The organism is Dysgonomonas sp. 37-18, assembly GCF_001899125.1.
Taxonomy (GTDB): Bacteria; Bacteroidota; Bacteroidia; order Bacteroidales; family Dysgonomonadaceae; genus Dysgonomonas.
This window is the reverse complement of sequence record NZ_MKVC01000017.1, coordinates 1-115,343: the sequence shown is the minus strand read 5'-3', so window position 1 is coordinate 115,343 and position 115,343 is coordinate 1. Positions and strand designations below refer to the sequence as shown.

The window sequence follows — 115,343 nt, the reverse complement described above, 5'->3', positions numbered from 1 at the left end:
ACTCCTGAATTATTAAATGATAAGACTTACAGCCTTGAAAATTATAACGAATTTGAGACTGTAATGAACGATTATCGCAATCTGGTAATCGATGCTATGCGTTTATATTACCTCATGCCGAGTGAATATAAAGATGCATTCGATCAACTGGTATTGTTCCCAATCAATGCATGTTCCAATCTTTATGAAATGTATTATGCTCAAGCAAAGAATAAATTGTATGCAGCTAAAAAAGATATACAGGCTAATTATTGGGCAGATAAAGTAAAAGATTGTTTTAAGAGGGATTCATTACTGACTGTCCATTACAATCAGACTATAGCCGGAGGTAAATGGCCGCATATGATGGATCAGGTACGTATAGGATATAGAAGTTGGAACAATCCACCTAAAAGCATTATGCCTAAGGTAGAATACATAATGCAGACAACAGACTATAAGGACAAAGTTTTTGTCGAGAAAAACGGTTATGTTTCTATTGAAGCGGGCAATTACAGTAGCTTGAATAATTCAGACAAGATACATTGGGATATGATACCGGATATGGGGAAGACAAAATCAGTCATGACTACTTTCCCTCAAAATATCTATCCAAAAGAAAATGATAATATCTATCTCGAGTATGACATTGATTTCGAATCGACAGGAGAATTTAATGTACATCTATTACTTTCTCCGACATTGAACTTCAATGCGAATAAAGGGCTTCGTTATGCAATCTCAGTTGATGGTAGGAATGAACAAATCGTAAATTTCAACGGACATTACAAAGGCGAGCTTGGTCTATGGCAGGCAGAAGCTATAATTAAATCGACCACAAAGCATACGATAACGGAAAAAGGAAAACACACTCTTCGATTCCGTGTATTAGAACCGGGCATTGTTCTACAAAAAATATTAATAGATACTGGAGGTCTGAAACCTTCCTACTTAGGTGCACCTGAAAGCGAATTGAAATAAAGTTTAATAATATGCAAAGTAAAAATATTGTAAAATTCTGTTTGATTGTACTATTCATTTTGGGTTTTGGTATACAATCAAGTGCGAAAGTAAAATTACCTCGCCTGATTAGCGACGGAATGATACTTCAAAGAGATACCCCTGTCAAAGTATGGGGCTGGGCATCACCTAAAGAATCTGTAATTGTAAAATTTCGAGGAGAAACATATAAGACAAAAGCCGATAAGAATGGAGATTGGACAGTTATTTTGCCGGCACAAAAAGCAGGGGAACCCTCCGAAATACAGATCAATGACATCATAATTAAAAACATTTTATTTGGAGATGTTTGGTTATGTTCTGGGCAATCTAACATGGAATTACCGATCAGACGAACACTCGATTTGTACCGTGAAGAAGTAAAGGAGATTAATAATCCATATATAAGACTTTTCCGTATGCCAAACAATTATGCATTCGGCGAGCCACTTATTGATTACAAAGGAGGAGAATGGAAAGATGCTTCGCAGGCAAACATTATGGAATTTTCAGCCACGGCATACTTTTTTGCAAAAGAGCTGTATAACAAGTACAAAGTTCCAATAGGACTTATAAGCACTGCCATTGGTGGCACTCCTGTTGAAGCATGGATCAGTGACGAAACTATAAAGAAATATCCTGACCTCAATGCTGAAGCAGAAAAGTTTGCAACAATAGGATTTATCGAAGAAACTAAAAAAAGAGAACAACAAGAAAGACTTGAAAGATGGTCTGGCATCAGACCAATTGACAAAGGCACAGGTAGTTGGCATAAAGAAGATATTGATATATCGGAATGGAAAGATTATTATCTCCCAGGCTCATGGAGAGAAAAAGACATGGAAATAAATAGAAGTGTCATCTGGTTTCGCAAAGAAATTGAACTAACAAAAGATGAAGCAGCCCAAGCAGCAATCTTACGCTTAGGATATATAATAGATTCAGACTCAACCTTTGTTAACGGGCAACTTGTTGGTACAACAAGTTATCAATATCCGCCGCGTATCTATAATGTTCCCGAAGGAATACTTAAAGCCGGAAAAAATACTGTTGCGATAAGAGTTGTTACCAATAGAGGAGGTGCATTTATGGAAGAAAAGCCATATAAGATAATTCTGAGTGACAGGACAATCGATTTGACTGGAGAATGGAAATATCGTGTCGGAATAGAAAATCTACCTATAGAAGGTGGTTATACTTCTTATCAGGATAAACCTACCGCACTGTATAATGGCATGATTGCTCCATCAAACAACTATAAGATCAAAGGGGTAATCTGGTATCAAGGAGAATCCAACGTTGGCCGGGCAAAAGAATACGAAGCCTTATTTAAGGATTTGATCAAAGATTGGAAAACCCAACGAAATGAACCGGAGTTACCATTTATATACGCTCAACTGCCGGAACTTAACAGAGCAAACAAATATCCTTCGGAGAGTGGCATGGCCGAACTTAGAGAAGCACAAAGAAAAGCTTTATGTTTACCATATACAGGTATGGCTGTCACATTAGGACTCGGTGACTGGAACGATATTCACCCACAAAACAAAAAAGGAGTAGGTCATCGTTTGGCATTGGAAGCTCAACGTGTAGCTTATGGTGACACCACAATTGTAAGCAGAGGCCCCCAATTGGAAAACTTCGAAGTTAAAGGTAATAATATCATTCTCACTTTCTCTTCTGTAGGATCAGGCTTATATTCCAACCAGGTGCTTAACGGATTCACTATTGCAGGAAGAGATAATAGGTATGTTTGGGCAGAAGCGGCTGTATTAAACAGAAACACAATAAAAGTATGGAGTAATCAGGTGCAACAACCTGTATCTGTACGATATGGCTGGGCTGACAATCCCGAAGGAGCCAACCTGAAGAATAAGGAAGGTCTTCCCGCATCTTCATTCCAAGTTGAATTAATAAAAAATAAATAAAACATACAATGGAATCAACATCACAAGGTAAAGCCGAATCAAAAGGTTTTTACAAATTATCGGGAATACAACGCATTGGATTCGGCTCGGGCGATTTAGCCCAAAACCTTATCTATCAGACGGTATCGATGTACCTTCTCATTTTCTACACAAATGTATTCGGCATTTCTGCTGCCGCAGCAGGGATCATGTTTCTTATAGTACGTATTGTTGACGTAATCTGGGATCCTATAGTGGGAGCATTCGTAGACAAACACAATCCTAAATTAGGTAAATACCGTTCTTATCTGGTGCTTGGAGGTATACCTCTTACGGGCTTTGCCATCCTTTGTTTCTGGAATGGGTTTTCGGGGTCATTGCTCTATGCCTACATAACGTATGTTGGTTTATCGATGCTTTATACCCTTATAAATGTTCCTTATGGAGCGTTGAATGCCTCACTTACACGCGATACAGACGAAATTACCAAACTGACTTCGGTACGTATGTTTATGGCAAATCTGGGAGGACTGGCGGTAGGCTATGGAATACCTATTCTTGTAAAGCTGTTCTCATCTGACGGGAAAATTAATTCGCCGGAATCTGCCAACGCATGGTTTATCACAATGACTATTTATGCCATAGCCGGATTAACCTTATTAATTTTCTGCTTTACACAGACCAAAGAACGGGTAGTAATGGCTGAAAAAGAAACAGAAAATGTAAAAGTTTCCGACTTGTGGATAGAATTTAAACATAATCGTCCTCTGAGAATATTGGCTTTTTTCTTCATCACAGCTTTTGCTATGATGGCAATCGGCAATTCAGCCGGGTCGTATTATATGATTTACAACGTGCAGGCTCCCGATATGCTTCCATACTTTATGGCTTTGGGATCTATCCCTGCCTTTATCTTTATGCCGATGGTACCTGCCATCAAAAGAGCAATCGGCAAAAAACAAATGTTCTATGTATTTCTAACGGTTGCCATTATCGGTATGGGGTTGTTGTATGCCATTTCTGTAATACCTGCGCTTAAGACTCAAGTCTGGCTGGTCTTTATTGCCCAATTCATCAAATCGACAGGAATAATTGTTGCTACTGGTTATATGTGGGCTCTGGTTCCAGAAGTAATCTCGTATGGAGAACATACAACAGGTAAAAGAATTTCAGGAATAGTCAATGCTCTGACAGGTATCTTCTATAAAGCAGGAATGGCCTTAGGTGGTGTTGTTCCAGGGCTTGTATTGGCATTTGTCGGATTCGACAAAGACAACGAAGTTACCCAATCTGCCTTTGCCGAACAAGGTATTTTATGGCTTGTTGCTGTCATACCTGCAATACTTCTTCTTTTAGCCATGTTCATTATATCCCGATATGAGCTGGAAGATAATGTAATCGACAAAATAAACATGGAGATTGAAGAGAGACATTTGAAATAAAAATAACGCTATAAAACATTTTAGTATGAAAAAAAACATCTATTATTTTCTCATTTCTTTATTGCTGATGACAGCATTTGCCTGTAGCGCAAAAAGTAATAAAGAAATAAAAAATGAACCGTCACTAAAAGGAGCCCTAAAAGGGATATTTTATATAGGGACAGCTCTTAATGTAACCCAGATACATGGGAAAGATACCGCATCGATAAATATTGTGAAAAACGAATTCGATGCCATAGTAGCAGAAAACTGTATGAAAAGCATGTTCCTGCAACCCAAAGAAGGTGAATTTTTCTTTGATGATGCTGATAAGTTTGTAGAATTTGGAGAACAAAACAATCTTTATATCACAGGACATTGTCTAATTTGGCATTCACAAGCCCCATCGTGGTTCTTCGTAGATAATGATGGAAAAGACGTATCAGCTGAAGTTCTTAAACAACGCATGAAAAATCATATCACGACAGTAGTGTCTCGCTACAAGGGACGTATAAAAGGTTGGGATGTGGTGAATGAAGCGATTATGGAAGATGGATCATATCGTAAAAGTAAGTTTTACACAATTTTGGGAGAAGAGTTTATTCCTTTAGCTTTCCAATATGCTCATGAGGCTGACCCTGATGCTGAACTGTATTATAACGACTATAACGAATGGCATAAAGGCAAACGTGAAGCTATTATCAATTTGATAAAATCGTTTAAGGGAAAAAATATACGAATCGACGCTGTAGGTATGCAAGGACATTTTGGCATGGATGGACCAAGTCTGGAAGAATATCAGGCAACTATTGATGATTATACTTCAACAGGTGTAAAGGTTATGGTTACAGAGTTGGATCTTAGTGCCCTACCCTCCCCTCGTCGCAACACAGGAGCAAATATCTCTGATATAGAAGCATATAATCAGAAAATGAATCCATATACAACCGGACTACCTGATTCTGTTTCAGTAGCGTGGACAGAGCGCATGGGTAGTTTCTTTAAGCTCTTTATAGATAATAAGGAAAAAATAACCCGTGTCACCTTATGGGGTGTAAGCGATGTAGATTCATGGAAAAACGATTTTCCAATGAAAGGCCGTACCGACTATCCTTTATTGTTTGACAGACAATACAAGGCTAAACCTGTTGTTCAGGAAATAATCAAGATGGCCGGTCTTCCTGAAGAGAAAAGATAAGCAAAAATAATAAGCATCATTATCTAATAAAAAAATGAAACAAGCACGATATTTATTTCCGAAGGATTATATGGCTGACCCATCTGCACATGTATTCGAAGGTAAGATCTATATTTATCCTTCCCACGATTGGGAAAGCGGCATTGCAGAAAATGACAACGGAGATCATTTTAATATGAAAGATTATCATGTCTTCTCTTTAGACGATGTGGAAAACGGAGAGGTAACCGATCATGGAGTTGTCCTTTCAGTGGAAAATATTCCCTGGTCTGGTCGTCAGCTATGGGATAGCGATACGGCTTTTAAGGACGGCAAATATTATTTATATTTCTCAATGAAAGACAAAAATGATATTTTCCGTTTGGGAGTAGCTGTTAGCGATAAACCTTACGGGCCATTTATACCACAGGATAACCCAATAAAAGGAAGTTATAGTATAGACCCTTGTGTATTTGAAGAAAACGGACAATATTATATTTATTTTGGAGGCATCTGGGGCGGGCAGCTACAACGCTATCGCAAAAATAAAGCATTGGAGTGCGCTTCTTTTCCGGCCGACAACGAACCCGCTTTGTGTGGAAAAGTTGCACGTCTGAGAGATGACATGCTCGAATTTGACGAAGAGCCTCGAGATGTAATTATTCTTGATGAACATGGCAATCCATTGACGCAAGGTGACACCAATCGACGATTCTTTGAAGCATCATGGATGCATAAATATAACGGCAAATATTACTTCTCGTATTCCACTGGAGATACGCACCTTCTATGCTATGCTATAGGTGACAATCCGTACGGGCCTTTCACTTATAGTGGTGTTATACTCACTCCTGTAGTCGGCTGGACAACGCATCACAGCATTGTCGAATACAGAGGCAAATGGTATCTTTTCCATCACGACTCCGTACCCTCGGGCGGAAAAACATGGCTTAGAAGTATGAAAGTTATCGAATTGGAATATAACAATGACGGAACAATTAAAACAATAGAAGGGTTAGAAAGCTATTAGTTTATTTTAGGTTTAAAGGTTTTAGGTTAATTTTTTGGACTCTTAGTTTTCTGGCAAGGGCGAATGAATATTCGCCCTTGTATTTAATATTAAAAGGATTAATATGACAATCAGATACATTTCGCTCTTTATTATTTTTATTTTATCATCTCTCTTATCATGGGCTGAAGACGGAAGCCGCTTATGGCTACGCTACCCTGAAATAAAGCAAAAAGAGAAATCGATACTATCATCACATAGTAGCCCTACTATCAATATTGCTTTGGATGAATTATCAAATCATTGGCAAGGACAGACCGTAGAGCTACAGTTAAATAAAAAACTCAAGCATCTTAAAGATGGATATAGTATTAAATCCAATAATCAGAAAATTATTATTTCAGCAGGTTCTGATGTCGGGCTACTATATGGATCATATTGTTTATTACGATTGCAACAAACAGGAGCAGACTTAACTACTTTAGATATAGAAGAACTGCCCTCTTACGATATACGTATCCTCAATCACTGGGATAATCTGGACGGAACTATCGAACGTGGATATGCGGGTTATTCGTTATGGAAATGGGACGAACTGCCCAATACACTTTCTCCACGATATAAAGAATATGCTCGGGCAAATGCTTCGATAGGTATCAATGGTACTGTTTTGAATAATGTTAATGCTTCACCTAATATTCTAAAGAAAGATTATTTGGAAAAAGTAAAAGCTTTAGCTGACATCTTCCGTCCCTATGGTCTGAAAGTTTATCTCTCTGTAAATTTCTCTTCCCCTAAGGTATTGGAAGGTCTATCCAATTCGGATCCATTAAACCCGGAGGTGCAGAAGTGGTGGAAAGCCAAAGCCAAAGAAATCTATTCACTAATCCCCGATTTCGGAGGGTTTCTGGTAAAAGCTAATTCTGAAGGGCAACCCGGACCTCAAGATTACGGACGAACCCATGCCGATGGCGCAAATATGTTAGCCGATGTACTGAAGCCATACAAGGGTATAGTTATGTGGCGAGCATTTGTATATAATCCGAGTATGGAAGACCGGGCAAAACAGGCATATCAGGAGTTTGTACCATTGGATGGACGATTTCGGGATAACGTCATTATTCAGATAAAGAACGGTCCTATCGATTTTCAACCACGTGAACCATTCAATCCTTTGTTTGGTGCATTGCGTAAGACTCCGGCAATGGTAGAATTTCAGATAACACAAGAGTATCTCGGTTTTTCTAACCATCTTGCATATCTAGCTACTATGTTCAAGGAAACTCTTGATAGCGACACATATTCGTATGGAAAGGGTTCTACGGTAGCCAAAATAACAGACGGGACATTACGTCCAGCTAAAACGACGGCCATATCGGCTGTAGCTAATATAGGTGAAGATACAAACTGGTGTGGACATCATTTTGCACAGGCTAACTGGTATGCATTCGGACGCTTAGCTTGGAACCATCAACTTTCTTCAAACCAAATAGCTGATGAATGGATAAAAATGACATTTTCGGATAATAACGCATTTGTAGAACCGGTGAAAAATATGATGTTGAGCTCTAGAGAAACCATTGTTGACTATATGATGCCGCTAGGACTTCACCATATTTTTGCCGAAGACCACCATTACGGACCTGAACCTTGGTTGTCTCAAGCCGCTAGAGAAGACTGGACCTCTGTATACTATCACAAAGCGGATACTATAGGGCTCGGTTTTAATCGTACAACAACGGGGAGTGATGCCGTGTCCCATTATTTTCCTCCTTTGAATAATATTTATAATGACATATCAACCTGTCCTGAGAATTTACTCTTGTGGTTTCATCATGTTCCATGGAACTATAAGATGAATGACGGTAAAACGATGTGGGATGCTCTTTGTTATAAGTATGATTCGGGTGTACAGCAGGTAAGAGAGTATCAGAAAGTTTGGGATAGAATGGAGCAATATGTAGACTCCAGACATTTCGAGGAGGTTCAATCCAAATTAAAAATTCAGGCACGAGATGCCGTATGGTGGAGAGATGCTTGTTTGTTGTACTTCCAGACATTCTCAAAAAAGCCTGTCCCGTATGATCTTGAACGTCCTATATATGAGCTCGATGACCTGATGAAAATAAAACTAGATATGAAACACCATAATTAACTGGAAAATGAAAAAGACATGGAGGTGGTTCGGGAAAAAAGATAAGATTACGCTGCCTATGTTGAGGCAAATCGGAGTAGAAGGGATTGTTACCGCATTGCATGATATACCGAACGGTGAAGTGTGGTCGTCAGAAGCAATCAACGATCTGGATAACTATATAAAAGAAGCCGGGCTGTACTGGTCTGTTGTAGAAAGCCTGCCTGTTAGCGAAGCCATTAAATATGGAGGAGATAATAGAGACTTACTGATAGATAATTATATTACAAGCCTCAAAAACCTTGGAGAAGTGGGTATTAAGACTGTTTGTTACAATTTTATGCCCGTTATAGACTGGATTCGTACAGATCTCATGTACCCATGGTCTGACGGTACTTTCTCTCTTTATTTTGATAAGACACGCTTCGCTTACTTTGATTGCATGATCCTTAAACGGGAAGGTGCAAAAGAGGATTACTCAAAAGAAGAAATGGATAAGGTCTACCAACTGGATAAGATTATAACAGAACATGAAAAAGAACAGTTGATAGACACTATCATTGTAAAGACACAGGGTTTTATCAATGGTAATATAAAGGACGGGGATAAAAATCCTGTTGCTATTTTTAAAACACTTCTAGCATTGTACAATGGGATAGATCAAAAAGCATTAAGAGAAAACTTAAAATACTTTTTAGAACGAATAATGCCTGTCTGTGACGAATACGGTATTAATATGTGTATTCATCCAGACGATCCGCCATATCCGGTATTGGGTTTACCTCGTATTGTTTCTAACAGAGAAGATATTGAATGGATATTAAATGCTGTTAACAACCCACATAATGGAATCACATTTTGTGCAGGATCGCTAAGTTCCGGAATACACAATAATGTTCCGGAATTGGCTCGCCAGTTTGTATCTCGTACACGCTTCGTACATTTAAGAAGTACAAATATCCTTTCGGATGGCAATTTTATCGAAGCACCACATCTGGAAGGGCGGGGACATCTAATCGAATTGGTGCGTATTTTTGAAAAAGAAAATCCGTTACTGCCCATGAGAGTAGATCATGGCAGACTAATGCTCGATGATGCTGATAAAGGTTATAATCCGGGTTACTCATTGTACGGACGCATGTATGCTCTAGCACAGATGGATGGAGTAATAGAAACCATAAAAAACGAATTGAACAGATGACAGATATTAATACAAAAACAAAACAGAATCTCTTTTGTATAGAAGGTAAAGTTGCGATTGTAACAGGAGGATACGGAGTATTAGGTGGCAGTATCTCCAGACACCTTGCAGAACAAGGAGCAGATGTTGTAATACTAGGACGTAACGACGATAAAGGAAATGCTCTTGTTAAGGAAATTAATGAAAATGGAGGTAAATCTTTATTCATCAAATGCGATGTGATGGATGAAAATCAGCTGATAGAAAGCCGAGAAAAGATACTCAGCATATATGGCAAATTAGATATTCTCGTTAATACAGCAGGTGGTAATGTTCCGGGAGCAACATTAGTTCCTGATCAGGATTTTTATACAATGAAAACAACGGATTGGGAAAAAGTTATAAAACTCAATATGGACGGTACAGTTTTTCCAACTCTGATATTTTCAAAAGTTATGGCTGAACAAGGAAGTGGAAATATTATAAATGTCTCTTCCATGGCTGCATATTCTGCAATAAGTCGTGTTCCCGGCTATTCGGCAGCAAAAGCAGCAATAAGTAACTTCACACAGTGGATGGCTACTGAAATGGCTCTGAAATATGGAGATAAGATTAGGGTAAATGCGATTGCTCCGGGATTTTTTATCGGAGACCAAAACCGGGCTGTACTTATCAATCCTGACGGTTCTTTAACAGAGAGAAGTAAAAAGGTATTGGCTAAAACCCCAATGGGACGTTTCGGAGATATTACAGAACTAAACGGAGTTGTACAGTTTCTATGCAGTGATGAAGCTAGTTTTATAACCGGAGTAGTGCTTCCTGTCGATGGTGGGTTTAGTGCTTACAGTGGAGTTTAAATATTTATATGACAGAATAATATGAATAAAAAAAGAATTATACGTCTCTGCTTATTATTGATCTTGATCAACTTGCCTTTATTTAATTTAAAGGCTCAAAATCCGATTATACAAACAATGTATACCGCAGACCCGGCACCGATGGTCTATAATGATACATTGTTTTTATATGTGGGCCATGACGAAAAGGATGCTCCGCCAAATGGTTATTTAATGAGGGATTACCAATTATTTTCAACCATAGATATGGTAAACTGGACAGCACATAAAACACCCTTGAGAACAAGTGATTTTATTTGGTCGGTAGGTGATGCAAGTGCGGCACAATGTATTTATAGGAATGGTAAGTTTTATTGGTATATCTCATCAATGAACAAGTTCTTTCCGGGAGTTGCTGTAGGAGTAGCCTCTTCGGATAGCCCTTATGGGCCATTTAAAGACACTTTGGGGAAGGCGTTAGTGACTAATGATATGACTCGCCATGCTAAACATGCATGGGATGATCTGGATCCTTCTGTCTTTATAGATGATGATGGACAAGCTTATTTGTATTGGGGTAATGGCGTATGTTATTGGGCTAAACTTAATAATGACATGATTTCGCTTGATGGTGACATTACCGCTCTCGATGCTAAAGACAAGTCTATCTTTGGACCAGGCTTTACCGAAGCGCCATGGGTCTATAAACGTCAAGGTTTGTATTATATGATCTATGCATCGGGGTTCCCTGAGTCGCTCCATTATACAGTAAGTAAAAATCCGACAGGTCCGTGGGAATATAAAGGTTGTGTAATGCCTTTGGAAGGGGGCAGTAATACCAATCATCCCGGAATCATTGATTATAAGGGAAATTCATACTTCTTTTATCACAATGATGCCCTGCCCGGAGGCCATAGCTATTGCCGTTCTGTATGTGTAGAGCAATTCTCCTATAATGAGGATGGATCTCTCCCTGAGATGAAAATGACCAAAGAGGGTATCATGAAGGGTGTTAACAAATTGAATCCTTATAAAAGAACTGAAGCAGAAACGATGGCTTGGAGTGAAGGTATATCGATAGAAGAGAATGAGAAAATCGGTGTTTATGTAACCTCCATACATAATGGAGATTATATTAAAGTACGGGACGTTGATTTCGGAAATAAAGGAGCTTCACGATTTTCCGCATCAGTATCAAGTAGATATCATGGTGGAACTATTGAAATACGACTTGATAATATTGACGGACAACTGGTCGGTACTTTGCACGCGCCATATACCGGAGAATGGGATAATTGGAGCTTAGTGGAAACAGCTGTTAAAAACACAAAAGATATTCATGATGTATACTTTGTGTTTAAAGGCAAAGAACCTCACTCTTTATTCAATTTCGACTATTGGATGTTTGGAGAATAGATGATTTTGCTATGACATAAATTCTTGTTGTTCTAGTCAGATTCTCTATATATATAAATGAACTTGAGATTTAATCCTGCCAGTGTTATTCTTGGCAGGATTATTTATCTATATATGAATTGGTCGAATGAGAAAGTAACAAGGAAATATATACAATAACCTGTTACTTTTGTCACCTTTGTCACTTTTTTCGCATATCTACTTACAGTTAAATAAATTAGCAAACTAAATTTCAAAAGGCCTGTAAAACTCTTATTTGATAGCAAAAATAAACCTCAAGATAATTCTTGAGGTTCATATTAATTCTATTTTTTTGCATCATCTTCATCCTGAGCTTTCATTATATACTCAGTAGGAGAAATGCCATATAGTTTTTTAAACATTGTGGAGAAATACGATTGATTCGTAAATCCTACGGAATATGCAACTAAGGACACATCCATTTTCTTTTCTCTAAGAAGATTCGCAGCTTGCTTGAGCCGAATATTCTTAATAAAGTCTACAGGCGATATACCGGTCATATCTTTCATCCGTCGATGTAGCTGCGACCGACTAAGGCCAACTTGAGATGCCAGCATATTTACATTGAGTTCGGTATTACTTATGTTCTCATTTATGACCGTAACAACACGTTCCATTAAGATATCATCGCCTGATTTGAAGTCGATCGGTTTTATTTTATCTTCTTGATCCTGAGCTCCCGAAAATTTTCCTTTAAGTAGCCTGCGATTTAAAATCAGATTATTTATAGTGACGATTAGTTCTTCTATATTAAATGGTTTGGACAAATAGGCATCTGCTCCTCTATCTAAGCCCTGTATACGGTCTTGGTATTCAGCTTTTGATGTTAGAAGAATAATAGGTATATGGCTTACATTATTATTGTTTTTAAGTCTTTTCACCAAATTTAAACCATCCATATTGGGCATCATTACATCAGAAATAATTAAATCGGGCAGTCGATCTATAGCAACTTGTAACCCATCAACACCATCAACAGCAGTAATTACTTTAAACAACTCACCCAATTCTTGAGAAAGAAAATCTCTTATTTCTTCTTCATCATCGATTATTAGAATTTTATAATTTGTTCTTCGTCTATACGTTTCGGATTTTTCATTTACAACATTTTCCATAAAGTTCCTTTGGTTCAACAACGGACGACTGTCTGATGTCTGATCTGCAATCTCATCCTTTCTCAAATGCAGATTTCCTAAAGGGATGCGAATTGTAAAACAACTTCCTGTAGTACCCTCTCTGTTCTTAGCTGTAATAGCACCATAATGTAATAGCACCAATGTCCGAGCAAGGTTTAATCCTATTCCCGACCCTACAGTAGTGAACGTCTCCTGATTTTGTCCTTGATAGAACCTATCAAATATTTTTTCTATCTTCCCTTCTTCTAGGCCTATGCCTGAATCAACGATTGATATCTCGATGTATTTCTGAAGTGGCCCCCAAACACTGTTATCGACTCCTGTGGCTAATGATACATTTATTTCTCCACCATCAGGAGTATACTTGAACGCATTTGATAATATATTCATCAATATTTTGTCGAAGTTATTCCGGTCAATCCACACTTCTAAGTTGTCATCTTGATGTTGAAAGGTAAACTGAATATTTCTCCTCACTGATTGGTATTCAAAAACGTCAAACAACTCCTTTATGAAACCAACCATATCAGTCTTACTAAACCTCAACTTCATTTGTCCTTTATCCAGCTTTCTTATATCGAGCAATTGATTCACAAGCCCCAATATTCGGTTTGCATTACGATGCATATTTTGCAAAGTTTACATGGTTTCTGTATCGAAATTACTTTTCAGAAGTTTTTCCATAGGACTTATTATCAGAGTAAGAGGAGATCTTATCTCATGGGAGATGTTAATAAAAAACTGAAGCTTCGATTCATTTATCTGTTCATTTCTCTTCTTCCGAATAAGATTCACGATCAATACTCCAAAAATAAGAATGAGAAATAAGTAAAATGCATATGCCCATGTACTCTTATACCAGGGAGGTGATATAATAATAGAAAACTGCTTGGGCTGAGAGAAAGCACCAAATTTACCGGCCTTAACCTCTAATGTGTATTTTCCGGGATTCAGATGATTATATGTTACCTGATTGATTCCCGGTAGTGTTGAACTCCACTCGCTACTTAATTCTTTTAATCTATATTCGTAGTATATATTCTCCGGGTCAATAAAATCCATAGTCGAGAATTCGAATGTGAAAGTGTTGTCTTCATATGAAAATTTAAACTCTTTTGCTGATAGTATCTCCGAATCGATTATATGCTTCCCTCCTGATAATGTATTAATATTCACAGACTGATTATGGACATACAGATTAGTAGTCAATATCTCATGTTCATAACTGGGTGTAATAATATTTTCAGGATAAAAAGAAGTTATTCCATTATTCCCTCCCCAATAAATAATCCCATCAGCACCCTGAAAATAAACACCTCTATTATAAATCTTATCAAATAATCCATTTCCTATATAATAGTTTATTATTTTATTATCTTTTATTTTTATTTGATTAATACCCTGAAAGGTACTACACCAAATATTCCCCTCTTTGTCTTGAGCCAAGCCACAAATAACGTCACTCGACAGCCCATCTTTTACTGTGTAATTCTTTATATCCTGAGTAGCTCTATCTATAGAGAAAAGTCCATTATATGTTCCTAGCCATATATTGCCATCGTTACTCTCCATAATAGACAAACATATCTGATTTGATAAAATACTATCATGCTTGATAGGAATAAAACGGTTTTGAGATGGGTCAAAACAACTCACCCCTTTATAATGGGCAAACCATATTAACCCTTTGGAATCACATAGGATAGAAGTAATCCAATCATTGCCAAGCCTACCCTTTTGCGGGTCCTCCTGCCTCATATTATATTGTTTGTGAATACCTGTTTGAGGATTATATTGAATAAATCCGGCACCAAAAGTTGATATATAGAGTAAATTATCCCTACCTTCCCTTATTGTCTTCATATAGCCATAATAAGGGATATTCAAGAAATTACATTTACCTGTTTTACGATCTAACTTAGCAAGCCCCTTACTATAAGAACCAATCCAAAGATTATTTTTTGAATCTTCCACTATCGATATTGCATCATCGATCTCTGTATATTGCTTTATTATTTCCCCTTTATCATTCAATTTAAGGATACCAACTCTATCTACAGTGCACCAAATATAACCTTCATGATCCTTATATATCGATGTAATTAAATTCCCTAGCTGATTTTGATTATTTACAATATTCCAAAAATTAAATTGGGTCGACTTATTAGGTATTACTAATAAACCTTTCATAAAACAACCCAACCAAAGATTTTTATCACGATCCTCTAATAAGGCATGAATCTTTCCTGTATTAATAGCCAAGCTGTTTCTCGAATTTGTATACGTTAGCAATTTTCCACTTTTCTTATCGATATATTTAACTCCCTGACCTTTAGTCGTAGTACTAACAAACACATTCCCATTATGGCTTAAAGTCATATCCGTAATGCCATACCCAGGTTGCCCTTCCCATTCTATGGGAATAAACTTTTGACTATTTCTATCAAAATAACTCACAGATATTGAGGTACTCATTAATAATCTATCATTATCGTCTTCGAGCATACAAATAATAGAGTTAGAAGGAATATCAGGGATTGTAAATTGTTTTGTTTTCTTTGTAATAGGGTTCATTTGGATAAGTCCCTTGTCATTAATTCCAAACCAAATATAGTTTTGTTTATCTTGATACATATATGCAATAAAATCATCTGTCAACCGTGTAATTTCGTCAAGTGGTTTTGCTCTCAGGTTATCCTTATCAATAGAAAAAACTCCAGTTCCTGCTGTCGTCACCCACATCTGACCATCACGTAACTCAATTATATTTGAAACGTGGAGATATAGATTCTCGGGAAAAATAATTGTTTTAAATGAATTTTCTAAAGAATTATAACATTGAATTCCCTTGTTAGTGCCGATCCATAGTATACCATTCTTATCAATCATTAATGTTTTAACATTATTGCTTAACAAAGATGTACTATCTCCTTCAATATGCAAATATTGAGTAAATTTAATCCCATCATACTTATTTAGTCCATAATCGGTAGCGACCCATATATAACCGCTAGAATCTTGAATTATTTTATTGATAAGATTTGAAGATAATTCTGTCATCCGATAATCTTTCATATTATAAGGATGTGTATTCTGTGCTGAGACTTTACTTAGGTAGAACAATGACAATATAAATAAAAGATATAAGTATTTCATGGTTTAAATTTAGATTATAACAAAGATACTATTTTTAGAAGAAATTTCCTTATCTATTATGGATAATACGATACCTTATTAACATATTAATAAGTATAAAGTCAAATAACGCCATCAAACAATAAAACACTAATTTAGAACACATTAACACATAACCTATTGCATTTTTTATCTAAAAAAACATTAAATATCTCTAGGTGCGACAAAAACTAAATAATATGCGACAAAATTCATTTCGGTGCGACAATTTTGAATAAATAGAAGATAGTTTCATTAAACAATAATCCATGCTAGTTTCTAGATTTGTTTAACGTATTTTTGCATAAGCGCCGGTATATATTGCATAAATATTATAGTGGAATCTGAATTATGTTCAGAAGGATATAACGATTGGTGTATAGTTTTTATAACTATCGCTGAGTGATTCTTTTTGTCATAAAATATTTTATATTATGAAAAAGCTGTTAAAAATCAAATCTATTACAACTGAACTTTGGGAAAATTTAACCTAAAAAGATAATGGCTGAAAGCTGTTATTTTGAGAATCTAAATCGATAGTGTTTTATAAAAATTTCTTTTTTACTGATTAGCCTAAGTCTATGTAGAATTCCTATCAAATTCTAAAATCTTCTGTAGAATAAAACAACAAGTGATGAAAAATACAAAACATTAAATTATATATTTATGAAATAACATGTAACAAAAAAGAAATAACATCAAGCTTCTTATAAAGAAGATATTGCTAATAAAACAATTAAATTTTTAATACTTAAAATTGTTATAATGAAAAATACATTTTTATATAAACCTACTTCTCTAACCAAGAGTAAGTCGTTTTTAGTCATATTACTATTAGGTATTTTATATAGTTTACCGACTTTAGCACAGCAAAAAGGTAGAACAATAAATGGTAAAGTTTTAGATGAAACTCAAGAGGCACTCATTGGAGTTTCTATTGTACAAAAGAATACAACGAATGCAACTGTAACAAATACAGATGGGGAATTTAACATTGAACTTATCACGGGAGAGCAAGTCCTCATAGTCTCATACATCGGAATGGAAACACAACAAATTGATGTTTCGAACAAAAACAATATCCAAATTATCTTAAAAGAAAATAACAAGAGATTAGACGAAGTTGTGGTTATTGGTTATGGTGTGCAAAAGAAACGAGACCTTACAGGCTCTATATCTCAAGTGAAAGCCGAAGACTTGATTGCTACAGCACCAACAACGATCCAAGAAGCACTGCGTGGAAAAGTGGCAGGGATGATGGTTGCGGGAGCAGATCTTAATACCGACCCCATGATTCGTATACGAGGGAATCGCTCTATTGAAGCAACCAATGATCCCTTATTTGTCATTGATGGAATACCATCAGCCAGTGGTGTAAGTGTAATCAACCCATCGGATGTTGCCTCAATTGAAGTTTTAAAAGATGCATCTGCAACAGCAATATATGGATCTCGTGGAGCAAATGGAGTTATACTTGTGACAACCAAAAAAGGAGAAGAAGGAAAAGTGAATGTAGAATATAATGGTTATATCACTATTGGTAAAATAGATAATATGAGGAAAGTGCGAAATGCGGCGGAATATATAGAATATTTACGAGAAGCCGATCGCAAATATATCTATGACGGACAAGGAGGATATACCTTAGATCCGACTTCGGCATACCCATCCATGACTCCGAATTGGGAATATGATCAAAAAATGGAATATATCACCCGCGATCAATCTGGATATGTACTTGAGTCTGTACGCAAAGCATGGGAAAGTGGGACATATAACCCATCTATGCTTCGCGGATTCAACTGGCAAATGGCAGGATACAGGGATGAGGCAATATCTCAAAATCATAACATAAGTATACGTGGAGGAAGTAAGGATACCAAAATCTTCCTATCCGGATCGTTTATGGATAATCAAGGAATTACCCCACGCTCCTTTCGAACAAGATATACCTTACGTATGAACGTAGACCAAAAACTTGGTAAACACATAAATATGGGAGCTACTACAAACTTTGCTTATTGGGAATATTTTAATGGTACCGGAGTTGGAGGAAACTGGAACCCATTAGGAACTCCTTATTATACTCCGGGCGGTAGTGGTGATTACGGTAATGGAGGTGATGTTACAAAAAATGGAGATCCTGCTTTAGGTTTAGTTCCACATCCAACAGGAGAAGGTATGCTATGGAACCCTTTCTATGACTTTACCGGAAATCAAGGGAAAACCAAAAGAAACCAGATTGATGCAACCCTATATGCTCAAATAACATTAGACAATGGATTATCATATCGAGCTAATTTCGGAACAAATTATTATAGTGGGCAAGAGCAGGCTTTTTACGCTTCTGCCTCTACACAACAAGGTTTTGGTCATGCCAGAGCCAATCAAAATCTGGAGTTTAAAAGAAGTTGGACCTTTGAGAACATACTTAGCTATAACAAAACGTTTGGGCAACATAGCCTTAATTTAACAGGAGTACAATCTGTTGAGAAATCAATCGATGAACCTGTTACTGCAAGCGGTGTGGGCCTACCAATTGAGTCTCAATGGTACTACAATCTAGGAACAGCAAGTACACAATCTGCTACAAGTGGTTACACGCAATGGTCAATGATGTCATGGATGGGTCGTGCTATCTATGGTTTCAAAGACAATCGTTATATGTTAACAGCATCTATCCGTAGTGATGGTTCTTCTCGTCTGGCTGAAGGTCATAAATGGGTTGCATTCCCATCTGCATCTTTTGCTTGGCGTATTTCCGATGAAGCGTTTATAAAAAATAATATACCAGTAGTTTCTAATTTGAAGCTTCGTTTAGGTTATGGAAAGACAGGAAACTCTGCTGTTAATCCATATCAAACTATAGGACAAATCTCTAGTAGTCGCTACACATGGGGAGAGATCGGTGCAATAGGTTATGCTCCTAATTCACTATCTAATCCACTCTTAACATGGGAAACTACAGGACAATACAACCTCGGAGTCGATTTTGGAATATTAAGAGGGCGCATCTCAGGTTCCATTGATGTTTACAAGCAAAATACAAAGGACTTGTTAATGTTCCGTGCATTACCTGAAGTATCTGGATTTGGTCAAATTCTTTCAAATATCGGAGAAACAGAAAATCAAGGGATTGAAGTAGCCATCTCCACTGTGAACTTTGAAACAAAAGACTTCAAATGGAATACCTCATTACAGTTTTCGATGAATAAGGAAAAAATTGTAAAATTAGCATCCGGTCTAGAAAAAGATGTCGCAAATATGTGGTTTGTTGGACATCCGGTTGATACATATTACGATTATGTAAATACTAAAAACGTTTGGGGATACTCAAAAGAGGACATGGAAGAAATGGCAAAATTTAATGCAAACGGCCATTCTTACAAACCTGGTGATTTACGTTTTGTTGATCTGGATGGAAACTACAAAATTGATGAAAAAGACCGTGATTTCCGCGGACAAAAAATGCCAAAATGGAATCTTGGTATGGGAAATAATTTCTATTATAAGAATTTCGACCTTTATATATTTATATATGGAATGTTTGGACATACAATTTATAGCGATCCAGGAGTAGGACACGATGGACGTATGAACACACGGGTAGTAAACTACTGGACACCTGAAAATACTCAGAGCAGTTTCAGAAAACCGACAAAAGGAGATGCTGACCAACCGCATAGAGAAGCTTATTGGTATAACAAGGGAGACTTCGTTCGAATATCTGATATTACATTAGGATATACTTTACCGGCGAGTCTTACAAGGATTGTTGGTGTCGAAAAAGCTAGATTTTACGCACAATTACAGAATCCGTTCACATTTACGAGTTATCCAAACAACGACCCTGAAGGTTCGGTTAAGGCGACAAGAGACTATGCTCGCAAACACGAATCCTATAGTGAACCTACAACCCTGAGAAATTATATGTTTGGCGTAAATTTAACATTTTAACAATTAAATAATAAGAAACATGAAATCCTTAAAATATATAATTACAATTGGAATATTTGGATGTATTATGGCATCCTGCTCAGATTTTTTGGAAGAAAAAGGATATAACACGAATTATACCTACTATAATTCCAACGAAGGACTTAATGCGTTGGTTGTATCAGCTTACCAAAACGGAAGGGGAATGTTTTCAACATCGAATACTCCATCAGGAATAATCTTTCAGGAGATCGGTACAGATATGTACACAATAGGGGGAGACGGAGGTACTGATTTTGCTTTATATACATCAGCAATGAATCCTTCGAATGAGACATTCTCTGCCTTTTGGACAGATTGTTACAATGGCGTAGCTAGAGCTAATCTAGGGTTAAAATACATAGAGTCGAATACAACGATGGCTGCTGACATCAAGAATATAAGAAAAGGTGAGCTATTGTTCCTGAGAGCCTATTATTACTACGTGCTGGCTATACACTACGGTGATTGCCCGCTGGTACTAGAGCCTGTTGATGCACCAAAGCTCAACTTTGTACGTTCGCCACAAAAAGAAATTTGGGCACAAATCATAAGCGATGCTACAGAAGCATGGAATTTACTTCCGTGGGCTGATGCGCAAGGTAAAGTAACAGGTGATTATGGTCGTGTGGGTAAAGGTGCTGCAGGGCATTTACTAACTAAATCGCATATGTTCCGCTATTGTCAGAAATATACACAAAGTCAGTCTGACCCTAAAATGAATGAAGATCGTGGAGCAACTACAGACGATTTAGATTTGGCTATAAAATATGCAAGTGCAGTTTGTAATTTTGGTACTGGTGCAGGAAGTGGCAGTAATCATACCCTTAGTCCCGACTATGCTGACTTATGGAGGTTTAATCCTAAGACAGGAGGCCCTACTCCGGGTGATTATGCAGGCCCTGAAATTCTTTTTAGCATACAGTTTTCAACCAACCATTTTTATAATAACCAGACTCCTGACAAAGTTAATGATGGCGGTAACTGGCTGCATATGATGTTCACTACACAAGCTGACGGTATGCCTATGGTTACAGAAAATGGAAAAGGTACAGAAAGTGTAAGTAGAGGTACCAGTATGGGAATAGGTCGTGATTTAATTACTGGTCGCGGATGGAGACGGACTTCTCCAACACCTTTCTTGTATGCTGATAACGGACTATACGGACCACAATATTATGCAAGTTCTAAACAAGGTAAACTGATAGACTCTCGTCTTTATAAGTCTCATGTATGGGTATATTATGCCAACCAGACACCTTCGGCTGATGTGAGTTGGAAATCTTTCGCGAATGCCGCAGGAACCTTTGATCCTACATCGATAGGTAAGACTGAAGGATCTCCTCGTTATGTGGCAGGCGATACAGCCATTGTATTCTCTGTAGAGAATCTGGATAAACGTTTCCAGAGTGGAACTCGTTCTGAGAAGCTTGCTTTAGCACGTTCTATGGAACCTTACTGGTATATACCAATGCAATCTATTACAAAAACCGAGATTGGAAATAGAGGTATCAGAGACGGAATAACAAATACTTTCCCTACTCTAATAAAATATTTGGATAGTCGTCGAGCATCAACCAACGATCAGGCCGGATTTAGGGATTATTTCTGCTACCGCTTGGGAGAAACATATATCTTGTTAGCTGAAGCTTTGGCGATGAAAGGGGATTATGCAAATTCGGCTGCAGCTCTAAATATTGTCCGCGAGCGCGCTGCATGGAAAGAAGGTGAAAGCAAATATTCACATTATTGGAAATATGATGGAGGTAACTACGCTGACAGAAAAAAATCGACAGTAGATGAAATGAAAGTTACTGCAGGCTTTATCAGTGCTATGACCGATGATGCAAGATTAGTATTCTTCCTTGACGAAAACGGTAAAGAGACAGAAGGAGAGTTGCATCGTTTTGAATATTTAGTAAGAAATGGAGCTGATTTCTTTGTCAAAATGCTCAAAGAACGCAATTCTTTTGCTGCACCGAATGTTAAACCGTTCCACCGATTCAGACCTATACCTCAAAAACATTTAGACCGAGTAAGTCCAATGGATCCAAATGGACAGAATTACGGATATTAAAGAAATGTAATTATTCTTCAAGCATAACTTATTTTGGAAAAGCCCCGAATCTTATATAAAAATTCGGGGCTTTCTTTTTTGTAGAAAAGCATTTGAAAAGCTCTCATAAAGGGATTGTCCGTCCTTATACAAACAAAAACTCCTTAAATATCATTTTAATAAAAGACAGAAAATCATTAGAATGGAATATCTAATTTTAATAACTTTCTAATTGAAAAGAAAAAGAATAAACAAGCTGGAGACTCTATTTTTGTATCGTGAAAAAACCAACAAATAAATCCCTAATAAATTATATGCGATACAAAGCAATACTTTTTCTACTTGTAGGAGTAGTAACAACAGTGAGCGCACAAACAAATAACGAGAAAGACACAATTATAGTTGAAAATAAAGGCTTTATAAAACCGGCGATTAGTTATATCGAAAATACAGTTTTTCAATATTTACAAAAATCCGATCAAACGCCATCAGACAAATCTTTTAACTATTCTGTAATCGGAGGCCCTTATTATACGAATGAAACTAAGGTCGGCATGGGGCTTATAGGCTCCGGACTATTTCGCCTACACGATTGTGAAAAAGACAATGATCCGTCTAATATATCTTTATATATCAACACAACCTCATCGGGAGCTTACGCTCTTGGAATACGCAGTAGTATTTATTTCCCTAAAAAGAGATATTGGATAGATTCAGATATTTCTTTTTCGGATACGCCTTCCCAATATTGGGGTGTTGGTTATAATGCAGGAAGAAATTCAGATTACACTGATTATAATATACAGGATATGCAGGTAAAAGTCAATTTATTCAAGAAAATAGATAACCATACTGCGATAGGTTTGATGACAAATGCTCGAGATATAAGGGGCAAATATTTTGATGACATGAGTGTGCTGAATGGAGAGAAAAGAAAAATCACAGTTATAGGTGCCGGAATGACTTTAATCTATGATTCCAGAGATAATATTACTGAACCTCATAAGGGAATCTATACAAAAATAGGAGATGTATTCTATCCTAATTTTTCTAGTAACACTTCAGGCTTTAACAAAACAGAGGTGACATTCAGATATTACAAACAACTCAATAAGAGAACTACCGTTGCTTTTGATCTTGGAGGGCAATTCAACAGGGGGGATGTCCCTTGGAACCTTATGGCTCAAGCGGGAGATGCAAGCCAAATGCGTGGATATTATACAGGACAATACAGAGATAAAAATTTCATAGAATCACAAATCGAATTAAGACAGCATATTTACAAACGAAGTGGTATGGTTGCATGGGCAGGTGCAGGAAATGTTTTTCCTAAATTAAGCGATTTCAAGAAAAAAGAAACCTTGTCTACTGTTGGTCTTGGATATCGTTTTAGGGTTAAAGACCAAACTAATCTTCGAATTGATTACGGGATAGGTAAAAGTCAGTCTGCATTTTATATTAACATAAATGAAGCTTTTTAACATTCTTAGTTCAGAGTAAATTCAATCGTAAAAGTGGTTCCTTTATTTACAACAGAATGAATATTTATTATGCCTTTATGCAGAACTATTACTTTTTTTACCAGAGCTAAGCCGATACCATTCCCCTGTACATATTTTTTGTTAGTTCCTCGGAAAAACGGAGTAAACAGATGTTCTATCTCATCCTCAGGAATACCTATACCAGTATCTGAGAATCGCAAAATAACTCTTTTGTGAATAAGGGAGATTTCAACAGTAGATGTTTTATTATGCGAATATTTGCAATTATTCTCCATTAGATTAACAAAGGCTGTCTTTAAAAGATACTCATTTCCAATAATAGATAGTTCTGTATTCTCCATAATGCCTTGATTGAAAATAAGCTTAATATCATATTCAGGATTTCCTTTTAAAACTAATTCTACTGCCTCTAAGAGTGCTTCATCAATCTTTACGGGACTCATTGACATATTGTTTTCATCGTAACTGGCTTTTGCCAAATCGAGTAAACCATTAAGCAGTTTTATCAGTTTACTTGTATCCTGACGCGAGTTTATTAAAGTATTTCTATATTCTTCTGCCGTACGTTCTTTTAATAATGATAGATCTATTTCTCCTATAAGTGTTGCCAAAGGTGTACGAAGTTCATGTGATACATTGCTTACAAACATTTTCTGAGATTCAAAGGATGTCTCTATTATATCCAATGCTTTATTAAATGATGCTGCAAGTTCTCCAAATTCATCTTTCTCATTATATCCTACCAGTCGTAAATGGAGTTTATTAGCCGTTATATCTTTCATTCTATCCGAAATAGTTCCTACCGGTTTTAAAACAGATTTTGCGAGATAGTATCCGAGGGCACATGCCGCAAGTAAAGAAACCAAGCTTAATATAAGAAGGTAAAGAACCAATTTTTGCATTTTGATCTGTCCATAGTTATCATGTCCAGATGTAATTACTGCATAATTTACATTCTGATGAGTAAAGAGAAATCCGATGGTCTGGAATTTCCCTTCATTTTTCGTATAATCTTCTTTTGTATCAAATATCTCTTTTAGTATAGTTGTTATTTCTTGTGTTCTGTTAGAAATACGATCTGCATCGGTATAAAGAAGTTTGTAATTACTATCATATATAGAAACATCTATTTTATCTAATTCTTTCTGGATAACTTTTGCTTTCAAAAAAAGTTCTGTTCTTGCAGCACCTTCCTTTTTCAGATCTACATAAAATTCCTGCATCCTTACCCTAGTGGATACAATATAGTTGAGTGCAACAAATACAAACATTACAGCAGTTATCACAGCTGTAATACGAAGAGCTATCCTAGTGCGTATTTTCATTCTTCACTTTTTAGTATAAAACCTAATCCCGGACGAGTGTGTATGAGTTTCGAATCGAACCCTTTATCAATCTTCACCCTTAAGTAATTTATATAAACATCAATGAAATTAGTTCCCGTATTGAAATGAGTATCCCATACCTTTTCAGAGATTTCAGTTCGTGAGAGTACACGTTCGGGATTCAGCATCATATATTGCAACAAGTTAAACTCCTTGGGGGTAAGTTTCATCTCTCGATCACCTCTCGTTACGGTTTTATTATCTAAATTTAATTTTATATCGGCATATTCTAAATGATCTGTTTTAACCGTTGCCGATACGCCATTTTTTCTTTTTAGCAGAATATTTATACGAGCATTTAACTCTCTCAAATCAAATGGTTTTACCATATAATCGTCCGCACCCGAATCAAAACCATCTAGTTTGTCATCTGTTGTGCCTAAAGCCGTAAGCATAATAATTGGAATTTCGGGCTGAACTGCCCTTATCTCCTTACAGAGTTCGAAGCCATTGATATGCGGTAGAATTACATCTGTAATTATTAGATCATATATATGATTATTTACGAGGCGTTTTCCCATTTCTCCATCAAAGGCCAAGGTAACAATATAGCCAAATTCTTCCAACCCTTTTTTAAGAAGTTCGGCAATCCTCAGTTCATCTTCTACTACCAATATCTTTTTCATTCGTAATGTTATTAATTTATTAACAATAATCTGTATTTAAAGTTTTGTATAACCTTTTGCTTCCAGATTTGCAAAAGAACCTATATATAGAGGGTTTATCAAATACGAATATAAAAACATATTTACCTGAGTTTTTTATAATTGATTTTGTGCTTTAAGATAGCCACCACTTCGTATCATAGGCGATAGAATTTATTGAGAAAATCACATAGTAAAATAAAACAAAATATACTAATCTTTATCAACTAACTATATATATTTTACATGAAAAATAACCAATTTACCTTTATACAATATTTACTTTATAATACAGATAATAATAGACAAGCTCAGATTATTAAATACACATATTCTCGGGTAATAACACAGACGATCGAACGACTCTTTTAAATTCATATTTCAGCCTATTATACAAGTATTAGAAAAACATTAGAAACCAGAATTCAATTCTAATATTTTTGTAATGAAACTTCTGATAAATAAACAGTTGACTCCCTATACCTTTGTAACACGAAGATTAATGTGAAGAGTTAATATTAAAAATTATAATAGTCAATTAATATGAAGTTAGTTTATAATACCAAAAGAACTTTTACACGCCAAGTCATCATCACTTGTATTTTTCTGTTTCTTTCAGTAGCTTCTTTATCAGCGCAAGAGAGACAAAGGCAGATAAGCTTTGAAGAGGCATATCAACTGATGAACAGAGACAATAAAACATTGAAGATTGCAAATAAAGAAATGGAATGGGCTAAAAATGAACAACAGCGGCTGAATTCTTTTTGGTACCCACAAGTAATGGCAACCGGAGCATATACGCATATGGTGAATGATATAGAAGTGAAAGAACCATTATCTCAATTCACAAATCCGACTACAGATTTCATTCACTCTATTGATCCAAGTGAACAGTTTATATCCTCTATCCTTAATAATTTAGGCAAAAGTTCTTTCAGTGTTCCTATTTTACCACAGAATATGACAAGTATTGATGCTATTGTTACTATGCCGGTTTTCACGGGAGGAAAACGAATATATGCCGGGAAAATAGGCAAATTAATGGTAGATATTGCTGAAATAAATAAAGAGAAAATAAGTGCAGATCAACAAATCCTTTTAGTTGAAGCTTATTATGGTTTGCGTTTAGGACAAAGAATAGTAGAAGTAAAAGTAGAAACATATAATGCACTGGAACATCATTACCAGAATGCATTGAAACTCGAAGCCAACGGAATGATAAATAAAGCTGAAAGACTATTCTTTCAGGTAAACAGGGATGAGACCAAGAGAGAACTTGAGATTGCAATGAAAGATTTGGAAATAGTAAAAAATACCTTTAAAACACTAACAAAAATAGAGTCAGAAGATAATATCCTCACTACCACACCCATGTTCATTAACGAATCTCTACCGGAGAGTATATATTTTAAGAATCTTATTCTAGAAAAAAACCATTTGGTTAACGGATTGACGACCCAACAATACATTCAGAAAAACGAAGTAAAAATAGCTAAATCAGCTTATTTGCCGAATATAGAATTGTTCGGAAAACAAACGCTCTATTCGAACGGAATTCCTAAAAATATAGCCCCACGAACAATGGTCGGCGTTGGTTTCTCATGGAATATATTCGACGGATTGGATCGTGAGAAGAGAATAAAGCAAGCAAAAATAAAGAGCGTCATTTTAGAAACTGAGAAGGAAAAGATTGTAGACGATATAACTCTGACTGTAGATAAGTTTTATAATCAAACCCAATCAGCTTTGGTGAATGTGTCAGCTCTTAAAACCACAATGGAGATGAGTATGGAGCTTGTACGTTCACGTCAAAGAGCATTTATCGAAGGTATGACATCTTCATCCGAAGTAATTGACGCAGAGCTAATACTTTCAAAAGTACGTATAGCAACTCTAATGGCTTACTACCAGTTCGATTCGGGTCTGATAAATCTATTAGCAGCATGCGGAATACCTGAAACATTCCATAAATACAGCTTATCGGGTAAGGACGAAAGTTACATTCTTGGTTTTAAAATAAAACACTAACTAAAAAATATTAATCATACAGTTATGGATAAAAATAAAAAATATATAGCAATAGCATTTGTAGTGGTACTTATTTTAGTAGTTGTTATCACTACTGTTGGAATTATTTCTTTGAGAAATAAACCCGAAACACTACAAGGACAAATAGAGGCGACAGAGATCCGTATATCAGGAAAAATACCGGGACGTATCGATAAATTTTATGCAGAAGAAGGGCAAAATGTAATGAAAGGAGATACACTCGTAATTATAAACAGTCCCGAATTCTCAGCAAAATATGATCAGGTAAGTGCATTGGGTAATGTAGCGATCTTTGAAAATCAAAAAATAGAGGAAGGTCCCCGTAAGCAAATTGTAGAAACAGTACGTCAGGTATGGGAAAAGTCAAAGTCAGACCTCGAGTTGGCAAAAACTACTTACAACCGAATCGAACTGCTTTATAAAGATAGCGTAGTAACAGTGCAGCGTTTTGATGAAACAGTAGCATTATATAAAGCTGCACAAGCTGCTGAAAGAGCAGCCTACCAAGAATACCAAATGGCAAAGGACGGAGCGAGAAAACAAGACAGAGAAAGCTCAAAGTCGATAGTCAATGCCGCCAAAAGCACAGTAAAGGAGATTGCCTCCCTTTTAGAAGACACAAAATTAATTGCGCCTGAATCGGGACAAATTGCGGTTGTTTACCCTAAGCGTGGAGAATTAGTAGGCCCGGGAACACCTATAATGTCACTCGTGGTACTTGACGATGCCTATGTAGTATTGAACATAAGGGAAGACTTCATGCCGTACTTCAGAATGGGAGGAAAATTCAAAGGAGATGTTCCATCTATCAATCAGCAAGGAATCGAATTCGAAATATATTATGTAAGCCCATTAGGGAGTTATGCTACATGGAAATCTACGAAACAGAGCGGCTCGTATGATATGAGGACTTTTGAAATAAAAGCACGCCCAAGAGAGAAGGTTGCTGACCTTCGTCCGGGAATGTCGGTACTTGTAACAATGAGTAAATAAGCCTTTGGATGAGAACAGCAAAAACAAACAAAGCATTCTTTCTTGTTCTCAAACGAGAGCTGGCAAGAATAACATCACGAAGGCTATACTTTGGAGTATGTATTATTCTCCCTTTATTTTGTATATTCTTTATGAATACAATCTTTGGCTCGGGAGGTATGGAAAACATACCAATAGGTATTGTAGACATGGATCTGACTTCAACTTCGCGACAAATAAGCCGTACTCTGAGTACTATTCCTACTGCTAAAATCACAAAGCACTATTCGGATCCGAAAGCGGCAAGAGAAGCCACTGTAAAGAAGGAGATATATGCATATGTTGTTATTCCCAAGAATCTTGAATCTGATCTACTTGGTAAACGGGATGCTACTATCCCATATTATATTCATTATGCTCTTTTGAGTGTAGGTGTAGAAATGGAAGCCGCACTCGAAACTGTTCTGGCTGAAGTCTCTTTAGCTCCTATGGTAGGTGCAGGAACAGCTGCGGGAACAGATCAAGACAGAATCGAAAGCATTATCTTACCTGTCAGTTTTGAGGCTCATCCTTTATTCAATCCATCCTTAGACTATTCTATATATCTTACGAATCCATTCTTTTTTGTCCTGTTACAAATAATTATCATATTAGTTACAATGTATGTTTTAGGATCTGAAATTAAGTTTAAAACGGCTGATGAATGGCTCAAAACAGCTGATATGAATATTTTTATTGCAGTTACAGGCAAACTGCTACCTTATACGATTATGTATATTATTATGGCTATTTTGGGTAATTTTGTGATGTTCAATATATCGAATATACCCTTGAGTGCAAGTTTTCTTTTCGTCAATCTGATCACTGCGTTATTTATTATTGCCACGCAGGCTTTCGGTGTATTTATATTTTCTCTTTTTCCAGCCTTAAGCATCATCATTAGTGTAGCATCAATGGTTGGTTCTTTAGGAGCTACTCTTTCTGGTGTGACATTCCCGGTTTTTGCTATGCCTCCGCCAGTTTATTACTCTTCGTTTCTTTTTCCAATAAGACATTTTATCGAGATCAATCAGAATATTTTATACGGCAACTATGGATTCGCTTATTCATGGCAACATATAGGTATCTTGCTTATATATGTTTTATTGGCTCTACTAATATTACCTCGTTTGAAAAGGGCAACATTAAGTCATAAATATCAAGACATTGAATAATATGAAAAAACAATTGAACATAATATCAACATATATTATAAGAGAGTTTAAAACGATAGCTACCAGCTATTCTATCTTGCTGGTACTCATTGGAGGTATATTTATTTACGGGTTATTATACAACTATATGTATCAGCCAAATCTTATTCGTAATGCACCTATAGTCATTGTAGATATGTCTCACTCACATTTGAGCCGTGAATATACAAGGTTGCTCGAAGCCTCTCCACAGGTAACGATACATAGCTTTTCTACAGATATTAACAGTGCGGAGGAATTGATGAAAAAGCAAGAAACGGTAGGTATTATTTATATCCCACAGGATTTTGAGACAAGAATGGGACGTGGGCAACAATCAGTGTTTTTAGCAATGGGAAATACGAGTGCTTTTCTCAATTTTGCATCCATCCAGGAGGCTACGGTTGGTGCAATGCTAGAGCTTGATGCACGTCACCGCTCCGACATGGTAGTTTTCCTTCCCTTAACAACACTTTATGCAATATCACAATCACAAACCGTAAACATCGTTGGTTCTCATTTGTTTAATTATACAGAAGGATATGGAAGTTACCTTATTCCTGCTGTGCTTATTGTTATCATATTTCAGACATTAATGATGGTGATAGGTATGATAACAGGAAATGAGCGCCATGAAAAGTCTATTCTTTATTATGAAAAAAACGGTTTGAGATTTGGAAATATGGCTTTAGTAATATTAAGCAAAACATTTGTTTACAGTATGCTTTATACCGTATTTGCATACTTCCTGATAGGATTATTACCGAAAATATTCAGCATACCCGATATTGGCAATACTGGGGAAATCATAACGCTTTTGATCCCATTTTTCTTAGCATCTTGTTTCTTTGGATTTACATGTTCTATTTTCTATACCGATTCTGAAAGCCCTATTCTTATGGTAGCTTTCTTTTCAGTAGGGCTTGTTTTCCTTTCAGGAATATCTTACCCACTCGAATTAATGCCCTGGTATTGGCAAGCTGTACACTATATTATCCCCGCTCCTTCCGGCGTTTTGGCATATATAAAGGTAAACTCGATGGGAGCCTCATTAGCTGATATCAAAACTGAATACATAACGCTTTGGATACAATGCTTCGTTTATTTTATTACTGCTTGCTTAGCATACAGGTATAATATCAAGAAGGCCAAAGCAGAATCGATTATTGCATAATCAAATAAAAACAACACCCTAAAAATTAAAATATGGAAGCAAAAAAAATTATCATCTTTTTATTGGTCATAATTGCTATTCTTAGCCTTGTTTTTATCATAAGAACTATTACGTATAAATTTGGAAATACGGCAAATGGTTCAAGTAATAAAGAAGCCGTAAACACGAAGCCTTCTGAAAAAGCGATTCGTCGTTTTGCAGGTGGAATACGAATTCCTACAATCAGTAATGAATCTTATAATCAGACAAACTTTAAACCTTTCGATGAGTTTAAAGAATATCTAGCTCAGGTATATCCTGAAGTGTATAGAATAATGGAAACCGACACCATAAATACATATGGATTGGTGTTTCATTGGAAAGGAAAAAATAGTAGCCTGAAGCCTATACTATTTCTATCTCATTATGATGTGGTTCCTGTAATTGGCTATAATCCGGCAATAATGGATACAAGCGATACCATTTTCCAGATAAACGACAAGCCCATACCTCCTATTCAGTCTATTTCTGACAAATGGGATTATCTTCCATTTTCGGGCGCAGTAGCAAATGGACGCATATATGGCCGTGGTACACTCGACATGAAGGTTATGCTGTTTTCTCTCATGGAAGGTGCTGATAATCTTATAGCAGAAGGGTTTCAACCGGAAAGAGATATTTGGTTCGCTTTCGGTCACGATGAAGAAGTAAGTGGACGTCAAGGAGCCCTTAAAATTGCAGACTATTTTAAGCAAAAAGGATTAAGGTTCGACGCTGTTTACGATGAAGGTGGTATTATCGCAAGTTCGGGTTCGGCTATGGAGATGATTCAAAAGCCTATGGCTCTCGTAGGTATTGGCGAGAAAGGTTTCCTTACTTTACAACTAACGGTTAAAGGCATTGGCGGGCATTCTTCCATGCCTCCAGCTAAAAGTTCGTTGATATATGCAGCAGAGATAATAGAAAAACTAAATGAAAATCAATTTCCGGCACGTATAATTTCTCCGATAGCATCTTTTTTTGATAATATAGGCAATGAAATGAATTTCTTCGCTCGCATGGCAATAGCTAACCAATGGATCCTGAAACCATTATTGCTAAAAACCATGGAGAAAACTGCGGCTTCGAATGCCCTGGTGCGAACAACAACTGCTGTTACAATGGCGAAGGGAAGTGATGCACCGAATGTATTGTCATCAGAATCAGTAGTAACTGTAAATTTCCGAATCCTACCCGGAGACTCAGTTGCCGACGTTATTGAGCATGTTAAAAAAATATGTAACGGTTACGATGTTAATATAGAAGTAATATCTCAACGCGAACCTTCGGGTATCTCACCTATAAACGTCAGAGGATTTGAAGTGATAAAAGAGAAAATCGCACAAATATATCCTGAAGCAATAGTAACGTCATACATTACCATAGGAGGAACTGATGCCTACAAATATCAGATTGTAAGTGATCATATCTACCGTCTTTTACCACTAGAACTAAATCAGTACGAACAGCGTACAATTCACAATGAGAATGAATACATCTCACTCGAGAACTTCGGAAAAGTGCAATGGTATTTTAAAGAAATAATGAGGACTTATTAAAAACCTTCAATCAAAATCGGGAGGTATCATTATCATATATCATTGATGATGATACCTTTGTTTTTAGAAAGAGTTCAATGTCTGCAGCATTAGCGTCTTTAAGTAATACTCTTTTTTCCTTATCTAAAAGATAAAGAGATGGTATTGCCTTCAAATCATATAATAACTTATTCTTCACCTCTTGTTTCTGGTCATAACTATTTATCCAAGTTTCGGGAATATCCGAAAGATGCTTCTTCCAAATACTCAAGTCATCATCCGGATAAAATGCGAAAATACTCAACCGCCTTTCTGCCAGAAGAGTATTGATTATTTTTGATTGTTTGAGGTAAGTAACTGTCTCCGAGCAGGCATGACAATCAGGGTTGTAAAACATCAATAAAGTATATTCAGACTTTATCTGATGTAGTGTTCTCTGTTTCCCTGCTTGAAGAGTATAGGTGAAATTTGTCGCAACATTTCCTTTACGGTTCTTTTGCATCATCATTAAGGAAAACTTTGCGCGTTCTTTCGTTGTCAGATCATTGGTCGTATCTTTAAGTATGCACTCAACAACGGGGATATAATATTCATCATCCCGCATCGGTGAATTAGCATCGTATAGATACTTTTTATACAAATCCAGAAAATATGAGTATACTTTGTTCGTCTTATCTTGCCTTATAGACTGTCCTAACATTTTCGTTATCGAAGAGTAGACCTTTTCATTCTCTAATTGAGGAAATATATTAATATAATCTACAAATGCCTGTTCTGTAATCTCGGGCAAATGGATATAGGTGGTGTCGGCAAAATCGAAATTATCCCAATAATGAGACAATAGATAATCAGCTCTTTCATTGGCTTGGGTTAATGCATCAGGGATAGCCACTATACGGAATGTTTTTGGTGTTAATCCGAGTTCATTCTGATCCATTCTCTTATTTTGTTCAGACCCTTTTTTTATACATGTCACAAATAGAAGCCCTAGTACTAACAGAATGACTATTGGATAGATAACCCATAATAAAAATTTAATTATACTATATTTTCTTATCATACCTCTATTTTTATATATTTTCCTTAACTATCATATATCTGAAAACAATTACAGTAAAAATAATATTTTTTGTTTTTCCATCAATAAAATATATCGAGTTAATCATCTATTCTTAAAGAATCAAATTCAGCTTTATTGATATCTGTTATTGAATAATATTCGTTTTTAATGTAAAAAAGCCATGCGAATTATCTCAACCCACATGGCCGCAAACTTTACAAAACTACACACAGGCTTGAGACTCGCCTGTATTTCGATATGATATTTGTGCCAGAATGTTAATTGTCATTATCATTCTAATTCTACATTAGCTGAAGCTTTATACCATTTCAAATTCTTATATTCTGTATTTAAATAAGAGTATTGCTTTTGACCTATATATACCGTCAACCCCGAATGGTTTCTTATATCAAAGCCGTTATAATCCTTCATAAAGGATAAGGTGGACTCCTTCCATAAAACACAATTGGAAATCAAACTCTTTAACATATTTCTCTGTGCATCTGTTTCAAGCAATGCACTGTAATAATCTTCAAGGTCAAAGAATAGACTATAAGAATATCTGTCAAAGTGTTGAATTGTATTTATATCAACTTGCTTAGATAAGTCGCAATTACCTTTAAGCCATCCGGCCAGCCTATCAAGTTCTGACGTTCTAATAATAGAAAATGTAGCCGAATGCAAATACCCCGTTTTATTATCAAACCAAGAGAAAGCATCCTTTGCAAACAGTTTTAGTCCATCTAAAGAACCCGATAAATGATTTATACTATTGGGATAAATTGGGGTAAAGCCAGGAGATATGATCTCTGCTGAGGATGCCAAAATATAATTTGTTTTTTCTTTTAATTCGTAGGCGACTTCTATACCAGCCATAAAACAAGCTTCAAAAATGATGTATTCAAACGTATTATCAGGAATGGCCTGAGCAAAATCAACCAGTTCCATTTCATCCTTCTTATCCATAATAATAGACCTTGGGCTTGTTAATGTAGCCTGAGGTAACCAGCCAGAAGCATGCGAGAAAATGATGAGACCGTATGAGGAAGAGGGATAAAGACTTCTCACTTCTTTTATAACACGAGACAAAGTTTCTTTGCTTGCAGAATTCTCCTCGTTGTAATTATAGATTGTTTTCTTTATGTTTTGCCCATTCTCTGTGGCTATTTCTATTAATGATGGGGTCGTATCGGCTGAATCCGTATATATCAACAACTTTTTATCAGCACCGTCTTTCCAGCCTTGCCTAATAGCCTCTATTTTCTGGTAAGTTTCGGAAGATAAATTGTTATCACCTCCCAAATAAAGGAGGATTACATGTTTGTTAGAAGTTACGACAGACGTGTTCTCATCTTTCTCGCAGGATACAAAGAATATCCCCGAAAAGATAATTAGAGCTATTTTTATTATTGTCTTCATTTTTTATTTATATATTATCAGATGGAATGTAATCAAACAGAAATAATCTAATCCAATAATTTTGTTTCTTGCAAATTTCTATACTGATCTACTACCATTTCATCTTTATCTATCACAAGCATCTCAGGAGTAGCTGCTATACCAAAACGTTTAAAGTTTATACCGCTAAACGATTGATAATCGCATAATTTATCTGGCCATGGGTATTTTCGAATATTCTGTTCAAAAGCCTCATTACTCCCATCTGCAGATATTGTCACAACTCTGATTCCTCTTTCTATCAATTTACTGTAGTTATCTGCCAGCTCATCCAATAAGTGTTGACAAATACCACAACTACCATCGTAAAATAAAATTAAAGTCGAATTTACCCCCGTCATAGATTGTAGTCCTTCAATCTGAGGAGCTTTATTTCCGGGAAGTCTTGTGGACACAAGAAGACGTGTTGCAATTTCACTATATCCATCTGCCGGCACATCTATTCCATAGGCATAAGCAACAATAGCCGCTGTAGCATCTGGATATTCTCTGAGAGCATTGTTATGAGCAATAACTTTAATGAAAATTTCTATATTTTCCGGAGATTGTTTTTCCAAGCGATCTATTAGTCTCTTAGAATCTCTAACTAACTTTTCTGTTCCACTCTTATCCACGTACAGTTTTATCCAGGCATTTATATACTGTTTTGTGAGACCGAGGGAATCGAGAGTGGCAAAGTTAAGAGAATCAATTGTATAAAGTTCTACGTCTATAGTTTCTTCGGATGTACCTCCTTTCTCCATTTTTTCTATTATTTTTTCTATATAATGCTGATTCTTTTTTCCGCACGAGACAATAGCAAGAGTAAGTATAAAAGATACGATTAAAGCTGTTAAACTATTCCTAATCATCAAGTTTCTTTTTTTATTCAGAACGAGCAATGGAAATTTACTTTCCATTGCCGGTTCTTGTTGATTTTTATTTTAATCTTTTACACAACGTACCGATAAGAAAGCTTGAGTATTTCGTCCTGTCTCAGATGCTAATTTGGTTGAATTTCCGTATAAATCTGTGCCACCATTTATCCACCAATAACCTCCTTGTGACCAGTTTTTCCAAGTGTAAGCAGGACTACTAGTATATAAAGCGCCTCCTGTTAATGTAGCATTTACACTCGAAGAGTTTAGTCCCGTTACAGCCGGCCCTGCCCACCACTGAGCCCCTTTCGTTCCTCCGGTATTTGTTATATCCTGATTTACCAAGCTTATCAGACTTGAAGCTTCTGAAGCTGCAGGTAAATGCCATCCTGTTGGACATGCTGAATTTCTATGTACATCTGCATAATAATACTGTCCGTTACTAGCTGATGGCGAATAAGTAGATCCATTAGTCCAAGTCGTTCCTGTAATAGCTCCCCCAAAATACACAGCATCTGCTGTACCTTCTTTAGAGTTTTCCACCATCCAGCATTTCGTTCCATACATATGAGTCAAATAAGATCGATTACCGATTTTCAAAGGAACTGCTACTCCGTTTATACCGCAAGCCACAGGATTGATCTGTACCTGCACATCCTCATATTTACCTGCAGAATCAAAAAGTGTAAATATAATATACGACGAAAGATCAGCTTCTGTAACCGGTTTTCTTAAGGTAAAAAGTAAAAGATCACCGTCTGCTACGTTGTAGCCTCCATTTTGGTTCATATCGAATGAAATCAATAATGATTGTGGATCACTCACGCTTCTGATTTTCCACAAGCTATTCGACTTTATCCTCATACTTTGTTGTGAATTATCTAAGATATAATATTGATTTAGTACAGACTGTACCCCATAGCGTATTTGGCGCAAATAGATCGTTTTGGTAGTAAAACCGGCTCCATTAGATAGAGTAAAGTCAATTTTAGATGCCTTCTCTATAAGAGGATTTGCATCTATTTCGGCCTGAGTCAGAGCTGCCGGAGCAATCGTAAAGGTTTGTTTTCCTGTACCTCCAGCAGAAGTATTAAGTATACCATTCAATCCGGGAGTATCAGAACCTGAACCAAAGCTAAAAGGCTTTCCGCCCAATCCTAAATAAGTCAAACTACATTCCCTATCAATAGGCATCCACGAAGCTACAAATTGTTGATTATCAGGAATTATACCTGCCGATTGACTCTCAAATATAAGCTCATTGATTTCTACACCGTTCAATTTTTTCAATCTCAGTTCGAGTGGAGGAACCATACTTTGTCTCACTTCAATCTTATAAGTGAGCCTTCCGGCACTGATAGTAATATATCCTAGTCGATTTGCCCCCGAATTATTTTCAGTCAGAATTAGTTGCATATCGGTAGCAACATTAGCATCACCTTTATTAACTGAAGTTTTTAACCAATCGTTTATAGGATTACCGCTGTCATCGATGATAGAGGTTACTTTCCACCCTTGTATACTACCATCATTACTTTTGTAGTCAGTCTTAATGCTTACTGTATTATCATCACTAAATGTAGTATAAGCACTTTTTGTAAAGTCAAACTTCCCTTGAGAAACTGCAAGCATAAACTGCCCATCGAATTCAATATTGCCAATCGCAGCTTCATCCCAGACAACAACCTCCGCCTCAATATTGATAGGTCTTGAGTTGAATGCATCTTCTTTAGTACCATACCCTGCCGATTTCACTTTGGTTATATTAATTGTGTATAGGTGGTTTCGTAGTATATCCAAATAGGTCTTCCCGTTAGCGATATCAACACGATAATAACTAACCTCGGTAGAACCATTATATTTGCCTCCCAGCACCAAAGTTGTTACTTTACTCAGATTCACTTCAGAAGCTGTCTTCGGTACTAAAGATTCGAAAGTATATATGTTATTAATAATACTATTGTTTATAACTATACCAGAGCCTTCATAGTCGATAGGCCCTTTAGTTGTTGTACCTGTTACTGTGGGCTTTTCTACGGATGAGCTACTACCTGGCACAAGATTTCCAGCATCAGGAACAACCCTTCCCGAGCTATAATAGTTGTATAAAGACACGCTTGATAGAGCAAAACTATTCTCGCTTATTGATGGATCTATTTTGACATTAATCTTGGCAACCATACGTAGTAGCTTCAAGTCTGTAATTGTAGTATTATCTTGAATTATTATACTATTAGGCGTTTCTCCCCACATCGGAATCGGTAAATATCCGGCAGTTTCATTATTTACATTCCATTTATTTATACCTGTAAGTTGCAATTGTTGCATTATGGCATCTTTAGACGCCCCCACAGTAATACCTCCGGCAAAAGTGTTATCCAACTGATCTTTCGCATTAGCCAAAGCAACAAATCGGTATGTCTGGGTACCATCTTTAAAGAGAGTAACAACAAACTTTTTCTTATTATTAACTCCATCATCAACTATGGATCCTTGCTCGGCTTGTGCGCGATAAGCGAAGGTTTCGTCATTTCCATTTACTTTAAAAGCCAATATATCAATAGATCTAACTTCATTTTCATCGTTTTCATCCAATGCGTATGTTCTTGGCAATTGAGCCGGCATACTTATGCTAAATGGCACTCGTACTTTACCTTCTTTCGATACGGGAAAGTGATCTCCTTCTTCATAATCGTCACGACAGCCGATTAGTACCAAAAGTAATGGTAGTATATAAAAAAATATTTGCTTCATCGATTATCTGTTTTCTATATTATTAAGAGTTATTGTAATTCTGTATTATCCATATTTACGACCCATCCATTAATGGTAACCGTTATATCCATATTGGATTGCCCGGGAACATAAGGGCGAGCAAATGTCAATAGAATGTCATATGTATGTGTATTTTCGATATCTATCACCTCTCCGCCTTCATTCACTTTTTCGATAAGAGTCATCAGATTGGCCTGATAGACAATCTGGCTGTTTATAGGACTTAGAATTTTCAGGATAGGATCTTTACGGTCTTTACTCAATCTGAGTATATTCTGAGAACCTGACAATTGTTGATCTCCGCCAATTAGTAGAGAACTTGTATAATGAACCTCTTCCGTATCGGAAGCGAATGAGTTGTCAAATTTATAAATACCGTTACGTGCTGTTATAATCAGCTTGTAATCGTTGCTGCTTGGTACGAAATTTTTCGTCTTAATATTTATTGTATTCGTATTTCTTGTAAGAGATAATCTCACACTTTGATCTTGCTCTTCTTTTACATCTACCGATGTTCTGTAGGCATAAAATAATGCCAGAGGATTTGTTCGGACAGTATCATCTTTATCTTTTTCAATATATACTCGTCTTTCATCTAAATTCGAGTAGCTGTTTTGTTTATATGGATCTTCTAAATTTATCCATGAAACAAAAGTGTATGTGCCTGGCTGAAGAGAAATAGTCATGTAATAATTTGTTCCGAATGATGGTTGAGCATCATGCTTTTCTTGCATAAAGTTGCCATCTTTATCAAATATAAAAAGCTTTATATCCTTTACTTCTTTTGTATCCAGAATAGTACCTGAGTAGATTCGAGGTGTGTATTCAAAATATACACGTATATCTTTATTTTCGGGAAGACAATCTTCCAGCTTCTGGTCAATACAAGAATATTGCATTGAAACTAACAGAATCAGAAATAATAGCGGTATATATTTCAAGTGTTTCATTATAAATATTTGTCAATAAGAGAATCTTTTTATTGAGTTAATCCGTATCGCAAAGTATCATTGCTTTGCGATACCGGTATTAACTATTTTCTTTTAATGTTAGAATTATAAAATTTCACTATTCTGAGTATTTTCTGCCCAAGGCTCAACCACTATATCAACTGTAATGTTAGTTGGTTTAGATATTTCATGACCCGGATTATCGATATTATCTCCACTTTGTCCTAAACCATTTATTGCAGTAATATTTACTTTGTAAAGGTTGTTACGGAAAATATTATAATTGTGTGCCGGATTCAAATAGGCCTTGTAAAAACAATATCCGTCTTGATAGGTAATCATAGTTGGAGTAGTCCCATTTATTGTAGCATCATAAGCAGCAGCATCTATTTGATCTATAAAATAATATTTAACACCGGCATTTGATACAACATAGAATGTTTGGGGATTAACCGGAGCCGTTTCACTAACTAATCCGCTAGAACCATTTCCGGCAACACTTAGTTTTACAACTTTAGTTGGTAAAAATTTTGCACGGATAGAAGTGTAGGTAGAATAACCTTCGAGACTCTGAGCAGATATATTTTCCAAAGCATACGATACATTTGCTGTAGTAATAGTTGTACCATTTGCATTTACAGCTTTATAAGTATTTTCTTTATAAAAATCAGCTAGTGTATTGGTCGGACTAAACGTTGAAGCACTAGGGAGTACATAATATAATTTCGTAATGTTACTTAGTGAAAATTGTAAGTCAGATACTGTTCCACCCAATACATTATATTGCAATCCTACGCCTTTTTCTACAGCTACCTTTGCTAATAAACGAGATACAGTTGCAGATACTTTGTTTGCTGTAGCAGCATTAGTATCAGTCTCTTCTACAAAAGTAGGATTTGATGCAACTTTACTGAACATAGCAAATCCGTTTGCAGGATTCATTAAATCATTTGCGCTTGAAACTTGATATATTGCAGTCAGCCCCCTGCTTGCAACATCTCTTGCTAATTCGTCTGATAAGTTAACACCCACATAGATTTTTTTTGCTCCAACTGTTGTTGCAATTGTCCTGTTAGCTATGTACTCATTATCTGTAGACGAGGTAAAGTCTGAACTACTCAAACGTTCACGTTTCTCAAGGACATCGCTATCGTTAAAGATGAATACATCAACTGAAGTGATCATATTTTCATCGGCAGTAGCATTTATATCTGTTGCATAAGTTTTTGGCTGAGCTATCGAAAGAGTAAAAGTTGTAGCTTTACCATTAGGAGTAGGATTTCCACCCTTACCTGTTAGGTCATCATCATTGGAGCAACTTGTGAAACCGGCTATCAGAGCTGAAGTTGCAATTAAATAGTTGAAAAATACTTTCATTTTTAAAATTGTTTTTGAATTAATTATTTATGGATTCTCTCTTTATAAATTATTTATCGAATAAATCTTTTTCAGTTTTTCTGATTCGAGATTATCAATCACTTTAATTTATAGTACAAAACTAGGCATATCAGATGAGGACGATCTTATATATCTCATTATAAAAAAGTTAGAATCAGCATCTAAAAATCTAATGTTTTTCTAATGATTATCAATACTCTAATCGCACCTCTCATCCTTACTTATTATATCGTTCCAATTTGAGATTATCTTCTCGTTTGATCTGTAACTCCTGTAGATTATGATTTGCTTCTGAAACCCCTCCTGTTAAAGCCCTTCGAAACAAGTCTTCAGCCTGATCCAGATCTCCTTCTTTCAAAAAAATGACACCAAGGTTATTTAATGTGGGTGGATTAGAGCCTGCATTTAATAGATTTCTTTTAGCTAGAGACAATTCATTTACTAAGATAAGAGCTGCACCTGCATTATTATTTGCAGTTTGATCGCCGGGATAATATTTTGGAATAGTATCGGCTAATATCTCTACAAATTCTTTACTCCCTTCACCATAGCTTTGAGCTATTTCATAAAGTTCCAATTGATTGAGTTGTGAGTCTTTTTTTCGAAATAAACTTTTGGACTGATCGAGTGTATAATTTTTAACCGTCACGTTTATATTATATTCAACACGCCTCAATTGAGGAAATAATTCGTCTGATATTTGTTTATAAGGTACTCCATTTGCTAGTTTTCTCAGTTCAAACTCGTATCCATCAGAAGTATCTGTATTATCTATAATATTTATTATTTCATTCTTGTATGTAATATTCGATTGAAGTACCAGCTGTTTAAGCCTATCCCAATCTTCAGCAATATTATTTACCCGAAAGAAGCTTTCCGAAAAACCAAATTTATCTTTCATATAGTTTTTCAAGGATATTGCCCGTGCATAAGACAAACGATCATTAGCGGCATATGAACCTTCAGGAGAAGCATAACCTTCAATAAATAGGCTTTTTATTTTTAAATCAGGATCATTGATAATACCTTTTACCAAAGTATCTATTTTCTCTAACTCATCCTTATTATGCCTATATTGGGGAAGAATAACAGATTTCCCTACCTGAAAATCAAGATATGCATCTCCATGTATTGTAAATATTTTAGATTCATATTTTGGCTCTATATAAGAAAGGAAAGGATTTACCTGATAAGGAGTCTGAAATTTTAATTTTGCCTTATTGTTCATCAAAAAAGTAAACATGTGACTTTCATTTCTACACCCTGTTACCTCTTGCTTGATTACAAAATGTGCACTATCCATCCACATCTCATACGGAACTTTAAAATCATAAGTAAGTAATGTATCTGTAAACTGATTGGTAATAATGGTTGTATAGGGAACAATATTTTCAAATTTATCTTTATTTAAAGACCTCCATCTTTCGATTAGATTGTATTTCTTATTTCCGGAAATGAGCATATAGGGAAACTCCATAATTGATTCATTTGAAACTAACTGAGGTGTTAAATACATGGCAGTACAATCACTGACAGCACCTGCACGGATATTTACTTTAAAGTATATATGAAGACTATCATTCTCTTCTTTTACCTCGTTACTTATAAAAATGATTCGTCCTGTATATCCCTTTGCAGAAACATTTAATACAATGATTGTGAATAGTATAAATATTAATATTCGTTTCATATGATTTTACTTAAGCCATTCATTAAAGGCTTTAGATATTTGTTATATTTTATTAGTCAAACATATTTAGAAGTATGTCTGCCAATTTTTATTCTCTCTTGATTGTTACAAACTGTTACTTAATAAAATAAATCACAGATAATGAAGCCTTAGTGGGAGTAAAGAAGTTTTTGCTCTCACTACCTAAAAACTTTTTACAACTCTTGCAAGCATATCGATCATAATCAGCATGCACATAACCCATTCCAAAATTTCCTTCGAGCGACCAACGTTTAGACATACTCCATTGATATCCGTAACTAAATCCAACACCATATAGGTCTCCCTGCAAACGGCTGCTTTTAATATAATCCGAGAATGGAAGCCCAGTCAAATTATAATGAGCATAGACGCCATGCAATCCGAAGAAATGACCACTGAAAGGTTCACATAACCAATACCGAATTTCAGGCTGTACAAGTATATGTTTCATATTCTTGTTTACATTAAACTCCCATGGATTGTAACTAAAAGACATGTCGATGCTGTATCTTTCTCCGACTTTGATTTCTGTTCCAAAAGCAATCGAGCTAGTCATATCAAACAACAAGTTACTTTTTACTGCCCATAGAGGAGTCTTCGCTTGAATTGGTCTCCAATCTGTCATATTATTCAGAATATCAACCATTTTGTTCAAATCCAAAGAATCTTTTGCTGAGGGTATCGATTCCAAAGTGACATGCTTACTCTCTGATGGTAATGAAAGATCAACAGGCATTATTTTTATTTCCTCATTCAACTCTTTGTCCACCTTAACAGATACTGCCGGACTTTCTTTAGTATCTTTTGCGTAAACAAGGTTTCCCTTTTTTTTCGAGGTTTTAGTCGTAGATAAAAAAATAAGATTTTTACGTATAGTATAAGTATAGTCTGTACCTGCTAACAACTGATCTAAAACAGTTTTCAGATCAGCGTCATGCAACCTAATTGTTATCTTACGGTTTGTGTTAAAGTTGGAGTTTACAAAGGCAAAAGAATATTTTGTTTGAGATTCTATCTGAGATAGAACTTCACTCACCGGAATATTTTGTCCTACAACTGTCACGCTGCTCTCCTGTGCCGATAGTGCGGGTAATGCATAGAAACAAACTAAAAAAAGTATCATTTTGAGCATGTAAAGCCTATATCCATACATAAGTGGATACATTTTGTTATATAGTTGCATTTTTAAGTTGGTTATTCTGTCTTATTATTACTTATATATACCGTATTTTTTTCTATTTTATAGGATAAGCTATTATCCAGACATCTGAATATCTCTATTATTTCAGTTATGTTATCCGATTGTTCTATCGTTAGTGTATAACTTCTATTGAGATCGACATCTTTATCAATTTCTACATCAATATCAAACTCTCGTTTAAGCGTTAAGGCAATTGCTTTTAGTGTTTCATTATTAAATACAATCTTCCCATTCGTCCAATCCGCAATATCTTTAACTACATTTATATCCAGATCACGTATGATCCCTTCTTTGGTTGTGTTATTTAATACAAACTGCTGATTCGGTTTTAGTTTAAATTCCTTATTGTCAATAGTTCGTATAGCAATCGAACCCTTATTTAGTGTTACAACAGTTGATTGGTCATCAGGATATGCCGATACATTAAATTGGGTTCCAAGGACCTTTACATCTAGATATTTTGTGCGTACTATAAATGGCATGTCATTCTGCCTTGTTACTGATAAATAAGCTTGCCCTTCCAGATTAATAATTCTTGCGCCGTCATTCGAATTTTCATTATATTTTATTTTACTCCCCGATTTAATCCATATCTGCGAACCGCAAGCGAGCCTCACCTCTTCATGTTTGCCATAAGGAACATCAACTACAACCACCTGTTTATCTTTATCTTTCTGAACATCCTTCGTCAAATTATATATTCCTATCAATAGTAGTAAAGGTAAAACCACTACTGCTACACGAAGCCAGTAGTAAGGATGTTGGCTCATTCTTTTCTTCTTATTAAAGCCTAGTTTTTTTGTAATCTTTTCATATTCTTGTTTAGAAGATAAATCTTCCTGATTATCTAATGAATCCCAGAGCCTATGCATAGCTTTTTGCTTTTCTTCAGAATTTTCAGGATTAACCAGCCATGCATGGATCTTATTTTCCAACTTCTCGGAGTATCTATTCTCAAAGAACCGGCTTATAAGCTTATGATATTGCTTAGTTGGTATATTATTCATTTTCTATTTTTTGTTGAGCTTTACTTTCACGTTCTGTATTAAAAACGATCTAGCCTATATCTACGCACGGTCAAAAAAATAAATTTCTCTCTTTAGTTACATAATACACTAATAATAAGATTTTTGAATAATTATTTTTAAAAGAAAAATAATAGTACATTTCTAATTTTTTTCATTGCTAAGCTCAATTGATTTTCGACTGTTCTTTTACTTATCTCTAGCTGTTCGGCTATCTTATCGTTCGGTATCCCTTGATTTCTGCTCATCTTATATATAGTCCTCTGCTTTTCAGGCATATTTTCTATTTCCATTTCTACCAGCAGCATGGTTTCCTTTGCTATATATTCATCCTCAGCATTTACTAAGTCTAAGGGTAATACTATTCGTTCATTATAAAATGATTCGCGAATCTGTTTGCCTCGGATGTAATCGATCGTTTGGCGATAGGCAATCGTGTATATATATGAATCAAAGCCTTTAATCCCTTTAGAAGTTATCGTAAACGAATCATGATTCTCCCAAACTTTGACAAATACATTCTGAGTTAGTTCTTCTGCAACAGCAACAGACTTGACAAAGCCATTTATGTAATACTTTACTTTCGGAAAATACTTCAGAAATATAGTTTCAAATGCTTTATGGTTGCCTTTGTGTAAAGCTTCTAATAGTTTGTATGTTATCTGATTCTCCAAAGAATAATTAGATTATTTATAGAAATTAATTGATTTATCATAAATACTCCTCAATAAAAGCAAACGAATAAGACAGTAGCAACGCACGATCTATCAATAAATATTTTACACTTCTTAATGTCCGATTGTCGTTATAAAATAGAATAAGACACCCATGACTTTTTCCAAAGAGAAAAAATCTTTACAGTTATATACCGAAAAATAATATCGGAATATGGTAGCGTAAATACTTTTAGAACAAGTGCGAATCTGATTTACTTAAGAAGATAAGAATATTGCACTTTGTGATAAAGACGGCTCGAGAATAAAACGATGTAACACCGAATCCTAAATTATTATAAAACAGAGCCAAGGTGGGTAGTATATTTATTGGATAAAGACCAAAAATAAGTGTAATAAACTACGTGCAAAATACAAATCGAAAAGTCCATTTCTTCAATGGACTTTTCAATCTTTATTGCTTAATCATTCACACCCAGAAATTTGAACGGCTGTGAAACCTTGAAGTTATTTATTGTATTCCCATTGTAAGTTTCACCATTTGCTAAAGACAATTTAAGGACAGGAGCACCTTTTGATAAATTCATGTCCTGAAGATTTACCCAGAATGTATTCGGAGTCAAACTCGATTCAAAGAAATAAGTCAAATTCTTACTATCCGATACTGTTCTCCATTGTGTTGTAGAAATCTCAGGACTATCAGGTGTAGAAATTCCATAAGGAACAGAGGCATTACGAATAACACTGAAAACGCTTGCTACCGCTAATTTCTCATCACCTATTTTAGGAAGTGCATCGATATAGAAGCTTGCTCTCGCAAAACGATCGGCAGCACGATTAGTACCCGGAAGGAAAGTCAATCCACCAATAGACTTCCAATAGTCATTCAAGGCCAACTGTTTATCATAAGTTGGAGAGTTGGTCATTACATTATAGTCCTTGCTATGGTAGATATTCAGTTTTCCATCTATATATTCGAAAATAGCGCTATCGCCTGTAGCATCAGAAATAGCAAGGTGTAATGTTGCCAGTCTCGAACCATCAGGCATCTTATCAGAAACTACTTGAAAAGAATTTTTACCAACAAAAGAAACAGCTTCATCAACCGAAGCAAAGTTGTCGAGCATATATTGCACCCAAGCAGCTATGGTTAGTCCCGGTTTGCTCTTATCCCATGCCGGATATACAGACTCATTCAACCATAACAAATTTGCAACTAAACCCTTCTCATTCATACCATCGGTACTGGCTATTTCAAAAGCAGATGTTACTACACTACCATATTTAGAGGTCCATTTTAAAGAATTGCTTCCGGTTTCCCCACTTCTTTCCATCCCTCTAGGGAAAACCCATATATTACTATGCATTTCAGTTTTCCAGTCCATTGTACGACCTGTTACTACCATTCCATTATCTCCGGTATAAACGACACGTGTACATGCATTCGCTTTAGGTATTGTTACCAAACATATAAAGCCTACGATAAACAAATAAATTCTTTTCATTTCTTTAATTTTTTAATTATGATTTAAACTATTTTTGATTTTATAATATTGTTTTCTAATTTTGATACTGCAAAGGTAGATATTGCAACATAAACAAATGAAAAACAATCCATTATAAAAACATTAGAATTAAAGAGTAGGGCTCTAATATTTTTCTAATAATATTCTTTAGATATAAAAATTTGATTATTCATCGTGGCTTCTAAAGCGGTATTGAATATCGCAAATACAACATCTCCAAAATATTCTTACTGAAACATACAATAACAAACTAATGAACAACATACGCCTTTAATTTTAATATGGATATAAAGATGTGTTTAGAGCCATAATCAAAATAGATTACCAAATACCAAAACTTTGTAGTGATAAAATTCGTTATTACTTTTATCACTTAATAATAAATAGGTAGGGTAAATAAATTAGAATAATGTATCAGATAGAAGTAAAAGACGTATATAAGTCATTTAAGGATGTACATGCCGTTAGAGGCATCTCTTTTGGAATAGAACCCGGTAAATTTGTAGCTTTGCTTGGACCTAATGGAGCCGGAAAGACAACAATGGTTGAGATGATGGAAGGATTAAAAAAGCCGGACTCGGGAGAGATTCTCTTGCAGGGTAAAAATTGGCATAAGAATGAAAAGGAACTCCGGGCAATAATAGGTCTATCATTGCAAGAGACTCGTTTCTCGGATAAACTGACTGTTTTTGAGACATTATGCTTGTTTGCCAGTTTCTTCCGACTTGGAGAGAAACGAGCAAATGAAATTATCGAACTCACCGGTCTGGAAAGTAAACGAAAATCTATGGTAGGAACACTCTCCGGAGGACAGCGACAACGGCTTGCTTTAGGAGTAGCACTACTAAATACTCCGCAAATTCTTTTTTTGGACGAACCGACTACCGGACTCGACCCACATTCACGACTCGATCTGTGGAATATTCTGAAAGAATTAAAAGACAAAGGTGAAACCACTCTTATCCTAACAACACATTATATGGAAGAAGCTGAATCTCTTTGCGATCATATAATCATTATTGATGAAGGAAAAATATTAAAGGAAGGAAAACTAGAAGAATTGTTGGACGAAAATTCCCGCAACCTCGACGAATTATTTATCAACCTCACAGGAAAAGCTCTTCGAGAGAACGGAAATATTGTACTGTAAATAACACTTATATACTTTCAATTATGTCAATAAAGGAATCAATCAAAACCAATCAACTATATCAACTTTTCAAGACCCAGTTTTTATTAACAATCCGTGAACCGGAAGTTCTTTTTTGGGGTATGATCTTTCCTGTACTCATCTCCATCGGATTGGGTTTGGCTTTTACACAGCAAACGGAATCAAAATTTAACGTTATTCTTGTTGAAAAGAATAAAACAGAATTAGATTCACTCCTCCATATTTATGGAACAAATGTACAGAGTAAAGATGGGAACGTCCTAAATTGGAAAATTAGTAACAAAGAACTGGGTAATACCGTATTTAAGTTCTCACAAAGCGACTGGGATTCTGCTATCATTTCATTAAAGAGGGGTGAAGCAGATGTCATTGTTACAGACTCGTTGGGAAAGGCCATCTATCATTTCGACCCGCTCAACACTCAGTCTCAATTAGCATATATGAAACTTTCTGCATTGGTAAAATCACCCGATTCAACCATGAATGCAGAAAACACCAATATCGAACCATTAACATTACTGGGTGTTCGTTATATTGACTTCCTCATACCGGGGCTAATTGCTTTCGGATTGATGAGTTCTATTATGTGGGGAATTAGTTATACAATTATCGAACGAAGATCCCAGAAATTGTTAAGACGGATGGTTGCGACACCAATGAAGAAATCTAATTTCTTGTTTGCATTGATGTTTGTACGTATTCTCATGAATGTAGTTGAGTCTCTGATTCTTCTGTTTTTCGCATGGCTAATATTCGATATTCATATCCAAGGAAACATCGGAGCGTTGATTGTCTTATTTTTGGCCGGGAACCTTGCGTTTACAGGTATCGCCATCTTAGTTGCATCTCGCACTACTAAAACGGAGGTGGGCACAGGATGGATTAATGCTGTACAAATGCCTATGATGTTGTTATCGGGTATCTTCTTTAGTTACCATAATTTCCCGGAATGGAGCATCAGTACTATTAAGTTACTTCCGCTAACGGCACTAACAGATGGAATACGTAGCATTTTTAATGAGGGAGCAGGATGGATGGAAGTGATTTATCCTACTTGTACTTTATCAGCTCTTGGAATTATCTGCTTCGTTATAGGTATGAAACTATTTAAATGGAATTGATTTAGGTTACCCATTATCAATCTCATTTACAAAAAACATATGATTATTATTAATCAAACAATATAGTTGAGGGGAGATTAATCCCCTTCAGCTATATGTTGTTTTATACAATTTTGATTAGTAAGTTGATCTAATAGCATTTTATTTATTAGTGTTAATTATGAATAAAAGCTTTTCGTCTGAAAATAAAAACAAATAATTTTGAGAGAATATTCCTCTAACTGATAATGAATAATGGCTTCCAAAGTTTTAATTATTGAAGATGACAATACATTCGGAATTGTCCTAAAAAAATGGTTTAATAAAAATGGATTTGATCCTTTGGTTAGATCGACTGTAGACGAAGCTAAAAAAGATTTATTAAAAGTTGATTTCTCGTTAATCATCACAGATCTAAGACTTCCTGATGGGGATGGTATAATGTTACTGACTTGGATCAGAGAAAAGAAAATAAATACACCTGTTATCATAATGACCAGCTATGGGGAAGTGCAAAGCGCAGTCTCGGCTATTAAACTAGGAGCTTTTGATTACATGGAAAAACCCATAAACCCGGAAGTTCTAAAATCAAAAATAGAAGAGGCTTTAAATCATACTCCTATTCAAACATCAAAAGAAACACTTTCTACTACACGTATCGTTTATGGTACCAGTGATTTATCCAAACAGATGTATGAGCATATACAACTCGTAGCACCGACACATTTGTCTGTACTTATAAGAGGAGAAAGCGGCACCGGAAAAGAATATACGGCTAAAATGATACATGATTACAGTCAAAGAAAACAAGCTCAGTTTATAGCTGTGGATTGTGGTAGCTTATCAAAAGAATTAGCCCCAAGTGAACTATTTGGACATCTTAAAGGATCATTTACCTCTGCTATTGCAGATAAGAAAGGTGTATTTGAGCAAGCAGAAGGAGGAACAGTTTTTCTCGATGAAGTCGGAAACTTGTCATATGAGGTTCAGGTTCAATTATTAAGAGCCATACAGGAGCGAAAAATACGCCCGGTGGGTTCTGCCACAGACATAAAAGTAGATGTAAGAATGATAGTTGCAACGAATGAAAATGTGGAAACAGCTATCACAGAAGGACGTTTCCGAGAAGATTTGTACCATAGATTAAATGAATTTACACTCATAGTTCCACCCTTGCGCGAGCGAAAAGATGATATTGTTCTTTTTGCAAATAGTTTCTTAACTGATGCCAATAAAGAATTGGAGCGAAAAGTGGAGCGATTTTCGGAAGAATGTATGTCGATACTAAAAGAATACCACTGGCCCGGAAATCTTCGAGAATTAAGGAATGTTATACGTAGAACAGTATTGTTTACGAAAGGAACAGAAATTACGCCAGACCTTTTACCTGAGTTTATCCAAATCCCGAAGCAAACAGAGCAAATCTTATTACCAATAGATGAACGGGAGCAAATTATCAAAGCCTTAAAAATAACAAAGGGAAATAAAACGAAAGCAGCTAACCTACTAAATATTGATAGAAAAACCCTTTACAATAAAATGCATCAATATGGTATGGAAATTTAATGAGAATCCAAATAATTCTGAACATCGTTTATTATTTGCTCGGCATATTCGATAAGTTCGAGGACGTCACTCTCCCAATCGGGATACATTACAGTAGCATCTAAACGATGTGCATCTAGTTTCTTCAATATATCTAATTTATCAACAGCCCCAATTTGTATAAACATTGGCTGCATTTTATGACCAATAAGTTGAGCCGTATTAAAATCACTCTCAAGGAGAGCCTGTTTAAGCCGACTCACGTTTTCGAATGTTGATTGAACAAAAGATGCCAGAACCTCATGTAAAGCTTCGGTATCTTCTTCCAGAATTTTATTAAGCGAACTAAAACCTATCACACTTTCATCTTTTATTTGTCCTCCAAATAATAATTTTAGATCACTTATTGACACAGGCTTTTTAATATAGGCTTTAAAGCCCATTCTTATAAAGTCATCATAATCGACATCTTCTCGGGCTGTGACTATTGTAACCGGTACATTTATTCCACTGTATTTTATCCTATTTAAGACATCAATACCGCTAAAAGTCTCCATTTCCATATCTGTCAAGATCTCATCATATTGACCAATCACAGCTACTATCGCGTCAAATTCATCTATATTATTACAAGTAGATGGTATATGACCTAGGCTTAACAACATATTACGAATAATAATCAGATAAGACATATCGTCGTCTACCACTAATATTCTCTTAGGAATGAAACTATCCTTTACAAAGACCTCGCTTACAGGAATAGATATTTCAGTTCTCGTGCCTTTCCCTTCCTGAGAAGAAACTTTTATACTTCCTTTTACTAAATCGACTAACCCCTTAACTACGTACAGACCAAAGCCTGAACCTTCGGATAAATGAGAATTTTGATCTATCCGGCTAAATGGTAGAAATATATCTTTTATCTGATTTTCAGGAATACCTACGCCCGTATCTTCTATAATGCAATATAATATGGAATTAGAATATTTCACATCAAATTGAACGGAACCTTCAGATGTATACTTAATCGAATTAGATAAGATATTTATTAGTATCTGCTTGATTTTTAAAGAATCAGATGACAATATCAAATTCTCATCGAATTCAAATGAATAAGACAATTTTAACGTCTTCTTATTGGCTAAAGGAATAAACATTTCGACTGTCTGCTGACACAGGTCACGCAAATTAAATATACGATTCGATATGTTCGAGGTACCTTGCTCAATACTCGAAAATTCTAATAAATTACCTAAAAGTGCAAGAATATATTGTCCCGAATCCTTCATTGTACGAATCTCATCAGAAAGGAAATCATTCTTTATTTCTTTTAATTCTAAGGTTCCGAGTATAGAATTAAGAGGCGTTTTGATATCGTGAGAAATAGACAGTAATAACTTATGACGGCTATCCATAATTTGCTTTATTCTTCGGTTTGCCTGCTCTAGATTCTTTCGCAACCTATAACTTTTATTTACATCACTTATTATAAGCAATATGAATATAAAAATCAGGATAAGAGAAACAATACTGCTTATAATAGAGTAAGTATTATTATCTCGTATAAGTTGTTCGCTTTTCTGAATTTCATCAAGTCTTGTCTGCACGGTCTGGTTATACAAACCAATAAGCAATGTTGTAATCTCAGAAGAAATTTCTTGGTCTGCTACAATTAGATTACTTAAATTGCTTTCGATTGATATAATTCGTTTTACATAATCGTCTTTAGCTTGTTCGGCTATTTCTGTGACTTCTGATACTATATGGAGTGTATCATTCTTGGGCATGGTCAATGTATCCAATTTGGCTGTAGTAATAGAAGTTACAGTATCTGATCCTTTTGATGATGAAAATAATTCACCCAGTTTTTTCCAAAAACCTTTTTTAGAGCCCGAATAGATTATAGTATCTTGTATGGTAGCAGTAACTAAAACAGTATCTTTTCTGATAACAGGATCAATTTCTTTTAATACTTCATTTATTGACTCGATTGGATTTTTATTGCTAAACTGCTTATTCAAATTTGATACAATTACTCCTTTCTTTACCAAAAGATTATTGATCTGCTGTAGTTTCTCATTGTGTAGTGGATTTATATGACTTAGAGAATCCATTAAACATTCAACAATATTTAATCTTTCATTAAAGAGTTTATAATGCTTTACTTGTTTCGAAGATACATAAAGGTTTACTTCCAATTGTGATGCGTTTACAGAATCAATCAGCTTGTTTACAAGTGACAACTCCTTATAATACTGTAAAACACTTCTTTTTTGATCATCGATATCGTCTCTAAGTTTATATATATAAATGAGCATTCCGCAACAAATAAGAGCTACGATTAAATATATCAGCACAGCTTTGAATCTTATATTTTTCTCGGGAGTTTCTACCATTACTTAGTCTTTTCTATATATAAAACGAACAATTAATGATTCTATTTAGTTTTCCACAACTTAGATTGTAGAAATTTTCCACAATTCTACAGTTAGATTATTCTTCTTTATTAAAATAAAATTACAATATACACCTAATAATAAACACATTACACAAACAAAAGATATTTCTATTTCTTTTGGCATAGCTATTGCAAACTATATAGTGTAAGTGAAGATTACACATTTATACCTAAATTAATAGTAATTTAAAAATTAGAAGACATGAAAACAATGAAATTTATGATGTTAGCCATTGCGATAGTTTTTGGAACATCAACTTTTGCAAATGTACAAAGTTTCTCTAGTGAAAATAATGCAGTTGTTGCTATCAATCAAACAAACGATGATGGATATGTAGACGTGAAGTTTGAAGACTTGAATGAGAAAGTACAAGCTGCGATACAAGGATACACTGAATCTTATAATGTTACAGCTCTTGCCTACAATGCAGATAAGAAACTTACTAAAGTAACCCTGTCTTCAAAATCAGAAGAAAGCATTAAAGTTGTTATCTTGGATGACGAAGGTAAGGAATACGTAGAAGCTACTGCTAAATAAATCAGCCCCAACCTACATCTGACAATTTTAGTAAATAATAGGAAATACTTTCGGTATTTCCTATTATTTTTTCATATAAGCACAGGGTAAAAACAGCCCCAATAAATGAATATAAATCATTTACCAACAACCCAAATATTATCTTTTTCTACTAAAATAACTTGAGAGTTATTAATCGGATATAAATTTATTTTTGATTCATATTTAGCTATTATTTTCTCCACAGCTTTAGCAAACGGGAAGTTTGTATGGTGAGGCACCGGATAAAAATTAATTACATTTAATGCTTCGAATGTATTTAGACCTGATGCCATCTTACAATCATCCATATCCTTAACATATTCAATATTTGGAGACACAATCATTGCTCCTGCGGATTCGCCAATATACAATTTTCCCGAATTAATTTCATCCATAATTATCTTATCTGCTCCTGTTCTTTTTAACTCTTGAAGTAAAAAGAATGTATTTCCTCCCGAAACGTAGATATAATCATTTTTTTTCAACTTGTTCAGTATATCCTTAATAGTAGCTTTTGTTAACTCTAACTCGTCTACTACCAAACCCATTTTTTCGAATGCTTTACGTGCTGATCCAACATAAAACTTTACCTTTTCATTAATACTCGCAGTTGGGATGAAAGTTACGGTTTTCCCTTTTATGTCTTCTTTTGCAAAATCTATCAATAAAGATGCTACATCTTTGAAAGAAGAGGACAGAAATAATTTTCTCATTTAATTTTATTTATTCGTATACAATCATTCAAATAACAATTAAGAGCAAAAATAAATATATTTAGTGACAACTGTATGTCATCAATATCATCAATCTTAAACTTAAAACTGTTGCATCTTCGTCTATTTTTGATTGTAATTTTAACATAGAGATATTTAGTATGTACTAAATTCCATCAACTTATTTCCATATATATACAACTCCATCTTTACGATTCGAAGTTGCACAACCAGAATCAGCGGAATAAGGCTCTCCTGTTCCATAATCAAAACCCACATACCTATTCAGTATACATTGATTATCAAGCATGTTTTGTCACATAAAAAGGCTTCCTATATTCTCTTCCTTAACTGAGTCTGTATAATCGTTATTAACACAAGGGCAATAAGGTTTATATACCTATTTTGTTTTAGAAGAATATCTGTAAATATTTTTATTTTATATATCTTCTGTTAGTTTACGAATAACTTTATAGTCAACTTTCTTAGAACGGAAAATACCTTTCTTAAATAATTTTCAATAAGATAGATATGGCTTTTTTATCTGAATTTTCAGGCAATTCAACAACCAAGCCTTCTTTTGTTCTGGAATATTTTATTTTCGCATCATTACCCACCATTTCTATATTATGAATCGTTTTAGGGTACAAACTATTCCCATCAGACAGAGACTTTATTACAACTTTGCCATTCTCAGGCCATGCCAGTACATGCGCATACAGAACATCTCCTTTAGTCACAAAACGGATATCTTCTGATGTGTAAGGTTGGTGTTTGCCTTCATTAAATCCCTGAGCTTGTATAGGGTTAGGTGCCTCGGCCACTGGCCCTTCTCCAAATACCTTCCACGGGCGAGTCCCATATACGCCGTCACTATTTACAGCCATCCAGGCTGCAATATCTTCCAGTATTTTCAACTCTTTATCATCTATTGTGCCATCTCCTCTCTGGGGAATACTTAACAATAAGTTCCCGTTTTTACTTATAATATCAATTAGCATATGTATCACCGTCTTGGCCGATTTATAATGATCGTTTTCATAAATAGATCGATCATAATGCCAAACTCCGAGGCAGGTACATGTTTGCCATGGTTTTTCTTGAATCTTATCCGGAATACCTTTCTCCACATCCCAAACCAAAGCGTTTTTTTGTTCATCGGTCAATATTTTAGCAAATGCAACGGCTTCATTTTTCCCATTATTATATTTTAAGCTTTTGTTATAGAAGTGCGATAAAATCTTCAGTCCAACATCACTTATTGGCCATAGTGGCAAGCTTGTGTCGTCATAGTAAATCAGATCGGGGTTGTACTTGTTTATAACATCAATATTTCTGTCAAGGAAGTTCTGGCAATATTCATCTGAAGGAACTGATGCTCCATTCCCCCACGCCCATTGACTGTGGATTTTCCAGTTATCTTCACTTTCTTTACTCAATGCATGGTTTTGTACATATAACTTCTGAGGATCGTAACCTTCCCACCATTTTCCTTTTCCATCTTTTTTTGTTAATTTCCCATCATACGGTATACCGACTTTGGTACCTTCTTTATCGGCTCTTTGCGCCGTTTCATACCATGTCCACGCATGAGCAGAATGGATACTGATTCCAAAGTACAGATTATGCTTTCTGGCTGCTTTTTCCCATGCACCGACAATATCTTTGCGTGGGCCTAAGTTGACTGAGTTCCATTTCTGGTATTTACTGTCCCAGAGATCAAAGTTATCATGATGGTTTCCGAGTGTAAAGAAATAACGCGCTCCTGCCCGATAATATAAATCCATCAGTTGGTCAGGATTCCATTTATCGGCTTTCCATAAATTGATTACATCTTTGAATCCAAATTCTGAAGGATGTCCATAGTTTTCAACATGCCATTTATATTTATGAGTTCCTTCCATATACATATCTCTGGCATACCAATCACCCTGTTCCGGTTGGCATTGAGGTCCCCAATGTGCCCAAATTCCAAATTTTGCATCACGAAACCAATCCGGAGCCTGCTTATATTGAGAAAGTGACTGCCAAGTGGGGCCATATCTCCCTTCCAACAACGTTTCATGCTTTGTCGACGAACAAGACATCAGTAAGATACCAAGCCAAATGTAAGCTAATCTTTGAATATTTTTTTTCATTCGGTATTATATATTTAGTTATTACTTTCTATTATTTTTTGTATTTTTCAACGTAGTAACGGGGAAACTAAGGCAGCTGAAAAATCCGCTCCATTCTTTGCCATTTTTCAGATGATGACGCTTTCGAATCCGCATCTTGAAACATAGCCATATATTCCTCCCACTTGATTTGTATCGGCATTTCTGATAATTTCTCAAAAGATTTTTCCCAATCGAAGTCTAAGGCAGTTTCCACAACCATAACCAGATGTTGATTGTATATAAATATTTCCATCTCAAGAACTCCTATTTCACGGATACCTGCTCCAACTTCGTCCCAATAGAATCCCTTTTGATGACGCTGCTTATACATTTCTATCAGATTGGCATCATTTTTTAGATCTAAAGTCTGATAATAACGTTTAGTAGGAAAATCATATCTTTTTGAAGTATAACCAAATTCCTTTTTTTCCATCTTGCTTAATTTAAATCATCTAGTATTAAAAAACTATTATTTATCTCTTCAATTTATAATCTTATACCCCTTCCAGCCATAATAGGCACATACAATAAAGCATACAAGAGGAATTACATAAGCTATGTGGTACAAGCGTTCATTCAAGTCCATTAAATGTCCTGTTAATGGAGGTAGCACAACATTGCCGACAATAGCCATAACAAGGAAAGCCGAACCACTCTTTGTTTTACTCCCTAATCCCTCCAGAGCAAGAGAAAATTGAGTAGGGTACATGATCGACATAAAGAATGATACCCCAAGCATCGCATATATACCTGTCATACCTCCAAACATCATAATTACAGCACATAACATAATATTAACAAGAGCATATATAACCAACATACTCTGAGGCTTGAATTTTACCATCAACATTGTTCCGATCCAGCGTCCCAACAAAAATGCCAGCATATAGAAACCGAAATATGTAGTAGCTGTACTTTCCGAAAGTCCTACATATTTGCAACAATAAATCAGGAACATAGCATTCAGGGCAGTCTGTCCACCATTGTAAAAGAATTGGGCTATAACACCCCAGCGCAAGTGAGAACGCTTCAGCACATCAAAATCAATCAGCTTTTCGCCTTTAATATCTCCCTCATCATGGTCACCCTCTTTAATTTTTGGTAAATGAGAAAATATAAAGATAATCGCAATCACAATTAAGATACCTGCGAGAATTAAGTATGGTAGCTTCATCGCATCTGTTTCGAGTTGTACAAAACCTTCCCATCCACCAGGATAATCGGTAGGGATAGTTTCTCTACTATAGTCATTGCCGCTCAATACCAGTTTACTAAGGAACATTGCTGCAATGAATGCTCCCAACCCATTAAATGACTGGGCAAGATTGAGCCTGTGAGGAGCTGTTTCGGCACTTCCTAAAACAGTTACGTAAGGATTAGCTGCTGTTTCGAGAAAACACATACCTGTTGCAATAATAAAGAAGATAGCCAGATAAGCCCAGTATTGTTGTATAGATGCTGCAGGAAAAAACAATAATCCTCCTGTAGCAGCAATCAACAGTCCAACAATAATTCCGGCTTTGTAAGTAAAGCGTTTCATAAACATTGCTATTGGTATAGGGAATATAAAATAAGCCATCCAATAAGAAGCCTCCGTCAGGGATGCTTCGAAAGCAGAAAGCTCAAAGGTTTTCATCAGCTGCCTTATCATTGTAGGCAATAGGTTACTGCTTATAGCCCATATAAAAAACAAGCTGAATATAAGAGCTAGAGTTATGGTATATTTGTTTTTGTTATTTGTTTTCATGGTATATAAGTTATTATCTATTCTGACATATTTTTAATATAAGGAAGGTCAATCAAGTTCTTAAATCGGTAAAACTTTTCTGCATTAAATCCAAGAAACCGGGCTTTATTTTCCTCTTCTATTTCTTTAGACTTTAAAATAAAATCATATGACATTCGGTATGTAATAGCTGTAATAGTACGGGGATAATCAGATCCCCACATTAATTTATCCATCCCCACCAGATCTGCAGCTTTCTTTATGGCTTTTACCGCTCCTTTAAATGGGTAAAATTCATCATTAAACAGCCATGTGATTCCCCCTGATTCGATCATTACATTTTTATTTTGTGCTAATTTTATTTGTTCCTGCCACTTAGGTCGGGTTACCATAGCAAAATGTCCGATCGCGATTCTCAGATTGGGGCATTCTGAAATAATTTCTTTCATTTCTCCAACTTGCGTATCTCCATCGGCGAGGTCTATGGATAACAGTATGTCATTCGTCTCCATCAACTTGAATATTTCCATTAAAGGTTTGGAAGTAAGATACAATCTTTCTTCGGACGAAATAAAACGCTGTGCTGGTATTTTTAAAGCTTTAAAACCGCTATCAATTAGTTCTTTTGCATGTGTTAAATAATTCGGCTGTCTTACATCAAACATGCCACAACAAAGAAAACGGTTCGGGTATTTTTTCTGTACTTCCCATAAATAAGTATTTTGTAGCCCATCTATATATTCCTGAGTAATAACAGCTGCGGACACTTGTGCATAATCCATATTAGAAAGAAATACCTCTGCTGTGTTTCTTCCATCAGTGATAAAGGGAGGAAGCATCTGACGCACTTCTCCCATAAATATGGACTTCCCATTATCGAGTGTTTTTATTTTCTGTCCGTTTATTTCCGTATCTTGCTTAAGCCAAAGGTGGGCATGTGCATCGATTATCTTGTATTCCATACATGTATAATTTTTTAGAACTCAATGAGTACTCTGAACACTTTACCCGGATCTTCTGCCCAATATTCCAGAGCCTGCTGTGCTTGTTCGGGTCGATATATACCACTAATCAGTTCATCGACAGGGCAGATTCCACGTTTCATATATTCCATTACAGCCCGGAAATCTTCAGGCATAGCATTCCGTGACCCTCTGATGTCTATTTCCTTTTGAACAAAATATTTAGTTTCGAAGGCTATTTCTGTTTTAGCATAACCTATGCAAACTACTCGTCCGGTAAATGCAACCTCGTTTATTGCTGTCTGATAAGTAATAGGAACACCTACGGCTTCAATCACAACATCGGGACCGGTATTATTTGTTATTTCCTGTAAGCGATTATGTACATCTTCTGTTTTGGAATTGATAGTGTAAACTGCCCCCAATTGTTTTGCCAGACTCAATTTATTATCATCCATATCCATTGCGACGACTCTGGCTCCACGTATTGCTGCGCGGACAATAGCGCCAATACCAATCATTCCACAGCCTATAACCAATACAATATCCAGATCGGTTACCTGTGCACGCGAAACGGCATGGAAACCAACGCTCATCGGTTCTACCAAGGCAAAATTTTTATAGGTGATATCTTTATCAACGATCACTTTTTGCCAAGGTACAGCAATATATTCGCACATAGCGCCGTCACGCTGAACACCCAATGTCTGGTTAAACTGGCAAGCATTAGGCCGTCCGTTACGGCAAGAGGAACAACATCCACAATTGGTATAAGGGTTTACTGTGCACGCCATACCCCGTTGTATATTCTCCGGTACGCCTTCTGCTATGGCTTCTACAATAGCTCCTATTTCATGACCGGGTATTACCGGTAGTTTGACCATTGGGTTTTTACCCAAAAATGTATTCAGATCGGAACCGCAGAATCCTACATATTTTATCTTGACTAGTACTTCCCCTTGTTTAAGAATTGGTTTTTCCCGTTCAACAATAGCGAGTTTATTCTCTTCTAATATCGTAATAGCTTTCATCTTACATTACATTTAACTGTTTAACCAAGTATCTCTGAAACGAGGTGCTAATATCGTTTGCACTTCATGTAGCAATTCTTCATCTAGGGCTTGTTTTACCCATGCTATATTCTGTATAACAGCCTCCGGACGGGTCGTGCTGAACAATGTAGTTGCAATTCGTGGATTACTAACTGAATATTTTATAGCCAATTGTTCAATTGATATGCCTTTCGATTTACAATGATTAACAGCCTTTCTGCACAAATCCTGCAATGGCTTTGGCGCAGGATGCCAATTGGGAGCCCCCCGCTCGGTTAACAATCCCATCGAAAACGGAGAAGCGTTAATTACTCCGATCTTTTTTGTTTCGAAGTAGTCTATGTAATCGGTCAATGCATCGTCGTTGAGGCAATAATGGCAGAATGACAATACACTTTCTACCGTTCCTTCCGGAACCTTATCAATTATATATTTAAAATGTCGTAGGGTAAGATTGGTTATACCCACATGTTTTACTATGCCTTTCTCTCTTAATTCGACAAGAGCCGGAAGCGTTTCATTACATACCATATCCAGGTCGGCAAATTCAATATCATGTACATTGATTAAGTCTATATAATCGATATTCAAACGTTCCATACTTTCATAGACACTTTCGGTAGCCTTCTGTGCTGAATAATCCCAGTGGTTTACCCCATCCTTTCCATAACGGCCTACTTTAGTCGATAGATAGTATTTATTACGGTCAATGCATTTTAATGCTTTACCCAGCACTGTTTCAGCTTTCAGATACCCGTAATAAGGGGAAACATCAATAAAATTAATGCCGCTTTCTATTGCTGTATGTACAGCTCTTATACCTTCTTCTTCTTTTATCGAATGAAAAACACCTCCCAATGATGAGGCACCGAAGCTAAGATTGGAGACTTTCATTCCGGTCTTTCCTATTTCTCTGTATTCCACTATATTATTTTAAATAATTGTTATTGTTCAAAAATATAACATCATGCATTTTCTTCAACCTTAGTAAGTATAAAATCGAACGCAAACCTTTGCGCTTAATTTGCATTTATGTATCTTTATTCTTTAATTATTATATACACTATGCAAAAGATAAGACCTATTTCTTTAAAAGATTTGGCTAAGGAATTGGGAGTATCAATCTCTACAGTATCTCGAGCTCTAAAAAATAGTCCCGAAGTGGGTAAGGAAATTACAGATAAGGTGAAAGCTTTAGCCCGAAAACGAAATTATCGTCCTAATCCCTTTGCTATGAGTTTGCTAAAAAACTCACCGAGAATAATTGGCATAATAGTTCCCGATATAGTCACCCATTATTATTCGTCTATTATTAGTGGGATCAATGATATTGCACGAAAAAACGGTTATTCGACAATTATTACATCTTCATATGAGCAATACGAACAGGAAAAGCAATGTCTCGAAGATTTGATTAACATCAGGGTCGAGGGCATAATTGCGTGTCTTTCACAGGAAACAACAGATTACTCTCATTTTCATGTTTTACTTGAGCAAAATGTGCCTTTAGTATTTTTTGACCGGATTTGTCTCAAAGAAAAATTCTCTTCTGTTATAACTGACAATGTCGAATCTGCACAAAGGGCTACAAACCATTTTTTTGAAACGGGTTCAAAGAGAGTCGCTTTTATAGGAGGAGCAAACCACCTTGAAATAGTTAAACAACGAAAACATGGATATCTTCAGGCTTTACGAGAAAATAAGATACCAATAGAAAAAGAACTCGTATTTTGTAAAAAAATAAGTTATGAAACAGGTTATGAAGGGACTCGCATATTATTGGCATTAACTAATCCTCCTGATGCAATTCTAGGTATGACAGACAGCTTGACTTTTGGAGCAATGAAAGCTATTAGGGAATGGGGACTAAGAGTACCTGAGGACATTGCTCTAATCGGGTATACAGACGAGATGCATTCCAACTACGTAGATCCTCCTTTAACGGCTATGACTCATCAAACGTATAAAATGGGAGGAACAGCATGCAAATTGCTCCTTAGACAAATTAAAGGAAGTAATAAAGTTCAACAGATTATTATTCCTTGCATTTTGTCAATCAGGCAATCTTCTGTAAAAAACATATCAGGTTAAAACATCTATCTTGAAATTAGCTAAAGAGTAACTCCTGTCTTAAATATTGCAATTTCTCTGTAATCTTTTTTTTCATTATTTACAAGCTCTCCATTGGACACCTTTATTACATATTCGATAAAACGTTTACTTAGATCTTTCATCGTTTCGCCTTCGAGCAATGTTCCGGTATCGAAATCTATCCAATTCCGTTTATGTTTATACAAATTACTATTAGTAGATATTTTCATAGTTGGGACAAATGTGCCAAAAGGTGTTCCCCTGCCTGTTGTAAACAATATTATATGACAACCTGATGCTGCCAGAGCTGTACTTGCAACAAGATCGTTACCGGGTGCACTTAATAGGTTTAATCCACTCTTTCTAAGGAGGTCTCCATACATCAAAACATCTTTTACTATTGACGTACCTGATTTCTGTGTACACCCGAGCGATTTTTCTTCTAAGGTGGATATACCTCCAGCCTTATTTCCAGGTGAAGGGTTTTCGTATACCGATTGCTTATTCTGTATAAAGTATTCTTTGAAATCGTTTATCAGATGAACTGTCTTCTCAAAAACCTCTTTATTCTGGCTACGTCCCATTAGTATCGTTTCAGCACCGAACATTTCAGGAACTTCAGTCAGGACTGTTGTCCCTCCTTGTGCAACAAGAAAGTCTGAAAATACACCTAATAATGGATTCGCTGTTATTCCAGAAAATCCGTCAGATCCACCACACTTCAATCCTATTTTCAATTCACTTAAAGGAACATCAACTCGACGGTCTTTTGAAGCCAAATTGTAAAGTTCGCGCAGAATTTTCAGACCTTCTTCATGCTCATCATTTACTTTCTGAGTAACAAGAAATTTGACACGATCCGCATCGTATTCGCCAAGCATCTCGCGAAAAGCATCAGGCTGATTATTTTCGCACCCTAACCCTACTACAAGAACAGCTCCGGCATTAGGATGTAAAACCATATTGCGAAGTATCTTACGTGTATTCTCATGATCGTCGCCAAGCTGAGAGCAACCGTAGTTATGCGGATAGGCTACAATTGCATCTATTCCTTTGCATCCGGTTTCAGTTTTCAAATCATTGACCAGTTCTTTTATGATCCCGTTTACACATCCTACAGTAGGAATAACCCATATCTCATTGCGGATACCAACGGTTCCATTCTTACGACGATAACCTTTAATTGTAAGGATCTCATTTACAGATTCAGCACAAACATCCTGAGGTTCATAATAATACTCTAAAACACCATCAAGATTAGTTCTTATATTCTTCTCATTGACAAGTGCACCTTGTTTGATATCTTTAAATGCATGACCAATAGGAAAACCATACTTGACAATATTATCTCCAATTGTAAAATTCTGTAAGGCTATCTTATGTCCTGTAGGGACATCTTCGAGTACTGTAAACGATATATTATCTATCGATAGCTTTTGACCTGCTGATATTGTATCTATAGCAACAACAACATTGTCGGCAGGATTAATCTTTATAAATTTACTCATCAAAGGATCTCCTTTACTACTTCTTTTATTCCTTTCTGCTGTATAGCATCAAGGTAACTTGTTACTTGATCGGTAAGTCCCGATACATTATTAAGATTCTCGCCCCATATAAACTGTGCACCAAGAACCCCCTCGGCAACCTGACGTGTTGAGCCTGTTGCCCAAAGTCTTTGAAGCATATCTACAATTTTCAGGTCATCTTGAATAACAATAATATCGTCCCCACGCTTCCCCCCTTTATAGTAAGTGATGATTGCAGCTAGCCCTAATAGGATACCATTTGGTAAGGAACCTTTACGGCTAAAATATGTTTTCAACCCTGGAAGATCTCGAGTTTTAAATTTAGAAAAAGAGTTAAGCATAATGCTCGTTAGTTGATGTTTTATATAAGGATTACGAAAACGGTCGAGCACATCGTTAGAGAACCGAATCAGTTCCTCTTTTGGCAAATTAAGAGTAGGAAGTAATTCTTCAAACATTACTTTTTGAACATAAGCACATATAATTTCATCCTCTACACATTGGCGAACAGTATCTAATCCAAATAAATATCCGACCGGAGAAAGTACAGTATGAGGACCATTTAGTAATGTTACTTTACGCTCATGATATGGTTCTTCACTAGGAACAAACAAAACATTCAATCCTGCGTTATCGGCAGGGAACTCTTTTGCGACACTTTGTGGTGCTTCTATCACCCACAGGTGAAATATTTCACCCTCATCTAGCAGACAATCATTATAACCAATTTGTTCTTTTATCTGAACTGCTGTTTCACGAGGATAGCCCGGAACAATCCGATCGACAAGTGTACTATATATATAGCAACATTGTTTTACCCATTCGTTGAATTCCTCTCCTAGATTCCAATGTTTGATATATTTATCGATACACCGTCTTAATACTTTTCCGTTTTCAAATATCAATTCGCAAGGGAAAATAATAAGGCCCTTATCTTTTGCCCCATCATATTTTTTGAAACGGTGATACAGTAATTGTACGAGTTTTCCTGGATAGCTATTTGCAGGTTTATCTTCAAATTTATTATCGGGGTCAAATGATATGCCTGCTTCTGTAGTATTAGATATTACAAAGCGTATATCTGGATTGACAGCTAACTTAAGATATTCCTCGAATTGGATATATGGATTTATCCCACGACTGATAACATCTATCAGTTGTGTGTTATGTATAGCTTCGCCATTGCATAAACCTTTCAGTATAAGATGATATAAGCCATCCTGAGCATTAAGGGTATCCACCATTCCATTAGGAATCGGCTGTACTACTACGACATTGCTATCGAAATCAGTTTTTTCATTCATATTCCATATAATCCAATCCACAAAAGCGCGAAGAAAATTACCTTCGCCAAATTGAATAATACGTTCCGGACGAACCCGATTAAAAGATGTTTGCCTATTTAAGTCTCGCATAAATTTTATTGAATTAACAAACCTATTATACAAATATATTTTCAAAAACCTAAACTCATCAATAGACAATTCAAAAAAGATACGCAAAGGTTTGCGCTTTAATAAAAGCAGATGTATTATCTGTTTTATAATTAGGTATTCATTTATAAAATCAGTAAAGTAAGACTCGTCGTTTCATCAGCAAGGATCAACAATAAATTTCCATTCTCGGTTGATATTCTGTTTCAATCTGGGAGGATTTTTCGCTTCGGATGATAATATAGAAACTGAACAAAATGCAATAAATAAAAGAATTTTAATCTGTTTCATATTCAATATGCCTTATTATCACTTTTCTTATATTCAAAGAAATCCACATCAATATATCCTCCATTGGCCTTGGTTGCATAATTGAAGATAGCAAATTTAGTACCCATAAAAAGTTTCTTATAATCGAATATCATTTTAAAATCATCTCCTATTTTCTTCCATTCCTTATTGTCTAAACTGTAATAAAACGAAGCGATATCTTTATTTAGGTTAAAATCAGCATCAATACGCAGGTAAATAATATCTGAATCAAATTTCATACGTTCTTTTTCTTCTATATCTACACCAAGGATAGACTTGCTTCGATCTTCCAAGTTTACAACATTTGTAGACATTGCCAAATATTTCGTATTCCCATCTTTTATAATGGATAAAATACCCGAATGTCCATTAAATGCACTAAATCCAGCAACATCTCCATCTTTCATATTTGCTATATAGATAGATACAACTCCGCTACATTGAGGTCCTTCCATTCTTTGTGTAATCGTATTAGGAGCAGCATATAGATTGTCTACAACTCTATTAGTTTTTAATCTTAAATATCCCGGACGCTCTATTAAAGACCAAGCTTCATCAATCGGATTATGATTCCATTGCCAATTAATCTTCAATTGCGAGCTTTTAAAATCGTCACTCTCAACTATACGTTTGCCTGTGTCATGCTTTGCCAGTGGAATTTCCCCTATTATAGGGACTTTTCCTGATTCATCACCTAGCATAGGCCATCCATCAACCCAACGACATGGCATTAAAAGAGGAACACGACCAACAGCTCCCCGATCTTGAAAAATGAGACCATACCAATTTCCATTTTTATCATCAATCAAACAGCCTTGTCCTGCATAAGGAAAACCTGCAAAGTTGTCCTCCAATATGACTTTCTTTTCATAAGGCCCGGTAATTTCATCAGCACGATAACAGACTTGCCGGCGAGGTTTTCCCCTAGGCCAAGAGATCATCAGCAGATAATATTTTCCGTTATATTTAATCACTTGACTGCCTTCCAGTAGTCCTGTTTCTTCTTCATCACGTTCAAAAACATGCATACTTACACCATCTTCTTTTACGCCCGAAAGATCACTCTTAAGTTCTTTTAATGAACCGGTACCCGAAAATACGTATACCCGTCCATCGTCATCGAAAAAAAGAGATGCATCATGAAAGTGCTGAGTACGTGAAACCAGTTCCCATTTTGTCGAAGGATCGTTTGTAGAATATATATAAGCTTTATATGGCTCATCATTAGGAGAGAACAAAACGTAATACTTCCCATTATGGTAACGGATCGATGAAGCCCATTGCCCTCGTCCGTAAACAGTACCTTCTTTCAGATCGTACTTTGGAGTATCTGTCAGTTTATCAAAAACATAACTCACAATTTCCCAGTGAACCAAATCTTTTGATTTCATGACAGGAGCACCCGGCATCAAATGCATGGTGGTGCTTATCAAATAAAAATCGTCTCTGACTCTGGTAGCTGACATATCTGGTACATCGGCCCACATTACTGGATTCGTAAATTTGGTAACTTTATCGGCTGTTTTACAGCCTCCAATAGTAAATACAATAAATATGAAGAAAATTATCTTTTTCATTGATACTAATCATAAAATTAAAAAATGATGATGAAAATTCTCTATTATCTTTTTACAGAGGCTAAAGAATATCTTTTCACAAAATTCCATATCTCTTCACTCGAATTGACACAATTAGCGTCCGTAGAATGCCAATGTCCTTTTCCCTTCAATGTTAATAGTACGACTTCTACTCCTTCATTTCCGGCGCCCCAGTAACTCTTTGTAGCGCATGAATTTTCTTTTTCTGACGGATAAGGACTGGTAATTTGCTCTTCCGAAGAACAGTTATTCCTTGCCGCCCAAGCCCTTACAGACACTAGACTACCATCATAAGGTACAACATCATCATCTGTTCCATGCACATGAATAATTGGTATCGGACGAGAACTCGCTGTATTAGGACCTCTCATCAAATATCCTCCAACGGGCGCAAAAGCAGCAATCTTATCTGCAATTTTAGTAGCTGCATAATATGTCATCATCCCTCCCATCGAAAAACCCGACAGATAAATTCGACTTCGATCAATTTTATAACGACTATACATCTGATCAATTATAGCGTCTATGAATTCAATATCCTTTGTTCCGGATATATCCCACCTTTTATTGATCCCTACAGGATAGACTACTATAAACTTTGCTGTATCTGCAATTGATTCATATTTAGCTTGGCTTTGCTGATAATTCGCATCTTGACCGGCTCCATGCATTGAAATTAACAAAGGTCGATTTTCAGGGATTTTGTGCGGAGCATAAACTATCAGTTTTCTATTTATTTTCCCAACTCGAATACTATCGATCTGCCCTCTTAAATCTGAATGAGTTATCATACAGAAAAAGAATAATAAAATTAAGCTATAACTCTTTCTCATTTTAAAATCATTTTACAAGGAACGTTTTTGGAAAAAAGTATATTTCTTTCCTGCTTGGGTAGGAACATCATATTCAAATGTTTCTTTTAGTGAAATTCCTTTTAATGAAGCCTCTTGAGATATAATAGGCTTTGCTATATCTGCCGGAGCAAAAAAAAGATTAGAGTTATTACCTTCCGCTATTTTCAATTCTTTTCCAGATAATCGAGTATGCGAACGAATACGCAAATTACCACCAAGTTTCGACAGTATTGAAATTTCTGCAACCTCACCGTTCTTCCATTTCATAGATATTTCAAAGCCTCCGCGCGCCATTATGCCTGATACTGATCCGTCTTTCCATATATCCGGAAGAGCTGGTAACAGGTGAATAGCTCCATCATGACTTTGAATGAGCATTTCTGCAATACCTGCTGTTAACCCAAAATTCCCATCAATCTGGAAAGGAGGATGGGCAGTAAACATATTAGGGTATGTCCGTCCATCTTCATTCCCTTTACCTGCTAATGTAAGCATATTGCTCACTATTTTATACGCATGATTACCATCAAGCAGACGTGCCCAAAGATTTACTTTCCAACCGATAGACCATCCTGTAGCCATATCTCCTCTGTATATTAAAGAGTTTTGGGTAGCCTCGAATAGCTCGGGATTAGTATATGGTGATATCTGGTTACCGGGATACAGGCCATACAAATGCGAAACATGACGATGCTCATTTTTCGGATCGTCTTTATCTTCGAGCCATTCCTGCAACTGAGAGTATTTTCCTATATGCATAGGCGGTAATTTGCTTACCATAGATAATAGTTGATTTCGATATGCCTCATTTTCACCTAAAATATTATTTGCCTGCGCTGTTCTGGTCAATACATCAAAGACTAGTTGATTATCCATCGTACAGCCAGCAGACATTGGCCCTTGTTCAGGCGAGACTGAAGGACTAACAACCATCCAACCATATTGGGGATGTTCTACCAACGAAGAAAGAAAGTAGTCTGCAGAACCTTTCATGGCAGGATAAACCTCTGCTAAATATTTCTTATCACCCGTAAAAAGGTAGTGTTCCCAAAGATGTTGAATCAACCATGCTCCCCCTGTAGGCCACATGCCGGCCGCTGCAAAATCGATAGGACTCGTTACACGCCATATATCAGTATTATGGTGTGCAACCCATCCATTTGCACCATACATCACTTTTGCCGTTTGGCGACCACTCTCCGACAGATCTTTTATCATCTCAATCATTGGTAAGTGAGTTTCACTAAGATTAGTTACTTCTGCCGGCCAGTAATTCATTTCAGCGTTAATATTAATGGTATACTTACTATCCCAAGCCGGATGCATACTATTACACCAGATACCTTGCAGGTTGGCTGGCTGTCCTCCGGGCTGAGACGAACATATCAGCAAATAACGACCAAACTGTGCCAATAATGTAACTAGTGACGGATCTTGATTTTTCTGAAAATCTATAATCCTCTGAGTAGTCGGCAATTTTTCGGCTTCGGGCACACTACCTAAGTCGAGTTTGAATCGGTTGAATTGTTTACTATAAATATCAGAATGCTTTTTCAGTACGGATATATAATCCGTTTTGAGAGCTTTAGCCAAAGCATCTGAAGCCTTCTTAGCGGGGTCGCCCTCGACAGATCTGTAGTCAACAAAATTTGTTCCCATCGAGATATAGATAGTCGCTACCGTAGCATTAGATATCAAGATTTTACTATCTGTAACTTCGACCTTCCCATCCTGATTTTTTATCAGCGTATGTATATGATAACGAATTTTTCCTTCTATACCTTCATGATCTGATCCTTTACCTTCCAGTATCAATATGTTATCTTTTTTAGAGATAGAATGCTTGGAACGATTAGTATATTCAGTCTCAAAATTAAGAGCTCCTTTCTTCTCCGCTGTAATCCGCATAACGATCACATCATCGGCAAATGATGAAAAGACTTCACGAGTGTACTTTATTCCGTTTACGGTATAACGTGTAGTTGCTAAAGCTCTGTCTAAATCGAGTTCCCGATAATAATCCTGATAGTTTTGGTGACCAGGAAAATTGAGGATAACGCTACCTGCTGTTTGAAAAGGCATTCCATGAGTTTTAGTGAAAAATGTTTGGTTGATCAGTTGATCAGCCTCTCTGGTTCTTCCCTCAAATATCAATTCCCGTACTTTAGGTAATGCTCCTAAAGCCTCCGGATTGTCATTTCTATATGGTCCCCCACCCCAAATTGTTTCCTCATTCAACTGCAACTCTTCCTTTTCCGGAATACCATACACCATTGCTCCAAGCCTTGAGTTTCCTATAGGCAAAGCCTCCTCCCATATTTTGGCAGGCGTGTCATACCACAATCTAGTATCTTGCGCCCAAGTATTGACAGTATATAAAATTAAGACAGTTACGATATAAAACCTCACCTTTTCCATATTTTCACTTTATTTAGAATCGTAATAAGTTTTCGTTCTTCATTAAAAAGGATGACTTATAGTCTGATATCATTTGCTGCCGTTGCATATAATCCGATCAAAGCACCCGTAAATCCACCGGCAACATTAGTAGAAAGAATATCACCGGATACCGTTCCTCCTAAATTCTTAAAGTTGTTGTTATCAGTAGAAAAATTGAATCTGTATTCGTCCGCTTTGGCAGATACCTGTAAACGAATTGGATTTTTTACATCTATTTTTTCACTGGCTATGATTATTGATTGTCCTTTTTGCGTTCTTTCCAAAACTAAATAATAGTCATTCCCTTTTTTGGTAACGCCATATACATAATTGAATGATTCGCTCTGATAACATGTGATTCCTGCCAGATCATTTTCTGACTTTGGCAAATAGTCTAATGCAACTGTGACTGTAAAATTTTTATGTTGTTGCCTGTAAAACAAACTCGATATTGGTTTTACTTCTTTAATGTTTACTGAGAAAGGATTTATTTGTAGTCCTTTCTTGGTTAATTTAACAAAGTCTTCACGCCAGCTTCTTACGCCAATCCATCTATAGTCTAATTTATCTGATGAGAAATTATCTGCGAATGTAAAATTTCCATTCGGCAAAAAGCCGTTATCTCCGGTTCGGTTTTGAGCTCCTTTCGGCATTTTTAATTTAGGTTCCATAGGTATAAGTCCATTTTCAAAAACCGGGAATATACCAGTCCAATCGACAGGTAATATAAATGTCTCACGTCCCGTATTTACACGACTCTTCTCATTTGGACGAACAGCAAGGAAAACTCCATAATATTTTCCATCCGGACCTTCTATTAGGTCTGCATGACCTGCCCAATCCACTTTATCCTTTCTGTTTGGAGAAAAATACCTCTGGGTTAAAATAGGATTGCTTGGTGCAGGCGTATAAGGCCCTTTAGGTGAGTCACTCACAAAGATTACTTCACTATGCCAGCCTCCTGTTCCCCCTTCTGCACACATCAGATAATATTTACCATTTTTTTTATAAATATGAGGGGCTTCGATCCATATCGGTTTTTTATTTATATCTACTCCTCCATTGACTACAATCTGATCGCTCCCCGGAATTATCTGATCATTTTCCAAGTCATACTCCCATACTTTGATCACGCGATGTCCACTATACAGTTCGTCTCCTTTATTCGGAGCGTCATTATGTACAACATAAGCCTTTCCATTATCATCAAAGAAAATAGATGGATCTATACCATCAAATTTAAGTTTGATTGGATCACTCCATCCTTTAAGAGGATCCTTCGTCTTTACTACTATGTTACCAAATCCACCTGCAAACTGGGTTGTAATCATGTAAAAGGTGTCATTATATTTGTTATACCTGATAGCAGGAGCATATATTCCCATACTTATGCCCGCTGTTTCTACCTTCAATTGCGAAGGTCGATCGAGCACATGCCCTATCTGCGTCCAGTTAACTAAGTCTTTGGAATGAAAAATTGGTACTCCCGGAACCATAGAGAAAGACGAGCAAACTAAATAATAATCATCACCTTTACTAGTAATACTAGGATCAGGATAACACCCTTGAAGAATAGGATTATAAAATTCGTCCAGTTTTAATGGATTTTCATTATAAACCTCATCATTCCCTTGATATACGAAGTTTGTAAATATAGGAACACCTGTAGATAGAGCTTTTCCATTTTCTAGAACAGAACATACTCCTGATATGGATACGAGTATGAGAAAAGCTATTAATATTATTAACCTATACTTTTTTAATAAATTCGATTTTAAGTTCATCTTCTTCACTTTATATTTATTTAAATGTTTTTGTCATATTATTTTAAAACGACTTTGGTATAGCACCAAAGTAGCTAGGGTACTGGTTATCGGGATTTACGATAATCTTTTCAAGAACGACCTCCGGATCCACCATAAACACTTTCAACGTATGGATGCCTGGTTCATCAACATCAAACTCGACATCCAACCAGCGGATATTATCAAAAATTTCATTTCTGAAATGTTTGTTATGAGATATTAATGCTAAATCACGGTTCACTGGAGGCAATGGTTTCAATACAGTAGATTTTGCCAAGTTTTCTTTATTGTATTCTCCAAATGTATCGACAAGCCCTTTACGAGCATCAAGAATCAGAGGAGTCTGATCATCTAAAGCAGCAGCAATTCTCAGTCCCCTTTGTGGATAAACATCTTGTGTGGGTAAGATACCAAGGCAAACTGTTGTTTTCCTCGATTTTGGAAGATATATTTTATATTCCAACACAGGTGCTTTCTCTGGAGTTACACTTGGTGCTGTTACCGGATAAATTCCCATACACGCTTCTCCTCTTCCCAAATCTGGTAATGTTATCCATTCTGCATCACGTCCTGATATATTAGCATTATATTTATTGGCAGGAATAGTAAATTCGCCAATGAACCCACCAAAATAATTCTCTTTAGTATCCGGCATTGAAGATTTTATTGCACTCACCTCGACAGGTATAGTTATCTTACCTTGTTTTACATTTATAATACCGTCTGCTTTTCCATTAGGTAATAAATTCCAATCAATTTCAACTTGTAAACGAAAGTCTTTATTGACTTTACCTTTATTATTGCTTAATTTAATCCAAGGTTTATCCGCTTTGGCCGTAAAATCGAAAGTCCCGACTCCTTTGTTAAATATATCGATATAATAAGATTTGTCATTTAAGAAATCAAACACAGGCAACTTTACTTTCCCTATTGCTTTCGACCATGCTTCTTCTGATCCTTCTACTGCAACTCCCATTGTCGGATTTCCCAGTGCTTTTACTTCTATGAGATCGGGTAGTTTATTTTCTTTAGGCATGAACCATTTCTCATAGCCAATATGTTTGTCCAGCATCATATCCTTCCATTTACCATTGGCTATCTTTTCATTATAATAATCACTAAGTTCTTCGTCGATTTTAAATAACTCCCGTGCTCTTGCTGCATAATCATTTGCGCTAGTGCGTCCTTGTCTGGAATAGAGATTGTTTTTACCGGCTGCTAAATATATTTCAGCGACTCCAGCGGATGCTTTAGTCGGGTATAGTACAAGCTGATAATAGGCGTCTTGCGCTTCCTTAGGTATTTTTTGTTGTATTGCTTCCGCTTTGGCTACAATATCGTGCCATAGCTTCAGTACTCTGTCTGCTTCATGATAATTTACATGACTAAAGATAGTCGTTGCCTGAACTTCGGGTTTTCGCCAAAGGTTATATTTTGCATATTTGGAAACAATATCTGCAATATCTTCTGCATATTCTTTTCCAAAAATATTTTCAGCCCAGTTGACTGTATAATCTTGCACTTTATCTGCCGGTATAGCATCAGGATTCCATGCATAACGCATTATAAAGTCAATTGGAAGTTCTTTAGGTTTAAGATCCCCTACATTTACTACCCAAAGTGCATCGAGACCGCTTTTATATGCAAGGTTAAATTGCTCTCTCAACTTGGGTATAGTGGTGGTATTTATCCAACGATCATTCCATGGTCCACCATTCATGTCAATATGATAATAAAGACCGCATCCTCCGGCTTTACCTCTCTCGTGAGGAGGTGCAATACGACGAATATATCCCCAATTATTGTCACAGAACATGAGCAGTACATCATCGGGAACAGAGAAACCTGCATCATAGTAGCGTTGTACTTCAGTAAATATAGCCCATGTTTGTGGAATCTCGGAAGGGTGCTTTCCATAAACATTAGTAAGTATTTCTCTCTGACCGTCAATAACACGGTGTAATATCTTCATATTTTCTTCGTCCCCTCCTTCACTCATAGCGACATCTCCATCACCACGCATTCCGATTGTTACCAGATTGTCATATTCTTTATTCCTCTCAATTCCCTCAAGAAAGAACTTATCTAATTTCTCTTTATTTGTAGAATAATCCCAAGGACCAACTTCATCTTTTCGCGATGTATATTCTTTGTGTGAACGCATCATTGGTTCATGGTGCGAAGTCCCCATTACAATACCGTATTCATCAGCCAAAACAGGATTCATCGGGTCGTCTTCATTAAATGACTTTCCCCACATTGCCGGCCATAGATAATTTGCTTTGAGACGGAGCAATAATTCAAACATATGAACATACATTTTGGAATTGATACCTCCAAAATTACTTCGTGCCCAACCTCCGAATGAAGGTTCTTCGTCGTTAATAAATATACCTCGGTATTTTACTTTTGGAGAGGGTTGTACATATCTTCCAGCTTTAACATAAAGTTTAGAGTTCTTTCTTATCGGTGCATCTGTCCACCAATACCAAGGAGATACTCCTATTTTTTCTGATATATCATAAATGCCAAAGATGGTACCTCTTTTATCACTTCCTGCTACAACAAGATTGCCATCGACTGTTGCTATCAAAAATGATTCCCACTTACCGCATATACCAGATACGTCTATTTTTTTTTCTGCAATTAGTTGGTCAATAATCCGACTTTTACCTATGGTTCCTATCAGAATAGATCCTTTTTCAGAGCTGGTTCGTGAAATAACCAGTGATGAAGTTCCTGAAACCTTGTATATATCGTTACTCAGATTATTTGTGGCAATTATTACTCCTTTCCAATCATCAGGATCAACATATATTTTAGCAGATTTACCATTTGCTACAATTTCGAAGCTATTTTCAGACCTTTCATTCTGTATATATTGCGGTAGAGAATATGCTTCATCTATATCTATAATTTGAGCATTAATCGTTTCGAAAACAAAAAATACAGTAAAAAGAAAAAGTATGCTTACCCTGTTTGACATATTTCTTATATTTTATTTAGATTGCAACCTTTTTTATTATTTTATCAAGTATAATAATAAAGCCTCCGCTATTCAAAAATTTATTAATTAACGCTTTATCTATTTATCTCAAAAACATATATTGTTCTTGTTCGATTTGTTTTAAAGATTATTTAAGAGGCTTCCTACCTAAGAGAGGAAGCCTCTTCTTTAATTTATCAATCTAAGTCTGATCTAAATTCTCAATCTTCATTATTTCCCTGCTAGTCCGCTAGCAAAACCTGGATAAGTATATTTACGATTATATCCTGTATCCCATAATCCTACATTTGTACTAGACTGTACAGGTGATATGGTGATGCCATAATGTTTTCCATCAGGTATAAGTGCATAATATTGACTAATGATCTGTTTGTAGTAATCCGAAACAGCTTGAAGTTGCTCGTAAGTCAGATTAGCCGGATTAATTGTGTTTCCATTTGCATCCACTACTTTCAACTCCAATCCGGAAATACGAATATATTTATTGGTTGCACCCAACAGAGTGAACAGCTTGACTACATTTGCTTTATTATCGGCTTGTACTAACGCATCAAGAGAATAAACCAGATCTAATTTAACACCGATACCATCAATCTTAGTCGTGCCATCGGCTTCCCACTGGGCGATCATTGCAATTAATCGTTCACACTTTTTGTTACTTTGGTTGAGCAAGTCTGTTTCATTAACAAATAACTTTAAGGCTTCTCCCCCACCATACTCAGCATAGTACTGACGAGCATATTTAGCCAATATCCGGGCATAATTATCACCTAAAACATCGGCCAAATACAGCTTAGTATCATCTGCTTCACTCTCGGTTGTTCTTAGCTTATAGACAGCATTGTCAGACATCGGCTCATTCATCAAATTCCATGAGGATACAGACTCGGCAGAAAACTCCATGATACCGGAAATCCATGTATCAAAAGCATTATCGATAATTTCGGCTCTTTCTTCCGGTGTTCTAACAACAGCTCCGTCTTCGTATTCTATGGTAATATTATCTATGTAATAGAAGCCAGAACCTGTTGCAGAACCTATAGTGAGAACAAACTCGTTTAGACCTTTTTCTGCAGTAGTCAAATTGAGAGCTGAAATATCCAATTGGATAGCACTTCTACCCCAATCGCCATTAGGACATCCAAAACTGGATGGAGACCCATAATGTGTTAAACTATTGTTATTGATTGCCAATCGCATCCCCTGACCATATAGGCCACTACTACCATCGGCATTAAAATCGATAATTACTTTTCGGCAATCATTCAATGTCAAGCCTGCTGGTAATTGTATGTTAATTTTAGGGAAAGACTGATTGGCCTTTTCTGTTGTATTACCTACCAGCAAGACATTACCTGATATGCCTTTAGGATCGTTTACTACGGTAGCAGTACTATTGCCTGTCATCGAATAAGAAGTCCCTAGCGCATCCGACTCGAAATCTACTAATATCACTCTCTTCATTTCACCAACAATATCGGCTATAGCATTGAGTAGATAAGTATTATTCTGTTGGTTATGCCACGACAGTGAACTGCCAAAAAGAGAAATTCCAGCCTCCTTAGCTGTTAAAACAAAACTTTTAACGCTGGATAAATTCATTGATCCGTCATTTAATACTACCCCAGCATGACTCATTAGATTATCAGTCAGAGTAATTTCATTAAAATTGGTCATAGCTAAGCTATAGGGCGTTTTTTGAGCAGTAAAGTCACTTGATACGATACTCATTCCTAACATAAAATTTGACTTGATGTTATAAGTGTCAAGTAAATCATAAGTATTTAGAGACTCTAAGTTTGTCACATCCTGTGGCTTTTCAACAGAAGAGTCTGACTTCTCATCAAGGTCTGCGCAAGAAACAAATAAAAAAGATGCTATCGCAATCAAAAATAATTTAGTTATATATTTCATGCTTATTTGTTTTTAATCATTTTGTTTCTACTGTAAAGTATTCGGGCACTATACCTCTATTTTTAACAACTAATGTATCTTTAGTTGCATATTGAGTATTCAGATTCTTAAAATTTACATTATAGTCCAGGTAAAGAGCATCACAATCTTTACCTCCAATACTATTCTTTTCCCCTTTAGATACAAATTTGCCTGAACCAGAAATCTCATACGAATCGGAATTTCCACTCACATTGCACGTACCATCATCAGCAAAAGTTATAAGCAAATCATAATCTACAGTATGTCCATTACTGTCTTTTATGCTTAATGGCAGAGTACATTTAGTTAACGAGCCTGTGGTAATATTAACCTCTTCGTCATTCTCCACATATTCTTTATGGCGAACATTCGTTGATACTACTCCAGTAGTAGTAATCTGATCCACACCTCTTCTTAAATAATTAGCATGCCAAGGATTGACATATTTGACCGCACAGAGAACAAAGTCTTTAGGTGCTATAGTCCAATCATCTTTTATACAGCGATTCGGATTTACAACCTGAGGCTTCCCTCGAAGAATAGAATCACCACTATTTACATTAGTCATTACCAATGGTATTACATAGGTAGCTACCAGAGATTTGGGGTCTGCAAAAAATGCATCGGTAAACTCAACCTCTACTCCGCCCGACTCTGCACCAGAAGGAATTATAATTTGATTAGAAGCCAGCTTGTAATATGATGATGGCATCGGTATAATCTTACCACCTCCCGCAAAATAGAGATTATTGCACAATGATTCGTCTACTATGAAATCTATTACTCTATCTTTTTTATTCGAATAAACCCCTCCCATTGCCGCTTTAATTTTTATTTTATGCTCATTATCAATGGTATTATCTACATACAAATCTTCGCCTAGTTCTATTGTACGTACATAATACTGACTGCCAAAATAAACTGTTTGGTAATCATAATCGGGAAATTCAATATCTTGATTCTCGCACGATACAAACAAAGTACCGATAAGCGTCAGCCATATATATATTCTATTTATTTTCATATCTATTTTCATTTAATTTGTTACGACACATTCTTACCAACCCTCATTTTGGATAATCTTGTTATACTTCAAGGTTTCTGAATAAGGAATAGGACCGTAATACATATAATCTTTGTATGCACGTTCTTCTACATTCAAAGGGGTATATACGTTGTTATTCACATCTACTCCACGAGCAGTTTCTGTAAGGCTTATTCCCCAACGGCGTATGTCCCAAAAACGGAAATTTTCGAAGCAAAGTTCTAGGCGACGCTCGTTACGGATTAGTTCACGCATTTTGTTCTTGTCTGCTTTACATTCTTCCAAATATGGATCAGAATTACTTGTTCCAACTCCAGCTCTTGTACGAATAGCTTTGATTATGTCATAAGCAGAATAGTCATGGCTACCTTTTCCTACAGGGCCCCAAGCTTCGTTAGCAGCTTCGGCATAATTCAGAAATATTTCTGTATAACGGATTCGCGGATCATAATGAGTTTTACCTGATATAGATGATGGTGTACGGTTTACATCCATACGTAAACGTTTCTTCATATAATAACCAGTTCGAGTTGATGTCTCTTGCACATTTATTCCATCATTTGTACCTGAAGTACTACCTGTCAGTATTATACTATTGTTAACCCCTGCTTTACTTCCATTGTAAATTATATACAAATCGAGACGCGGATCTCTTCCTGAGTAGGGATTAGAAGCATCATATCCGCTTTTTGAAGGGTCAGCATAATTAATAGGATAACCATTCGCCATAGGGAAAGCATCTACCAAATTTTGAGTAGGGTTCATATATCCATTTCCGAATAGTGTTGGTGGAAAATTTTGTTCTTCCTGAGAAGAATTATTTGTTGACAAGTTATTACGCCAAATAATTTCCGGAGGGTTAGAGCCTTCACTCAAACCATCAATCTCACTTGCATTTGCATAATAAGTATGCCCGTTAGTCGCAGGTTTACCTCCTGCATAGTTAATAACTTCCGCAGCATAATCAGCCGCATTTGCCCATGTAGTTGTATTGGAAGCATCCTGAAAAGCTGGACTAGCTGCGAGAAGAGATACCTTAGACCTAATAGCTTTAACAATCAACCCATTGCATAATTGACGAGCATTCACCCCCATCGCACGATTATATAGCCCCTCATCGGTTGTTATAGTCCTGTATTTTTCAGGGATCTGATCTGGCGATGTCATATTATTGTATTCCATAGGTAAAAGTTCTTGGGCTTTATTCAGATCGTCATATATTTGCTTCATACAATCTTCAAATGTTGCACGAGGCATATTGAAATCGGAGTCTGATGGTAAGAACTCGGTAACAAGAGGTACACCCAACAATTGTCCATCCGTTGCATATCCTGCATGGTTACGAAGCAACAAATACATATGATAGGCACGGATTCCATATGCTTCTCCTTTCATACGCATACGCATCAAAACATTAACCTCTTCGCTACTGTTCACAAATGAAACTCCGTCAACATAATTGAGGAACATATTAATATTAAGAATTGCATAATAACTATCATTCCAACGATTGAAAGGATTGTTTTCTGCAGTCCAGGAACCGGTAGCGGCCTTGAGATACCCATTACTCTTCTGATTGGTTACTGCATCATCAGTAGCATAATCGGTATTATCATAATATCCCGGAATCCTTGAGTAAGCATTCAGTAGGAAACTTTGTGCAAAATCGGGTTCGGTATACATATCTGATGGTTCTTTGAAATTGTCATTAGCCGGGGAGAATAAATCATCACAGCTTGAAAACATCAAAGTAATCATTAAAATAAGGAATATATTTTTTTTCATATTCATCCAGTATTAAATAAATTAGAAAGAAGCCTTGAAACCGATATTAAAAAAACGGCATTGAGGAGGGGTTCCGACATTCGTTTCCATATGTTTACGTTCTTTAGATATTATCAACAGATCATCAGCATTAGCATATACACTTAAGCCGTTAACAAAAAAATCGCCTAAAGCAGATTTTGGAAAATCGTATGTAACCTGTATTCTTTTCAGGTCGAAACGGTTTGCTTTATACATCCAGAAAGTAGAATTCCTGAAGTTGTTACTATTATCTGTTGTTGTTAATCGAGGATATGTCGCTGTATTTTTAGTTTCTTCTGTCCAGCGTCCCAAAACGATGTCAGAGTATTTGCTACTACCTCTTACCCAATAGTAAGAATTATCCTTAAATCCGATAGCTCCTGACTGTCCTGAACCCATAGCAAAGAAGGTAAACCCTCTCCATTTCAGTGTGAGATTCAGTCCGTAAGTAAATGGCGATGCAGCCCATCCGTTATGTCCTAAATCTACTTGGTCTTTCGAGTCAATTATACCGTCATTATTCACATCCTTATATTTAATGTCGCCCGGCTGTACAGTTCCGAATGTCTGTAGAGCATGATTGTCAATATCAGCTTGATCTTGGAAAAAACCTTCACTGATATATCCCCAATATGAATCAATAGCTCTACCTGTACGATTTTGATAATCATCCTTATAAGCTTCAGCCCTACGAGTAGCCTCGGTTGAAAGATACATTCCAGTAAAGCCAAGAGCGACATCCACTTCTCCTATTTTTTTGTTTAAGTTTAACGAGAAGTCCATCCCCGTACGCTTGTCATTATTATAATTAATATAAGTTAAGAAGTTACTATAATATGAAGGATAGAGGCTTTCTTGAGCCTGAGTCAATATACCTTTAGTGTTTTGTGTAAAATAATTAGCATCTAAAGAGACCAATCCATTTAGCATTGATGTATTGAGACCAATACGCAAATCCTCTCTCGTGATAAAATCTAAGTGAGGATTGCTCCCTCGTGCAATTACATACTGCCATCCGCCTTGTCCGGCATCACGCCATTGATACCACACACCTTCTGCACCATATCTGTAATACGATTTATATAGATAGTAGTCTGATATACCAATATCCTGATGTAGTTTTCCATAGGACGCGGTCAATTTCAGATCGTCTATAAATGAAACTCTATCCTTAAAGAAGTCTTCCTCGCTCAAACGCCAGCCTATCGTAAATGTAGGAGAAAATGCAGTACGATTTTCAGATGGCAACATAGCGGAATGTACCACGGCACCAGTAAAATCAAGATAATATTTTTGCATATAATTATATCCTGCCTGGATTCCTAGATTTACATTGCTTACACGGTGATAATCACTACTAGCCTCGCTACCCCCTTCATTAACGTCATTACTTCTGGAGTTTTGTTGCTGATATCCCCATCCTATTAGTGAGCCGTTTACATTATGAACTCTGTCAAAGGTCCGTTTATAATCAAACTGGGCTCTGAATGACATGGTTTGTGTATAGTAAGTAGTTGCTATCACTTCATTTGTAGAAGGTTTATCAATATTATACTTGGTTAATCCGGTAATCAGATCCTGACCATTAATATTAGACCAAGTAGGTTCGTATACAGCATATTGCTCACTCCATACTTCCGAATAATAATCTGTATAATCTATACTGAAAGCGGTTTTGAAAGTTAGACCCTGAAGAATGCTTTTTAAATCGGCACCGACACCTACATTAAATTGAAATGTACGATTTCGACCTTTCAAATAACCACCAGCAAGCATATCGGCAAAGGCATTGGTTTGAGTTGCAGAAGTCCCTCCAAAAAGATATTTTCCATCAATCAAATGTCCGCTATTTGAGACAATTGTCTGTAGCGAACTATTGTTAGGATCAATCATATTAATAGGTATCAATGGTGTTATCCAATTGGGACGCAAAGTCGCAGCCTGTCCCCAAAAGTTACCATTTCCGCTGTAACCGTCGGCAATAATAACAGCAGCATCAGCTGAAGCTGTGAGCCAATCGGTTAGATTCATATCCACATTCGAACGTAATCGGAAAGTAAGTGTGTTGTCTTCTTTCTTTTCTCCATACTTTATCAAACCATTTTCGTAAGTCATTCCGAAATTGGAGTAATAACGTGCTTGCTTATTTCCTCCACTAATTTCACCTATTACATCCGATTTATTATACGCTTTTTTCAGATAATCGGAACTATAAAAGTTTAAATCCGGGTAACGGTAAGGATTTGACCCAGATACGGTATTATAAATCGTAGATTGGCTATACCTTTGCGAAATACCGTCATTACGACAAGCCTCATTGTATAAAGACATATACTCACCGGCACTTAAATAAGTAGGATAAGCTTTAGGTACATAAAATCCTGTATTGGCTCGAACATCAATTGACAAAGGCTGCTCAACACCTCTCTTCGTTGTAATCAGAACAACTCCTTGAGCAGCTTTACTACCATAGAGAGCTACTGCACTTGCGTCTTTCAACACACTCACAGACTCTACCTGGGAAGAATGTAGCGTCCATTGGCTGCGAGGAACTCCATCTACCAAGATCAGAGGTGATTGCCCCCAAATGTTACCATTATACCCTCCCACAATACTTTGAATTGCATCGAGAGAATATGTAGAATAGCTTTTCTTCGTTAAATCGACTACGTTAACAGATGAAATAGCTCCAATAATATCCTTCTTGGCCAGCTTTCCAAAAGCAACATTTACAAGGCTGTCCTTTCCTTCCTGTGCCTGTGTACTGCCCATATTTAGCATGTACATGACAAAAAATAAAAAGCCTATATTTATTATCTTTTTCTTCATTTTAAAATCGATTAAATTAGTCCGTTATTACCATCCCGGATTTTGCGAAAATTCTGGATACATAGTCACATCATCCAACAAAAAAGGAAACCAATAATGTTTTTCACCGAATTGTCTTTCATGCAAAACTTCTTCCTTCAAGTTTAGTACGCGAGCATTTATAGGATCAGCAAATACCTCCTTGTCTGGCAGACCTCGGTCAAAGTAGACGGCTGTTTTCAAAGTATAAGGTTTTACCAATAAAAGCATCCATCGACGCAAATCTGTAAAGCGGTGACCCTCAAAAGATAATTCGACAGCACGTTCGCGACGAAGTTCGCTCATGAAACTTTCTGTACTACCTAAAAATTTGCTATTAATAGGATCTACACCTGCTCTATTCCGGATTTTGTTTACCGCATCCACTGCTGTAAGATTGTAAACTCCGGCTTTACTTTGAGGAGATCCATACCCATAAGCTACAGCTTCTGCATACATAAGATATACATCGGCTAGGCGCATGAGACTTAAAACCATACAGTTATTATCTATATACCCCTCCCATGAATTGCTGTATTTAGATATGTACTTGGACTGCATATATCCGGTAAATACAGACTTGGCTTTATTAAGCGGATCACTTCTGAAGCGTCCAGCTGTATAAAGGCTTGCATATTGTTGTTCGGGGTTATTTGACACTCTTGATCCATCTAAAACACATTTTTCGCCATCTATCATTATGTCATGATAGAAACGTGGGTCTCTACCTTTCCATGGATATTCAGGATCATACCCCGACGCGGCATCTTTCTTTGTTAGATCGGGGATAGGAAGACCGTTGGCCATACCATAAAGATTAACATAGTTAGCAGTAGGATAACATTTTATACCTGAGTTTATCAAGCTAGGCGGACGATAATCGTTTGCCTGATTCCATCTGAATCGACCTGATGACTGTATTAGGTTCTCATAAAAGATGGCTTCTTTCAATCCTGGTAGTTTACCACTCTGATTATAAGTATAGAACAGTTGTGTATATTCGGAAAATTTCGCCAATTCATAACGACCAGTCTCTTCACATATCTTCAAAGCCTGAGCTAATGCATCGGCAGCTTTTTTACAGTATTCAGTATTGTAAGCACTACTACCTCCCGATACTTTATTCATCAACGGGCTTCCTGCCCAAAGGTAATTTTTACCTAAATAAGCTAAAGCCATTACCTTATTAATACGGATATTATTATTTCCCAGAGTAGCTTTTCCGGCTGTTGTTTCATCCCAATTCACAGGAAGTAAATCCGCTGCTTTCTGAAAATCTGCTGCTGCTTTTTCGGCAGTTTCCTGATAAGTCAGTCGTGGAAGATTAAATACTGTGTTTGAAGCTAATGCTTGATCAATATAAGGAAGTCCCCCCCAATACTGCATCAGCATAAAATGAAACCATCCTCTGAAAAAATACAACTGTCCGGCTATAAGATTTTTTTCTTCCTGCGTAGCTTCAGTCATTAATTCTAAATTAGCAATACCTACATTAGCTTTACGAATTGCCATCCAGGATAAGCCCCATAGATTTCCTTTTCCATCTTTAACTGCATCATTATCGCTGTTGTAACTGTTTGGATTACCTCCAGTCTTAAACCAAGAATAAGCTGCTGTTTCCCATGCCCAATAGTTTCCTTGGTCAAACTGATTTGCACACAAACGCTGTTCGGCTGGCTCCCAGTATTCATCTTCTCCATAATTCCAACAGTTGTGGTAATCTTCAGCTGTTATAACTGGAATATGGTTATATAGATGTTCAACAAAACCCTGAAAGTTGGTAAAGTTTTTATAGACATCTTTAGAATCAATCTCCGACTGAGGTGCCTGGTCTAAATAGTCAGCACATGAATACAGCACCAAAGCACTCATTACCAACGTCATAAAAAACATTTTGTTAAAATATTTTTTCATCTCTTATATTCTTTTAAAAAGTTATATCAATACCCAAGTTGAATCGTCTCATCGTAGGATATGCACCAAAGCTTCCACTTCCACTAAAATTAGATTCGCGGTCGTCAGGCATATTAGTCCACAGATATAGATTATCTCCATTCAGATAGAGCCTTAGCGAAGACACACCTAACTTCCTTACCGATTTGTTGGTAAAAGTATAGCCTATCTCCGCATTCTTCAATCGCAGATAAGAAGCATCGTATATATAGCGAGTTCCATTAGCTCCTTTAGGTGCTGAAGTATTGTAACGAGGCATAGGGATTTCTCCCGAACCATCCTTACTCCAGTAAGTGCCTTCTACATAAGCGACATTAGAGGAGGAGTGAAAAGTTGGAAAATCAATTACACGTGACACATTGTTGACTCCATAAAACATAACACTAGCAGAGAACCCTTTCCACTCTACTCCTAGACTTGTACTATATGTATTCTGAGGAGTACTGGAATACTGATAGGGTGCCTGATCATCGTCTGTAATTTGTCCATCACCATTAAAGTCTACGATTAGATAATCGCCAGGGAGTTTACTTCCATTATTTGTATCAGCCACCGGGCTTCCATACAAGTCATCCCATGAGTTGATAAATCCACCATCAATGAAGGATGAGGTCTGATTTATTGCATATCCGGCTCTTCTACGATATGCAGCTTTTAATATAGGGTCGTCGGCAAATATTATCTTATTGGTAGCATGTGTCATATTCGCATTCGCCCATAAACGGAGTCCATTACTAAATACATGGTTAAGCTTTAGCGACAGTTCATACCCTTGACTTTTTACTTCACCCAGATTTGCCATTGGAGCCGTTGCACCAAAATAGGAAGGGATAGCTCGATCATCTCCGGCAACCAATATATCGGAACGTTTATCTTTAAAGAAATCAGCCGAACCGGAAACTAATCCGTTGAAAAATGAATAGTCAATGCCGAGATTTTGCTTTTCTACAGTTTCCCATGATACATTTTCGTTCCCCAATGAACTAATGCGGTAAATACTATATGGTGTATTCGCTGGTACAGTTCCCATAACCACATTTCCTCCGTATACCCATTGATCTTGATAAAGCCAACGTTTATCCACATTATCATCTCCAATCTTACCATATGAAGCACGGATTTTTAACATATCAAAGATTTTCAACGATTTCATAAATTTTTCCTCACTAAGCATCCATCCTATCGAGTACGATGGAAAAAAAGCAAACCGATAATCTGGCCCAAATTTCTCAGATCCATTATAAGCACCATTGACTTCGGCAAAGTATCTCATTGCGTAATTATATGTGGCACGGAAAACCCAGTCTTCTCGGAAATGGTAGAATTCACTACCCGTCGCCCATTTTTCACGACTAAAAAGCCCCATTAAACCAATATCATGATTACCAAACTGACGGGCATAGTTCGTCTGCAACGAATAGTATACTTTACGATAATTTAATCTCTTATTAACTGTACCTGCTTGGGTAGACCATTTGATTGACTCTTTAAAATCTTCACCACGCTCATATATTATATCTCCACTTTCGGGATTCACCCACATTCGATGCAAGTAATTATATTGGTCATTAATACCACGACCTTCCTCTACAAATGTATTATCGAGAGAAATATTTGCTCTTACACTCAAACCTTTTGTTAACATGTTCAGATCCTGAGTAAGTATGAAGTCTGTATTAATTTGAGTATTTGTTCTCTTTTCTATCCCTGATGTCGCTAAAGAAGCAACAGAGTTAGGCACATCTGCATTTCGCGGGTCATAATATCCATACAAACCAGTTGAATAAATAGGACGCATAGCATCTGGTGCTGTGCGATAAGCTGATGCCCAATAGCTTTGATCCCCCGTCTGGGCACCCCAAGGTAATGTACGTACCCCATTAGACCCAAATAAGTTGGTAGAGAATTTGGTAGTGCTTGTCAGATTGAAATCCAGGTTACTACGAAAGTTTAACCGATTGTAGCCATAACCAGAGTTATACCCCCTGTTGTTCTCGAAAGTCTTAAACAAATCTCCTTCATGTACAAAGTCTACAGCTGCAAAATAAGATACGAATTTAGAGCCTCCAGACACATTTGCACTTAAATTGTAAGATACTGCGTAATCTTTAAATAGTTCATCAACCCAGTCTACATTCGGATACCGATCCCATTCTTCGGCATTTGCCGGATTACGATACTTATCTATAATCGCCATTGGCTTGTAGTAACCCCAGGCTGTAGGAGATATTCCCATCTCACGCTCCAATACTCTGTTCTTCAATAAAAATGTATCATATGCATCCAGCTTTTCGGGTAATTTAGATGCTACTTTTACTGTAGTATTTACCTTTATTTGAACCTGAGCTTTTCCTTCCTTTCCTCGTTTAGTCGTAATTAGTATGACTCCATTAGCTCCTTTCACTCCATATACAGCCGTAGCCGAAGCATCTTTTAGAACCGAAATTGTTTCTACCGAGGAAATATCTACAGTGTTCATGGGACGTTCTATACCGTCAACTAATACCAAAGGATCACTATTATTCCACGAACTTTGTGCACGGATAATAATTTTTGGATCTTCGTCTCCTGGCATACCGGTGGAAGCTGTAGTTACAACTCCCGGCAGATTACCAGTCAAAGCCTGGCCTAGACTCGAAACTCCTCCTGCACGTTCTAATACTTTTGCATTTGTTTGTGTAATAGCTCCTACAACACTTGCTTTTTTCTGCTGGCCATATCCAACAATAACGGTCTCAGTAAGCATAACAGCATCATCTTCTAATTGTACTGAAACGTGTGTTTGATTCTGAATCTCTACTTCCTGTGCCTTCATTCCTATATAAGAAACAATAAGGGTTTGTTTGCCAACAGGCACTTCCAGCGTGAAAGATCCATCTTCTTCGGTAAACGTACCAATAGTTGTGCCTTTTACAGCAACTGTAGCTCCTATAACAGGATTCTTCTCTTCTAATACTACTCCCGTCAACATTCGTTTGTTTTGAGCAGATAAATCAGAGAAAGGCCATATCAGTAATGAAAATAAAAATCCTATCACCAACATTTTCTTCCGATCTCGCAAAAAGAAAAAAACTTTATGATTGCATTCTTTGTTGTGTTTTTTCATTCTTTTTTGTTTATTAAAATGTTTACTTTTCTACTTTCTGATAAAATAAATTTTCTGGAAGCTCTATCCCCTTTATAGAAGTCCCCAGATTAACACAGATTAACTATTGTCATTGAATTCATTCATGGTTATTGATTTTTAAGGTTAGACATTATTATATAAGTACTTGAATTTGCTATTTTTATAAAATACGCGGTATATTTTTATTATTGTATAAATTTGAGGTTAGACATTTGTGTATTAAATTATTCATATTTATCACAGGTATAAAAATAACTTGGTATAAGATTTAAACATATGGAATACTACAAAATTAAAACAAGCATATAGGAACACTCATTTTTATTGTATGCTATTGCTCGGATAAACGTCTTACCATAGCCGAAAGAGTCGCATATCTTTTCCTTTTTGTCGCACAAACAAGATCTGGACAGTCATTTGTAAAAATAGCTTCAAACTCAATCTTAATCACATATAGGACTATTGTATAGCAGAGTAAAAACGAAAAATTGAATTATTACAATTAAGCCATGAATATTACTCGAGAAAAATAAGCAATAAAAAGCTAAACTTCAGACAAAGAAGAAATAGGCTCAGAATATAGTGTCAAAAAGGCAGAAATATTAGGTTATCAGCCTAACAACATAAAATTTTCAACGATAGAGTTTAAGGGAATCAATAAATAGAAACTATCTTAAATTGGAATAGTTCATTCGATAAGATATGTTTAATCCATGTAAATCGTTTTTTTAGAAAATGAGATATTTATGGACACACCGAAAGATTTTTCAAGTAAGGAATTTCTGAGTCTGTTCAAACCTCAGGAAGATGTTCAAGCCTTTATCAGTGAACTTCATGTAATAGCTTATGAGCAGATGCTTCAAAGGGAGATAGATTCTCATTTAGATTATGAGAAAAGTTCAAAAGAATATTAATACGGGAAATTCCTGCAATGGGAGTTATCCGAAGAAGATTCAGGGTAAGGATGGAGTATCCGTCATAGAAGTCCCTCGTGGCCGACAAAGTGATTTTGAGCCTGTTGCTGTACCCAAGCATCAAAGGCATGATTTATATATTAAGCATTTAGTCATTTCACTTTATGCCAAAAGTATGAGTGCATAGGATATAGAATCGCAGATACATGAGATTTACGGTGTTAATCTATCTACATCAGCCACTGAATGTCAGAACCATCCATCAAAAAGCCTATATCTGATAATGTGTGTGGATGGTATCGTCTTCAAAGTCCGATAAAATGGCAAAGTCATCAACAAGACTGTTTACCTATGTGTGGGATTTAATAATGATAGTTTTAAGGAGGTAGTTGACATGTAGATTGGTAAAATTGAATCAGCCTAATTTTGGATGGAAATCTTGACAGACTTAAAGAGGTGCTATTATTTTAAATCGCGCCAAATACCTCGAAGCTGGAATGGAGGCATAGTATCATTTTCTGATTATATTTAGAGCAGTTAGCAATTGATGTATCTGGAGTTTTAAAGGCCCCCCATTTAGTTGTCTGTCTATATTTTGATCTGATAATTCACCTATGGACTACAATCGATAAATTGACAAATTAAAAGAATAAAATAAGATTAGAAACCAATTGGGCAGGAAAATATATTTTCATGTTTTTGTGTTTTTATCCAAAACAACCCAATTAAACTTTTATTTTTTTTAATTACTGTATTCTGTTAACAATTGCAACCCCTATTTTTAAGTTAATTCTATTACAAATCATCAGCTAATCTCTTAAGATAGAAATACCAAAGATATTGTAATACAGACCTAGTATTTGTAGTATATAGTTCTTTTTTAAGCTTTCACGTATCAGATAGAATTATTACTTTGCGAGAATATTAGTCGTCTGCCTTTATAAACACAATAAGATTTGTTAACATATAATTTTCTATGAAATCTAAAATATGACTCACATAGATTCTATAACATATTGTTTTAAACAGAAAAAAACTTCATTAAATGACGTTGTTAATTATATTATAACTGCATTTATTATAATTCAGGTAATCTTTTTACCTGTATTTACAACGGATGAATTTATGTTTGGTGTCATAAGTGGAAAGACATCTGTTTTTTTTATCTCTATATTGATTATATTCTTTTTAATCTTGATAGAGTTTCTGTATAAAAAGTCTATTACCCTTGCAATATGTAATGTAGATATTTTTCTTATAATTACTGTTTGTTATGTTTTCATTAACTGTATCATTAAAGATGGGGCGGTTACCAATAGGGTTTTAGAGCTTCTAGGCTTGTGTTTTTTGTATTTATCATTTAGGATGATCAGACACAAACAGTTTATTCTAAGTAACTGTTTAAATTTTATTGGTTGCAATGTTTAGAAAGACAATAATAGGATTCAAACAGGCATAAAAACACTGAATATCAGTTGACTAATTGGTGTTTTATTCGTAAATTTAAGATTACCAAGTCTTTAAATAAAATCAATAAAACTTACCCAACCGATTTAACCGATACTCAGTGGAACACAATATTAGCGTATATTGATGATAATCGCAAACGGAAACATCCATTAAATGAAATTCTGAATGCAATCTTTTATTTATTGAAAACAGGATGCCAATGGCGTATGCTCCCCAAAGACTACCCTAAATGGGAGTTAGTCTATTATTACTATTGTAAATGGCGTGATGAAGGCACTTTTGAAGAGATACATGAATCCTTACGTTCTTTTACTCGTAAGAAAAGTGGTAAATTAGAATCGCCATCTTTCGCAATAATTGATTCACAATCAAGTAAGACCACTCGTAAAGGAGGTACAAACAGAGGTATTGATGGCGGAAAAAATGTCAAAGGCAGGAAGCGACATATTATCGTTGATTCTATGGGTTTATTGTTGGTTGTGGTTGTTCATGCGGCTAATCATCATGATTCTAAAGCGGCTTTCAAAATTATAGAATCTCTTAAATATCGATTCCCCCGATTGGTCAGGATAATTGCTGATGCAGGATACAGTGGTGAATTGGCTGATAATATTCAGATGTCGTTTGGGTGGATACTGCAAATTGTTATGAGAAAAGATTCTTCTAAGTTTGAAGTCCTTCCTAAACGATGGATTGTTGAAAGAACCTTCGCTTCGTTTGAATCATATAGAAGACTTTCTAAAGACTTTGAATATCATACTTATACGCAAGAAACAATGATACAATTTGCTATGATCAAGATTATGCTAAACAGAATTAAATGAAAAATTTAAACAGTTACTAAAGCAAATTGAGCATACAACAGGCCAATGAGAACTTAACTCAAGAGGTGATAAAACTTTATTTTTTAGCACAAACAACAGCTGAACAAAAACAAATCATAAAAGGAAATATTATCCGGACTGGACGTATTGCGAATATTACAAAAATACAAGTTGAGAATGGAATAAAGAAACAAGTTGACTATGATCGTATAAGCGTCGCTCTGGAGAATCTTCGAACACAGTTCGATAATACGGAAGCATTGCATCAACAACAGCTAAATATGGTAAAATACTTACTAGAGATCCCCACAGAGCAACAGATTGCATTAACAGATAGCGTCAGTATGCCCTTATTAGATTGCAATCCTGCAATAATATCTGATTTTTCAGAACATATTGATGTACAAATACTCAACCAAGAAAAAGACATTGCCAAATTAAAGGGAAAAGCCATCAAAAGCGAATATTTGCCAACCTTGTCTTTTACAGGGCAATTTACCTATCAAGGTTCGCGTGAACATTTCAAAGATTATTTCAATAGTGGATCTATGAAAAAATGATATAATTCATGCTATATAGGGATTAATCTCAGTATACCCATTTTTGACGGTTTTAACAGGAAATCAACATTAAATCAAGCAAAGATTGATTACCAAGACTAGGACATGAGGTTCATTTATAAAAGCTTCAACTTCTTTTTATATCTTTAATTGGCTTAAAAAATATTTTAGAATCTCCATAATGAACACTTTTGATAAAATTGTATATAAATGAAAAAACTAAAAAAAATTCAACCGGTAGTTTTCATTTATATAACATATTGAACACTATCCTTTCAGACTAAGGATTACATCGCAAAGCACAAAAGTCTAAAAGAACTTTTTTTCGATTTAATAACCTTTCATAAATTCGCTTTATTGTCAAAAAAAAACTAAAAAATATAAAATTTTCAGTTGCGGATTTATTTTTTTTCTCCAAGAAAAAAAATAACTTTGTGATACATACATAATACATTGTTAATCAATAAGTATATTAGCTATTATACTAGGGAAAACCAATTTTGATAAGTTAAGTATCCGCTTATTATGTCTGATATCATCAAAAGAATAACGAATTATATTACTCCATTTGTGATAGGTGCTCTTTCTTTTCTTGCTTGCACAGAGCAACCCTTATCCAATTATAAGCCATTGGGTTATGATGAGATATTTTTCGATACTGAACTTTCATCGATATGGTCAGACAGCGCAGACAACAAAATTTGGATAGGTGGCGAATATGGGGAGTTATTCCTCGTAGTGGACAACGTAATAAAATGGCAAAGAGAGCTCAAAACTGGGCGTATATATAAGGTTTGCCCACTCAGTATAACACCTGCTGATACGACACTATTGATTGGGATACGTAATGAAGGTCTGCAAATATGGACGTTTTCGAATGGAAATAAATCACAAGTTCGGCGTTTTTCTATTCCTGTAAAAGGATATAAATACTCTCCGTACGACTTTCAAAATACTAGTGAAAAAGCTTTCTATGTAAGTACAAGTAATGGTTGTTATCATATTGACCTTGATGACGCTTCCCCAACAATGCAACTTGCATATCCTGCTACAGATAGTCTTCTTAAAAGGAAATTCGACTACGAGTGTTATGTTTACAATCTTCAAAAACAAAAAGATGGCAATATTGTTGGTTCATCACCTGAGGGCGTGTTTTGGCTGAATAAACAATTTGCATCGCCAGCTAAACGAGACAGCATTATTATCTCTGCAAAAAATACAGTCTATGTGAGTACAGACAGCGATACGCTGATCGCTCTATCCCAAAATAAAGTGTACAAACATAGTAAAGGTCACAATTATCTTCCGCTTGATTGTAGAAACAACCCTAAAGTATATTTTGATGATAATGGTGGTAACAAATGGCTTATAGGCTCTAGCAGTATAAGGATAGGGAAGCGTTTGGAAGACAATTTTGAGGATATTGAACTGCCCAAGAACATTCCATTAGAGAGTCATCGAAATATAATAGTGGGAAAAGGTGAATATACTTATCTCATCACACAAAATTCATTGTGGCGTATCCCTATACATCTTAATATCTATAATTCATTGACTGTTTCTGCTATTTGCCGAAATAGACAAAAACAGATCTTTTTTGTAACTACAGCCAATCAACTGTTTGAAAAAACGGATGGCAATAAGGCCAGATTTATTAAACAAATTGGTACAGAAGGACATATTTTATGGATTGCCGCTTGCGATAAATATCTTTATTTTCATACTGGTACGAATATGATTTATCGTACACCGATAAGCCCTTCTATTTTTTCACGGGATGAAGCAAGCCCCTTGTTTCATCCTGGAAAAAACTTAAACAATGTTCTTACAGCTTACCTACATTATGATGCTCAGGATGAAAAAGGAAAAGCTCAGAAACTATTTTTTGGAACCAGAGACGGGCTATTTGCTATAGATATACAAAATAAAAAAATTGATAAATTCTTAAATAAAAAATTTGTTTCTACTTTGTCAAAGGCACAAAATGACAATTATTTATTAGCGAATACACTTAATGATGGCATTTTCACTTTAGAAGCAAATCACAATAATTGGAAATATAAAAATTCAGAAAGAATAGATCTCAAGAACAAACTTATACTTGATATTGTACCTATTGATAAACAAAAACAACTAATATTGACAAATCATTATATTTTTTATGATACGAAGTATGATACTGATTCTCTTCAGGTAAAAGGATTCCGAAAAATTCTTCTGGTTAATGATACCACTTTTATCGCGATTGCACATAAGGGATTTACGGAATATCATATTAATAACGAAAAAATAGAGCAAAAAAATACAAGGTTGCTATATCAGGATATTTCTTTTATACCTAATTCATGTATAGCTTTGAATGACGGCTCTTTATTTCTTGGGTCAGCATTAGGCTGTTTACATTATGTAGATAAAGAATCAAGTAGTTGGATAGAATTTAAACAGCCACGATTTTTTAATGTTTTTGAAAAAATTTTAATGGTAGGCATTGGAGCCATTATACTAGCCTCTTTTGCTATAATATACTTGATATATTCAAAGGAGAAAAAACATAAAAAAATGGACAGAGAAAATAACCTTCAAAAACGTGTTGTAAAGGCCCAAAAACTTATAGAAGATATTGTTTATCTTCCAGATAGTTATAAAAATATTGATAGGTTGCAGGAGGTTATAAAGAAATGCAAAGACAAAGAGAATGTAGCAAATAAAGACATATATCATAAAACATTGAGTTATTCAGATGATACATTGACAGAAATTAACACGCAAATAACCTTGCTGTTTCAAAATGAATTATCCACTCAAATTAGTGCTATAAAAAAGGATAATATAACAATTTTGTCTGAGGGGATAAAACAAGCAGATAAGGCTTTTAAAGAAAATGATACAAGCATAATCAGAAAATTAACAATAGAAAATATCAGATGGTTTAAGCAAAGTGAAGTATTGAAAGAGAGTTATTATAGTATGCTCCAATCATTAAAAGACTGTTGTGAAGTTCCAAAAGTAAATGAAAAACTATATAATAATCTCTTAAATGCTATTGTTCATGTTAACAACACTGAACTTGAAACTTGCCAAAAAGAATGCGACGAATTAATTCAAATATTTCAATATATTGAAAGCCCTCAAGCAGCGGAGCAAATTTATTTATTTATTAGGCGGACTGTCAGTATGTTAACACGGAAAACCGATAGCAATAAATTGTATGCTGCGATAATCAATCTACTAAAAGAACAGAAAGTAGACAAAAATGGGACTCAGAATATAAAAATTATGCGAAATTTAAACGAAATAATGAGAGAGTTACCTGCCATTGATTCTCTTTGTGCCATAAAACTGCTGACTGATGAATTTACTACACTTATTGATAAAACAAAAAAAGAAGAAAAGAGTAAAGAAATAAATAAGCAGATAGATAAATTTTATGCTGAACTACCCGAAGATATCGATGAGCTTTTAGCTAAAGAGTTCAAAATAAATGGCACTACAAAAGCAGGGAAAGCATTGGCTTTGACACTTGCCGACCAAAATATACGAGGTGCTGATGTTGGAAGGTTAATTGGTGATGCAAAACCTCTTAACCTCGAAGGAATAACATCAAATACTCGAAAACTTATTCGTTCAGAAGCTTCAAAAGAAAAGATTATCCAACTTAGTATGTCTAAAAATTATAGTTCGGTTATACTTAAGTTGTTGATAGATTTAAATAAGACTAATAAATAATAATTAAATTAAGAAGAGCCTGTGTCCCAATCTTGGACACAGGCTCTTTTTTGTTGGTATCCACATTGTATATTCTCAGAACTTCTCTTGTAAAATCTTGTATTGATAGTTTGCAATAAATACAAGATATAATTTTCAATTTACAGTAATACATTTGCTAGTGAAACCCAAGAATAGATATGCGGAACCATTAAAACAATGAATGAACCCTTGGACAATTGCTCAAAAAGGAATAGTATACCTTTTATTTGTCCAGAGTGTAAGAATTACCCTAGCGAAACCATCTGGCAAATTTGTCTACTATAAGGAGTGGACGTTAAACTAGAAAAACATGAAAAAAATTATAATGATTTTAAAAATAATTATTAGCTCTGTGAAATGTGCAAGTTCAAAAAGTGTTTCTCAAAAAATGAACAAATATACATTTATCATGAAATATCTTATTGTAAGCATTTATCTATTATTTCCAGTTTTTTTATCTGCACAAAATACGATGTTAGAAACAGTAAGAGATCAAGCCAAATTATATGCTACCGCTTATATTATGGAAGATGTCAGGACAATTATTAATTACACGAGTAATTCTACAATTACATTAAATGGGGGGCAAGATTCTATTTATTTGAAGTATAGCGAATATTTTTCTAACTGTAAAAAAAATGAGATTAAATATCTTAATTATGAAATTAATAATTTTTATAAAGTTTATGAAGGTTCTATTTATGAAAAAGATGATAAGCTATATTGCCCATTAATTATTAAATGGTCTTTAATTAATCAGCTTGACACTTTGAATTCTTATGAAATAATTCTCGCAATATCAAAGGACATTAATGGTGATAAATGGTATTTTAAAAATGTGAGAGCGATAGAAAGTAGTACAATATCAGAATCTTTTCCAAATATAAATTTTAAGCCGGTAATCTCAGATAATATTAATTGGATTATACAAGAAGGTAGCTATATTCCTAGTTTTAAGATTAAGCTAATGGATAGTAGCACTATAAGCCAGAAGGATCTAATCGGAAAACCTACTCTGATTAATTTCTATTATCCGGGTTGTATGCCATGTTTAAGAAATTTCAAGTATATAGAAAACAAGATTTTAGAAGCACATACTAAAGATAGTTTTAATGTTTTAACCATAGGGTTTAGTGGTTGGGATAAAAAATATAATGTAGACTATGATCTAATTAAAGAATATTTAATTAAAAGGCTTCCTTATGTAAATGATAGATATAATAATACTATAGGTATGGATGTCGATTTGGAAGTAATGCAAAAATTTAATACAACAGTTGTACCTTATACTGTTCTGATCGATAAAAAAGGTATTGTATTATATAGTTGTATTTCTACAGTCCTTTTACTAGAAGCAGAGTATCCTGAAATTAACAGACTTATTTCGAGTCAAATAAATTGAATATATAATATTTAATAAAAACCCAGCTTAATATTTCAAATAAGCCATTCTTTTTATTTAGAACCTTTCTGACAAAAGTTTAATAATATCTAAAAATAAAAGACATGAAACTATTCTTTATTATTATAATTGCCATTTATATAATAATTATCGCTATTGATCTTTATTACACATTAAAAAATTATGGTAGCATAGGTGACCTTATATTAAGAGTAGTACTAATCCACCCAATTTATATATTATGGATCGTTATTATAGTTTTTATCGAAATGAATAAGCCTAGAATATATAAAGAAAGCGATTTGTATGGAATTAAATCCTGTTTTAACGTATTTGCTCCTCCACATTATATCAATATCACTAAGGATCAAAAAATAATCGATTATAATTATGAAATTGATTGCGATTATGAAAGGTATAAGGCTAAGGAGGAGGATGTTTTCTTCCTTACAGATAAAAGTAATAAATTGAGTATATGGTGTGATGGCATCATCGTAACTGGAGATTCTTTAATTTGTTTAACAAAGAATATTATTCTGGGAAAAGAATCACAACCGATAGATGTTGTTGTGGTTTTTAAAGGTGAAGAAAAAGACACATTAAAATTCTTAGGACAAAGTTTATTTCCACTTAAGATAGACACGATTAAGACATGTAGTCCGGCAATGTATGGAGAGTAGGTTACAGTTTTTAGTTTAGTAGATCGATCTATAAAATGCGAAATCGCTTTCTGAAAATAAGTCAGAGTTACAATTTAATTTTTACAACTATGAAAAAAATGATTTTTAAGTTAATGCTTGCTGTATGCTTGCTAAATATTCAGTCATTATATTCACAAAATCTCGTAAAGTATTATCTAAATGGAAAAATAGGATTCAAGAATCAATCAGGGGTAATTATAGTACCGGCAAAGTATGATCAGGTTGGAGATTTTAGTGAGGGCATTGCAAAAGTGGCGATTGGCGATAAATATGGATCGATCAATCAAATAGGGAAGGAAATAATTCCTGTAAAATATGAAAGCATTGGTAAATGCTCTGAAGGTTTGATTTCATATAGATACGAGGTCGGATCAGGAATCTATCAAAATGGATACTTTAATAAAAAGGGTACGGTAGAATTTTACTATCAACCTGAAAAATCTATCGTGATGTTCACTAACGATTTTAGTGATGGAGTCGCCATAATTCAGATGACTGCCGTAATTGCAGAATACTTATACATAACCGCATACTCCTGCATTAATAAACAAGGTGAACTGTTATTTGACTTCGATGAAGATATTAGAAGTGTTGAACCATTTTCAGAGGGATATTCCGCTGTTCGTTTTTCTGATAATAAGTGGGGATATATTAATAAACAAGGGCAATTAGCTATCTCGAAAAGATGGGATGATGCAAAATCTTTCAAAAATGGAAAAGCGGAAGTTATGATAAAAGAAAAAAATACTAAATATGATGATTATGATGAATATTCGGAGGAGTATCTCTATTGGTATTATTCTATTAATAAAAATGGAGATATAATTGAAAATCTAAATTAGCAGAAAGTCAACTTTGTCTGATAAAAAAGGGTCACAATAACCTCAATACGAAAAAATTCCTGGCTTTAAGAGGCTGTCTAGATTTAAAGCCAGGTTTTATCGCTCAATACCTTTAGATATAATCATTTTTGTAAAACAGGACAAAGATTCCATTTGATTTTAAAGTACTCTTCAATTAGCAAACCAATGAAAAACAAATATATATTAAAAGAAAATATACAGAAAGGAATTATATCCTTTATACTTACTGTAAATATTATTATGATATTGCTTATATACACTTTTATGAATTATACTACTTTAAATATCTACCCAATAGCACTTTATTTGTTAGTCTTCGTGTTGTGGTGGGAAGGGAATGTGATAATAAAAGTAGGTGTTCGCATTCTACACATTATGCTGACATTAATTTTGTCAATCCTCTGTTTTATGCCGGACTTACATAATTTATGCCGGTTAGATACATTCAGAAATCGCCTTTTTAATCTGTTTGGTTCAGAAATATTTACAGGACTTATTATACTTGTCATTTTGTCAACTATCGGGTTGTTTCTTGTTAATCCGAGAAATAAATTCAAACCTTCGGTATTATTCGTTACTAAATTGGGAAAATTTGTAATCATTTTTGTATGGATGTATATTTTCCTTGTTTTGTTAGAGCAATCATATTTCATAGCTCGTTATAATATTGCTCCTGCTAACTTTTACGCTTGGATAAAAGACAATAATTTATTTTGGTTTAGAGATTTTATATACGGAAGAATACCTTATTTATTAGCATTAACAGACGTTTTATTCCAATTTTCTCTGTTCTGGTTTATTGCACTGAGCACCATTTATACTAAATTTTATAAAGCATTTGTTTTCAACCCAGTTATATTAAATATTATCTTATTGGTTTGTTTTTTATCTATTTTTATATCCATTGTTAATAATCGAATTATTGAGTTTATTTTGAGAATAGGTATATCCTGTATCTACTTGTGGTTATTAAATCGTCTATTTCTTTATACGGATAATCTGCAAGTACGTTTTGAAAAGCTCTACAGTGGATATTCAAATCGAAAAATCATTAAGCTTTGGTTTATTTCGATTGTATCATTATATCTTTTTGATTGTATTTATTATATAGCCTCTTTATCATATAGTAATTTTTATATAGTCACAAAAATATTATTACTATTATGTTTAGCCATATTTACAACAATTTTTATTACTCGGTTTTCTAAAAAAATAAGATTACAATAACAATCGAACAACTATGAATATAAAATAAATAGATGTTTGAGTTTCGATGAAAACAAGTTTAGGAAAAGTAAGAACATTACAATTATTATCATTTTATAAAGGATAGTAAAACTTATGTTTCAATCTGCAGTAATTATTGTTAAAATAATAAAAAGAATATTGGTTTTGTCAAATGTAAATATGAAATAAATAACTAAATTTGAAAATGAAGTTGTTGATTATAAGTTTTATATTGGGTCTGTTGATTTTGAGTCTTAAGAATTTAGTGATTGTTAAAATCTAATAAGCTATTTAGCGAAATGATTACAGCAAAACAGCTTATCGAATTAGGCTATAGACCTTCAAAATGGTTTAAAGAAGCTATTAAGTTCGTAAACCAAAACGGTTTGGAAGGAGAAGAACTTACTTCTTATCTCAAAGCCACTGTGCCGAAAATTAGAGAGCCTTTTGATGAACCTTTTTTTATTATAAAAATATTAAAGCAGAAAGTGCAGATGAAATTTCAAATATGCAACGAGTTTTTGCAACAATGGAAGTCTTGATGAAGACTCCTACATTGCTCTATGGTGCTTTAATGCGAGACGCTTGCCCGACAGGTGAACTTGGCCAGATTCCGGTTGGTGGAGTAGCTGTTGCAAAAAATGCGATACATCCATCTATGCATAGTGCAGACATTTGTTGCTCTGTAATGATAACGAATATGGGGTACATCTCACCAAAAGAAGTTTTAGACAAAGCTCAATTAATAACGCATTTTGGTCATGGCGGTAGACTTGAGTTTTCAGACCTTCCTCCATTTTTAGAACAAAAAATATTAGAAAATAAATTTATAAACAATCAGGTGAGTTTAAATCTTGCAAAATCACACTTAGGTACACAGGGGGATGGGAATCACTTTTTATTTGTGGGCACTTCAAAACAAACGAAAGAAACTATAATGGTAACTCATCACGGTAGCCGTGGCTTTGGTGCTAATTTATATGTTCAAGGAATGAAGATTGCCGAAACATTCCGAAGAGAAATTTCTCCAAATACACTTCCTGTAAATGCATGGATACCTTATGATACAATCGAAGGCAAATCATATTGGGAAGCACTGCAAATTATGAGAGAATGGACAAAACTAAATCATACAACTATTCACGATGCAACACTCGAAAAACTGAAAATTGATTTGGTAGATAGATTTTGGAATAAACACAATTTTGTTTTTAAGGATGAAAATTTCTTCTACCATGCAAAGGGAGCTACACCTCTGGATAATAAGTTTGTTCCAGACAGCATCAATGGTTTACGAATTATACCAGTAAATATGAGTATGCCAGTACTTATTGTAAAAGGAAAAACGACAGAAAGCAACTTAGGATTCACACCGCATGGAGCTGGTAGAAATCATAGCAGAAACGCTCATAAAAAAGCAAAAACAGATAAAACTATTGAAGAATTATTTGCAGAAGAAACACGAGGATTAGATGTTCGGTTTTTCTCAAATAATATTGATATATCAGAATTGCCAAGTGCGTATAAAAATGCAAATTCTGTTAAAAACTAAATAGAGGAGTTTCAATTGGGTGAAGTCGTAGATGAAATTATACCCTATGAGTCCATTATGGCCGGAGATCAGGAGATAAATGCACCTTGGCGACAGAAAAACAAATACAGATAGTTTAGTTATGCATCGGACAATAACCTTGTAAAATCTTGTATTAGCAGTTTATAATAAATGCAAGATTTAAAATATAATTTGCAAGATTATTTTTACAGAAATGTTTTGAAATAGAAATATACATTAACCCTAAAAATTGTCATCTTATGGTTTTAAAAACAAATGAACTTTCAAACAAAGAGGTATTTTATAAAAATATCAAAAAAATGACAAATGAGCAAATTTTAACTGTGTTAAAAAAACAAGCTGATTATAATCCGCTTTTTATAGAATTGGCGATGGAAGAAGCTGCCGTCAGGGGTTATAATGTTGGTGAAATTGATTTTCAAAATATTGATTTGTGGATAATAAAAAATAAATCAACCAATGAGCTTGTAAAGATTTATGTGTCTCCATCTGATTACAAGAAAGAATGGGAGCTTTTAGCTAGAGAAGAACTGAAAAAGAGAAACTTTAATATTGCTATTCTCTCGTCTGAAAAAGAAAATGAGAAAAAAGTACTATCAGATGGTATTAAAGGTAATATTGCATTGGGATACATTTTGGCTATTCTAGCTGGATTTATCGGTTTGTTTGTTGCGATAAACTATCTAGTCAGCAAAACAAAAACGGTAAGTGGAGAAAGTTTTCATAAATATAATGAAACGACCCGTCGACATGCTAAAATAATGCTTATTTTATGGTTTGTTATAAACATATTCGTGTTTATCGTGATGTTCATAGGATAATAATATAATTTTTGTAATAACATGAATTATATAAAATAATCCAAATCAATTCTATGTAGGATTTTATTTATACCCCAATTAAAAAACATTTTAAATTAAATAATATGAGCTCAAAGGAAATCATTAATAACCCGATCTCTTCTGAAAACACACATAAAAATAATCAGGCAAAAAACAAAAGTATACTGCTATTGATATTATTTACTATATATGCTATTGCATACGCTATTATATGGAAGTATAAATTGGGTGTAGCCCCTATAGATCTTTCATTTGTACTTTTAGTCGTAGCGCTATATTTTCGCTTAGCAAGGAAAAAGCTCACAGAAGGCAAAACCATAAAAAGATATAACCATCAAACACGAAAAATAGCTCTTTGGATAATTTATATCGCAATTATTTTCACCATTATTCCAATGTTAGCCTTTGTGTTGGGCGATTTAGTTTAAAAAAGACAATTGTTAATCTTTGAAACCTAAATATTCTTGAAATATAGATTGGCAAGAGTAGATAAATTAAAGAATGTCTTTTTAAGTTGCGATCAGCAATATGATGCAATATTGGCCGTTTTCGACAAACACAATGCCGAAATGAGATAAAATAGCTCATTTGCTATGATTTGTATTGAATGTAATTATACAAAAAACTCACCATTCAAATAGAGTGATATCTACTTGAGTGGTGAGTTATAATATGGTTATCCTAAATTGCCAAATCATTCGAAATTATACAGTTTTCTAACAGTCATCCATCTCATATTCAAATGTACGAGACTATACAAAGTTTCATATAGTTCACTAGCCTCTTCAATTATCAAACGTTGTAGATCTTCTTAATTTCAGACAGTTATTCTATTCGTTATTTTTTAGGTAACTATTATACTCCTTCGTTTCGGACCATTCTGCTCCTCTAATTCTAAGTAGATGGATGCATTTTAATATTTCTTCTTAATTAGATTCTTTGATTCGCGTGTATTTGATTTTAATTAAGGATACATATGGGAGGATATTCAAGACCTTTCTATTCACTGAAAATTAATCCCTTACAAAACAATTTCCTTCAAACAGGTAACGATTTAGGCACAAAACTGTGTCTTTTGGGGGCTTTTTCGTGTCTTTTGTTACGGACATATTGGGAACAAAAAAACCTACAAGTTGTTGACTTGTAGGTTTTTGTACTGTTATTGTCTAGACCTTTCAGCGGAGAGAGAGGGATTCGAACCCCCGGAACCTCGCAGTTCAACGGTTTTCAAGACCGCCGCAATCGACCACTCTGCCATCTCTCCAATATTTTTGCTTATAGATATTTCCTCTAAAGCGATGCAAATGTATGTCTTTTTTTTGTTTCTACAAACAATTCCATCAACTTTTATATACGTTTTTCACAACAAGCTCTGTATCAATATTTATTGATTGGGAATTTTAAATAGTTTATTCGAGATGTTATTCTATTATTATAGCCTTAGCTCAATTTTGTTTAGTTAAAAAATATTTATACCTTTGTAAGAATCAATTTATTCTATTTTTTAGAAAATAAAGTCATGTAATTGTTCAGTATAGAATAGATACTGGAATTCTTTCCTTTTATTACCCCTTCTTGAGTCTTACCTCACGGGCTATATTTATTATACATTTTATTAACTAAAGCAATTGCATTATATTTTCACAAAGATATGATTCTGTATGTCTTTTCATTTTATAGAACTATATGTAATGGCAACCTAAATCATATATGTTGAACAGAAATCTAAAAAACAAATGCCCGTTGGGCTCACAATAAAAAAACGAGAAATGTCACTTTGAGATGAAGCCCGTTAATAAGAGAATGACTCTTCCGGCTGAATAAAACTAGAAATTATGGAAAAAATTTGGAAATTAACACAAGATAAAAGTTGGAATACCCTTGAAAAAAAATTTGATTGGATAGAGGATATGAAAGAAGTTCCGCAACATAAGATACATCATAAAGAAGGTAACGTAGCAACTCATACACAGATGGTCTTAGATGAATTGACGAAATCGGAAGAATACAAATCCCTATCGGAACAGGATCAAGAAATACTTTGGGTAAGTGCCCTGTTGCATGATGTAGAAAAACGTTCAACATCTCTTGACGAAGGTTTTGGCAAGGTATCAGCAAATGGACATGCTCGGAGAGGAGAATATACAGCACGTACAGTCTTATTTCGAGATGTCCCTACACCGTTTCATATCCGTGAAAGAATTGCATCCTTTGTACGTTACCATGGTCTGCCTCTTTGGCTATTAGAAAAAGTAGAACCTGCAAAAAAGATCCATGAAGTGTCTTTAAGGATAAGCACTTCGCAATTAAAAACACTAGCCGAGGCTGATGCCAAAGGTAGAATATGTAATAACTTACCACAATTACTTGAATCTCTTGAGCTTTTTGAACTGTTTTGTAAAGAGCAGGAATGTTGGGGAAAAGCATTAGAGTTTGAAAATCCGAATGCACGATTTCAATATTTCGACTCGATAGACGGATATATCGGCTATGTTCCATTTGATAACTTCAAAAGTGAAGTTACGATACTTTCAGGTCTACCAGGGATGGGAAAAGATCACTATATACAATCTTTAAATACAGATATTCCAGTTATAAGCCTCGATGCTATTCGCAAAAAGTATAAATTAAGTCCAACAGATAGATCTGCTACCGGTAAAGTAGTTCAAGAAGCAAAGGAACAAGCTCGCGTATATCTTCGAAAAGGACAAAATTTCATCTGGAATGCAACTAATATTACACGGCTAATGCGTCAACAATTAGTAGATCTTTTTACTTTATATGATGCAAAAGTCAAAATAGTATATTTAGAAAAGCCTTACGCCCAATGGCGTGCTCAAAATCTAAATAGAGAGGATGTTTTACCTGAAAAAGTATTGGATAAAATGTTACAAAAGTTAGAAATTCCACAATTGGTAGAAGCTCATGAAGTAGAATATATTGTAGAATAGTAAATTCGATGATTAAAATACTTTAAAGACTAGGTAAAGAAAAATAAAATATAGGTATAGATATTCTATACCTATATTTTATTCTGATTATATCGAAAATAAGAGATAATGAAATTTATATTTTCCACAAGCTAAGACTGATGATATATCCGACAGTATCAAAAAAAGTAATAACCTTAGTTTCCAAAAGTAAAGCTTCCACGGAGAAGTCCAACCAAATCATCTTTACCCTGTCTATGTATATAGTGCAATGCGGGTTGAATCGAAATATGTGAAGTGATTATATATTTATATGACATTTCCAAAGCCGTTTCTGCTCCTTGTGACATATTTGCTCTGAAAGCATTTAATCCTAGAGTATCCCGTCCTTTTCTTCCGAATAAATTATTCATAACAACTCCCACCCCATAGTATAAATAACATTCGTTGCTTTTCCGTGGGGCATACCCTAACTGAGCGACAATACCTAGATCTTGTTTATCTGTTTGCAGTATAGATTGTTCGGCCAACATATACAATGAATATCTTAAAGACTTTTCGGGGAGTTTATCCAAAACCACCCCTGCTGCATAAAACCCATCTAAAGGCATATATGCAAATTGAGTAATATTGACGAACCCATATTTCTTTGGATTAAATTTGAAGTTAAAAACCAATGCTTTATTTACATTATCTAAATGATTATAATATGAATTTTTGACATTAATAACTCCTTTCGTATATTCAGTATGCAATCCGATAGCTCCGAGTGGATAGTTTGGTACACTATAGTTCATAGAGATGGTGGGAAAGATTCCTGCCGAACTATTTGTAAAGAAAGAAGAATACGGGCTATTAAAATAATCTAAGTTCATATTTCGTATCCCTGCAAACAAACTAAAGTCTCCGAAGGTCTGCTGATAACCAAATTTTGAGCAAACAAGCCAAAAATTATCTTCTTCTATATTGGAAAAGGTTAAAAAATCATTTGCAATATTGTGAGAAAATGTTCTTCCTACCGACCAAAATGCAATATCAAATAATCCGTTTTTCCACCATTTATCTGTTCTAAGGGAAGCCTCCATGCTCAATAAATTCACATACTTCACATCTTTTTCGCGGGCATCTGTTATATTGTATTGTAGTTCTCCTACATTGTTTACTTCATACTTTAGTATTTGATCTTGTCCCCAAATTGAGATAAAATAATACAAAGACATGCATATAATAAAAATTTTCTTCATTGTGCAGCTTTTAAATATTCTCATATTCAGGGTGCGAAGATATATCCTTCAGGCTAAACAACAGCCCAATAAACATATAAAAAATTAATATTATTCTTAATAGAGACAAATAGTATTAATAATAAATAAAGAGCGAGAATATAAAATCACTCCTTTATTTTAACAAATACCAAACGCGAATGTCCCTTTTCGCTCTTGCGTTCATCCATTTCAAAATGTTTACTTTGAGCTTTAACCAAGGCAGCAAGCTTTGAAAAGCCGTAATTGCGTGAATCAAAATCAGGACGCTTCTTTATAACGAGATTACCCATATCACCCAAGTAAGCCCACCCATCATCATCGGCAAGGTCTCTAATGGTACTCTTTAATAGATTTATCAACTTTTTATTTACAGGTTCAACAGTCTTTTCCTGTTGTTTCTTAACTGTAGACGCAGAAGGCTCGGTTTCATTATTATCATCTGAATCTCGTATAATCTCTATATAAATAAACTTATCACAAGCTACAATAAACGGACTAGGCGTTTTCTTTTCTCCAATACCTATTACTTGCATACCGGACTCTCTCAGCCTCACGGCTAAACGCGTAAAATCACTATCGCTGGATACCAGACAGAAACCATCAACCCTACCGCCATGCAAAATATCCATAGCATCGATAATCATTGCCGAATCGGTAGCATTCTTACCTGTTGTATAACTATATTGTTGTATTGGAGTTATTGCATGCTCCAACAAAGGTTGCTTCCATCCCGAAACGCTAGGCTTTGTCCAGTCCCCATAAATTCTTTTGATAGTTGGCACACCTATTTTAGCAATTTCATCAAGCATACCCTTTATATTCGAGTAAGGCACATTATCGGCATCGATAAGCACAGCCAAGTTTAAATCTCTCTTTTCTATCATATATTCTAATTTTGCTTTCGAAGTATAGCGTATCTGTATATTGATAGTTCAAATTTATAAAACTTATCTTACTAATAAGCTCAATTGTAGCATAATATTCTTAACATGCTGTTTTCTTTAAAACAAATAAAACAATCACAAAGAATCCTTAAATGGAGCTAGTAGTCCCAACATATCATTATGGAGCAATGAATTGGATGCCAATATATCATGTCCTTTCCTAAATAAAGAACTATCGGTAAAATTAGTAACAGCCCCTCCTGCTTGAAGCACAATTAATGCCCCTGCCATAAAATCCCACGGTTTAATATATGCTTCAGCCCACGCATCGAACCTTCCTGCGGCAACGTAACACATCGACATAGCAGCTGAACCATTTATCCGCACACTCGAAACCTTCCCATACAATGAATCCATCAAATAATTAACTACCGGTTTGTAATCCCCTGCATTATAAGGAAGGTCTAAGCCGATAAAAGCTTGACCCATATTGTCCGTATCAGAAACGCGTATTTGAGTCTCATTCAAGAAAGAGCTACCACCTTTCCAAGCATAGAAACATTCATCTCTACAGACTTCGTAAACCACACCTAACAATATTTCGGTATCACTAGTCAGAGCTATGCTCACGCAGTAAGGGGCGTTGTCTTGTATATAATTGGTAGTACCGTCCAAAGGATCGATAACCCAATAATAATCTTTCTTCTCAAAAGCAACCGTATCTTCTTCCGTAATAAATCCCGCTTGAGGCAGAAGCTGTGACAATCTGGCAACTAATAGCTTTTCTGTTTCCTTGTCAACATACGAAACATAATCATGTGCATTTTTCTCCTCTACCCTATCCTTACGAAAGGTTTTTCTTTCTTGTGCTAAAAAGTGCCCTCCTTCTTTAGCTATTTTGCAGACTTCTGATGTAAGAAATTCTAAATTCATAATCTAACCCTTAATTATAGGAGCAATAATATAATTAACATCTAAAGCTAATAAATTAAAAAGGCCATCTCAAATCTAATATGAGACAGCCTCCGTGCAATATTGCATTATGCTTTTATTTAGCTGCTTCAATTGACTGTTTACGAAACTCTTTTAGAGCTTTTTCTATGTCAAGTGAAATTTTTCTAGCACGTTGGCCAGCTGCTTTATTACCGTTTTCGATTTGTGAAGCTGCGTCTTTAGAGAATGCGGCAAAATCTTGATTTAATTTTTCTACTAAATTTTTCATTTGTTTTTCTATTTAAAAAGTTCAGACAAAGATAATCTGATTTTAATAACAATTATAACGAACCAGAGTTTAAAAATAGGCTTAAAAACATAATTTTCTTGTTATTTTATGCCGTTTTCATTGATAGTTGCACTCTTTTTCGAGATGTGTCAACAGACAATACCCTGACTTCCACATGTTGATGTAACGAAACAACCTCTGTCGGATCGGAAACAAAGCGGTCAGCCAGTTCTGAGACATGAACCAAACCATTTTCTTTTATACCCACATCCACAAAGCACCCGAAGTTTGTAATATTAGTCACAATACCCGGTAATATCATCCCCTCTCTGAGATCCTCTATCGTTTTTATATTCGGATCAAACTCAAAAACCTTAATACCCTTACGAGGATCACGTCCGGGCTTATCCAACTCATCCATTATATCATTTAAAGTTGGCAAACCAACTTTATCCGATACATATTTTTCAAGCTTAAGAGACTTCTTCAAGTCCTTATTATCGATCAAATCTTTTACCGTACACTTAAGATCCTTAGCCATATTTTCTACTACATGGTAGCTTTCAGGATGTACGGCAGAATTATCTAAAGGGTTTTCTGCTCCCGCTATTCTCAAAAATCCGGCACACTGCTCAAAAGCCTTTTCACCCATACGAGGCACTTTCATCAGTTCTTTACGAGAGCGGAACGCTCCATTAGAAGCACGATAGTCTACAATATTTTGAGCCAAAGCAGGTCCCAAACCGGAAACATAAGTCAAAAGATGCTTACTCGCAGTATTAACGTTTACTCCAACAAGATTTACACAACTTTCTACGGTAAGATCCAATGATTTTTTCAACTTAGTTTGATCCACATCATGTTGATATTGACCTACTCCAATCGACTTCGGGTCTATTTTTACAAGTTCGGCCAATGGATCCATCAATCGGCGACCAATCGACACTGCCCCTCTTACCGTAACATCATAATCAGGGAATTCTTCTCTTGCAACCTTTGACGCAGAATAAATAGATGCTCCGTTCTCACTGACGACAAACACCTGTACTTCTTTCTCATAGCGAAGATTTGTGATAAAGTGCTCTGTCTCACGGCTTGCTGTTCCGTTTCCTATGGCAATAGCATCTATATTATAAGTCGTTACTAATTTAACCACCTTACTTCCTGCTTTAGACATCTCTTTCTGAGGAGGATGTGGATATATAGTTTCATTGTGAAGCAAATTTCCCTCGGCATCAAGACACACTAATTTGCAGCCTGTACGATACCCGGGATCGATACCCAATACTCTTTTTTCTCCTAGTGGAGCAGCAAGCAGTAATTGGCGCAGATTTTCGGTAAATACATGTATCGAGTCTTCATCTGCTTTCTCTTTCGACAAGGCACCAAATTCTGTTTCTATCGAAGGCTTCAAGAGGCGTTTATAACCATCTTCGATTGCATCAGCAACATAGTTCGTTGCTTCGTTATCGTTATCTCCTTTCAGAAAGCGTTTATCCAACCTCTCTAAGGCGGCATCCTCGTCAGGTGCAATATTTACCCTGAGAAAACCTTCCGATTCACCTCTGCGTATAGCCAATATTCTATGAGAAGGAACTTTATTCAGCTTTTCTGAAAAATCGAAATAATCTCGATATTTATCCCCTTCTTCTTCTTTTCCTTTTACAACTTTTGATGTTAAAACTGCCTCACGCTGAAAAAGGTTGCGAATAGAATTACGGGCATATTCATCCTCATTTATCTGTTCGGCAATTATATCACATGCTCCAGCAATAGCTTCTTTTACATCCTTGACATCCCCTTTAACAAAAGCCTGAGCCTTAGATTGCACATCAATCCTTTGCTGAAGCATAATAATATTCGCTAAAGGCTCCAAACCCTTCTTCCTTGCTATTTCAGCTCGTGTTTGGCGTTTTGGCTTATATGGCAAATAAATATCTTCAAGTTTCGATGAGTTCCAACAATTCTCTATGCGATTTTTCAGTTCAGGTGTTAACTTTTCCTGCTCTTCTATCGACTTTAGGATTGTTTCCCTACGTTTTACAAGCTCATTTAGTTTATCATTCTGCTCTTTTATTGCAGTTATCTGAACTTCGTCAAGACCTCCGGTTACCTCTTTACGATAACGACTGATGAAAGGTATTGTAGCACCCGATTCGAGTAAATCCACAGTTTTCGACACCTGAGACTCCTTAATATTTAAGGTCGAAGCAATTATACTTTTAATTGACATAGTTTTCTTTATTTCAATATACTTTATTCTTCAGCTTTTTGTTAAAAAGTAACAAAAGTAACACCTTTCTACTCATTTTTATTTGTCACCTTTCTATAATACGATCTCAATTTTAACAATACAAATATAAAATATAAAGCGATTAAATAAAAAATGAATCATAAAGCTGAATAAAAATAATACGTTAAATATAGCTCCTTATGAGTTGGTATAAGAAGCAATCTGTATTATTATAAGATAATTATCCATAAGAATAAAAACACAAAAGCCTGCTAAAAGATTCAGCAGGCTTTTATAATATATTTTATATCCAGTAATTATTATTCTACAGGAATATTTGTATTTACATTTTTGCTACCGATAGCAGCATAATATAATAGATAAGCCAATCCAACAAATACTACCCAGTAACTTGCCATATAACCAACGCTATCAGCTAGGAAGTTTTGAAGAAGTGGTAAGATACCTCCACCACAAACTAATGTCATAAATATACCCGATGCTGTTGTTACATATTTACCTAATCCTTCTACTGCAAGATTAAAGATACCACCCCACATTACAGAAGTACAAAGTCCACACAATACCAAGAACATTGCATTGATAGGCACTTCCATCATACCGAATGAAAGACTACCGTTAATGCTTTGGAATACTGGCATTGACACTTTTGTAGTTATAGGAAGGAAAATCGCTAATAAGACTAATACAAGACCTAAACCTGCTGCAACAGTAAGCATTGACTTACTTGATACTTTACCACCAATAGAAGCTCCGAAGAAACGTCCGATTAGCATCAAGAACCAATATGTACCCGTTACAAAACCTGCTGATGTTGCATCCAACCCCGCAATCGATTTATCCGCAAGGAATAAGTTCAATGTTCCTGGAATACCAACTTCAACACCTACATATACAAAGATACCTATCGCACCTAATACAAAGTGACGGAAAGATAATGCACTATATTTGTCTTTTACGTTGTCAATTGCTTTCTTCACTTCCATATGAGGTTCCGGAATCTGAACCAATGCCAGAATAATAAAAGCAAAAGCAAAAACACCCATAGCAATATACATAACAGGGTATACATCTTTAATGTTAGCCTTTGTCACGTCAGCAACGAAAACACCCACTAAAACAGGAACCAATGTACCACACAAAGAGTTGAAAGTACCTCCTGTTTGTATTAATGCACCACCTTTGTTACCACCTCCACCAAGAGTGTTCAACATAGGGTTTACTACTGTATTTAACATACACATAGAGAAACCTGCAACAAATGCACCAATCAGGTATATAGCAAAGCTACCGGCTCCTCCTGATAAGTATTGAATACCAATACCAACGAAACCAACAACGATAGCGATAAGTGCTGTTTTCTTGTATCCGATTTTCTTCAACAAGATACCAGCAGGAATACCCATAAATGCATACGCTATAAAGTTAGCAAGCACACCTAGCATACCTTCGGCGTTACTAGCTCCAAATTGGTTTTTCAAAACAACACCCATCGGCGCTGCTAGATTTGTTACGAATGAGACCATCCCGAAAAGCAGGATCATCACAATGATGGGTAACAAGTAATTTTTTTTCTCCGTACTACTCATGATTAAGTTTTTACATTTAGTTAGATTGTTTTATTTTTATAGTTTTAGTCAAATTTCATTCTTCTTTAGGTCGATCTTCTGCACTTAACTCTGAGAATTCAAAGAGTAATTAAACTAAACAAAACTCAATTACCCTTTGATTCTCATTTGGATATGGTTAGTATCCAAAAACTCATGGTCGTTTAGGTTAAGTGAAGATTGTTATTGTATAAAATCGATGTAAAAATACTTATCTCTTTTCAGCTGTCATCCATAAAAAAACGTGTTGTACAACATGTATTTTTAGATCAAAATATCATTTCTTTTTATATCATATTGCCGACAAGTTCCTGTTTATTTATGTCTTTTTGTATCCAACTCCAAAACGCCTTAAGAATGACTAACAGATTATCAAATCATTAACTTTAACCCAACCGCAAATCATAACAAAAAAATATACAAATGACATAAAAACTTACTCTTTGAGAATTCTTATAAAAACAGGAATAATAGTAAAATATCTTAATTCCTACTTTTATAGGATTAACAATATTTAATATTGCTATTTTTGTGCTCTAACTAAGAACTGAACAGTAGAAAAGAAGAATTGTTATAGCTTATAAATAAATATTATGGAATCGATTCGCAATTTGTATAAAATCGGACATGGCCCGTCGAGTAGCCACACAATGGCTCCACAAAAAGCAGCTTTGATATTTAAAGAAGAAAATAAGGACGCCACATCGTTCCGAGTTACATTATACGGAAGCCTTGCAGCTACAGGAAAAGGTCATATGACGGATGTAGCTATCACAAACACCTTACTACCCTACCCTACAGAAATTATATGGCAGCCTGAGATTGTTTTGCCATACCATACCAACGGGATGAAATTCGAAGCTATAACAGCAGGTCAACCCGTAAAAGAATGGATTGTATACAGCATTGGCGGAGGTGACCTATCGGATGGGAATAGCAAAGTAAATAAGGAAAAATTGTACGACAAAAATACAATGAAGCAAATCCTGCAATGGTGCCACGAAACAGGCAAAACATTTTGGGAATATGTAGAAGATACTGAAGGCAAAGAAATATATAAATATCTTCTGGAAGTATGGAGAACAATGGAAGCTGCAATACACAGAGGTATCGACGCAGAAGGATTGCTTCCCGGAGGATTGGGATTGCAACGAAAAGCCTCGATGTATAGCATAAAAGCTAAGGGATATCAAGGCTCAATGAAAAGCAGGGCACTGATATACTCTTATGCACTTGCTGTGTCGGAAGAAAATGCAAGTGGCAATGTAATTGTTACGGCACCTACATGTGGATCAAGCGGAACTCTTCCGTCGGTATTGTATCACCTAAAAATAAACCACGATTTCAGTGATCAAAAAATAGTAAGAGCCCTTGCTACAGCAGCACTTATAGGCAATATAGTGAAGACAAATGCATCGGTATCGGGCGCAGAGGTCGGCTGTCAGGGAGAAGTTGGGGTAGCATGCGCAATGGCAGCGGGTGCGGCTTGTCAACTATTCGGAGGCTCACCTCAGCAAATAGAGTATGCTGCCGAAATGGGATTGGAACACCATTTGGGACTCACTTGCGACCCCGTGTGTGGATTGGTACAAGTCCCATGTATTGAACGAAACGCTTTTGCTGCTGCCAGAGCCCTCGATTCTTGTTCGTTCGCAATGTTATCAGATGGAAAACACCTTATTAATTTTGATAAAGTTGTTCGTACGATGCAACAAACCGGACATGATTTACCGAGCCTCTATAAAGAGACATCAATGGGGGGGCTAGCAATAAACCTTGATTAGTAAAAAGAATTAAGCAGAGAGGCAATATTTGTCTTTTTTGAATATTATTTTATTTTAATATACATGTATATTTCATTACTTTTGTAAATGAAATCAATTTACAAATAACCATATCACTATGACATCAATCGATTTACTTAACCGTGCGGCAGACAATATTCGTATACTGTCGGCTTCAATGGTTGAAAAAGCGAAGTCAGGACACCCTGGGGGAGCAATGGGTGGAGCAGACTTCATCAATGTTTTATTCACTGAATTTCTCGTTTACGATCCGCAAGACCCGACATGGGAAGGTCGTGACCGTTTTTTCCTCGATCCCGGACACATGTCACCCATGCTTTACAGCACATTGTGCCTGACTGGAAAATTCACACTCGAAGACTTACAACAATTCCGTCAATGGGGAAGCGTTACTCCAGGACACCCCGAGAGAGACATCAACCGCGGAATAGAAAATACATCAGGACCACTGGGGCAGG

The 115,343-nt window shown here is 35.5% G+C and carries 79 protein-coding genes, 1 tRNA gene and 1 pseudogene (1 of these 81 running past the window's edge); 38 read left to right on the top strand and 43 right to left on the bottom strand.

Annotated elements, in window-relative coordinates; all coding sequences use genetic code 11:
• The 9 genes from BGO84_RS06795 to BGO84_RS06755 all read left to right on the top strand — a co-directional run.
• Window positions 1–960 carry the 3' end of a glycosyl hydrolase 115 family protein gene (locus BGO84_RS06795; RefSeq protein WP_291028587.1) on the top strand. It extends 1,560 nt beyond the left edge of the window, so 960 of the gene's 2,520 nt are visible here — the last part of the coding sequence; the start codon falls outside the window, past its left edge; its stop codon occupies window positions 958–960.
• 11 nt (window positions 961–971) lie between these two features.
• A complete protein-coding gene (locus tag BGO84_RS06790) occupies window positions 972–2,906 on the top strand; it encodes a sialate O-acetylesterase (RefSeq protein WP_291028586.1) in 1,935 nt (644 codons plus the stop codon).
• Window positions 2,907–2,914: 8 nt separating this feature from the next.
• Entirely contained in the window at window positions 2,915–4,327 is a 1,413-nt protein-coding gene (locus BGO84_RS06785; RefSeq protein WP_291028585.1) for an MFS transporter, read from the top strand.
• Window positions 4,328–4,394: 67 nt separating this feature from the next.
• On the top strand, window positions 4,395–5,504 hold the full coding sequence (locus BGO84_RS06780; RefSeq protein WP_291028607.1) for an endo-1,4-beta-xylanase: 1,110 nt from the start codon (window positions 4,395–4,397) through the stop codon (window positions 5,502–5,504).
• Window positions 5,505–5,538: 34 nt separating this feature from the next.
• Complete coding sequence (locus BGO84_RS06775; protein WP_291028584.1) at window positions 5,539–6,513, top strand: glycoside hydrolase family 43 protein; 975 nt, start codon at window positions 5,539–5,541, stop codon at window positions 6,511–6,513.
• 103 nt (window positions 6,514–6,616) lie between these two features.
• The gene (locus BGO84_RS06770; protein ID WP_291028583.1) at window positions 6,617–8,647 is read left to right on the top strand and encodes an alpha-glucuronidase; all 2,031 of its coding nucleotides are present in this window, start codon (window positions 6,617–6,619) and stop codon (window positions 8,645–8,647) included.
• Between the two features lie 7 nt (window positions 8,648–8,654).
• Window positions 8,655–9,827, top strand: a complete 1,173-nt coding sequence (gene uxuA, locus BGO84_RS06765; RefSeq protein WP_291028582.1) for a mannonate dehydratase — start codon at window positions 8,655–8,657, stop codon at window positions 9,825–9,827.
• Window positions 9,824–10,663 (top strand): SDR family oxidoreductase, encoded by an 840-nt coding sequence (locus BGO84_RS06760; protein ID WP_291028581.1) that lies wholly within the window; start codon window positions 9,824–9,826, stop codon window positions 10,661–10,663. Before uxuA ends, BGO84_RS06760 begins: the two co-directional genes overlap by 4 nt.
• Before the next feature lie 21 nt (window positions 10,664–10,684).
• The gene (locus BGO84_RS06755; protein WP_291028580.1) at window positions 10,685–12,058 is read left to right on the top strand and encodes a glycoside hydrolase family 43 protein; all 1,374 of its coding nucleotides are present in this window, start codon (window positions 10,685–10,687) and stop codon (window positions 12,056–12,058) included.
• 305 nt (window positions 12,059–12,363) lie between these two features.
• Here the strand turns inward: BGO84_RS06755 and BGO84_RS06750 are convergent, their stop codons facing one another.
• Together BGO84_RS06750 and BGO84_RS06745 are read right to left on the bottom strand one after the other, a co-directional pair.
• Complete coding sequence (locus tag BGO84_RS06750) at window positions 12,364–13,842, bottom strand: response regulator (protein ID WP_291028579.1); 1,479 nt, start codon at window positions 13,840–13,842, stop codon at window positions 12,364–12,366.
• A 12-nt stretch (window positions 13,843–13,854) separates the two neighbouring features.
• Window positions 13,855–16,371, bottom strand: coding sequence for a two-component regulator propeller domain-containing protein (locus BGO84_RS06745; protein WP_291028578.1), 2,517 nt, complete (start codon window positions 16,369–16,371; stop codon window positions 13,855–13,857).
• A 783-nt stretch (window positions 16,372–17,154) separates the two neighbouring features.
• Here BGO84_RS06745 and BGO84_RS06740 point away from each other — a divergent pair.
• The 3 genes from BGO84_RS06740 to BGO84_RS06730 all read left to right on the top strand — a co-directional run bounded on the left by BGO84_RS06740 (window position 17,155) and on the right by BGO84_RS06730 (window position 23,901).
• Entirely contained in the window at window positions 17,155–20,346 is a 3,192-nt protein-coding gene (locus BGO84_RS06740) for a TonB-dependent receptor (protein ID WP_291028577.1), read from the top strand.
• A 19-nt stretch (window positions 20,347–20,365) separates the two neighbouring features.
• Entirely contained in the window at window positions 20,366–22,441 is a 2,076-nt protein-coding gene (locus BGO84_RS06735) for a RagB/SusD family nutrient uptake outer membrane protein (protein ID WP_291028576.1), read from the top strand.
• Window positions 22,442–22,734: 293 nt separating this feature from the next.
• On the top strand, window positions 22,735–23,901 hold the full coding sequence (locus BGO84_RS06730; RefSeq protein WP_291028575.1) for a BamA/TamA family outer membrane protein: 1,167 nt from the start codon (window positions 22,735–22,737) through the stop codon (window positions 23,899–23,901).
• Window positions 23,902–23,906: 5 nt separating this feature from the next.
• Here BGO84_RS06730 and BGO84_RS06725 read toward each other — a convergent pair whose 3' ends face one another.
• On the bottom strand, window positions 23,907–25,247 hold the full coding sequence (locus BGO84_RS06725; protein ID WP_291028574.1) for an ATP-binding protein: 1,341 nt from the start codon (window positions 25,245–25,247) through the stop codon (window positions 23,907–23,909).
• A complete protein-coding gene (locus tag BGO84_RS06720; protein WP_135104225.1) occupies window positions 25,244–25,933 on the bottom strand; it encodes a response regulator transcription factor in 690 nt (229 codons plus the stop codon). Before BGO84_RS06720 ends, BGO84_RS06725 begins: the two co-directional genes overlap by 4 nt.
• A gap of 561 nt (window positions 25,934–26,494) precedes the next feature.
• On the opposite strand from BGO84_RS06720, the gene BGO84_RS06715 reads away from it, so the two are divergent.
• From BGO84_RS06715 to BGO84_RS06695, 5 genes are read left to right on the top strand one after another with little or no spacing between them, the layout of a single operon-like run.
• Entirely contained in the window at window positions 26,495–27,979 is a 1,485-nt protein-coding gene (locus BGO84_RS06715; protein ID WP_291028573.1) for a TolC family protein, read from the top strand.
• Window positions 27,980–28,003: 24 nt separating this feature from the next.
• Window positions 28,004–28,993 (top strand): efflux RND transporter periplasmic adaptor subunit, encoded by a 990-nt coding sequence (locus tag BGO84_RS06710; protein WP_291028572.1) that lies wholly within the window; start codon window positions 28,004–28,006, stop codon window positions 28,991–28,993.
• An 8-nt stretch (window positions 28,994–29,001) separates the two neighbouring features.
• Window positions 29,002–30,186, top strand: a complete 1,185-nt coding sequence (locus tag BGO84_RS06705) for an ABC transporter permease (protein WP_291028571.1) — start codon at window positions 29,002–29,004, stop codon at window positions 30,184–30,186.
• A 1-nt stretch (window position 30,187) separates the two neighbouring features.
• Entirely contained in the window at window positions 30,188–31,378 is a 1,191-nt protein-coding gene (locus BGO84_RS06700; protein WP_291028570.1) for an ABC transporter permease, read from the top strand.
• Window positions 31,379–31,410: 32 nt separating this feature from the next.
• The gene (locus tag BGO84_RS06695; RefSeq protein ID WP_291028569.1) at window positions 31,411–32,955 is read left to right on the top strand and encodes a M20/M25/M40 family metallo-hydrolase; all 1,545 of its coding nucleotides are present in this window, start codon (window positions 31,411–31,413) and stop codon (window positions 32,953–32,955) included.
• Between the two features lie 10 nt (window positions 32,956–32,965).
• On the opposite strand, the gene BGO84_RS06690 is transcribed toward BGO84_RS06695, so the two are convergent.
• The 11 genes from BGO84_RS06690 to BGO84_RS06640 all read right to left on the bottom strand — a co-directional run bounded on the left by BGO84_RS06690 (window position 32,966) and on the right by BGO84_RS06640 (window position 47,548).
• Window positions 32,966–33,871 (bottom strand): DUF5106 domain-containing protein, encoded by a 906-nt coding sequence (locus BGO84_RS06690; protein ID WP_291028568.1) that lies wholly within the window; start codon window positions 33,869–33,871, stop codon window positions 32,966–32,968.
• Window positions 33,872–34,285: 414 nt separating this feature from the next.
• The gene (locus tag BGO84_RS06685) at window positions 34,286–35,413 is read right to left on the bottom strand and encodes a clostripain-related cysteine peptidase (RefSeq protein ID WP_291028567.1); all 1,128 of its coding nucleotides are present in this window, start codon (window positions 35,411–35,413) and stop codon (window positions 34,286–34,288) included.
• A gap of 47 nt (window positions 35,414–35,460) precedes the next feature.
• Window positions 35,461–36,303 (bottom strand): thioredoxin family protein, encoded by an 843-nt coding sequence (locus BGO84_RS06680; RefSeq protein ID WP_291028566.1) that lies wholly within the window; start codon window positions 36,301–36,303, stop codon window positions 35,461–35,463.
• 72 nt (window positions 36,304–36,375) lie between these two features.
• Window positions 36,376–39,063, bottom strand: a complete 2,688-nt coding sequence (locus tag BGO84_RS06675) for an FISUMP domain-containing protein (RefSeq protein ID WP_291028565.1) — start codon at window positions 39,061–39,063, stop codon at window positions 36,376–36,378.
• A gap of 29 nt (window positions 39,064–39,092) precedes the next feature.
• Window positions 39,093–40,034, bottom strand: a complete 942-nt coding sequence (locus tag BGO84_RS06670; RefSeq protein ID WP_291028564.1) for a FimB/Mfa2 family fimbrial subunit — start codon at window positions 40,032–40,034, stop codon at window positions 39,093–39,095.
• Between the two features lie 105 nt (window positions 40,035–40,139).
• Window positions 40,140–41,411: an Mfa1 family fimbria major subunit gene (locus tag BGO84_RS06665; RefSeq protein ID WP_291028563.1), complete on the bottom strand. Its 1,272-nt coding sequence runs from the start codon at window positions 41,409–41,411 to the stop codon at window positions 40,140–40,142.
• A gap of 238 nt (window positions 41,412–41,649) precedes the next feature.
• On the bottom strand, window positions 41,650–43,122 hold the full coding sequence (locus BGO84_RS06660) for a DUF3868 domain-containing protein (protein WP_291028562.1): 1,473 nt from the start codon (window positions 43,120–43,122) through the stop codon (window positions 41,650–41,652).
• Window positions 43,123–43,237: 115 nt separating this feature from the next.
• Window positions 43,238–44,266 (bottom strand): DUF3575 domain-containing protein, encoded by a 1,029-nt coding sequence (locus BGO84_RS06655; protein WP_291028561.1) that lies wholly within the window; start codon window positions 44,264–44,266, stop codon window positions 43,238–43,240.
• 71 nt (window positions 44,267–44,337) lie between these two features.
• Window positions 44,338–45,351 (bottom strand): FecR family protein, encoded by a 1,014-nt coding sequence (locus tag BGO84_RS06650; RefSeq protein WP_291028560.1) that lies wholly within the window; start codon window positions 45,349–45,351, stop codon window positions 44,338–44,340.
• 137 nt (window positions 45,352–45,488) lie between these two features.
• Window positions 45,489–46,043, bottom strand: a complete 555-nt coding sequence (locus BGO84_RS06645) for an RNA polymerase sigma-70 factor (RefSeq protein ID WP_291028559.1) — start codon at window positions 46,041–46,043, stop codon at window positions 45,489–45,491.
• Window positions 46,044–46,504: 461 nt separating this feature from the next.
• Window positions 46,505–47,548: a linear amide C-N hydrolase gene (locus BGO84_RS06640; protein ID WP_291028558.1), complete on the bottom strand. Its 1,044-nt coding sequence runs from the start codon at window positions 47,546–47,548 to the stop codon at window positions 46,505–46,507.
• A gap of 430 nt (window positions 47,549–47,978) precedes the next feature.
• Between BGO84_RS06640 and BGO84_RS06635 the strand changes: the two genes are divergently transcribed.
• The 3 genes from BGO84_RS06635 to BGO84_RS06625 all read left to right on the top strand — a co-directional run bounded on the left by BGO84_RS06635 (window position 47,979) and on the right by BGO84_RS06625 (window position 51,406).
• Window positions 47,979–48,719, top strand: coding sequence for an ABC transporter ATP-binding protein (locus tag BGO84_RS06635; RefSeq protein ID WP_135104210.1), 741 nt, complete (start codon window positions 47,979–47,981; stop codon window positions 48,717–48,719).
• A gap of 23 nt (window positions 48,720–48,742) precedes the next feature.
• Complete coding sequence (locus tag BGO84_RS06630) at window positions 48,743–49,861, top strand: ABC transporter permease (protein WP_291028557.1); 1,119 nt, start codon at window positions 48,743–48,745, stop codon at window positions 49,859–49,861.
• A gap of 234 nt (window positions 49,862–50,095) precedes the next feature.
• The gene (locus tag BGO84_RS06625; protein WP_291028556.1) at window positions 50,096–51,406 is read left to right on the top strand and encodes a sigma-54 dependent transcriptional regulator; all 1,311 of its coding nucleotides are present in this window, start codon (window positions 50,096–50,098) and stop codon (window positions 51,404–51,406) included.
• On the opposite strand, the gene BGO84_RS06620 is transcribed toward BGO84_RS06625, so the two are convergent.
• Window positions 51,403–53,781 carry a hybrid sensor histidine kinase/response regulator gene (locus BGO84_RS06620; RefSeq protein WP_291028555.1) on the bottom strand — a complete coding sequence of 793 codons (2,379 nt, stop codon included), beginning with the start codon at window positions 53,779–53,781 and terminating at the stop codon, window positions 51,403–51,405. The genes BGO84_RS06625 and BGO84_RS06620 overlap by 4 nt on opposite strands.
• 264 nt (window positions 53,782–54,045) lie before the next feature.
• On the opposite strand from BGO84_RS06620, the gene BGO84_RS06615 reads away from it, so the two are divergent.
• A complete protein-coding gene (locus BGO84_RS06615; RefSeq protein WP_135104206.1) occupies window positions 54,046–54,381 on the top strand; it encodes a hypothetical protein in 336 nt (111 codons plus the stop codon).
• A gap of 116 nt (window positions 54,382–54,497) precedes the next feature.
• Here BGO84_RS06615 and BGO84_RS06610 read toward each other — a convergent pair whose 3' ends face one another.
• The 7 genes from BGO84_RS06610 to BGO84_RS06580 all read right to left on the bottom strand — a co-directional run bounded on the left by BGO84_RS06610 (window position 54,498) and on the right by BGO84_RS06580 (window position 61,938).
• Window positions 54,498–55,115: a Type 1 glutamine amidotransferase-like domain-containing protein gene (locus tag BGO84_RS06610; RefSeq protein WP_291028554.1), complete on the bottom strand. Its 618-nt coding sequence runs from the start codon at window positions 55,113–55,115 to the stop codon at window positions 54,498–54,500.
• A 506-nt stretch (window positions 55,116–55,621) separates the two neighbouring features.
• Complete coding sequence (locus BGO84_RS06605; protein WP_291028606.1) at window positions 55,622–57,202, bottom strand: alpha-L-fucosidase; 1,581 nt, start codon at window positions 57,200–57,202, stop codon at window positions 55,622–55,624.
• A 118-nt stretch (window positions 57,203–57,320) separates the two neighbouring features.
• Entirely contained in the window at window positions 57,321–57,707 is a 387-nt protein-coding gene (locus BGO84_RS06600; RefSeq protein ID WP_291028553.1) for an L-rhamnose mutarotase, read from the bottom strand.
• A 48-nt stretch (window positions 57,708–57,755) separates the two neighbouring features.
• Window positions 57,756–59,021, bottom strand: a complete 1,266-nt coding sequence (fucP, locus tag BGO84_RS06595; RefSeq protein WP_291028552.1) for an L-fucose:H+ symporter permease — start codon at window positions 59,019–59,021, stop codon at window positions 57,756–57,758.
• Between the two features lie 17 nt (window positions 59,022–59,038).
• On the bottom strand, window positions 59,039–59,962 hold the full coding sequence (locus tag BGO84_RS06590; protein ID WP_291028551.1) for an amidohydrolase family protein: 924 nt from the start codon (window positions 59,960–59,962) through the stop codon (window positions 59,039–59,041).
• A 14-nt stretch (window positions 59,963–59,976) separates the two neighbouring features.
• The gene (locus BGO84_RS06585; protein WP_291028550.1) at window positions 59,977–60,993 is read right to left on the bottom strand and encodes a zinc-binding alcohol dehydrogenase family protein; all 1,017 of its coding nucleotides are present in this window, start codon (window positions 60,991–60,993) and stop codon (window positions 59,977–59,979) included.
• A 12-nt stretch (window positions 60,994–61,005) separates the two neighbouring features.
• Window positions 61,006–61,938: an aldo/keto reductase gene (locus BGO84_RS06580; RefSeq protein WP_291028549.1), complete on the bottom strand. Its 933-nt coding sequence runs from the start codon at window positions 61,936–61,938 to the stop codon at window positions 61,006–61,008.
• A 141-nt stretch (window positions 61,939–62,079) separates the two neighbouring features.
• On the opposite strand from BGO84_RS06580, the gene BGO84_RS06575 reads away from it, so the two are divergent.
• Complete coding sequence (locus tag BGO84_RS06575) at window positions 62,080–63,105, top strand: LacI family DNA-binding transcriptional regulator (RefSeq protein ID WP_291028548.1); 1,026 nt, start codon at window positions 62,080–62,082, stop codon at window positions 63,103–63,105.
• Window positions 63,106–63,125: 20 nt separating this feature from the next.
• Here the strand turns inward: BGO84_RS06575 and BGO84_RS06570 are convergent, their stop codons facing one another.
• From BGO84_RS06570 to BGO84_RS06510, 13 genes are all read right to left on the bottom strand, one after another.
• Window positions 63,126–64,616, bottom strand: a complete 1,491-nt coding sequence (locus BGO84_RS06570; protein WP_291028547.1) for an altronate dehydratase family protein — start codon at window positions 64,614–64,616, stop codon at window positions 63,126–63,128.
• A complete protein-coding gene (locus BGO84_RS06565; protein ID WP_291028546.1) occupies window positions 64,613–66,049 on the bottom strand; it encodes a tagaturonate reductase in 1,437 nt (478 codons plus the stop codon). The genes BGO84_RS06570 and BGO84_RS06565 overlap by 4 nt, the downstream gene beginning before the upstream one ends.
• 311 nt (window positions 66,050–66,360) lie before the next feature.
• A complete protein-coding gene (locus BGO84_RS06560; protein WP_291028545.1) occupies window positions 66,361–67,956 on the bottom strand; it encodes a glycoside hydrolase 43 family protein in 1,596 nt (531 codons plus the stop codon).
• 44 nt (window positions 67,957–68,000) lie between these two features.
• Window positions 68,001–68,768, bottom strand: coding sequence for a PHB depolymerase family esterase (locus tag BGO84_RS06555; protein WP_291028544.1), 768 nt, complete (start codon window positions 68,766–68,768; stop codon window positions 68,001–68,003).
• A 54-nt stretch (window positions 68,769–68,822) separates the two neighbouring features.
• Window positions 68,823–71,249 carry a glycoside hydrolase family 95 protein gene (locus BGO84_RS06550; protein WP_291028543.1) on the bottom strand — a complete coding sequence of 809 codons (2,427 nt, stop codon included), beginning with the start codon at window positions 71,247–71,249 and terminating at the stop codon, window positions 68,823–68,825.
• Window positions 71,250–71,305: 56 nt separating this feature from the next.
• A complete protein-coding gene (locus tag BGO84_RS06545) occupies window positions 71,306–73,054 on the bottom strand; it encodes a glycoside hydrolase family 43 protein (protein ID WP_291028542.1) in 1,749 nt (582 codons plus the stop codon).
• A 43-nt stretch (window positions 73,055–73,097) separates the two neighbouring features.
• Window positions 73,098–76,061, bottom strand: coding sequence for a glycosyl hydrolase 115 family protein (locus BGO84_RS06540; RefSeq protein WP_291028541.1), 2,964 nt, complete (start codon window positions 76,059–76,061; stop codon window positions 73,098–73,100).
• A gap of 231 nt (window positions 76,062–76,292) precedes the next feature.
• A complete protein-coding gene (locus BGO84_RS06535; protein WP_291028540.1) occupies window positions 76,293–77,996 on the bottom strand; it encodes an endo-1,4-beta-xylanase in 1,704 nt (567 codons plus the stop codon).
• A 16-nt stretch (window positions 77,997–78,012) separates the two neighbouring features.
• Window positions 78,013–79,041, bottom strand: a complete 1,029-nt coding sequence (locus tag BGO84_RS06530) for a DUF5627 domain-containing protein (protein WP_291028539.1) — start codon at window positions 79,039–79,041, stop codon at window positions 78,013–78,015.
• A 33-nt stretch (window positions 79,042–79,074) separates the two neighbouring features.
• Window positions 79,075–80,847 (bottom strand): RagB/SusD family nutrient uptake outer membrane protein, encoded by a 1,773-nt coding sequence (locus BGO84_RS06525; RefSeq protein WP_291028538.1) that lies wholly within the window; start codon window positions 80,845–80,847, stop codon window positions 79,075–79,077.
• 21 nt (window positions 80,848–80,868) lie between these two features.
• Window positions 80,869–83,697: a SusC/RagA family TonB-linked outer membrane protein gene (locus BGO84_RS06520; protein WP_291028537.1), complete on the bottom strand. Its 2,829-nt coding sequence runs from the start codon at window positions 83,695–83,697 to the stop codon at window positions 80,869–80,871.
• Between the two features lie 27 nt (window positions 83,698–83,724).
• Window positions 83,725–85,629, bottom strand: a complete 1,905-nt coding sequence (locus BGO84_RS06515) for a RagB/SusD family nutrient uptake outer membrane protein (RefSeq protein WP_291028536.1) — start codon at window positions 85,627–85,629, stop codon at window positions 83,725–83,727.
• Between the two features lie 13 nt (window positions 85,630–85,642).
• A complete protein-coding gene (locus BGO84_RS06510; RefSeq protein ID WP_291028535.1) occupies window positions 85,643–88,774 on the bottom strand; it encodes a TonB-dependent receptor in 3,132 nt (1,043 codons plus the stop codon).
• A gap of 767 nt (window positions 88,775–89,541) precedes the next feature.
• Between BGO84_RS06510 and BGO84_RS06505 the strand changes: the two genes are divergently transcribed.
• The 13 genes from BGO84_RS06505 to BGO84_RS06450 all read left to right on the top strand — a co-directional run bounded on the left by BGO84_RS06505 (window position 89,542) and on the right by BGO84_RS06450 (window position 103,346).
• The gene (locus BGO84_RS06505; RefSeq protein ID WP_291028534.1) at window positions 89,542–89,709 is read left to right on the top strand and encodes a hypothetical protein; all 168 of its coding nucleotides are present in this window, start codon (window positions 89,542–89,544) and stop codon (window positions 89,707–89,709) included.
• A complete protein-coding gene (locus BGO84_RS06500) occupies window positions 89,684–89,896 on the top strand; it encodes a transposase (RefSeq protein ID WP_291028533.1) in 213 nt (70 codons plus the stop codon). Before BGO84_RS06505 ends, BGO84_RS06500 begins: the two co-directional genes overlap by 26 nt.
• 1,342 nt (window positions 89,897–91,238) lie before the next feature.
• Window positions 91,239–92,003 (top strand): IS5 family transposase, encoded by a 765-nt coding sequence (locus tag BGO84_RS06495; protein ID WP_291028605.1) that lies wholly within the window; start codon window positions 91,239–91,241, stop codon window positions 92,001–92,003.
• A gap of 26 nt (window positions 92,004–92,029) precedes the next feature.
• Window positions 92,030–92,563 (top strand): TolC family protein, encoded by a 534-nt coding sequence (locus BGO84_RS06490; protein WP_291028532.1) that lies wholly within the window; start codon window positions 92,030–92,032, stop codon window positions 92,561–92,563.
• Window positions 92,564–92,578: 15 nt separating this feature from the next.
• The gene (locus BGO84_RS18725) at window positions 92,579–92,665 is read left to right on the top strand and encodes a hypothetical protein (protein ID WP_366246696.1); all 87 of its coding nucleotides are present in this window, start codon (window positions 92,579–92,581) and stop codon (window positions 92,663–92,665) included.
• Between the two features lie 423 nt (window positions 92,666–93,088).
• The gene (locus tag BGO84_RS06485) at window positions 93,089–96,289 is read left to right on the top strand and encodes a hypothetical protein (RefSeq protein ID WP_291028530.1); all 3,201 of its coding nucleotides are present in this window, start codon (window positions 93,089–93,091) and stop codon (window positions 96,287–96,289) included.
• A gap of 331 nt (window positions 96,290–96,620) precedes the next feature.
• Complete coding sequence (locus BGO84_RS06480) at window positions 96,621–97,712, top strand: TlpA disulfide reductase family protein (RefSeq protein ID WP_291028529.1); 1,092 nt, start codon at window positions 96,621–96,623, stop codon at window positions 97,710–97,712.
• A 104-nt stretch (window positions 97,713–97,816) separates the two neighbouring features.
• Window positions 97,817–98,392 carry a hypothetical protein gene (locus tag BGO84_RS06475; RefSeq protein ID WP_291028528.1) on the top strand — a complete coding sequence of 192 codons (576 nt, stop codon included), beginning with the start codon at window positions 97,817–97,819 and terminating at the stop codon, window positions 98,390–98,392.
• 98 nt (window positions 98,393–98,490) lie between these two features.
• Window positions 98,491–99,255: a WG repeat-containing protein gene (locus BGO84_RS06470; RefSeq protein WP_291028527.1), complete on the top strand. Its 765-nt coding sequence runs from the start codon at window positions 98,491–98,493 to the stop codon at window positions 99,253–99,255.
• Between the two features lie 1,547 nt (window positions 99,256–100,802).
• The gene (locus BGO84_RS06465) at window positions 100,803–101,045 is read left to right on the top strand and encodes a hypothetical protein (RefSeq protein WP_291028526.1); all 243 of its coding nucleotides are present in this window, start codon (window positions 100,803–100,805) and stop codon (window positions 101,043–101,045) included.
• On the top strand, window positions 101,045–102,055 hold the full coding sequence (locus BGO84_RS06460) for an RtcB family protein (protein ID WP_291028525.1): 1,011 nt from the start codon (window positions 101,045–101,047) through the stop codon (window positions 102,053–102,055). The genes BGO84_RS06465 and BGO84_RS06460 overlap by 1 nt, the downstream gene beginning before the upstream one ends.
• Before the next feature lie 260 nt (window positions 102,056–102,315).
• The gene (locus tag BGO84_RS06455; protein WP_291028524.1) at window positions 102,316–102,897 is read left to right on the top strand and encodes a hypothetical protein; all 582 of its coding nucleotides are present in this window, start codon (window positions 102,316–102,318) and stop codon (window positions 102,895–102,897) included.
• Window positions 102,898–103,001: 104 nt separating this feature from the next.
• Window positions 103,002–103,346, top strand: a complete 345-nt coding sequence (locus tag BGO84_RS06450; protein ID WP_291028523.1) for a hypothetical protein — start codon at window positions 103,002–103,004, stop codon at window positions 103,344–103,346.
• A 751-nt stretch (window positions 103,347–104,097) separates the two neighbouring features.
• On the opposite strand, the gene BGO84_RS06445 is transcribed toward BGO84_RS06450, so the two are convergent.
• A tRNA-Ser gene (locus BGO84_RS06445) sits at window positions 104,098–104,182 on the bottom strand.
• A 571-nt stretch (window positions 104,183–104,753) separates the two neighbouring features.
• On the opposite strand from BGO84_RS06445, the gene BGO84_RS06440 reads away from it, so the two are divergent.
• Entirely contained in the window at window positions 104,754–105,869 is a 1,116-nt protein-coding gene (locus BGO84_RS06440; protein WP_291028522.1) for an AAA family ATPase, read from the top strand.
• 176 nt (window positions 105,870–106,045) lie between these two features.
• On the opposite strand, the gene BGO84_RS06435 is transcribed toward BGO84_RS06440, so the two are convergent.
• The 6 genes from BGO84_RS06435 to BGO84_RS06410 all read right to left on the bottom strand — a co-directional run bounded on the left by BGO84_RS06435 (window position 106,046) and on the right by BGO84_RS06410 (window position 113,062).
• Window positions 106,046–107,092, bottom strand: coding sequence for a carbohydrate porin (locus BGO84_RS06435; RefSeq protein WP_291028521.1), 1,047 nt, complete (start codon window positions 107,090–107,092; stop codon window positions 106,046–106,048).
• A 146-nt stretch (window positions 107,093–107,238) separates the two neighbouring features.
• Complete coding sequence (locus BGO84_RS06430; protein ID WP_291028520.1) at window positions 107,239–107,997, bottom strand: NYN domain-containing protein; 759 nt, start codon at window positions 107,995–107,997, stop codon at window positions 107,239–107,241.
• A gap of 135 nt (window positions 107,998–108,132) precedes the next feature.
• Window positions 108,133–108,930, bottom strand: a complete 798-nt coding sequence (locus tag BGO84_RS06425; protein ID WP_291028519.1) for an inositol monophosphatase family protein — start codon at window positions 108,928–108,930, stop codon at window positions 108,133–108,135.
• A 115-nt stretch (window positions 108,931–109,045) separates the two neighbouring features.
• Window positions 109,046–109,219 carry a histone H1 gene (locus BGO84_RS06420; protein WP_006842762.1) on the bottom strand — a complete coding sequence of 58 codons (174 nt, stop codon included), beginning with the start codon at window positions 109,217–109,219 and terminating at the stop codon, window positions 109,046–109,048.
• A 106-nt stretch (window positions 109,220–109,325) separates the two neighbouring features.
• Window positions 109,326–111,452, bottom strand: coding sequence for a Tex family protein (locus tag BGO84_RS06415; RefSeq protein ID WP_291028518.1), 2,127 nt, complete (start codon window positions 111,450–111,452; stop codon window positions 109,326–109,328).
• 320 nt (window positions 111,453–111,772) lie between these two features.
• Window positions 111,773–113,062, bottom strand: coding sequence for an MFS transporter (locus BGO84_RS06410; RefSeq protein ID WP_135104115.1), 1,290 nt, complete (start codon window positions 113,060–113,062; stop codon window positions 111,773–111,775).
• Window positions 113,063–113,673: 611 nt separating this feature from the next.
• Here BGO84_RS06410 and BGO84_RS06405 point away from each other — a divergent pair.
• Window positions 113,674–114,864 carry an L-serine ammonia-lyase gene (locus tag BGO84_RS06405; RefSeq protein ID WP_291028517.1) on the top strand — a complete coding sequence of 397 codons (1,191 nt, stop codon included), beginning with the start codon at window positions 113,674–113,676 and terminating at the stop codon, window positions 114,862–114,864.
• Window positions 114,865–114,982: 118 nt separating this feature from the next.
• Window positions 114,983–115,343, top strand: a pseudogene (locus BGO84_RS06400) (transketolase); the annotation flags it as partial.

What these genes read in the sequence shown, in the direction of transcription:
- BGO84_RS06650 (WP_291028560.1), bottom strand. Translation starts at nt 45,351, where the DNA reads ATGAATAATATACCAACTAAGCAATATCATAAGCTTATAAGCCGGTTC.
- BGO84_RS06635 (WP_135104210.1), top strand. Translation starts at nt 47,979, where the DNA reads ATGTATCAGATAGAAGTAAAAGACGTATATAAGTCATTTAAGGATGTA.
- BGO84_RS06545 (WP_291028542.1), bottom strand. Translation starts at nt 73,054, where the DNA reads ATGAACTTAAAATCGAATTTATTAAAAAAGTATAGGTTAATAATATTA.
- BGO84_RS06785 (WP_291028585.1), top strand. Translation starts at nt 2,915, where the DNA reads ATGGAATCAACATCACAAGGTAAAGCCGAATCAAAAGGTTTTTACAAA.
- BGO84_RS06560 (WP_291028545.1), bottom strand. Translation starts at nt 67,956, where the DNA reads ATGAAAAAGATAATTTTCTTCATATTTATTGTATTTACTATTGGAGGC.
- BGO84_RS06430 (WP_291028520.1), bottom strand. Translation starts at nt 107,997, where the DNA reads ATGATAGAAAAGAGAGATTTAAACTTGGCTGTGCTTATCGATGCCGAT.
- BGO84_RS06590 (WP_291028551.1), bottom strand. Translation starts at nt 59,962, where the DNA reads ATGGAATACAAGATAATCGATGCACATGCCCACCTTTGGCTTAAGCAA.
- BGO84_RS06790 (WP_291028586.1), top strand. Translation starts at nt 972, where the DNA reads ATGCAAAGTAAAAATATTGTAAAATTCTGTTTGATTGTACTATTCATT.
- BGO84_RS06675 (WP_291028565.1), bottom strand. Translation starts at nt 39,063, where the DNA reads ATGAAGCAAATATTTTTTTATATACTACCATTACTTTTGGTACTAATC.
- BGO84_RS06775 (WP_291028584.1), top strand. Translation starts at nt 5,539, where the DNA reads ATGAAACAAGCACGATATTTATTTCCGAAGGATTATATGGCTGACCCA.
- BGO84_RS06515 (WP_291028536.1), bottom strand. Translation starts at nt 85,629, where the DNA reads ATGAAAAAATATTTTAACAAAATGTTTTTTATGACGTTGGTAATGAGT.
- BGO84_RS06740 (WP_291028577.1), top strand. Translation starts at nt 17,155, where the DNA reads ATGAAAAATACATTTTTATATAAACCTACTTCTCTAACCAAGAGTAAG.
- BGO84_RS06505 (WP_291028534.1), top strand. Translation starts at nt 89,542, where the DNA reads ATGGACACACCGAAAGATTTTTCAAGTAAGGAATTTCTGAGTCTGTTC.
- BGO84_RS06750 (WP_291028579.1), bottom strand. Translation starts at nt 13,842, where the DNA reads ATGCATCGTAATGCAAACCGAATATTGGGGCTTGTGAATCAATTGCTC.
- BGO84_RS06780 (WP_291028607.1), top strand. Translation starts at nt 4,395, where the DNA reads ATGACAGCATTTGCCTGTAGCGCAAAAAGTAATAAAGAAATAAAAAAT.
- BGO84_RS06610 (WP_291028554.1), bottom strand. Translation starts at nt 55,115, where the DNA reads ATGAGAAAATTATTTCTGTCCTCTTCTTTCAAAGATGTAGCATCTTTA.
- BGO84_RS06540 (WP_291028541.1), bottom strand. Translation starts at nt 76,061, where the DNA reads ATGTCAAACAGGGTAAGCATACTTTTTCTTTTTACTGTATTTTTTGTT.
- BGO84_RS06745 (WP_291028578.1), bottom strand. Translation starts at nt 16,371, where the DNA reads ATGAAATACTTATATCTTTTATTTATATTGTCATTGTTCTACCTAAGT.
- BGO84_RS06720 (WP_135104225.1), bottom strand. Translation starts at nt 25,933, where the DNA reads ATGAAAAAGATATTGGTAGTAGAAGATGAACTGAGGATTGCCGAACTT.
- BGO84_RS06410 (WP_135104115.1), bottom strand. Translation starts at nt 113,062, where the DNA reads ATGAGTAGTACGGAGAAAAAAAATTACTTGTTACCCATCATTGTGATG.
- BGO84_RS06655 (WP_291028561.1), bottom strand. Translation starts at nt 44,266, where the DNA reads ATGATACTTTTTTTAGTTTGTTTCTATGCATTACCCGCACTATCGGCA.
- BGO84_RS06690 (WP_291028568.1), bottom strand. Translation starts at nt 33,871, where the DNA reads ATGGATCAGAATGAACTCGGATTAACACCAAAAACATTCCGTATAGTG.
- BGO84_RS06415 (WP_291028518.1), bottom strand. Translation starts at nt 111,452, where the DNA reads ATGTCAATTAAAAGTATAATTGCTTCGACCTTAAATATTAAGGAGTCT.
- BGO84_RS06535 (WP_291028540.1), bottom strand. Translation starts at nt 77,996, where the DNA reads ATGAAATATATAACTAAATTATTTTTGATTGCGATAGCATCTTTTTTA.
- BGO84_RS06460 (WP_291028525.1), top strand. Translation starts at nt 101,045, where the DNA reads ATGAAGACTCCTACATTGCTCTATGGTGCTTTAATGCGAGACGCTTGC.
- BGO84_RS06640 (WP_291028558.1), bottom strand. Translation starts at nt 47,548, where the DNA reads ATGAAAAGAATTTATTTGTTTATCGTAGGCTTTATATGTTTGGTAACA.
- BGO84_RS06465 (WP_291028526.1), top strand. Translation starts at nt 100,803, where the DNA reads ATGATTACAGCAAAACAGCTTATCGAATTAGGCTATAGACCTTCAAAA.
- BGO84_RS06680 (WP_291028566.1), bottom strand. Translation starts at nt 36,303, where the DNA reads ATGATTAGGAATAGTTTAACAGCTTTAATCGTATCTTTTATACTTACT.
- BGO84_RS06520 (WP_291028537.1), bottom strand. Translation starts at nt 83,697, where the DNA reads ATGAAGAAAAAGATAATAAATATAGGCTTTTTATTTTTTGTCATGTAC.
- BGO84_RS06760 (WP_291028581.1), top strand. Translation starts at nt 9,824, where the DNA reads ATGACAGATATTAATACAAAAACAAAACAGAATCTCTTTTGTATAGAA.
- uxuA (WP_291028582.1), top strand. Translation starts at nt 8,655, where the DNA reads ATGAAAAAGACATGGAGGTGGTTCGGGAAAAAAGATAAGATTACGCTG.
- BGO84_RS06710 (WP_291028572.1), top strand. Translation starts at nt 28,004, where the DNA reads ATGGATAAAAATAAAAAATATATAGCAATAGCATTTGTAGTGGTACTT.
- fucP (WP_291028552.1), bottom strand. Translation starts at nt 59,021, where the DNA reads ATGAAAACAAATAACAAAAACAAATATACCATAACTCTAGCTCTTATA.
- BGO84_RS06615 (WP_135104206.1), top strand. Translation starts at nt 54,046, where the DNA reads ATGAAAACAATGAAATTTATGATGTTAGCCATTGCGATAGTTTTTGGA.
- BGO84_RS06620 (WP_291028555.1), bottom strand. Translation starts at nt 53,781, where the DNA reads ATGGTAGAAACTCCCGAGAAAAATATAAGATTCAAAGCTGTGCTGATA.
- BGO84_RS06770 (WP_291028583.1), top strand. Translation starts at nt 6,617, where the DNA reads ATGACAATCAGATACATTTCGCTCTTTATTATTTTTATTTTATCATCT.
- BGO84_RS06705 (WP_291028571.1), top strand. Translation starts at nt 29,002, where the DNA reads ATGAGAACAGCAAAAACAAACAAAGCATTCTTTCTTGTTCTCAAACGA.
- BGO84_RS06660 (WP_291028562.1), bottom strand. Translation starts at nt 43,122, where the DNA reads ATGAAACGAATATTAATATTTATACTATTCACAATCATTGTATTAAAT.
- BGO84_RS06525 (WP_291028538.1), bottom strand. Translation starts at nt 80,847, where the DNA reads ATGAAAAAAAATATATTCCTTATTTTAATGATTACTTTGATGTTTTCA.
- BGO84_RS06575 (WP_291028548.1), top strand. Translation starts at nt 62,080, where the DNA reads ATGCAAAAGATAAGACCTATTTCTTTAAAAGATTTGGCTAAGGAATTG.
- BGO84_RS06450 (WP_291028523.1), top strand. Translation starts at nt 103,002, where the DNA reads ATGAGCTCAAAGGAAATCATTAATAACCCGATCTCTTCTGAAAACACA.
- BGO84_RS06685 (WP_291028567.1), bottom strand. Translation starts at nt 35,413, where the DNA reads ATGAAGACAATAATAAAAATAGCTCTAATTATCTTTTCGGGGATATTC.
- BGO84_RS06420 (WP_006842762.1), bottom strand. Translation starts at nt 109,219, where the DNA reads ATGAAAAATTTAGTAGAAAAATTAAATCAAGATTTTGCCGCATTCTCT.
- BGO84_RS06725 (WP_291028574.1), bottom strand. Translation starts at nt 25,247, where the DNA reads ATGAAAATACGCACTAGGATAGCTCTTCGTATTACAGCTGTGATAACT.
- BGO84_RS06435 (WP_291028521.1), bottom strand. Translation starts at nt 107,092, where the DNA reads ATGAAGAAAATTTTTATTATATGCATGTCTTTGTATTATTTTATCTCA.
- BGO84_RS06565 (WP_291028546.1), bottom strand. Translation starts at nt 66,049, where the DNA reads ATGCGAGACTTAAATAGGCAAACATCTTTTAATCGGGTTCGTCCGGAA.
- BGO84_RS06555 (WP_291028544.1), bottom strand. Translation starts at nt 68,768, where the DNA reads ATGATAACTCATTCAGATTTAAGAGGGCAGATCGATAGTATTCGAGTT.
- BGO84_RS06480 (WP_291028529.1), top strand. Translation starts at nt 96,621, where the DNA reads ATGAAAAAAATTATAATGATTTTAAAAATAATTATTAGCTCTGTGAAA.
- BGO84_RS06475 (WP_291028528.1), top strand. Translation starts at nt 97,817, where the DNA reads ATGAAACTATTCTTTATTATTATAATTGCCATTTATATAATAATTATC.
- BGO84_RS06585 (WP_291028550.1), bottom strand. Translation starts at nt 60,993, where the DNA reads ATGAAAGCTATTACGATATTAGAAGAGAATAAACTCGCTATTGTTGAA.
- BGO84_RS06625 (WP_291028556.1), top strand. Translation starts at nt 50,096, where the DNA reads ATGGCTTCCAAAGTTTTAATTATTGAAGATGACAATACATTCGGAATT.
- BGO84_RS06470 (WP_291028527.1), top strand. Translation starts at nt 98,491, where the DNA reads ATGATTTTTAAGTTAATGCTTGCTGTATGCTTGCTAAATATTCAGTCA.
- BGO84_RS06455 (WP_291028524.1), top strand. Translation starts at nt 102,316, where the DNA reads ATGGTTTTAAAAACAAATGAACTTTCAAACAAAGAGGTATTTTATAAA.
- BGO84_RS06440 (WP_291028522.1), top strand. Translation starts at nt 104,754, where the DNA reads ATGGAAAAAATTTGGAAATTAACACAAGATAAAAGTTGGAATACCCTT.
- BGO84_RS06715 (WP_291028573.1), top strand. Translation starts at nt 26,495, where the DNA reads ATGAAGTTAGTTTATAATACCAAAAGAACTTTTACACGCCAAGTCATC.
- BGO84_RS06405 (WP_291028517.1), top strand. Translation starts at nt 113,674, where the DNA reads ATGGAATCGATTCGCAATTTGTATAAAATCGGACATGGCCCGTCGAGT.
- BGO84_RS06735 (WP_291028576.1), top strand. Translation starts at nt 20,366, where the DNA reads ATGAAATCCTTAAAATATATAATTACAATTGGAATATTTGGATGTATT.
- BGO84_RS06425 (WP_291028519.1), bottom strand. Translation starts at nt 108,930, where the DNA reads ATGAATTTAGAATTTCTTACATCAGAAGTCTGCAAAATAGCTAAAGAA.
- BGO84_RS06755 (WP_291028580.1), top strand. Translation starts at nt 10,685, where the DNA reads ATGAATAAAAAAAGAATTATACGTCTCTGCTTATTATTGATCTTGATC.
- BGO84_RS06695 (WP_291028569.1), top strand. Translation starts at nt 31,411, where the DNA reads ATGGAAGCAAAAAAAATTATCATCTTTTTATTGGTCATAATTGCTATT.
- BGO84_RS06600 (WP_291028553.1), bottom strand. Translation starts at nt 57,707, where the DNA reads ATGGAAAAAAAGGAATTTGGTTATACTTCAAAAAGATATGATTTTCCT.
- BGO84_RS06485 (WP_291028530.1), top strand. Translation starts at nt 93,089, where the DNA reads ATGTCTGATATCATCAAAAGAATAACGAATTATATTACTCCATTTGTG.
- BGO84_RS06670 (WP_291028564.1), bottom strand. Translation starts at nt 40,034, where the DNA reads ATGAAACACTTGAAATATATACCGCTATTATTTCTGATTCTGTTAGTT.
- BGO84_RS06730 (WP_291028575.1), top strand. Translation starts at nt 22,735, where the DNA reads ATGCGATACAAAGCAATACTTTTTCTACTTGTAGGAGTAGTAACAACA.
- BGO84_RS06530 (WP_291028539.1), bottom strand. Translation starts at nt 79,041, where the DNA reads ATGAAAATAAATAGAATATATATATGGCTGACGCTTATCGGTACTTTG.
- BGO84_RS06700 (WP_291028570.1), top strand. Translation starts at nt 30,188, where the DNA reads ATGAAAAAACAATTGAACATAATATCAACATATATTATAAGAGAGTTT.
- BGO84_RS06665 (WP_291028563.1), bottom strand. Translation starts at nt 41,411, where the DNA reads ATGAAAGTATTTTTCAACTATTTAATTGCAACTTCAGCTCTGATAGCC.
- BGO84_RS06630 (WP_291028557.1), top strand. Translation starts at nt 48,743, where the DNA reads ATGTCAATAAAGGAATCAATCAAAACCAATCAACTATATCAACTTTTC.
- BGO84_RS06500 (WP_291028533.1), top strand. Translation starts at nt 89,684, where the DNA reads ATGAGAAAAGTTCAAAAGAATATTAATACGGGAAATTCCTGCAATGGG.
- BGO84_RS06510 (WP_291028535.1), bottom strand. Translation starts at nt 88,774, where the DNA reads ATGAAAAAACACAACAAAGAATGCAATCATAAAGTTTTTTTCTTTTTG.
- BGO84_RS06605 (WP_291028606.1), bottom strand. Translation starts at nt 57,202, where the DNA reads ATGTCTTGTTCGTCGACAAAGCATGAAACGTTGTTGGAAGGGAGATAT.
- BGO84_RS06550 (WP_291028543.1), bottom strand. Translation starts at nt 71,249, where the DNA reads ATGGAAAAGGTGAGGTTTTATATCGTAACTGTCTTAATTTTATATACT.